Source organism: Pseudomonas sp. LBUM1679, from assembly GCF_059695565.1.
On record NZ_CP166774.1, the window covers coordinates 3,562,128 to 3,677,470 of the forward strand.

Below are 115,343 nucleotides of genomic sequence, written 5' to 3' on the forward strand. Positions count from 1 at the left end.
GTACGCCTTTCGGTCGCCATGCGGGCGCACTCGCGCCGGTACGGCCTGACGATCTTGCAGCCCATGTGATTCGGGAACTGCTTGCACGTAATGCCATCCCTGGCGACGCTATCGAGGACGTCATCCTCGGCAATACCAATCAGGCCGGCGAGGACAGCCGCAATATCGCGCGTCACGCGGCAATGCTTGCCGGGTTGCCGGTCACTGTACCCGGGCAGACGGTCAACCGATTGTGCGCCAGCGGACTGGCTGCCGTGATTGATGCAGCCCGCGCAGTCACTTGTCACGAAGGTGAGCTGTTTGTAGCGGGCGGTGTAGAGAGCATGTCGCGTGCACCCTTCGTCATGGCCAAGGCCGAGGCTGCCTACAGCCGAGATTTTACGGTGTACGACAGCACCATCGGCGCGCGTTTTCCGAATCCGAAAATTGTTGCGCAGTTTGGTAATGACACCATGCCGCAGACCGGCGACAACGTGGCGCAGGAATACGGCATTGACCGTGAACAGGCTGACGTTTTCGCAGCCCGTTCGCAGGCCAAGTACGAAGCCGCGCGCGAAAGCGGTTTCTTTGACGATGAAATTCTGGGTGTCAGCGTGCCCACTGGCCGTAAAACCCCGCCCAACCTTGTGGAGCACGACGAACACCCGCGCCCGCAATCTGACCTCGCGGCGTTGAGTCGTCTGCGACCTCTGCACGAGGGTGGGGTGGTCACCGCCGGCAATGCATCCGGTGTCAACGACGGCGCTGCCGCACTGCTGATCGGCACGCTTGCCGCAGGCGAACGCCATGGCTTGGTGCCCATGGTGCGTATCCTGTCGAGCGCGGCTGCAGGTGTCGCGCCTCGCATCATGGGTGTCGGCCCGGTCGAGGCGATCAATAAAGCACTGGCACGGGCAGGGCTGACCGTGGCGGACATGGACATTATTGAAATCAACGAAGCATTTGCCAGCCAGGTTCTGGGTTGCCTCAAAGGGCTCGGCGTGGCGTTCGACGATCCTCGTGTCAACCCCAATGGCGGCGCGATCGCGGTGGGCCATCCATTGGGCGCCTCCGGTGCGCGCCTGGCGCTCAGCACTGCGCGAGCGTTGCAGCGCAACGGCAAGCGTTATGCCGTGGTCAGTCTGTGTATCGGTGTTGGCCAAGGGCTGGCGATGGTGATCGAGCGTGTGTAATCGCTCAAGCAGAGGTGAAATGACATGGGTGCTTTGACTGGATACCGCGTACTCGACTTGAGCCGAGTGCTTGCAGGCCCTTGGTGTGGGCAAACGCTGGCCGACCTGGGGGCCGAAGTGATCAAGGTCGAACGGCCGGGCGTAGGCGACGATACCCGTGGTTGGGGGCCGCCATGGATGACAGGCCAGAGCGATGAGTTGACCTCTGAAGCGTCGTATTACCAATCCACTAATCGCGGCAAGTTATCGGTAGCGTTGAATCTGGCCAGCCCTGAAGGGCAGGAATTGGTGCGTGCGTTGGCGACCGATTGCGATGTGCTGATCGAAAACTACAAAGCCGGCTCCCTGGCCAAGTACGGGTTGGATTACGCCGCGTTGTCGCAGCTCAATCCGCGACTGGTGTATTGCTCCGTCACAGGCTTCGGGCAGACTGGCCCGCGCGCGGCCGAACCAGGTTATGACTTCATCGTGCAGGGCATCGGCGGGCTGATGAGCATTACCGGCGAGCGCGATGACTTGCCCGGTGGCGGCCCGCAGAAGGTCGGCGTGGCCTTTTCCGATCTGATGACCGGCCTTTATTCTACAGTTGCCATCCAGGCGGCGTTGCTCAGCCGGGAAAAAACCGGTGCAGGCCAGCACATCGATATGGCGCTGCTGGACGTGCAGGTTGCAACCTTGTGCAACCAGAGCCAGAACTACCTGGCCTCGGGCAAACCACCGGGGCGTTACGGCAATGCCCACGCCAATATCGTGCCTTATCAGGTGTTCCGTGCCAGCGACCAGGACTTCATCATCGCCTGCGGCAACGACTCGCAATTCGTCGCGCTATGTGACGCCATCGGGCTGGCGCACCTGCCTGCAGACCCTCGCTTTACACGTAACGCCGACCGTGTGGCCAATCGCGAAGCGATCATCGAGATCTTGTCACGCCACTTCCTTGAGGGGCGTGCACAGGAGTGGATTGACCTTGTCCATCCGCGTGGCGTTCCAATCGGTGCGATCAACAGCATCGCCCAGGCCCTGGATGAACCTCAGGTCAAGGCGCGCAATATGCTGGTGACGATTCCACACCCGCTGAAGGCGGACTTCGTGACGGTCGCCAGCCCGATCAAGATGTCCGGCACGCCGGTGGAATACTTGCGTCCGGCACCGATGCTTGGTGAGCACACGGATGAAGTGCTTAAGCGTCGACTGGGGCTGGATGACGAGCGTCTGGCGCAGTTGAAGGCCAGCGGCGTGATCGAGCAATTGGGCGAACGCTGAGGTTTTTTCCCGGTATGCCGGTGGCGTGTCGGGTTCAATATTTTGCTATGGAGTTATCCATGAAAGTCCTGGTAGCCATCAAGCGGGTGGTCGACTACAACGTGAAAGTTCGCGTCAAGGCGGACAATTCCGGGGTCGACCTTGCTAACGTCAAGATGTCGATGAACCCATTCTGCGAAATCGCTGTGGAAGAAGCCGTACGCCTGAAAGAACTCTCTATAAAAGAAGGGCGCGTGGCGACTGAAATCGTCGTGGTCTCCATCGGCCCGTCCACCGCTCAAGAGCAACTGCGCACTGCGTTGGCTCTGGGTGCCGACCGCGCCATCCTCGTCGAATCCGCTGAAGATCTGACTTCCCTGGCCGTTGCCAAGCTGCTCAAGGCCGTTGTCGACAAGGAACAGCCGCAGCTGGTGATACTTGGCAAACAAGCCATCGACAGCGACAACAACCAGACTGGCCAGATGCTCGCTGCATTGAGCGGTTACGGTCAGGGCACCTTCGCTTCGAAAGTCGAAGTGTCCGGCGACACCGTTGCCGTGACTCGCGAAATCGACGGCGGCGCGCAGACGGTTTCCCTGAAACTGCCGGCCATCGTCACCACCGACCTGCGTTTGAACGAGCCGCGTTATGCGTCTCTGCCAAACATCATGAAAGCCAAGAAGAAGCCTCTCGAAGTGCTGACTCCGGATGCTTTGGGCGTTTCCACCGCCTCCACCAACAAGACCGTGAAAGTCGAAGCGCCAGCTGCACGCAGCGCAGGGATCAAGGTCAAGTCGGTGGCTGAACTGGTCGAGAAACTGAAAAACGAAGCGAAGGTGCTTTGAGTTAAGGAGCCAGAAATGACTATCTTGGTTATAGCTGAACACGACAACAAAGTAGTGGCCCCGGCCACGCTGAACACGGTTGCTGCTGCCGCCAAAATCGGTGGTGACATCCACGTTCTGGTTGCCGGCCAAAACGTTGGCGCCGTGGCTGAAGCCGCTGCGAAAATCGCTGGCGTGGCTAAAGTGCTGGTGGCCGACAACGCCGCCTACGCTCACCAACTGCCGGAAAACGTCGCTCCCCTGGTCGCCGAACTGGGCGCTGGCTACAGCCACATCCTGGCTGCCGCCACTTCCAACGGCAAAAACATCCTGCCGCGCGTTGCCGCTGCGCTGGACGTTGACCAGATCTCCGAGATCATCTCGGTCGAAAGCATTGACACCTTCAAGCGTCCGATCTACGCCGGTAACGCCATCGCGACCGTTCAATCGAACGCTGCAGTGAAGGTAATCACCGTACGTGCCACCGGTTTCGACCCGGTAGCCGCTGAAGGCGGTTCGGCTTCGGTTGAAGCGGTTGCTGCTGCTCACGACGCTGGCATCTCCAGCTTCGTTGGTGAAGAACTGGCCAAGTCCGATCGTCCGGAACTCACCGCTGCCAAAATCGTCGTTTCCGGCGGTCGCGGCATGCAGAACGGTGACAACTTCAAACACCTGTACGCCCTGGCCGACAAGCTGGGCGCTGCCGTCGGTGCTTCCCGCGCCGCGGTCGACGCAGGTTTCGTACCCAACGACATGCAGGTCGGTCAGACCGGCAAGATCGTTGCTCCACAGCTGTATATCGCCGTCGGTATTTCCGGTGCGATCCAGCACTTAGCCGGTATGAAAGATTCCAAAGTGATCGTTGCGATTAACAAGGACGAAGAAGCCCCGATCTTCCAGGTGGCCGATTACGGCCTGGTAGCGGACTTGTTCGAAGCCGTCCCGGCGCTGCAGCAGGCTCTGTAAGAACCCGGCGGCAGGCGAGCGAAAAGCTCGCCTGCCGCCGGCTCAATCGTACGAGCCCTTGCCGGGCATTTTGATGCCATGCAAGTTCACTTTGCGGTACAGCGTTGCACGGGAGATCCCCAGTTCGCGCGCGGCCAACAGGGGTTTCCACCGGTTGCGCACAAGCGTGTCGATCAACGCCTGGCGTTCCGGGCTGCCACTGACGGTCTCCTGGCCGTTTACCGGCGCACTCGCGCCGAGCGTCACTGGCAGATCATCCGCTCCGATCACCTGGCTTTTACACACGGCGCACGCGTATCGCAGCACGTGATGCAGTTGTCGCATGTTGCCCGGCCAGCTGTAATTCAAGAGCATTTCCAGCGCAGCCTCGCTCAGTTCCACACGCTCGCCCGAGCGCTGGCACTCGTCGTCCAGCAGTGCGTTGATCAACGCCAGTTTGTCTTTGCGTTCGCGTAGCGGCGGTATATCGAAGCGTGCGCCGCTCAGGCGGAAAAACAGGTCTTCACGAAAGCTGCCGCCTTCAACCAGCGTGGCAATATCGCGGTGGCTGGCACAAATCACCTGAATATCGATGGCCTGGGTGCGCGCACCGCCCAGGGGTGCCACTTCACCTTCGCTGAGTACTCGCAATAGGCGGGTTTGCAGGGCCAGGGGCATGTCGCCGATTTCATCGAGAAACAACGTGCCGCCGTCAGCCTGCTGCAACAGACCCCGCATGCCTTTGGTCGAAGCGCCGGTAAAGGCGCCAGCAGCATAACCGAACAATTCACTCTCTATCAGGCTCTCGGGAATCGCCGCACAGTTCACTGCGACAAAGGGCTTGTCTCGACGTTTGCTGGCGGCATGCAGTTGCAGGGCAAAAAACTCCTTGCCCGCACCGGTCTCACCATGGATCAACACGGGCAAACCACGATCCTTGACCCGTATCGCCAGCTCCATCGCCTGCGCAACCTTGGGGTCCAACGCTGATGCCGCGTTGCTGGCTAGTGGGGAGCTGATGGGGCGGCGCGGTGCCTTGAGGCGCACGTGCAACCCCATCGACGGCAGAAAGTGGATGCTGTCATCCCCAGCGGCGGGCAGCTTTGCTGGGGTGAAGGCTTCGTCAATATGCGCGGGGATTCGGCCACAACTCTTTAACAGCAGGCGCCGAGCGGCGGGGTTAAGCGCCTCTATGCAGCCATCCCGGTCCCAGGCGAACAGGCATTGTGGTTGGCTGTCGACATAACCGGGCAGGGGGTGTGCCCGTAATACCCACAGATCTTGCGTGATGTACATGAAGTAGGCATTTTCAAGTTCCGTAGCGCTTTGAATGACCATTTGCCGAATCAAATGCTGGCTGCGCCGGTCATCTGGAGCACGCACTGAAGAAACGTCCAATACCGCCAGGATCTCGCCGCTGGGTGAAAATATCGGCGCCGCAGAGCAGGTATTACCGATAAACGCTGCACGGAAATGATCGAGTTTGTGCACAGTGACTGGCAGCTTGTCGATTAACACCGCGCTGACAGCTGTCGTGCCTTCTTCCTTCTCCGACCAGCATGTGCCGACGTCCATGCCGGAGCGGCGGTACTCGCCGCGAAGGGCCGAGTCGATCCGGTAGTCGACGGTACATCCCAGCGTATCGGTGAGCATCACACAGTAGTCGGCGTCGCGTACGCGGCTGTGCAGCCGTGACATTTCGTCACCTGCCAGATGCAGGAAATCGTCGACACGCTGGCGGTGCTCATTGATCTGGTGAGCCTCCAGAACCCTAGGCCCCTGTAAGGATCCCGGGTCGAGCTTGTAATGCTGTACCGAGCGACGCCAGGAATCGAGGATGGCATTGGGAACTGGCAGTGTCGGGGCATTCTGGGCAGTGCGCAATACGCGACTCACGTGTTCCACATGAGTCTTCGAAAAACCAGAGGACATGGTACCTCCGAAGGTTGGATCTTATTTTTCTGTTGATGGCCATTAAAGGCGGCTTGGCCAATCCCTTCAAGCTGAATCCGTCAGCCGGTGCCGGTGAGACATAACCGCTCAGTATTCGCAGCGTCTCACTGGAGACATGAGCGGTTATGTCTTGCGACGGCCGGGGGGTGATTGGGATAAATGACGCTCGTAGGGCTCTATTCCGGGCGTTTTGGCCGGGTAGTATGGTGTTGGCATCCGACTTGCTCTGTCAGTCTCAGCAGGCCGCGTCGAACGGTCGCATCTCAACAACAATAACGACAGAGGCAGTACATGAGCGAATTCAACGCTGTGAATTTCTCCCTGAACGGCAAGGTTGCCCTGGTGACAGGCGCTGGCCGTGGCATTGGCCAGGGTATTGCGCTGAGCCTGGCCCAGGCGGGCGCAGACCTGGTGCTGGCCGATTACGACTTGGGGATCGCGCAAGAGGCTGCCGCTCTGGTACAGGCCTTGGGTCGTCGGGCTGTGGCCCTGCAAGTTGACGTCAGCGAACCCGAGAGTGTCGCCAGCTTGATTGAGCAGGTCAGGGCGGAATTTGGCCGCCTGGATGTGGCGGTCAACAACGCGGGCGTAGTCAGCCTCGGCCGGGTCGATGAGTTAGCGGTCAGCGAGTGGGACCGCATCATGAATATCAATGCGCGTGGCGTCTTCTTGTGCTGCCAGGCCGAACTCAAGCTGATGCGCGAGCACAAGTTCGGCCGCATCATCAACCTGGCTTCGATTGCCGGCAAAGTCGGTTTCCCGGACCTCTCCCACTACAGCGCCTCCAAGTTCGCCGTGATCGGTTTTACCAACGCCTTTGCCAAGGAAGTTGCCCGCGAAGGCATCACGGTTAACGCCCTTTGCCCAGGTGTTGTGGGCACCGGCATGTGGCGCGGTGATGAGGGACTTTCCGCACGCTGGGCGCAACCGGGCGAAACCGAAGTGCAATCCTGGGAGCGGCATCAGTCCAGCCTGTTGCCCCAAGGGGAAGCGCAAACCGTGGAAGACATGGGCCAACTGGCGGTTTACCTGGCCTGTGCCCCCCATGTCACCGGCCAGGCAATTGCCGTCGACGGCGGCTTCTCGCTTTAGTTGAAACCGCGGGCCTGTCCTGGCCCGTCAAGCACCCATTGAAGATACGTTCCCGGAGCGCTCGCCCAGGGAAACGGATACGGCTTGCCTGCAGTTTGGTTCACCTCTGCGGGCGCACTGATCGAAACAGGAGAACATAATGACAACTACAGTTCTGGCTAAACGTTCCGTTGGCACCGACGTTATCAACTACGACGCCATTGTGATCGGCGCAGGTTTCGGCGGCATTTACATGCTCAAGAAGTTGCGCGATGAATTGGGCTTGAAAGTGCGCGCCTTCGACAAGGCCGGTGGCATCGGCGGTACCTGGTTCTGGAATCGCTACCCCGGCGCATTATCCGACAGTGAATCGTTTGTCTATTGCTTCTCCTGGGACCGCGAACTGTGCCAGGAATGGGACATCACCACACGCTACCTGACCCAGCCGCAGATCCTGTCCTACCTGAACCACGCAGTGGATCGCCACGACTTGCGCCGCGACATCCAGCTTGAAACAGGGATTACCGTCGCCGTGTTCGACGAACAGAGCAGCCGCTGGCTGGTCTCGGCCGATGACGGTCATCAATACAGCGCCAAGTACCTGGTGACGGCGCTGGGCCTGTTGTCGGCAACGAATGTACCCAAGATCAAAGGCCTCGACCAATTCGAGGGGCACATGTATCACACCGCCAACTGGCCGGCAGATGCTGTGCTGGAAGGCAAGCGCGTGGGTGTGATCGGCACGGGTTCGACGGGTTGCCAGGTCATCACCGCGCTCGCACCGACCGTCGGCCACCTGACCGTGTTCCAGCGCTCTGCGCAATACACCGTGCCGGTGGGCAACGGTCCGGTCAGTCGCGACTACGTCGAAGACATCAAACGCAACTATGACGCAATCTGGAAGGAGGTGCGTTCCTCGCGCTTGGCGTTCGGCTTCCCAGAAAGCGACATTCCCACCATGAGTGTGGATGCTGCTGAACGCAAAGCCATCTTCCAACGCGCCTGGAAAGGTGGCGGCGGTTTCCGCTACATGTTCCAGACCTTCAACGATATCGCCACCAGTGAAGAGGCCAATATCGAGGCGCAAAACTTCGTCCGCGAGAAAATCGCCGAGATCGTCACCGACCCGGAAACCGCACGCAAGCTCATGCCACGCGACCTGTACGCCAAGCGCCCGCTTTGCGACAGCGGCTACTACGCCACCTTCAATCGGGCCAATGTGTCGCTGGTCGACGTCAAGGCCAACCCGATTGACGAGATCACTGCCAAGGGCATTCGTACGGCAGATGGCGTCGAGCACGAGCTTGATGTGCTGGTGTTTGCCACCGGTTTTGACGCCGTAGACGGTAATTACAAGCGCATCGATATTCGCGGCCGCGATAACGTCTCGATGAAGGATCACTGGGCTGACGGCCCATCGAGCTACCTGTCGGTGGCCACCGCCAAATTCCCGAATATGTTCATGATCCTGGGGCCTAACGGTCCGTTTACCAATCTTCCGCCGACGATTGAAACCGAAGTGGAGTGGGTCTCCGATCTGGTTGGGTTCATGGAGCAGAACGAGTTGGCCTGCGTGGAACCGTCTGCGCAAAGCGAGCAGGAATGGGGCAAGACCTGCCAGGACATTGCCGATCAGACGCTGTTCGCCAAGACCGACTCGTGGATCTTCGGCGCCAATATCCCCGGCAAAAGCAACAAGGTTTATTTCTACATGGGTGGTTTGGGCGCGTTCAGCGAACAATTGGCAGCGGTCAAGAACGATGACTATCGGGGCTTCAAATTCAAGGCCGTGAGCATCGATCAGACGCAATCGCGCCGCGCTACGGAGCTCCTGAAATGAAGTTGAACAACCCTCGACTCTTGCGTCACCAAGCCTATATCGACGGTGAGTGGCTAGCCGCCGACAACGAAAGCATTATTACCGTGGTCAATCCATCGACGGGGGTGACCGTCGGCCAGGTGCCACGCATGGGCAAGGCCGAAACACGCCGTGCCATCCAAGCGGCCGAGCGCGCGCTGCCGGCCTGGCGTGAGCTTTCTGCGAAGGCCCGCGCCAATGCGTTACGACGTTGGTACGACTTGATTATCGAAAACCAGCACGATCTGGCTCACATCATGACCCTGGAGCAGGGCAAGCCGCTGCCTGAAGCGCTGGGTGAAATTGTCTTCGGCGCGTCCTATATCGAGTGGTATGCGGAGGAGGCGAAGCGGGTCTACGGCGATATTATTGCGGGCGCAACGGACAAACGCTTGTTGGTCATCAAACAGCCCGTGGGTGTTTGCGCTGCGATTACGCCATGGAATTTCCCCAGCGCAATGATCACCCGCAAAGCCGGGCCGGCGCTTGCCGCCGGTTGCACCATGGTCATCAAGCCGGCCTCCCAGACGCCGTTCTCGGCATTGGCGCTGGTGTACCTCGCCGAACAGGCGGGCATTCCCAAGGGAGTGCTGTCGGTGGTCACGGGCGCCGCTGCAGAGATTGCCGAGGAGCTGACCAGCAACCCGGTGGTACGTAAGATTTCCTTCACGGGATCTACCGAGATCGGGCGCCAGATCATGGAAAAATGTGCCCACGACATCAAGAAAGTTTCCCTGGAGCTTGGCGGCAACGCGCCCTTTATCGTGTTCGAAGATGCCGATCTGGATGCTGCCGTTGAGGGCGCACTCGCTTCGAAGTTTCGCAATGCCGGGCAGACCTGCGTCTGCGCCAATCGCCTGTATGTGCATGACAACGTGTACGACGCCTTCGTCGACAAACTCGCATCAGCGGTGGGCGCTCTGAAGATTGGCGATGGTTTTACCGATGGCGTCACTCTTGGGCCGCTGATTGATGGCAAGGCCGTCGCCAAGGTGCGCGAGCATATCGAGGATGCCTTGGCCAAAGGGGCCAAGGTGGTCCAGGGCGGCGGTGCGCATGCCCAGGGCGCCAATTTCTTTGAGCCCACCATCCTGGTGGACGTGCCGGACACCGCTCGGGTCGCCAAGGAAGAAACCTTCGGGCCATTGGCGCCGGTCTTCCGCTTCTTCGATGACGCCGAAGTCATCGCTAAAGCCAACGACACCGAATTCGGCCTGGCGGCGTATTTCTACACCGCAAACCTGAGCCGGGTGTTCCGTTTGGGGGAGGCGCTGGAGTACGGGATCGTCGGGGTCAACACCGGGATTATCAGTTCCGAAGCCGCACCGTTTGGTGGGGTGAAGGCATCGGGTGTCGGCCGGGAAGGCTCCAAATACGGGTTGGAGGATTACCTGGAGATCAAATACCTGTGCCTGGCCGGCATTTGAGCTGTAGCTGCCCACTGTTCAACTGATTGCTTTCTTGAGTGACCGCAGGAGCGTTGCCCTGCGGTCCAGTCAACGACGTGTCGTAAACAAAAAAACAATAGGGTAAATCGACATGAACATCGCTTGGAAATTGCCGATGGGGCTCGGGCTCCTGTCATGCATCGCCGTGCCTGCATCCGCTGACGACGCTTCCTCGAAATGGGGCACCGGAGATTGGGGAGGGGTACGCAGTGAGCTGCTGGAGCAGGGTGTTGACGTGATCGTCGGTTACGTCGGCGAAGCCGCCACCAATGTTCACGGGGGTTATGACCATGACCGCACGGCGCGTTACACCGCGCAATGGGCACTGGGCACTCACCTGGACCTGCAAAAATTGCTGGGCTGGAATGACGCCGAGTTCCAACTGCTGGTAACTGAACGGAATGGCAACAACCTCTCCAACGATCGCGTTTCTGATCCCCGCGCGCCACAGCTCAGTTCGGTGCAAGAGGTGTGGGGCAGGGGGCAGACCTGGCGCCTGACCCAGATGTGGTACCGCCAGAAATTTTTCGACAGCGCCCTGGATCTCAAGTTTGGCCGCGTGGGCGTCAACGAAGACTTTGCCAGCTTCCCATGCGACTTCCAGAGCCTGTCTTTTTGCAGTGCACCCATCGGAAACGTCGCCGGTGATGTCTGGTACAGCGGGCCTGTGAGCCAGTGGGGCGGGCGGGTGCGCTATAACCTCGATGAACACTGGGCGGTGCAGGTCGGGGTGTATGAGCAGAACCCGTCGAACCTCAGCACCGGCAACGGCTTCAAGCTCAGTGGCAGTGGTACCAAAGGCGCGTTGGTGCCGGTGGAGGTCATCTGGAAGCCATCAGTCGGCAACGAAGCCTTACCCGGTGAATACCGCCTGGGTTACTACTACAGCAGTGCCAACGCCAACGATCTGTACGACGACGTCAACGATAACCCTCAGGTGTTGACCGGCCAGCCGCCAAAGTCGCGCAGCAGCAAACATGGCGCCTGGATCATTGGTCAACAGCAGCTTACTGCCCACAACGGCGACGCCTCACGCGGCCTGAGCGTGTTTGCCAGCCTGACCATCCACGACAAGGCCACCAGCGGCATCGAGAGTTTCCAGAATATCGGTGCGGTCTACAGAGGCCCGTTTGATGCGCGGCCCAACGATGACATCGGCTTGGGCATCGCACGCCTCAAGGTCAACGACGATGTCACCGAGCGCCAGCGCCTGATCAATGACAGCACGGGCATCAGCGACTACGACGATCCGCAGTACGTTCCAGTGCAGCACAGCGAATACGACATCGAACTCAATTACGGCGTACACGCGACCAACTGGCTAACCGTGCGCCCGAACGTGCAGTACGTGCGCAATCCAGGCGGCGTCTACGAGGTGGACAATGCCTGGGTTGCCGGTGTGAAGCTGCAGGCGAGCTTCTGAACCTGGGCAGATGTGTGAGCAGTCTTTAACCCCCATCACTAATAAGAAGGAACACCAGAATGAGTAAGTCCTTGGGAAAAGTTGCTTTTGTAACCGGTGCCGGTCAAGGGATCGGAGAGGCCATTGCATTGCGCTTGGCGGCAGATGGGTTCGCCATAGCCTGCGCCGATATGAATCTTGAAACAGCCGATCAAGTGGCTGAAAAAATCAGGAAAACGGGCGGCAAAGCCCTGGCGATAAAGGTCGATGTAGCCGATCGCGAGGATGTTTTCAAGGCCGTGCAGGCAGCGGTGGATGGCTTGGGTGACCTGCATGTGGTCATCAATAACGCAGGCATTGCGCCAATTGCTCCAATCGAAGCGATTACGCCAGAGATCTATCGGCGAACGTTCGACATCAACGTGGGTGGTGTTCTCTGGGGCATACAGGCGGCAGTCAACGCGTTCAAGGCGTTAGGTCACGGCGGCAAAATCATCAGTGCTTCGTCGCAGGCGGGTCATATCGGCAATCCCGATCTGGCAGTGTACGGCGGGACCAAGTTTGCCGTGCGTGGCATCACCCAGACAGCCGCCCGGGAATTGGCTCACCTGGGTATTACGGTAAACGCCTACTGCCCTGGCATCGTGAATACACCGATGATGCGCAAGGTCGCCCAGGACGTGGCCGATAACGCCAATCAAAGCATTGAATGGGGGATGGAACAATTTGCCCAACACATCACCTTGAAGCGACTTTCCCAGCCCGAAGACGTGGCGGCCTGCGTTTCGTTCCTGTCCGGTCCTGACTCTGACTACATGACCGGTCAGGCGGTGATCATTGATGGCGGCATGGTATTTAACTGATTCGTTATCAGCGCAGAAGAATGCTCAAGTGTGTACGCGTTGAGCGTTTTGCGCATGCGACGTGAGGGAATGAGATGACTATTACCAAAGGCATTGCATCGCCGGCCAAATTTCTGGTCCAGGCCGATGCGTTGGCGGATTTAGCGGCACATGGCAAAGTCTTCGGAGCCAATGCCTATTTGATCTGCGATCAATTTATCGTCGGTCGGGTTCATGAGAAAGCGATGCCGGGGTTCAAGAACGCACAACGCGCCGAGTTGGCCGTGTTTGGCGGGCAGTGTTCCGACAGTGAAATCAACAGGCACGTGGAAGCGGCGCGTGGGGCTGATTATGTCGTCGGGATAGGTGGCGGAAAAACCCTGGATACAGCCAAGGCGGCTGCACACTTCCTGAAAAAACCCGTGTTGATCCTGCCCACGTTAGCCTCCACGGATGCGCCCTGTACGGCGATTTCAGTGATTTACAACGACGACGATACGTTTAATCGCTACTTGTTTTTATCCAGAAATCCGGACGTTGTTTTAGCCGACACACGCATTCTGGCGGAACAACCCCCGCGGTTTTTTGCAGCGGGCGTGGGTGACGGCTTGGCCACATATTTCGAGGCCCGCGCGTGTTTTGCTGCGCAACGCGACAATCTGATCCTGGGCAATGACGGCAAGATGCTAAAACCCACATTGATCGGGTTTGCGATTGCCCAAACGTGCTACGAAACCATCAAAAAATATTCGGCCCAGGCGGCATTCGCGGTGCAGAAGAAAGCCATTACCGCCGCCCTGGAGAATACGATTGAAGCCACCATCTACATGTCCGCTGTCGGGGCTGAGTCGGGTGGTTGTGCCGCTGCGCATGCGATCCATAACGGGATGACCAGCGTGCATGATCTGCACAGCGCACAGCACGGAGAAAAGGTCGTGTTCGGCCTGTTCACCCAGCTTGTGATGGAAGCTGCGTCTATGGCTGAGATTGAGGAGGTGGTGGATATTGCGATGGCAGTCGGTTTGCCACTGACGCTTGAAGACTTGGGGCTCAAACACTTCAAGGAAGCGGAGTGGAGAAAAGTGGCCGAGTTGGCCTGCGATAAAAACGACACGATGCACAACATGCCTTTCACGGTGACGCCGGATCTGGTGTATGACGCGATCGTGGCGACTGACGCATTGTTGCATGGGTTCAAGAAACAAAAGGCAGTGCACTAGCCACTTGATTGGGTACCCGTTTTTAGGCGTCCATAGCGCTCAAACGGGTTGGCGCCGTCAATCGTTCAAACGGATTGGCGGCGCCTTTTTTTTGAGCACGGAACTGACGGTTGCCAGCGCAACGGTGTCCCCCGGTTGCACCTTGGCGGTGTTATGCAGTGCGCCGATCCCCGTAGTTACACCGCAGCCCAACAGGCATACGTGCTCAGGATTGGCGTCAGGGTTGATCTTCGCGACAGAGACTACCGCCACCACGGTGTACTCACTGAATGTCGAGCAATCCATGTAGTGATAGAGCGGCTGGCCATTATAGGAGTGGAGGGTTCGGCTCTGCGTCGTCCTACCCCTGCATACCCGAACTGCCAAGCTGATCCCTGAGCCGGGCAGCGAGGTGCCCAAGCGTTGCCTCGTTGCGTTGGAAAAAATGAAAGGAGCCTGTCTTGCGGACATCGACCAAGGCGACCTGCTTGAGTACCGCCAAATGCTGGGACACTGTCGACTGGGACAGCCCGCAACGTTGCGTGATCTGCCCAACGCTGACGCCCCATTCCATCTTCCAGTCCTGTTGCGGGAAATACACCAACGGCGCTTTGAGCCACTTCAGGATTTCCCTTCTCAGCGGATGAGCAATCGCGCGCATGGCGGCATCGAAGTCAGGCGAGGGGCGCTTCATCTGTTGTTTCTCACGCATGGCTTAGCCCATCGCTCCGGTCCGGCTCAAGCCAGCATGTCGGCAAGGGATTCGGCGATCAGTTGATAGGACCGGCAGCGAGCCTTGGCGTCATAAATTCGCGCATCAATGATGATTTCATCCGCCTGGGTCGTTGTAATGAACTGGCGTAGCCAACTGCTGACGTCGTCCTGGTCACCTGTCGCCGTGCACAGCATCGCTTGATTGAGCGTGTGCCGATCAACGTTTGTAAGCGTATCCATAAAACCCTCCGAGGGACGCGGTAACGGGCCTGCTTTCCCGGCGTACAGGTTGCACACCCACTGCCGGTGAGAGCTCGCGATGTAATCGGCTTCGGCCCGTGAGGGGGCAGCAAAAACATTCACGCCTGCGATCACATAAGGCTGCTTGAGCGCCGCTGATGGGCGGAAGGAAGTACGGTAGTGCGTAATCGCATCCATCAAGAAGCGCGGCGCGAAATGCGAAGCGAATGCGTAGGGCAGCCCCAGCTTTGCGGCAAGGTCTGCGCTGTTCATGCTCGAACCGAGGAGCCAGAGTGGTACGTCGTGGGTTCCGGGAATCGCCCGGACCGGCTGATGCCCGTTGTCTGCCAGATAGTTCTGCAAGTGTTGAATATCCTGCGCGAAGTCCCGTTCCGATGCGTCACCCCGCAAGGCGCGGATTGCCGCTCCGGCTGAACCCGGTGCTCTACCGATACCCAGGTCGATGCGGCCAGGGAACAACGTGGCCAATGTGCCGAACTGCTCGGCCACCATCAACGGGGAGTGGTTGGGTAGCATGATGCCGCCGGAGCCCACGCGCAGGGTGCGGGTGGCCGCCGCCAGATGCTGGATGAGCAGGGTGGTGGCCGAAGATGCGATGCCCGGCAGGTCGTGATGCTCGGCGACCCAATATCGTTTGTAACCACAGGCTTCCACATGTCGCGCCAGTGCGGCCGCGTCAGTCAGCGTGTCGGTGAAGGTTTTACCCTCGCCAATCATCATGAGGTCAAGCACAGAGAGGGCAGTCATTGCAGACTCCTTTTTCATATCAGGTGGAGAGGGCTTTACAGCGATGAAAAGTCCGACCAGTGCGGATGACGCGCCAGGCGAATATCAATATCCCGAAGGGTTACCAGGCAGCGTTGCAGTTTCAGGTAAATATCGCCGCCGTAGTCCCAGCCGAGCACGCCAATGCTGCCTGTGTATCCGACGCTGTTCAGCGCCGCGACCACGGCAAAGTTGTCCAACTCTCCACGGTCAACCGGCTCCATGGTGGCCACGCCGCCCCAGCCCAGTTCGCTGAGCGCGCTGCCTGACAGTACGACTTGCATCAACCAGGGTTGCAGGGCTTCAAGACGCTGCTGAAGTTCGCCTTCCTGACTGGCGTACCAGTGATAGCCGTTGAACGATGCTCCCAGGCGCGGGTGAGCGAAGTACTCGCAGATCTGCACCACTTGAGCTGTGGTCTGAGTGACGTGGTGAAGATGAGGATACAGAGCGATTCTTAAGCCGCGCCGTTCTGCGATGGGCAGCAGCGACTCGATGAACCGCATGATGGCCGGGCTGCCGTTGACTGAGGTCTGGATCGCCAGCTCGATGAGTTCGACCCCTTCGACGCTTTCGATGATGCGCCGTATAAGGTGATCATTGCGGCCTTCGTGCAGCACCAGGTACAGGCCTTCGACGCGCAGGCCGTGCTGTTCGCCAACGCGCGGCAACAGGCGCAGATCGGTCAGCGGCGTGCCGCCCCAGGCCGAAACAGTGAGACCGTCATAACCGAGTTCGGCGAGCATTTCGCACTGTGACTGAAAGGCATAAACGCCCATTGAAGAGTAAAAAAATGAATCGAGTGCATGGACACGATGGGCCACGGTCTATCTCCTCGCCTAGCGTGGCGTCTCGGTCAATAGGGCCCATTCAGGGTGTGCGGCCAGGCGTTGCTCCATAGAGCGATATGCCGTGGCTGAACGGCGCAGGTTGCCGTAGACGTCGCCTCCCATACTTTGCCATCCCAGCACGCCGACACGACCCGTAAAGCCGCGGCGTTCCAGGGCTCCCAGCAGGACGAAATTATCCATCTCGCCTTCATCAAGCGTTTCGATGGTTGCCAGCCCGCCCCAACCCAACGGAGAACGTCTTGTGCCGGCAATGTTCACGTGCTGGAGCCAAGGCCACATCGCATCAAGGCGTTGTTCCAAGGCATGTTCTTCAGTGGCGTACCAGTGATAACCGTTGAACACGATATTGAGCAGGGGATGGTTGAACTCCCGGCACAGTGCGACGGCTTCCGAGGTCGTTTGCATGCCGTAGCGTGCGTGCGGATAAAGGTTGATGTGCAGGCCTCTGCGCTCACAGATAGGCAACAGGCGCTCAAGCATGCGACGGTCAAAGTTCGTGACTTCATCACCTGAATGCAGCGCCAGTTCAATGGTGGTGCAACCCTCAATGCTCTCGAAAACCTGGGTCACGAACGATTCGAGGCCTTTGCGGTAGATCAGGTAGACCGCGCCCACGTCAAGGCCCCAGGTCGGTTTGACTTGGGGAATCGACTTCAGGTCTTGGCTCCACGCAGACATCGTCAAGCCCTGGTAGCCAAGCTCGGCGAGCATTTCGCACTGTGCGGCCAGAGGATAGGTGCCCATGGCGGTCTGGAAGATGAAATCCATGTGGTGAAGGGCGTGTTTCATTGGGCGGCCTGCGTAGGTTGAGGGGTAACGGGGAGGGCGATGCTTGGAAAATGCGGCAGGAGGTATTCAGCCAGCTCATCGATGACTTCAGCGGCAGGGCGGCGTTGTGGTTTGAAGTGCAGGGCGACATGACCCACCCCCTGATCCTGCTGGCGTTTCCAATGCTCTATCAGCGCATTACGCCCGGCGCGCAGCACGCGTCCCGCCTCGACGGGATGGTTCGGATCGCGATCCAGATCAAACAACGTGCCGTAGCCGTAGGGTTTGTGCACCTCGTTGCCACAGACGGCACGCCAGCGCTCGATCACCTGGGGAATCAACGCAGGGTTGGAGGTGTAGGAAAGAATCCCGTCAGTGTGCTCACCGATCCATTCCAGCGACTGACCCGCGTGGCCGACGATAAGGGTGGGCAAGCGCGCGCCGACGGGTTTGGGGATCAGATCAATTTCACCGCTCAACTGGCCATAAAAACGCGACGTATGCTTTGCCCAATGGCTTTGCGTGGTTACGCGGATGATGCCCAGTGCATCACGGAAGCGGTCGGCACGGTTGTCAAAATCCAGCCCGAAAGCCGGGTATTCGATCGGCCGGTCACCGGTGGCCAACCCCAGAATGAATCGCCCGCCCAGCAGCTGGTCCACGCTCGCGGCCTGCTTGGCAACAATCAGTGGATCGCGCAACGGCAAGACGATACCCGCCGTGCCAATCGCAATTCGCGTGGTCACGGCAGCCAGGTAGCCTGCATAAACCAGTGGATCGAGGATCTGGCCGACGTCCCCAAAGTTGGGGTCATAGAACGGCACGTCGCGCAGCCAGATCGCGGAAAATCCGGCTTCGTCTACGCGTTGAGCCATCTGCGCGTGATCCTGCAAGGTGGGGCCAGGGCTGTTGGGGTAGCTTTCCAGCGGGGCAATGAAACCGAAGGTCAAATGCCCCGGTTTGAATACGCGGGCATAGCCAGGGTGTTGCTGAAGCTCCTGGGCGATTGCGCGCGCGCGAGGTTGAGAGGTCATCGGGGTACGCTCTTATTAGCGGATGGCGGTGACGTTGAAGGCGAGAAGCACTCCATAAAGTCACGATGGGGGGACTATAGGCGGTATGATTGGAAAGAAAAATAGGATGTAATTCCGATCATTTGTGAAAATAACGCTCAAATAGGCGAGGCTGTTCATGGATCATTTCGGCGCGCTCAGCGCATTCGTTCAGGCGGCGCAGACCCGCAGCTTTACTGAGGCCGGGCGCAGGATCGGGGTGTCTTCCTCGGCCGTTGGCAAGGCCGTCGCGCGGCTTGAGGAAGAGTTGGGCGTGCGGCTATTTCATCGTTCCACGCGGGCGATTACCTTGACGGCCGAGGGCAGCCTTTTTCTGGAGCGTTGCCAGCGGATTTTTGCTGAATATGAAGTCGCAAAGCGAGAGCTCACGCAGGCTGCAGGCAACCCACAGGGCAAGTTACGCCTCGGTTTGCCACAGCTCGGCATGCGGTTGATGCCTCATTTGATTGCGTTTCAGCAAGCGTATCCGGAAGTGGAATTGGAGCTGGAGTTCAGTGATCGCTTGGTCAATGTGATCGAGGAGGGCTTCGATGCGGTGATGCGCATCGGCGAAGTCGACGATTCCCGACTGATGATGCGTAAGCTCAATGGCTACAGTCACCGGTTGGTCGCATCACCAGACTACCTTTCGTGTCGGGGTGTACCCTTGCGGCCGGCGGACCTTTCTGGTCATGCTTGCCTGCGGTACCGCTATCCCACCAGCGGTAAGCTTGATCCCTGGCCGCTGGTGACGAAGAAAGGGCAAGACACGCTGGAGCTGGGGCAATCGGCGACGTCAAACGCGATTGAAGCCTTGCTGGCAATGGCGCAGGCGGGGCAGGGTATCGCCTGCCTGCCTGACTTTTTTATCGAGGACGCCATCGCGGCTGGGCGCTTGGTGCCGGTGCTGGATCGATATATCAGTGATCACCGCACGTTCAGCATCCTGTGGCCGTCCAGCCGACAGCCGCTGCCCAAGATCAAGGCGTTTGTCAGCTTTATGGCGTCACGCCTGACGTGAGCGCCGCCTGTGCCCCAAACGCAGCTGCCAGCGCACTGGGTTCGCAGGGCGCCGGCAGCTGTCACGTGTGGGCTCAATCAAGCATTATTGGATGGCTTGGCCGCGAAGGCGCCTTCACCCAGCAATGCAACGACCAGTGCGGTCATGCTCAGGTAGATTGGATATTCCCAGCCGCCATTGGCGTTGCTGAAGCTCCAGCCGTTGCCGAAGTGCACGGTCGCCGCGACGAATAGCTGTACCACTGCCAGTGCGGCTACCCAGCGTGCATAAACACCTAATACCAGCATCAAGCCGCCGATCACTTCGAACGCCATGACCGGATAGGCCAGGAAGCCTGGGAAACCGATGGACTCGAAAAAGCCTGCGGTGCCGGCCGGGGTAAACACCAGCACTTTGGTCAAGCCGTGGGCGATGAACATGATGCCCAGCGCCAGACGCATTACGAATGCGGCGTAGGGTGCAGTGCGGGAATCAATCATGGTGTAGCTCCTTTTATTTAGTTGGGAAGGGACAGCGTGTGGCTCAGCCATTGAGAAAAGTCGGCCAGTTCTTCACCGATAATCTCGTGGGCCATGTTGTAGAAATGGGTTTCGTGCTTGACGCCGATGCGATCCAGCCAGGCATCTGCCTCGTTTGCCCAGTCCACCGGCAGGACGGCGTCCTGGTGACCGTGGGCGATGAAGGCCGTGACCGACTTGAGGCGCTCGGCTGAAGCGATCCGAGGGGCAATCTCGCGCAGCATGCGGCCGCTCAATATGGCAAAGCCCGCCACCAGTTCGGGTTCAGTGACGCCCAGGCTCGCGCTCATGATGCCGCCCTGGCTGAAACCTGCGATTACCGTCGGCAGGGCGGGCAGCACTTCGATGAAGCGCTGCAACAGCAGGCGACTGGCTTCCGCCTGTTCCTGGTTGAAGGATGGGCCGTTGCTGGTGAAGTTCACTTGGTACCAGGCGAAGCCTTGGGGGCCGACCTGCAAGGGCGCGCGCACCAGAATGACTTCCAAGTCTTCAGGAAGCGATTCGGCCAGGGCTGCAAGGTTGGCTTCGTTCGAGCCCACACCATGCAGCAGGATCAGGCGACCTTTAGGTGTGAAGGTGCTGCAGCCTTTGCGGAAAAACAGACCTGTTTGTGGTTCGCGGGCTGCGTCGGAAAATGTAGTGTCACGCATGGTCGAGAGTGCCTTGAGTCAGTTGAATGGGTTCGTGGCCATTGGACGGGGCCGAGGTGAACAAGTAGCTGTCCATTGCCAGCACGCCGTAGGTCACGCCGCCCTCCAATACCTGCGTCTCGTAGCCTTCCCCGGCTGCGCCCAGAGCGATCAGCAAGGGCAGAAAGTGTTCATCGGTGGGGTGAGCCCGCTCAGCCGACGGCGCATACTGCTTGAAGTCCAGCAATTGCCCGGTGTTACCGTCTTGCAGGGTTTGAGCTGTCCACGCGGCAAACGCATCGACATAGGCAGCGCTCTCGCGGGTGGCTCCGCGGAACTCGTACAAGTTGTGGGTCAGGCTGCCTGACGCGACGATCAGTACATTCATATCCCGCAGTGGCTTGAGCGCGTCGCCCAGCTTCCAGGCCTGATGGGTGTCAAGACTGGCTGGCATGGAGACCTGGACCACCGGAATATCTGCCTCGGGTGCCAGGTACAACAACGGTACCCAGGCGCCATGGTCCAGGCCGCGTTGAGCGTCCAGTCGTGACTGCCAGCCGGCTGCCTGCAACAGGTCTACGATGTGCCCAGCCAGGGCGGGCGAGCCCGGTGCGGGATAGCTCAGTTGATACAGTGCGTCGGGAAACCCTCCAAAATCATGGATGGTCGCAGGCGCGGTGCTCGCCGTGACAACGACTTCGCCGCGCGTTATCCAATGCGGAGAGAGGACGACGATGGCGTCAGGTCGCGGCAGCTCGCGACCGACCTGAGCCAGGCGGGGACCCGCCAGGCCAGGCTCGATGGCGAACATTGGAGCACCATGAGACACAAACAGCAGGGGAAACGGGGTGTTCATGGTGGAATGCTCCGAAGGAGTTACTTGTTACGGCAGACAGGGCGATGGAAGTGCCGCGTTGGTGCTTGTTTCGATGGGAACAGTCTATAGGTTGTGAATCTGAGATAAATAAGGCCAAATGTGATAGATAGTTCCATTAAGTGAGATAGTCATGGACAGAGCGTTGGAGATGCAGGTGTTCTGCACGGTGGTCGATAAAGGTACTTTTGTAGGCGCGGCCGAACCGCTTGAAATGTCCAAGGCCGCTATCTCGCGGTATGTGAGTGCCCTTGAGGAGCGATTGGGCGCGCGGCTGCTGCATCGCACCACACGCAAGCTTTCGCTGACCGAGGAGGGTCGGCAGTTCTACCATCAGGCACGAGAGGTGCTGGCCCTGATGGATCAGGCAGAGGAGGCTGTATCGTCCGCTGCGCCGGAACCCAGCGGTGTTTTACGAGTGAATGCGCCGGTCAGTTTCGGCGTTCTGCACCTTGCGCCGCTGTGGGGAGTGTTCATGAACACCCACCCGAATGTGGAGTTGGATATCAGCTTGAATGACCGTTTGGTGGACTTGGTGGATGAGGGCTTCGACGCAGCGATACGCATTGCGCGCATGGAGAATTCATCCCTGGTGGGGCGGCGGCTGGCTGGTACGCGTATGCGCCTGTGTGCATCCCCCGATTATCTGGCAAGTCATCCGCCGCTCCGCACCTTGGCGGACCTGGCTGAACATCGCGTCATTGCCTATACCAACTTTGCGACTGGCAATGAATGGCCGTTCGACGGGCCCGACGGTCGCGTCAGCGTGCGCACCCGCTCGAGCGTGCGCTGCAACAATGGCGATACGTGCCGCAGTATCGCCCTTGCCGGCGGCGGCATTGCCCTACAGCCGAGCTTTATGGTCGGAGAGGATTTACGCAGCGGAGCCCTGGTGGAAATCCTGCCTGAATACCGCTCCATCGAGTTGGGCATCTACGTGGTTTATCCCACTCGCAAGCACCTGGCGAGCAAGGTGCGGGCGCTGATCAGCTTCCTGACTGAACGTTTTGCCCATCCCGAATGGGAGCGTTAGCGCTTTTAGCCGCACGCATCAGGATCGTTGCAAAAAGTTGTGTAGGTCAGCGGCGAATTTCTGCGGGTTCTTGAACGCCAGAAAGTGGTCGCCCTGTTCAGTCTTGTCGTACACAAACAGTACCGAGTCACTGATCACTGAGTTCATCCACTTCTGACTGTCCAGCCAGTCACTGTATTCCCCGGTAAAAATCGCAGTCGGTACATCGATCTTGGTTTGGATGACATCTCGCCAGTCGTTGGTGACGTGATCGAAAAGCACTAACCCGGTAAACGCCATGTCATCCTTTATGGCCGCCTGGACCAGGCTGATTGCATTGTGGAAGTAGGGTGAGTCAAGTGCCATTGCGCGCTCGACAACCCGACTTCCTGAAATCAATTGGTTGGTCGGTGTCATGTTCACGTAGGAATCGATCATGCGTTCCGGCGAGGTGGTGAACGCACCGGCATCCAGTCGCTGTTGTTCCGTCCAATCAGCGTGACAATAAATCGAAGGTGCCTGGTCGATGATGCTCAAGGTGTGAATACCTTTTGTACCAAACAGATCAATGTAGGCCCACATGATCGAGGCCCCCATCGACCAACCGCAATAGTGCGCATCGGGCACGCCCAGATGTTCGGCAAACTCTTTTACGTCCATGGCATAACGGGAAATGCGATTGCCCGACGCCGTTTTCTCGGAGAATCCCTGGTTGCGAACATCCAACACGTAGACGTGATAGTGATTGCTGAGGATGTGCATGAGGTGGAAATACATCGCACCGTTGGCCGACCAGCCCGGGATAAAGATCAATGGCTGCCCTGCACCCGCTTCCCAGTACGCCAGATTTACACGGTCACTGGTGGTGAAGCTGCTGACTTTAAGGTCGGGAAAATCCGAGGTGCGGAATGCCTGGCCAATGATTTCGTGGGGAAAGTAAAAGTCTTCGCCGAGCATAACCGGGAGTGATTGATTGATCAGGGGGTACTTCACGGTCCAATCCTGTGTCGTTTCAAATAACGTTCAAGCGACGATTTCCGGCGCGGGCTGTCAGTTGGCCGCACCCGATTCCATCAACTCGCTGCCAACCGAAGATAGACCTTGGACAGCTAGAGGATAAATACTCAAAATGCCTGAACATTCGAAACGGATCATTGGTAATGGATCGTCTGAGCAGTATGGCGGCATTTGTCAAAGCCGTGGAAATGGGGTCTTTCAGTGCCGCTGGTGATGCGTTGCAGATGTCGGCGCAATTGATCGGCAAGCATGTGCATCACCTGGAGCAGCACCTCGGCGTGCGCTTACTCAATCGCACCACGCGCAGACAAAGCCTCACCGACTTCGGGCGCGATTTTTACGAGCGTTCAAAATTCATCCTGGCCGAAGTCGAAACCGCCGAAAACCTGGCAGCCCATACCCAGGCGTCCCCAAGCGGACGGCTACGCATCAATGCGCCCGTCAGTTTCGGCATGCAGTCCCTTGCGCCATGCCTGCCGGCGTTTATGGAGGCCAACCCGCAGGTGAGCGTCGAGCTGAGCTTGGCCAATAGTGCTGTTGATCTTATCGATGAGGGCTTTGATGTGGTTTTCAGAGTCGGTGTGCTGGCCGACAGTGGCTTGGTCGCCAAGGCACTGGCGCCCTACAGGCTAGTGTTGTGCGCTGCGCCGTCTTACCTCGAAGGCAAGCCTGCGATTGAAACTCCGTGGGACCTGCAGAATCATGAGTGCCTGGGGTTTTCCCACACCGAGCTGCGCACGCACTGGACATTCGATGGGCCTGAAGGAACAGTCGTTGTCCCAGTAGGCAGTCGATTCATGGCCGATCACGGCGAACCGCTGCTGTGTGCCGCGCTGGCCGGGTTGGGGATACTGCTTCAACCGGTGGAGCTGGTACGCAAATCACTGCTCGCCGGGGAGCTCGTCACACTGCTGCCAGATTACCCGCCACCCAGTCGCCCCCTGCACGTGCTGTACGCGCCCGACCGCCGGCTCACCCCGAAATTGCGCAGTTTTCTCGACTTCGCCACGCAGAATTTCGGTGCTGATTTCGTTGAGACTGAGCTCTTTTGAAACAGGCTGTTGTAGATGACCAACCTGAATCGACATTTTTCCAGGAGCGGTAAAGCCATACAGTGGCCGCTTTGTTTTCTACGTAACGGTAGGAACTGATGGCGGGAATACATGCCCGTACATTCTTGACGGAGAAATGATGAATATCCAACTGAAGACGAAACGTGCACTGGTTACCGCCTCGACAGGCGGCATTGGTTTTGCGGTGGCCAAGGGGCTTGCCGAGGCAGGCGCCGCAGTCGTCGTCAATGGTCGTAGTGAAGGCTCTGTGAACGCAGCGGTTACCCGTCTGCTGGCTGAAGTGCCCGGTGCCAGTGTCAGTGGCGTGGCCGCAGACCTGAGCACCGCGCCAGGCGTTGCGACCTTGTTGGCCGGTGTCAGTGATATCGACATTTTGGTGAACAACGCCGGCATTTATGAGCCGCAGGATTTCTTCGAAGCCGGTGATGACGTGTGGGACAACTACTGGCATACCAACGTGATGTCGGGCGTTCGCTTGAGCCGTGCGCTGTTGCCTGCCATGGTTGACCGCGGATGGGGGCGGGTAGTGTTCGTTGCGTCTGAGTCTGCACGAAACATTCCGGCGGACATGATTCACTACGGCGTTTCCAAGACAGCCCAATTGGCACTGGCCCGTGGTTTGGCTAAAAGGGTTGCGGGCAGTGGTGTGACCGTCAATAGCGTGCTGCCTGGGCCTACGCTGTCTGATGGCGTCGCGGACATGATGAAGGGCGAAGTCGAACGCACCGGCAAATCCCTTGAGTCGGTGGTCGCCGAGTTTGTCATGCAGCATCGCCCAAGCTCGATCATCCAGCGCGCTGCCAGCGTGGAGGAAGTGGCTAACATGATTGTTTATGTCTGCTCGACGCAGGCATCGGCTACCACTGGCGCTTCGTTGAGAGTCGACGGTGGCGTGGTAGACGATATCGTCTGACAGGCGTCCAAAGCTGGCGTGACACCTATGGATTCACCACGACGAAGTACCACCCTCCGATCGAGCCTTTGCCGGGACCGCAGAGGCTCAACCTTTCGAGGGCAAGCCCAAGCCAAGGGGCTCCAGTAACTGCAAAATCAGCTCTGTGGTCTTGCGTACCACCTTGTCATTACGGCGGTCGGGGTGCATGGCGACCCAAATGTCGAGGTCCAGCATCGCACGTTGGCTGTCTAGCCTTACCAAACGATCGTCACTGTCCCCGATAAAGCACGGCAATCCTGCAACGCCGATCCCGGTGCAGGCTGCCTCATATTGGTGGCTTAAATCTGTGACCTCGCAGGCAACCCGCCTCGAGCCGATTAATTCGTATAGCCAGCGCTTGTGGGCAAAGTCACCTTGTCGATCGGTATAACCAACGAATTCCCATTTTTCCTCATTCAGCGCATTCGCATAGCCAGCCTTCGCGTAGAGCGCAAACTGCATCAGACCCACCTTTCGGGTGATGTCGGTATCTTCGATAGGCGGCGAAAGACGCAATGCCAGGTCTGCCTCAAGCCGTGACAGGGAGGCGAAGAGGGGCTCGCTGAGAATTGAAAGCTGCACCAGCGGAGACATTCTGGCCAGCTCAGCCAGATTGGGTGTCAGGAAATGCCTGGCCAGGATAGGTGGGGCAGTGATAGTCACCTTCGCCCGCACAGTCGACCTGGAAGACAAGCACTTGCGCTCAACGGCGAAAGCCTTTGCTTCAATATCCCAAACGTCCTGCATTATCTGCTGACCTATTTCAGTCAGGCGCGATTCACGCGGCAGTCGATCTACCAAGCGTACATTGAGTTGAGCTTCCAATGCGGCGAGCCGCCGGCTCACTGTGGCTTGATTAACATTAAGCTTACGTGCAGCGCCCGATAGGCTGCCTGCAGTTGCAATCGCCAAAAAAAATCGCAGATCTTCCCAGTCCATGTGCCATGCGTTTATGCATTGAATGTGTGCGAATTTTAATATTTACGCATTGCTTGTCAAGAGCTACCGTTTAGCGATTGAAATAACACCGCGACCCCACATCATGTCCGCCACCGCACCCAAAACTACATCCCTGTCAGCGATCCATATCGCAGCTTGCCTTGGTTTTCTTGTCGTCCAACTCGACGTCAGTGTCGTCAACGTCGGTCTAGGTGCGTTAAAAACAGCATTCGATACAGACCTGACCGGCCTGCAATGGGTCATCAACAGCTATGCACTTGCATTTTCGGCGCTGCTGATCATGGGAGGCGCGTGGGGTGACAAATTCGGTGCCAGAGAAGTGTTCGCCTCGGGGTTTGTACTTTTCACCATTGCCTCCATAGGTTGCGGCCTATCCGACAGCATGAGCATGCTAATAGGGATGCGTATCGTCCAAGGCGTGGGTGCAGCCTTTTTGGTGCCTACCTCCCTGACATTGATACGGCTGGCATTCGAGGATCCTGCCAAAAGGCGATCAGCCGTGGCAGCGTGGGGTGCTTGTGGAGGTATTGCCTTGGCTGCGGGGCCGGTCATAGGAGGCCTGCTGATCGAGTCGCTCGGCTGGCGCAGTGTTTTTTTACTCAACGTCCCAATCGGCCTAATTGCCATCGGACTGATCTTGCGGTATGCACCACCTTCTCCAAGGGTCGATAAGAAAGTGGACATTGCGGGGCAAGTCAGCATCGGTATTTGCCTGGCGTCACTGACTTACGCCCTGACTGAATCAAGTTCCCAAGGCTGGGTAACTGAAACGCTATCGACCCTGGCAATCGCCGTACTTTGCGCAGTCGCATTCGTCTTGATTGAGCGACGCGTAAAGGCCCCTATGCTGCCAAGTCGACTGGCCCGAAACAGAACTCTGGCAACCACTGCATTGGCAGGTGCCGCCATCAATTTCACCTTCTACGGCACCGTGTTCATATTCAGCATCTACTTCCAGTCGTTCCTGCATTACGACGCTTTCAGAACTGGGCTGGCGTTCATACCGCTCACGGCAGTGCTGACTATTTCCACGATGATCTCGTCCCGGATCGCCAGGCGTGTCAGCGCACAGCGCATCATCACTATTGGTTTCCTGATTCAGACAGTCGGCTTTGTGGCGTTGGCGCGCGTCACCCCTGAGACATCGCTGTGGTACCTGAATATTGCCCTGATGGTAGTGGGTATTGGCAGTGCATCGTCTGTGCCTTCGATTACGAACTCGATGCTGTCGTCGGTTTCTTCGCATGACGCCGGCATGGCGTCGGGACTGATGGCGTCGGCCAGACAGTTGGGCGGCGTGATCGGTGTGGCAGTGTTCGGGGCCATGATCACCAGCACCGAACCTGCTGCTTTTTCCCGAGGGTTATCTACTGCAATGATTGTCTCAGCGATAGTTTTGTTGGCCTGCATAGCGGTGAATTTCTGGGTCGGCCGAGCGTCCCGAGTGCCCGTCAACGCCTGATAGCCCCTCAACCCCCATCAGCTGAAATTAACAGGAGCCCGCATGCCTGGATTAACCTGACATACGGGCCCGCAGCTTAAACAAACTGCAAAACGTCGCTCACGACTTTACGCGGTTTCTGTGGCCAGTTGGCCACGCCAGGGTAGCCAACGGTGATTAACATCACGGGCACATCTTCATCCGACAGGCCAAACTCTTTGGCGACTGCAGCCTGATCGAACCCGATCATCGGCGTCGATACTAAACCCTGGCCCTTGGCGGCCAACATCAGGGTCATCGCGGCAAGCGAGCCAGAGCGGATTGCTTCGTCGCGCTGCTGCTGAGGATTCTCCTGGTACATGCTTTGAGCCGCACCCACCCACATATCGTAGATCGATTGGTCAATGATCCCGGCATCCAGTGTTGGCTTCAATGCAGCAGGGAGGGTCGCATGCGGGTTCAGGGTACCGCAGACAATAAATGTCACGGCAGCGTCCATGACCTTTTGCTGGCCGAACGCCAACGGCAACAAGCGCGCTTTGGCTTCGGTGCTGCGCAGGGCTAGAAACTTCCAGTTTTGCAGGTTGAAGGCGGAAGGGGCGTGGGTAGCCAAGTCAATCAGTTCGGCAATCTGGGCGTCCGTCAATGAACGTTCAATGTCGTAGCTGTTGGCGGAAATGCGGGACTTAATAACTTCGGCGATTACGGACATGTTGGTCTCTGTGTGGGAAATCGATGCGCAGGACACGCTTGTCGCTCCTGAGCCTGCGCCTGATTGAATTCAGCGGCTGAAGCCGTCGAAGGGGGTCATGTATACGGCGCCAAAGGGGTCGAGGCGCTTGCGGATTTCAGCGTCGGGTGTGCCGTAGACCACCAGGCTTTTGATGGAGCACAGCTCCAGGAAGCGCTGGCCGAAAGGCGCGAACGTGGTGTCCACGTGGCTCACCACGGCATCGACGTTATAACGCTCAAGGATGTGAACGGTGCTGTTGTCTTCATTGACGCTGTATTCGTAAACCAGTGTGCCCGGCTCGGCACGGGTGGCGGCCACGATGTTTGCGATCAGTGCCTTGAACTCTGGTAACTCTTCTGGTTTTACGGCGAGGGAGAACAGGCAGGAAATATGTGGATGCATGGATGATTCTTCCGTCAGAGGCGTCATAAGGCGCCAGTTGGGGATGCATCGCCGGCCAAGCCGATGCATTCGGTGCAGATGGAGGATCAGGGTTTCTCGGGCGCGTCCCCGAACAGTTTGCCGGCGCCTGCCCAGTCGGATGCTGCAACGTCTTCAAAAATGACGTAGATGTAGTTGGCATCGGTACCGGTGTGTTTAACGATGCTTTCGGTAATGTCGGCGGCAACAGCGGCTTTTTGCGCGTGTTCTTTACCTTCGAACCAGCTCACACGTACGACGGGCATGATGTATTCCTCTTGGGGCATGGATCTGGAGAGAGGTGCGTGATGAGCACCGTTTTCTTGCTGGTGATCATCCTAATGTTGAACGTTCTGGCGATAAATGGCCTCAAGCTATAATCTGGGTAGAGTTAAACTCTACAATTAGCGAGCTGGCATGGTACCTATCGATTCGTTTCAGGGCGTCATCACGTTCGTAGTGGCCGCGCGTTCAGCCAGTTTCACCCAAGCTGCCGAGCGCCTTGGCCTGTCAAAATCAGCCGTGGGAAAAGCCATCGCGCGCCTGGAAGAACGTTTGGGCACACAGCTGTTTCATCGAACGACCCGTCGCATCTCCCTGACGGCGGATGGGGAAGCCTATTTCGCGGCGTGCTCGACAGCGCTGGAGGAAATTGGCGCCGCCGAGAGTGGATTAGGCCCCGATGCAGGTGAGCCTTCCGGACGCCTGCGAGTCGACATTCCCGTGGCGTTCGGGCGTCGGGTCGTGGCCCCGTTGCTGTTTGAGATCGCCAACAAGTACCCGGCTTTGCAACTGAACCTGACGTTCTCCGACCACCTTGTTGATCCCTTCGAGGAGGGCATTGATTTGCTGGTCCGTTTTGGAGAACTGCAAGACACCAGCGGTCTGGTGGCGCGGCGTCTGACCCGACAACGCTGGGCCATTTGTGCCGCCCCTGACTATCTGGCGCGCTTTGGCATTCCGCAGACCCTGGAAGACCTGAGCCAGCACCGTTGCATTGTTGGGCATCGACGCGGCCAGCCGCTGTCGTGGCGGATCATGCAGGCGGGGCAGACCGTACGTTACGCACCACCTTCGACCCATCAGATTGGTGACGGGGAGGCCATGATTCTTGCGGCGGTCGCCGGCACAGGTTTGTGCCAGATGCCACGCAGCCTGTTCCAGGACGATATCCAGGCGGGCAGGCTGGTAGAGATTCTGCAAGGGTATGAACCCGAAGCTGTCGATGTGCATGCCGTGTGGCCAAAGGTGTCGCACCTGCGGCCAAAGGTCAGGTACGTGGTCGATGAGCTGGTCAAGCTGTGTGCGCATTGGCAGTGATGCCCGCTGATAGGTGGAACAGGCCTCACTTGAAGGTCTTCTGCATCACGGAAATGACCAGCGCAACACCGGCGACAATGATGACTGCCCAGAAATACTCCATGCTCGCGACCAGGGTTGATTGTTGGTGCAGGGATTGGGCAAGTGTCGCGACCGAAATCTGGCTGGCAGGGCCCGCACCCACGGCAGGAGTGAGTGCCTGGGTCAACATCTGAGTCTGTTCCAGATAGAGCGGATCGCCAGAGCTGAAGTGACTGTTGAGGTTGTTGTATTGCACGGTGGTGCGCCATTGCAGGAACAAGGTCGCAACGGTCGTGCCGAGTGCCATGGCTATCTGCGCCAGCATGCTTTTGATCTGATAGGCGTGGGCGAAAAGCGTGTCATGGTGTGTCACATCGCGAAATGTCTGCATGGCCGCCGTGGCGAGTACCAGCATCACGAAACAACCGTTGAGCACCAGCGCAGGCAAGATGTTTGACCACATGTTCGCGCCAGGCGTGAGGGACGAAGACAACCAGCCGAAGCCGAGCAACGCTGCGAACCCGGCCACGAAGAACTTTTTCGGGGCGGGGAATTTGGGAATGACAACGGACATGATGCCCCAGGTGATCAGCGCTCCCGCCAACCCGAAAGCCTGGAACGTACCGATTGTGTCCCATGAGTAGCCGAGCCCGGCCTGCAAAAAGTACGGCAAGATGTAGTTGTTTCCGCCCAGCACTACGTAGGTGAAGCAGAAGAGGGCGACCCCTAGCATGTAGCGGTGTTGCATCAGGTCTTTAACCTTGAGAAAAGGCGCATGTTTGCCGTGTTCGGTATGGAAAAAGATGTAGATGCCCAGCGCAGCGAGTAGCGCAAATGCGATGAGAATGAATGACTCGTTGTAAAAGTCGTAGTAAGAGCGTTGGAGGATGTAAAGCAGGAAAAAACTGCTGACTGATAACAAGAGGATATTGGCCGGGCTGGAGGGCGTTCTTTCATCTTCCGGAGCGAGGGTATTGGGCAGAAAACGCGTGCACAGGAATGCTGCGATCACAGCGCCTGCGGCCAATATCCCGAAAATGGCGTGCCAGGTATCTTCAACCACCACCAGTGACGAGAGGAATGGCGCCGAAGCTGTACCGCCCGCCAAACCGGTAGCAAACACTTTGACCCCCACAAAACGCCCAGGGCCAGGCGGGAGCAGGTTGACCATCAAGCGTGCGGATGTCATGAATGATGCGCCACCCAATGCCATGATGACCCGGCCGACTGTAAAGGTACTCAGATCAGTCCCCACGCCACACACAAATGCGCCCACTACGTAAATGCTGATGGAACCCAGCATGAAGTTGCGCCAACCCAGCCGCTCGACCAGCCAGCGCTGCTTGGAAATGACCACGACGGCGATGCACGCATACAGCGCAGCGACCAGCGTGAACTCTTCAGGACTGGCGTCTATTTCCCCGCGGATAGGCGCAGAGGCAAATGCAATCATGCCTGCCTGCAGATATTCCAGCGCGCACAACAGTCCCACTGTCAGCAATAAGGCGGCATTCTTTCTGTACATGGTCAGGCTCCGTTACAGATTTATATCTTTGGAGCCAGGACGATCTGCGTTAGCACTGATCACTTGCTCGACGATGTCGTTGGCATCTTTAAGCTCGTTGTTGAAAATGTCGGTGCTATAAGCAGGTTGCGGCGGTGTTCGAGTGTTGAGAACCGGGCCGCTGGTATCCGAGGTGTCCACCGACACGCGCATGGACAAGCCGAGGCGAAGCGGGTTTCGTGCAACCTCTTCAGGTTTGAGTGCAATTCGCACAGGTACGCGCTGGGTGACCTTGATCCAGTTGCCTGTGGCATTTTGTGCCGGCATCAAAGAGAACGCACTTCCCGTACCCGCATCCAGCCCGACCACCGTGCCATGGAAATCCACATGGCGGCTGTAAGCATCGGCACTTAAATGAACCGATTGCCCGATACGCAAATGTTCGAGTTGAGATTCCTTGAAATTGGCGTTCACCCAAACCTGATCCATGGGTACAACCGACATCAGTGCCACGCCCGGACTGATTCGCTGCCCGACTTGCACGCTGCGTTTGGTCACGATGCCCGAGGTGGGCGCATAGACCTGTGTACGGTGTAGCGAGATGTACGCGTCACGCAGATTGCTTGCCGCGACGAGAACGTCAGGGTGGGTTCGCAGCGTTGTGTTGTCCACCATGGCCAGGCGAACGGCCAAGGCATGGCGAGTACCCTCCAGGCCCGCTACGGCATTCTTGAGCACTTCTTCGGCATGGCTGATCTCCTCACGGGACACTGCCCCACTGGAGGCAAGCTGATTGCGCCGGCGAACGTCGTCCTGTGCCTTGCGCACGTCGTTCTGACGTTGGTTGACCTCGGCCTGCAACTGTTGCACTTGATAATACTGAGTGCGTGCCTGGCGAACCGCCCGCGCCAGGTTGGATTTCGCGCGCTCATATTGAATCTCGGCGTCCACGGCGTTCAGTGTGACCAAGGGTGAATTGGTGTCGACGTGATCCGTATTGTCGACACTGATGACCGTCACCGTGCCGCTGACCTGAGCAGTCACCTGAACGATGTTGCCGTCGACATAGGCATCGTCGGTGGTTTCCGTTCCCAGCTTCATCACGTACCAGCCTGCCAGTGCCGCCACTAACAGCGCGATGACGAGAAGCAAGAGAAGTCGAGGCAGGAAGGGGGCTTTTCGAGTTGCGGATTCAGGAGACGGGGAAGTATTGGACGTCATGATTTATCAGCTACGGTAGAGTTTGCATTGGCAGTCATGGGCATTTCCGGGCGGTACCCACCACCCAGAGCCCGGCTCAAGTTGGCTTGCAAGGAAAGCGCCCTGGACTGCAAGTCGACCAGTTGGCGTTTTTCAACGAGCGTTGCGTTCTGTGTCGCCAGCACTTGCAGATAGGTCGCCAGGCCTGCGGCATAACGCTTGTCAACGAGATCAGCCGCGGCCACGGCAGTCGCTACGGCCTCGTTCTGTTGAGCCAGGCGTTCTTTCAACCAGCGAAGCGAAGACAATTGATCGGCGATGTCACGCAGCGCGTCGATGACTGTCTGGTTGTAATTTTCAACAGCGAGATCGTAGGCCGCATCCTGCGCATCAAGGTTGCCGCGCAAGCGGCCTCCTTCGAAAATGGGCAGGCTGATCGCCGGAGCGATTCCCAGAATGCGACTGCCGTGATCGTTGAACGTGTCGAAAGCCAGGCTTTGCAAACCAACGAAAGCCGTCAGGTTCACGTCCGGGTAGAAGCGTGCCTTGGCAACATCAATCTCATGACCGGAGGCCTCCACGCGCCAGCGTTGGGCCACGACATCCGGGCGATGACCGATCAGTTCAGCCGGGATATTCGACGGCATCACAACCGTGTCGCTGGCTTGCAGGTGAGGGCGGGTGATCGTGCGTCCACGGTCAGGCCCTTTGCCCAGCAGTGAGGCGAGTTTATTCTGATTGAGTTCGATGGACTCTTTGAGCGCCGCGATATTGGCTCTACTGGCAGGCAATGCGGCCTGCGACTGCTTGATGTCGATTTCCGTACCGAGCTCGGCGACGAAACGCTTTTTGGTGAGTTCCTCAATCTGCTCCTGCTGATTGAGCAGGGCCTGTGCGACGTCGATTTGTTGATAGACATTTTGCAGGGCGATATAGGTTTGTACGATGGAGGAAGAGAGTATGAGGGAGGCAGCGCGCTCATCGACTTCCAATGCCTTTCGCCTGCCCACAGCCGCCTCGACTGCAGAGCGGTTCTTGCCCCAGAAATCCAATTCATAGCCGACATTCAAAGTCCCTTGGTGGACGTTCTGCCAAGTGCCCTTGGCAGGCGCCGGGGTCGTACCATTGGCGCTGAACCGCTCGCGGGTAACACTCATGGAAGCGCTGACGTCCGGGAACAACTGGGCACCCTGTATCGCTTCCAGTGCGCTGGCCTGGTGGACACGCGCTGCGGCGGAACGAAGGGTAGGGCTGTTGGTGAGCGCTTCACTTATCAACGCATCAAGTTGAGGATCCTTGAAACTGCTCCACCAGTTGTCGGCCGGCCACGAAGCCTCGGAGAGCTTGATTCCACTATTGGCAAGCGTCTCGTTGACCTCGGAAGGCTGCAACAGGCGTGATTGGGGTTTCAGATCGCTGTACGTGCATCCGCAAAGCAGCACCGCGGCCATCGCTAACGATGCGTTCCTGCCTGGTTTCGTGAAGGGCGGCCTGTCCTTTGCACCCTGATTCGATGGACTTTTCATGAACGATTTCTCTGGAGCATGCGATGAAAATGAGTAAGGGCAGGGCTTCCGCCAAAAATGCTAATAAACACTGTTAGTGTCGTTATGCCCGTTAAAAAACCGCCGAAGCGGTCTTTTCGGTTTATCCAGACCTCAAGCCCTTCACGATGATGGCAACGGCACTGTCGATGTCATCCAGGTTCTTGAGGTCTGCCGTGACCAAGTGAAGCCAGGACATCCCGGTCAGCATCGAGACGGCGCTATCAACGGCTGGACCCTCCTGGATGTCCGCCGACTCCACTGCCCGGGCAAAGATCTTTCGTAACGTGCGCTCGCGACGTGGCAGAAACTCTTTCCTGAACTCCTCAAGCGCTGTCGGCTCGTGCTGGATCTCGGCAATCAAACTTCGCAATGTCTCTCCCGCGCTTGATGTCCGCCACCAGTGCCAGAGGGAGCGCAAGTGAAGGATCAGGTCTTTCTCCAGATCACCGGTGTTCGGCTGTGTCACAAACGTCAGGGCGGTGCGTTCATACACATCTCTGAGTAACGCGCTCTTGCTCTTCCACCAGCGATAGATCGTAGGCTTGCTTGAGCCGGCACGTTCCACCAGCGCGTCCATGGTGAATGCCTGATAGCCACGCTCCTCAAGGATCGCCGCTGCGGCCTCAAGGATGGCTTCTGTGCTCTTAGGGCTGCGTACGGCGCCAATGGAGGATCGGCTACGCGCTTTGGCAGGTTTGGGCTGGTCGGGCTTGGAGGTCATGCGCTGCTCTGACTGGTTTCGCGAACTGAAAGGCGTCAATAGAAACTGTTGGTATTTATAGGCTCAAAAGTAAATTTGGTCAATAAGAGAAGCCCGTTTCAAGTATTCAAGTTGTGAATAATGAGTATGGCATTTGAATATGATCTATTTCAGGGGTTGCTGTTACAGTCATTAATCAAAACATCTATTTGGAGGCTTGAGTGGTTACGCATTTAATTGACGCATTTAATGTGCTTGAGAGCGTTAATAAAGCGATGGGGGAGTGGATGGAAGAATCCATTGCCAGCCACAACCTGACCGTTCTGGATTTTCGAATTCTTGATGGCCTGGCGCAGGGTGCCGTAGCGACTACGAGCCAGTGCGCCAGTCATCTGAATATCATGCCCTCCAAAATATCCTTGAGTACTGAAAAGCTCGAAAAAGCGGGCTTCGTGCAACGTCGACGTGATCGGCCGGACAGGCGAATGGTTGCCTTGCAGTTATCTGACGAGGGCCTTGAACTCTATGAGCTTGCCCTGCACGCGCTGAATGAGCGGTGGCAAGACCTGTTTGGCGATGTCGGTACCGATGTCATGCAGTTGGCTGCACTTTTTGCTGGCCCGACGCGAGCCCCCATAGGGGCGTTGATTAAGAATTCGCTACGGGAAAAACATTCAACCGTTAAATAGTCAGGGCGACAATACCCGCTCAGTCGCGGCGGCAATTCAATCCCAATGCCGCCGCCCCACTCGCCACGAACCGTTCAGTCAAACCGCGCGAATGCCTAGAGTATGTCCAGAGGGTATTCGATGAAGGCCCGGACTTCGTTCAGGTTAGGACCTACATCGCGATCTGCCCGGTAGATCGAGTTGCGCAGTTTGAATGACAGATCCTTGAGCGAGCCCTCCTGCACCACGTATTTGACCTGGTTGAAGAACTCACGCTCCGTACCGTCTTGCTCGCCCCCTGCATCGATGTTGCTGCCGCGCACGTAAGCCGTCTTGTACGTCAGCCCTGGGGCACCGAATTCCGAGAAATCCAGCTCATAACCCAGTTGCCAGGACTGCTCGTCTTTCAGGTTGAAGTCAGAGTAGTAAGAGTTGGCGACATAAATGGCGCTGCCGCCGTCGCCGTAGTCATAGGCATAGCCGGCATCGCCGCTATTACGCTGATGGGCGACGATAAACGCATGCGCACCGACGCTGTATTTGGCCGCCAGGCTCCAGATCGTGTTGGTGTCATTGATGCCATCGCCACCAAAATCCAACGCCGCTTGAGAGCCGTTGGCGAAGTCGGTGCGGTAAATGTTGAAGTCGAGGTTCAACGCCTGGTAGTCGGAAAACGGCACGGTATAGTTTACGTTGCCATAATATTTCTTGTAGGTGTCCTTCACGTCGGAGTGATATGCCGCGACACTCAAGGCGTCGGTCACGCTGTAGGTACCTCCAATCACATCGATACTCTTGAGATGATTCGGATCCCGCGCCGGATCGCCCATCGGGCTATCCGCGGTGAACCGTCCAGCATTCAGTTCCAGCCCTTCGATTTCCTTGCTGGTGACAAGCGTGCCAGTGAACGCTTGAGGCAACAGACGCGAATCGTCATAGGCCAGCACCGGCATGGACGGGAACTGGTTGCCGTAGCGCAATACGGTATTGGAGAAACGCAGTTTTAGTGCAGCCCCTGCCTCCGAAAGGTCATCGACAGGGCGACCATCGCTGTCGACATCGAAAAAGGCCGTGTTGTTGCGCCCGCGACCGCTATCGAGCTTCACACCGAGCAAACCATAGACATCCAGGCCGACACCGACGACGCCCTGGGTGAAGCCGGACTGGAACGTACCAATAAAACCCTGGCCCCATACCCTGGCGTCATTGGTGTGGTTCTTGTAATCGCGATTGAAGTAGGCGTTACGCAACAGCAAGTTCAGGTCACTGTCCTCGATAAAGCCCTTGGCGTCGGACTGATCACTGGCAAACGCACAGGACGAACTTGCCGAGATCAGCGTGCACGCGATCACGACATGTCTAGGATTGAACATCAGATACTCCCAATAGCTGTTTTCTTGATTTTGGTGTTGGCAGGGGCTGCAAAAATCGTTGATAACCACTATCAAAAATGGCAGGAGAAATTGTTCGTCTAGGAGTTCCCACCCGTTGCAGCGGGACGATAAATACTATTGAAAGGACCTCAAGGATAAGTCCTATTCATGATTCCAATTATCTATGAAATCAATGACGTAGGAGTTCGAAACACAGGTAAGCTGGCTGGGATGAATGCAGAGGGTGCGGCTCTCGCTCCTGGTGCAGGTGAATCTCCAACTCATCACTCCTTTGATGCACTTTTTGGCCCGCCCACGCGCGGGCTTTTTTTTTGTGTGCCGGGCGCTGCGCGTTAGTGCAGCCGGCGTGATCTTGTGCCCGAAGGTTCGGCTATCAGCAGAGCACTCGATTACAGCCTGAAACGCTGGGCAGCGCTGTCGCGCTACCTCTATGACGGGGCCATAACCATTGATAGTAATTGGGCGGAGAACCAGATCCGCCCATGGGCTCTTGGGCGCAAGAACTGGCTCTGGGAACCTCAATCTTTAAAGATCACAGCGTAGCCCATCGCAATGTGCTTTCACCGGACGCTTACGGATGGAGGCTGGTGGTCAAATATCGATAGACGTTTCTATGTTCCAGTGAGAGCTCGTTACCGCCAGCGAGAGCGTCGCGTGGCGGAACGAAACCTGTAACCGTGTCAGGGCTTGGTCGGGATGGCCGGTGCTGGATGATCCCAGCCACCGCCAAGAGCGCGGATCAGGCGCACCGTAGAAACGGATTGCTCGCCATACAAACTGGCTAAGCTTCGCTGCGCTTGCAATGTGCTTCGATCGGCATCCAGTACACTCAAGTAATCTCTTGCACCTTCATGATACTGCGCCTGCGTAATACGACTGGCGCCTTTGGATGCGTCAACCGCTAGCGTTAGTGCCTGCGCTTGCTGCTGCAACAGGCGTACGTTGGCCAGGTTGTCTTCGACTTCACGCAATGCGTCGAGCACGGTCTGGCGGTAATGTGCGACCTGTTCCTCGTAGACGGCTCGTGCGTTTTTGAGGTCTGCGTTGCGCTTGCCACCATCGAATATCGGCAGATGGAGCATGGTACCTGTGAGCGGCCCTAGCAAAAAAGCTTTGCTTGAGCTTTGAAACAGTTCGCCTAAAGTATTGCCCTCAAATCCTGCCGTACCCGTCAGAGTCAGTGAGGGGAAGTAGGCCGACTTGGCTACCCCGATCCGCGAGTTGGCGGCGGCCATTGCTCTTTCCGCCGCGGCAATGTCAGGGCGGCGTTCAAGCAACGAGGAGGGCAGACCCGCAGGGATTTCCAGAGTAATCGCTTCAATCGGTTTCGCCGGGAAATCGAACGTTGCCGGAGCCTGCCCTAGCAACACTGCCAGACTATGTTCACTCGTCGCGCGAGCGCGTTTGAGCGCCAGCGAATCAGCTTGTGTGCTGGATAGCTCGGCTTGTGCTCGCATCAAGTCCAGTTGATTGTCCTGTCCGATTTCTGCACGACTCCTAGCGAAGCTGAGCGCATCCTGGCGTAGCTTCAGCGTGTCGTCATAGACCTTAAGCTGCGCGTCTAGACTCCTGAGCTGGTAGTAGTTGACTGCCACATCAGCTTGCAACGCCAGCAGTACGGATTGGTAAAGTGCGGCACTTTGCTCCGCCTCGGCACCGGAGGCTTTGATAGCGTCACTGACGCGACCGAATAAGTCAGCCTCATAGGCGACATTTAGCTGAGCCCGCCAGTAGGTCGTTGCGGGTTGTGCATTATCACTGGACGATTCTGAGTTGCGCTCGCGGGAGGGGCCGAAACCAGTGTCTACGCTTGGTAGCCTGCGAGCTTCATTACCTTGATGGTAAGCACGCGCTTCCTGGACCCTGGCCATCGCCTGCTTCAAGCTTAGATTTGCATTCAGGGCGCGGGTTTCCAGGTCATTGAGAACCGGGTCGCCGAAGACTTGCCACCACTCTCCACGGGGATAGCGGTCGGCCGGCTGGGCAGGTTTCCAGCCAGCCTGAGGCGTCAGGTTCTGCTCCTTGAAATGCGTGGGTGTTGAGTCGACAGGAACAGCGTATTCGGGGGCCATTGAATGGCAGGCCGATAGCAAGACTATGGTCGAGGTGGCCATTGGTAGGCTGGCCCAGAGCTTGGTTTTAGAGAAGTTCATACGGGGTCAGCCCTCGATATCAGCGGTGCGATGATGCTCAGGACACAGCGATTTACCGCCGGACACCTTGCGCAACAACACGTAGAAAAGCGGGGTAAGCAGCAATGCGAAGAACGTTACTCCAAGCATGCCGAAGAACACGCTGACCCCAATGGCGTGACGCATTTCGGAGCCCGGACCTGTCGCAATGACCATGGGTATTACGCCCATGATGAAGGCCATCGAAGTCATCAGGATTGGCCGTAGTCGCAAGCGACTGGCTTCAATGGCGGCTTCGGCAATGCTGCGACCTTGCATTTCGAGCTCGCGAGCAAACTCGACGATCAGAATGGCGTTTTTGGCCGATAGGCCGACCAGTACGACCAGTCCTATTTGTGTGAAAATGTTGTTGTCGCCATCGGTCAGCCATACACCCAGCAGGGCGGACAGCAAGCTCATAGGGACGATCATGATCACTGCCAGTGGCAAGGTCAGGCTTTCGTACTGAGCAGCAAGCACCAGAAACACCAGTAGTACGCAAATCGGGAACACCATCATTGCAGCGTTACCAGCCAACTGCTGCTGATACGCAAGGTCAGTCCATTCAAACTTGATGCCGGGTGGAAGGGTTTCCTCGGCAATGCGTTCAATGGCCGCCTGAGCTTGGTTGTTGGAGTAACCTGGCGCAGGCCCACCGTTGAGGTCGGCAGCAGTAAATCCGTTGTAGCGAACCACCATCTCCGGGCCATATGTGGTTTTGACATGGAGAAGCGTGTCGAGCGGTACCATCTCACCAGTGCGGCTTCGGGCCTTCAGCTGTCCGATATCTTGGGCGAAAGCGCGATACTGGGCGTCTGCTTGAACCCGTACCTGATAGACGCGACCAAACCGGTTGAAGTCGTTGACGTACAGTGAGCCCAGGTAGATCTGCAGAGTGCTGAAAACTTCCTTGACAGGGACGCCGAGCTGTTGAGCTTTGACCCTGTCAATCTCCACGTCGAGTTGCGGAATGTTGATGTCGTAGCTACTGAACAGAGGCCCCAACTCGGGTGCTTTCGCCGCTGCTGCTATGAATGCCTCGGTGGCGTCATGCAGGGCTTGGTATCCCAGTGCTCCGCGGTCTTCAAGCTGGAGCTTGAAGCCACCCAGGGTGCCAAGGCCCAGAACAGGGGGCGGTGAAAATACGGTAATTTTAGCTTCTTTGATCTGAGTGAATTTTTTGTTCAAGGACTGCGCGATAGCGTCAGCACTCAGGTCGGCACCGTGGCCATAACGTTCATCGAAAGAGGTCAGGGGCAGAAACATCACCACGGAGCTGGATGATGAGGTGAATCCGTTGATCGACAGTCCAGCATGAGCAACGGTAAAGCCCACCCCAGGCTCCTTCAGGGCCATGCGGCCCATTTCTTGTGATACTTCGTCGGATCGCGCCAAGGTAGCGCCATTGGGCAATTGAGCCACTGCGATCAAGTACTGTTTGTCTTGTGCAGGCACGAACCCACCGGGTACGAGATTGCCCATAAGCGCAGCCAGTCCTAGCAGCAACCCGTAGCAGATCATCATCGCGCCCTTGTGCCTGAGGGTACGACCTACACCCTGTCCATAAGCTTGCGACCCCCGATTGAACAAACGGTTGAATGCTTTGAAGAACCTGCCTAGCACCAGATCCATTCCACGTGTCAGGCGGTCTTTGGGGGCGTGTGGACTGCGAAGAAGTAAAGCGGCCAGGGCAGGCGATAGTGTCAGGGAGTTGAACGCAGAAATGATGGTCGAGATCGCGATCGTCATGGCGAACTGTTGGTAAAACTGGCCCGTCAGTCCCGACATGAACGCAAGCGGAACAAACACCGCAACTAGCGTTAGTCCAATGGCAACGATCGGGCCGCTGACCTCGTCCATTGCTTTATAGGTCGCTTCCCTGGGACTCAAGCCGTGCTCGAGGTTGCGCTCCACGTTCTCTACGACAACGATGGCGTCGTCGACGACGATACCAATCGCCAACACCATGCCGAACAGGGACAAGGCATTGATCGAGAAGCCAAACGCCAACATCAGTGAAAACGTGCCGACAATAGCCACCGGCACGGCTAACAGCGGGATTAGCGAAGCGCGCCAGTTTTGCAGGAACAGGATGACAACCAGTACGACCAGGGCAATTGCCTCAAGCAGGGTATGAACTACCGCCTCAATACTCGCGGACACAAAACGTGTCGGATCATAGTTGAAGCCGTAGCTGACGCCCTTCGGCATCTCTTTGCCGATATCCAACATCTCACGACGCACGTCATCGGCAATCTGCAGCGCGTTCGCGCCAGGCTGCTGGAATACCCAAATCGTCATCGAGACCTTGGTATCGAGATGTGTACTCTGCGTGTAGTCTGCCGCGCCTAGCGTGACCCGCGCCACGTCGCGAAGGTAGGTCACGCCGCCTTCGGCGTTGGTCTTGACCACGATGGCTTCGAACTCTTCAGGAGTTTGCAGTCGACCCTTCACGTTAATGTCTAACTGCATCTCGACGTTGGGAGCACTAGGCGTTGCGCCCACCATCCCGGCGGACACTTGAGCGTTCTGTGCCTGGATAGCGCCGACCACATCAGTTGCCGACATTTGTCGCTCGGCCAATTTGCGTGGGTCGAGCCAGATTCGCATGGAATAGTCGCCGCCGCCTTTAAGCTGCACATCGCCTACGCCCTGGATCCGGGCCAGGCGATCACGGATATGGATGAGCCCGTAGTTATGCAGGTAATCCACATCGTATTGGTCGTTGGGGGAAAACAGGGTTACTGCCAAGGTCATGGTGCTGGATGCCTTGATCGTGGTAACTCCAAGTTTCTGCACGGCTTCGGGCAGCCGAGTCAACGCTTGGGAGACTCGGTTCTGTACCAGCTGCTGAGCGAGGTTGGGATCCATGCCCAGCTGGAAGGTGACGGTAGTCGTCATCTGGCCATCGCTGTTGGATTGAGACTGCATATACAACATCTTTTCCACGCCATTGATTTTTTCTTCAATCGGCGCGGCGACAGTTTCGGCAATCACCTTGGGGTTGGCGCCGGGAAACTCGGCATGAACGAGCACTTGCGGAGGAACAACTTCCGGGTACTCGGCAATGGGCAACTTGAACGCAGCAATCGTACCCATCAGCAGTATGACGACCGATAACACGGCCGCGAAAATGGGGCGATCAATAAAAAAACGGGAGAACTTCATCGCTAGGTTTTCTTCGGCAATAGGAGAGCGACGATGTGCTGGCGTGGCACATCGGGTTTGGGCGAAGCCGGGATAGAGGAAGCGATTGTTAGCGCTGAACAGCCAAAGCCCCGGGTCGGGTATCCATGGCAACTTCGTGCGGGCTCACTACATCGTCCGCATGTACACGCTGCATGCCATTGACGATGATTCGATCCTGGGCGCTGAGCCCGCTATCGATGATGCGCAGTCCGTCATACAGGTCGCCCGGTTTGACTTCGCGGTAATGCGCACGACCGTCCGTGTCGACGACCATCACATACTTGCGATCCTGATCAGTACCAATCGCCGCCTCGTTGATTAGAAGAGCCTGACGGCGCTGACCTGCACTAACCTTCACGTGGGCGTACATGCCCGGTACCAACAACCCTTGGGCATTGTCGAAGCGAGCACGTACTCGGATCGTGCCGGATTTAGCGTTGAGCTGGTTATCTATCGAATCAACCACACCTTGACGTCTGAAATCAGTTTCTCGGGCGAGACCCAGCGCTACCTTCACCGGCTGTTCGTGACGCTGTCCAAGGAAGCGAACATAGGTTTGCTCGTCGACTTCAAAGGCCGCATAGATCGGTGAGATGGAGACAATTCGGGTGAGCACAGGCGCGTTTGCACCTGCTGTCACGACGTTTCCGAGAGTCAGTTCAGCACGGGAAACCCTACCACTCACAGGCGCGACAACATGGCAGTAATCCAGATTCACTTGTGCAGTCTCCAAGCGGGCCACGGCCCCCTTGAGCTCAGCTGAAGTGGTCTGCTCAAGTTGCCAAGCCACGTCCAGATCCCGTTGAGCAATAGCGTTCTGACTTACCAAGCGTTTGGCGCGTGACGCGTCGGTTTTGGCGTAAGCGTTGCGTGCTCTGGCCCCAGCAACGTCTGCCTGCGCCTGGTCTACGGCTGCCTGGTACAAGCGGGTGTCAATGGTAAACAGTTGATCACCGCGTTTGACCTGGGCGCCATCCTTGAAATGAACGCCGGTGATACTGCCAGAAACCAGAGGGCGCACGTCGACGGCATCAATTGCCTCAAGTTTTCCCGAGTAGAACTGGAATTCATTGATCTGCTCTGACAAAGGGGAGGCAATGTCTACCTCCGACCGCGGCTCAGTGATGGCTTCGTTTGCCATGGCGACGTTTTCACCATGGAGACTTTGAAGGTGATAACCGATGGCGACGGCAGTCAGCGTAGCCGCGAGGGCGATTGGGCGATTTTTGATGAGTTTCATGGGTTCTGCATATTAGAAAAAAGGGAATTACGAATAGCCGGCAATGCTAAAGTAGAGTGCATATGCGATAAACAGGCTTGGAATCGCAAAACTGTCGCCTTTCAGTCCTCAATGAGTTTTGTCCATGTCATCAGCTGATACCTTCTCCGGCATTCACACGTTCGTGACCACTGCTCGCTCCGTCAGTTTTACTGAGGCGGCCGAACGCCTCGAGGTTTCCAAGTCGGCAGTGGGGAAGGCCATCGCCCGTTTAGAGCAACGCTTGGGGGTAATGCTCTTTCACCGCACCACGCGCAGGCTTTCGCTGACCGCGGATGGCGAGGCGTATCTAGCAGCCTGCAGCGGGGCGCTCGACGAAATCCGCGACGTGGAGAACTGCCTGATGTCCAAGGCTCACGAGCCTTCAGGGCAATTGCGGGTCGACATGCCTGTAGCGCTGGGTCGGCAGTTGATCCTGCCAGTGATGATGGAGATAGGTCAGCGCTTTCCAGGACTGTCGTTTACGCTGACGTTCAATGACCACCTGATTGATCCGGTGGAAGAAGGGGTTGACCTGGTCATTCGTTTCGGCGATCCGGGTAACCAGCAGGGTCTTATTGCTCGTCCGCTGTCGTCCCAGCGGCTAATCATTTGTGCCGCCCCGGCTTACTTGAAATCAAGAGGTGAGCCGCAAACGCTGGCGGATGTAGACAATCATACCTGCATCGTTACCCATCGGCGGGGCCAACCACTTGGTTGGCGAGTTATGGTGGACGGTCAGGGGCAGCGTGTTGTCCCGCCCGCAACCCATCAAATTGGAGATGGTCAGGCTATGATCGATGTGGCCTTGGCCGGATTAGGACTTTGCCAAATGCCGTTGTGTGTGGTTCGCAAACATCTTGAGACGGGCGAACTGGTCACTGTGCTTGAAGCGTTTGAGCCTGAGCCGTTAAACGTTTATGCGTTATGGCCAAAGACATCACATTTGCGGCCTAAGGTGCGATGCCTGATTGATACGCTGATTGAGTTGGGTGAAGCCGGGCGGCTTAACTGAAGAAAAGGGGAGTGAGGTGCACACTTCGGACTCGAAATGTCCCAGTGAGTCAGTTTTCATGGGATGGGGCACTAAAGATCACTGTCTTGCTCATCGTGAGAATCATCGCCAATGCTAGGCAGCCGCCAACCGAAATGAAGTGAAGCCATCCGCAGCACCGTACATCCTCCTGCGGTCAGCCACGAAATCACCACCGTATTTGCGCCGCTGTAACTGAGCAAAACCTCAACACCTGCGCCTGCTAAAGCGGCAGACGCGTAGATTTCCCGCTGCAGGATGCCTGGCACGCGCGATAGCAAAATATCTCTGAGTACTCCCCCTCCGACTGCGCTGACCATCCCCAGTAAAATCGCGACCTCGGCACCGGCCTGGGCGGCCAATGCCTTTTTCGCGCCTGCCACTGCAAACAGTCCAAGGCCAATGGAGTCGAACAGTTGTACGGGCGATTTCATTCGACACACCATTGGGTAAGCACACACCACCCACGCCGCAGCGATCAGCGACACCACCAGATAGCGCCAGCTCGACAGCCCGGCCGGCGGCAGTGTGCCAAGACACAGATCCCGTAGAATCCCGCCACCGCAAGCGACGATGAACGTGATGGTGGCGATGCCGAACAGGTCCAATCGCCGCTGGCGTGCGGCAACCGCGCCGCTTACACCAAATGCAAACGTGCCGAGCAGATCTAAGACGGTGTAAATCAGGTGAGTGTCCATTGCTGTGTCACTTAGCGGTCCTGAACCAGGCGAATGCTGCGCAAAGCATCGTTTCGAGCCCGGTACGCAACGTAGGGTGCAGCAAAGGCGCGAACTGGGGCGAGTGATTGCTCGGGATGCTGTTTATTTTTCCCTTGGCCTTGGCCTGTTCGTACACTTGCGGGTCTGTGCAACCTACGAACCAGAACACGTAGGGCACCTTCCATGCGCGGCCGAACACACTGAAATCCTCACTCGCCGCGGCCGGCGCCGTTTCATAGGCTCTGTCGCCAAACCAGGCTCCAAAGGCCTCAGCCAAACGGGTTGATGCACGCTCATCATTAACCGTCAACGGGTAGCGGTTGATGGTGGTGATCTCGGGGCCGCGTGGTGCATTGGATGCAGAGCATTCGGCACAACAGATCCGTTTGATGGCGCCCAGCATGTGCTCGCGCACGCCCTCGTCGTAGGTGCGCATATTGAGTTTCAACGTCGCATTGTCCGGGATGATGTTTTCCTTGGTACCTGCCTGTAACGAGCCTACCGTCAGGACTGCCTGGTCCAGAGGGGAGATTTCTCTCGATACAATGGTCTGCAAGCGCAGCACCGTTGATGCCGCCATGATTACCGGATCTACCGAAGTTTGTGGCTGTGAGCCATGGGCGCCACGGCCGAACATCTTGATTTTCAGGCTGTCACCGGCCGAAAGAATGGTGCCACTGCGGTGTCCCACAGTTCCGGCTGGCCCCACCATCACATGCTGACCCAGAATGATGTCAGGCTTGGGGAAGCGATCGAGCATGCCGTCGTCGATCATGTTCTGCGCGCCCACACCCACTTCTTCACCCGGTTGGAAAACAGCCAGGAGAGTCCCCCTCCAGGTGCCACGGTTTTCGGACAATACCCGAGCAACCCCCATCAACCAGGTGACATGCATGTCATGCCCGCAGGAGTGGCAGACAGAAACCTCCACACCATCTTCGTCTCGGGTGACCACGTCGCTGGCATAGGGCAAGCCTGTCGCTTCGGCCATGGGCAACGCGTCCATGTCGGCGCGCAGCATCACCACCGGGCCTTCACCGTTGCGCAGCACGCCGACAACACCGGTGACACCGATTTCGCGTGTCACCTCGTATCCGTAACGCACAAGGTAGTCGGCGGCGATTTTCGCGGTGCGATACTCATACATCGACAGTTCAGGATGACGGTGCAAGTCCTTGTAGACTTCTTCGAGCTCAGGCAACAAGGCATCAAGATCTGGAATCAACTTTTCGAGAGACGACATGGGGTACTCCTTAATGTAAAAGAGGGCGGAAAAAGTGGGAGAGGGACGGTGTCAGGAAGGCGGAAGCAGACTTTCCATCAGCTTTGAAAGCAAGCCATCAAGTGCCACGCGTTCTTTGGGCGAGAGCGTGCAAACCAGTTGATCTTCCAGTTGGGAACCGACGACAGAGGACTCGTCAGCGATCCGCGAGCCCTCGGCGGTTGTGCGCAAACCAACGCTGCGGCGGTCGACAGGGTGAGGCGCGCGCGAGATGAGCTCACGCGACTCCAACTGCGCCAACGTCTTGGAGAGCAGTGTTTTTTCCAGAAAGGCGCGTGATGAAACTTCTTTTGGAGTGATGTCCGGGCAGGCCTGAATCAGACGCAACACCCGCAATCCGCGGACATCCAGATCCCAGTGCTGACGGTACACGGCGTTCGCGTGTTCCATCAGCAGGGCACTGGTCATATCCAGTTTGAAATTCAGAAAGTCGGAATACATGGCAGGCTCCAGTCGAATGGCTGAAGTATAGCAATGTAGTTGAAATATTCAACTACATTTCAGTGACTGGCCGCTCTCCGACTTGAGCCCTGGAGCCGTGAATACCCGTTGCCGGACAAGCCTAAAGCCGTCCGGCACATTGCTGCGTGCCAGGCAGAGTCAATCCGTTATCGGATCAACGGCACGCCACTGAGCGTTTGCAATGCCTCGAAGCTGATATCAGCGACAATCTCCCGGACCTTCAAGCCTTTCGCAGTGACGTCCAGAATAGCCAGGTCGGTATAAATCCGATTCACGCAGCCTATGCCGGTCAGCGGGTAGGTGCATTCCGCCACCAATTTGCTTTCGCCCGTCTTGGTCAGGTGATCCATCATGACGAACACCTGACGCGCGCCTGTCGCGAGGTCCATCGCGCCACCCACGGCCGGAATGGAACCTTCGGCACCGGTGTGCCAGTTGGCAAGGTCGCCGTTGACCGAGACTTGGAAGGCGCCAAGCACGGCAATATCGATGTGCCCGCCGCGCATCATCGAGAACGAATCGGCGTGGTGAAAGTAGGCGCCACCGGGCAGCAGCGTCACGTGCTGTTTGCCCGCGTTGATCAGGTCATCGTCTTCCTCACCCGGCGCAGGACTCGGGCCCATGCCCAGCACCCCGTTTTCACTGTGCAGGAACACTTCCTTGTCACCCAGGTAGTTGGCCACCAGCGTGGGCACGCCAATACCCAGGTTCACGTAGGAGCCTTCGAGAATATCGTCGGCCACACGTTGGGCCATTTCGCTGCGCGATAGTTTTTTCATGAAAGTCATGGCAGGCCTCACTTGACGTTGGCTTTCGAGACAGGGGCGAGCGGCACGGCGACCACGCGCTGAACGAAGATCCCTGGCGTGATGATGTGCTCGGGGTCCAGCTCTCCCAACTCGACGACCCGATTGACCTGGGCGATGGTCATTTTCGCTGCCATCGCCATGATCGGTCCGAAATTGCGCGCGGCTTTGCGATAGGTGAGGTTGCCCCAGCGATCGCCTTTTTCGGCCTTGATCAGGGCGACATCCGCGCGCAACGGCATTTCCAGCACATAGTTGCGACCGTCGATCACCCGGGTTTCCTTGCCTTCGGCCAGCAACGTGCCATATCCGGTGGGCGAATAAAACGCTCCGATTCCAGAGCCTGCCGCGCGGATACGTTCGGCCAGATTGCCTTGTGGCACTACCTCAAGCTGCACCTTTCCTGCGAGGTAGAGTGCGTCGAAGACATAGGAATCGGATTGGCGTGGAAACGAACAGATGACCTTGGCAACGCGCCCGGCCTTGAGCAATGCGGCCAGTCCGATTTCACCATTGCCGGCATTGTTGCTGATGATGGTCAGTTCGCGAACACCCGAGGCTATGACGCCATCTACCAACTCCGACGGCATCCCGGCAGTACCGAAACCACCCACCATGATGACCGAACCATCGGCAATGCCGTCTAGTGCGGCAGCGACAGATTCAAATGTTTTATTGATCAAGGCGTACTCCTGTTTTATTTGGCTGAGCAGAATGATCCGACGACAAACCGCATGAATCATGATGGCTGCAAGGTGTGCATAGCCTGCCAAACAACGGGTGAAGGAGGGTGTCTCGGCACGAGATGTCGTGCGATTAGCGAACGAAACCGTGAGTAGTTGAACGGGCATGACTGAAAGCCTTTGGCGGCAATCGCGGGGTTTCGTCGTGTCGCGGCCGTCGCCGAGAGGCGGTCGACGGGGAGGAGTTACGAAGGCTTTGGGAACTGAGTGCCAGTGAGCCACTTGATAGGCTCCGGGTGAGACTCGGGATGTTCGCTCAAGACGGAGGCGTTGGCATTCACGCTTGAACTTGATCCATAGACTCCATCACTCCCTTATCCTCCCTAATAATCCCGCCGCTCTGACGCTGCCACATAAGCGCATAGATGACGTTCTTCGCGAGCAACACAAATAATTGAACAACAAAAAAACCGGTCTTGCGCCGGTTTTCCTGTTTCTTTGAAGGTCCCCTAATCGAGAGTTCAGAGCGCAGCTTTCACCTGCAAACCGAGCACCAGCGCATTGTCGATGTCTTGCCCGGAAAACGCGCCTGGTTCGATGATGTATTGCACATTCGGGCGCAGCGTCAGCCAAGGAGTGGCTTGGTAGCCATAGCCAAGCTCGATCAGTTGTTCGGCACTGTCCAAATTCGGGAACGTTGTGCCATTGGCGAGCGCGGCGTCCTGCTGCACATCCCGGCTGCGTGGATTGGGCACGGCCCTGCCGTAGCCCAGAGCGACGGTGTCACGCGGGCGACCTTCGAACGGTTTGTACAGAACCACGCCGGTGCCGTACCACTTGCTGAACGGTGAAGCCGCTTCGCTGGCCGCCGAGTATTGGCCGAAGGCGTGCAGACTGCGGCCCTCGGATGATTGCGAACTCCACACGGCCTGATCAATCAGCAGGTAATGACCGCCGCGGCCGGACACTTCTTTATCGCTGCCGATGCGTTTCACGTCGGAACTGTCGTAGTAGTAGCCAACCTTGTACTCGCTGGGCAACTCACCCGCGTGCTTGTACACCAGTTCGATCGGCACCACGGTGCCGGTCGTATGTTTCGGGCCAAGATGCCAGGCACGGCTGGAATTGCCGTTGCTCTCAGGATCGACATTGAAGGCCGCCACACGCAGCTGCCAGGACGACGACAGGTCGTACTTCACGCGTAGGCCCAAGTGGGCGTTGGGGTAGTTGGTCCAGCCACTACCGCCGGACATGTTCAGTGGATGGCCGCAAAAACCGGCGTTCATGAAGTTGCAGAGAATGCCACTGTCCAGGCCACCGAGGTCGTTGCCCATGGCCATGTAACCCAGTTTCACGTTGAAGGCCTTGGTGAACAGGGTGCGCTCGTAACTCAGTTCAGTCAGACGCGTGTAGAGACCGCCGTAGTTTTCCTGGATGGGCAGACGGTTGCCGACCAGATCCTCGGAGGCGCTATTGCCGCGTCGGTCGTTGATGGTCAGCTGAATCTTGCCGGCGTTCTCCACGCCATACAGTTTGCTCAGGTCGAACTGCGCACCAAGCTTGATGTTTTGCGAGTAACGGGCCGAACGGTGCAGGCCGCCATCAGCGTTATAGGCGGTTTCGCCGCTGTAGTCACCGGTGAGTTTGATGCCATCCTGATCCATCTGGTGGCGCAGACCACCCCAATCACCGGTCAGGGTATTGCGGGTCAAAAGATTCGAGTCGGTATCGGCGAAGGCGGGCAGGGTGGCGCTGCAGGTCAGGCCCAGTAGCAAGCCGTTGAGCCAGCCTGCATGAGAAAAGCGAACAGCCAAAAACATGTGAGTTTTCCTGGTGGAATCTTGAATGATTTCGCAAAGCGGCGCGGCACCCGCAGGTGCCGCGCACAGAGAGATTGCCCGCCAGTGAGGCGGGCACATCGGCTTACGGCAAGGCGTAAGCCATCACGGAGTCGCCGCGATCGGTCGACTGGCGCGCACCACCGGCAGTGATGACGATGTACTGCTTGCCGCTTTTCGGCGAGACGTAGGTCATCGGGCCGCCCTGACTGCCCACTGGCAGGCGCGACTTCCAGACTTCTTCGCCATTACCGCTATTGAAGGCGCGCAGGTAGAAGTCCTGAGTACCGGCGATGAAGATCAAGCCACCTTGAGTCGACAGGGTGCCGCCGAGGGTCGGCAGACCAACCTTGATTGGCAGGTGCATGCGGATACCCAGAGGTCCTGTGTCTTCAACGGTGCCGACCGGAACCTGCCAGGCGACTTTCTGCGTCTTCATGTCGATGGCGGTCAGCGTGCCGAACGGCGGTGCCTGACAAGGAATGCCGGCGACCGACAGGAAGCGGTTTTTGTTCACCGCATACGGCGTGCCCTTGAGCGGCACGGCGCCCATCCCGGTGTTCAACGCTTCGCCACCTGAAGTGGCCTGACCTTTATTCTGCGACGGGATCATCTGAATCCACAGACCCAGACGCATGTCATTGACGAAGATGAAGCCGTGCACCGGGTCGGTGGAGATGCTGCCCCAGTTCATGCCACCCAGCGAACCTGGGAAGCTCAGCGATTTGTCGGTGCCCGGCGCGGTGTACAGGCCGTCATAACGCATCGATTTGAAATCGATACGGCACAACAACTGGTCGTACGGCGTTGCACCCCACATGTCGGATTCGGTCAGGTGCTGAGCACCGATCTGCGGCATGCCCACCGATTTCGGCTGGGTGGGCGAGTACGGTTCGTTGGGGATGTTGGCGGCTTTGACCGGTACTTCCTCAACCGTGGTCAGCGGCTTGCCGGTGGCACGATCGAGCACGTAGATCTGCCCAGCCTTGGTGCCGATGACCAGCGCGGGTACGGTTTTGCCGTCCTTGGTGAAGTCGATCAGGCTCGGCTGCATCGGCAGGTCGAAGTCCCAGAGGTCGTTGTGAACGGTCTGGAAGACCCAGCGTTCTTCACCGCTGCTCGCGTCCAGCGCCAGGATCGAGGCGCCGTAGGTGTGATCGAGCTTGCTGCGTTCGACACCATAGATGTCGGTGGAAGAACTGCCCATCGGCAGGAACACCGTGTTGGTCGCCGGGTCATAGGACATCGGCGCCCAGCTGTTCGGCGTGCTGCGCACATAAGTACTGCCGTCGGCCGGCGCTTTGCGATCCTGCGGGTTGCCCGGGTCGAATGCCCAGCGCATCGCGCCGGTGATCACATCGAACCCACGAATCACACCACCCGGCATGTCGCTCTGGACGTTATCGGCCACTCGACCGCCAACCACCACGGTGGCGCCGGCCATCAGCGGTGCGGAAGACAACTGATAATAGCTGTCCGGAACATCACCCAGGCCTGCCTTCAGATCAACCTGACCGTTGTTGCCGAACCCCTGGCAGAACTCGCCGGTGTCGGCATCGACCGCGATCAGGCGGGCATCAATCGTGTTGGTCAGCAAACGGCGCTGGCAATTGGCTGCCGGGGCAGGTTTGGCTTCGATGATGGTCGAGTTGCTTGGCTGAGCGATGGTCGTCGTGGCGTCGAAATAAGCCATGCCACGGCAACGCTGCCAGACTTTCGACTGCGCGTTGATCGCGTTTTTCCAGAGTTCCTTACCGGTATCGGCATCCAGTGCGATCAGGTTGTTGTGCGGGGTGCAGATGAACACCTTGTTACCGACCTGCAGCGGGGTGAGCTGGTCTTCGGCGCCATTGCCATCGCTCTCGGCGACGTCACCGGTGTGGTACGTCCACGCCACCTTCAACTTGTCGACGTTGTTGCGGTTGATCTGATCCAGCGCAGCAAAGCGGCTACCGCCCTCGGTGTTACCGTAGTGAGCCCAGTCCTTTTGCGCGTTGGCTGGCTCGACGGGCGTCAGGCCCGGGCCAGTGCCCGTGGCGGCGACAGTCGGGTGCGCAACGAACATGTTGCCAGCGGCCACCGCCAGCGCAATCGCCAACACAGCAGCGATGCCATAGGCACCGTGACCTGGGACGCCACCATTGGCACGCTTGAGCAGCGGGTAGACCAGCGTGACCGCCAGGCCAATGGCGCTGAACATGAACAGGCGCGAGAATACCGGCCAGAAAACCAGCCCGGCATCACTCACAGCCCAGATCGCCGTGCCCACCAGAAACGCAGCGAACAACCAGGCACCGGCCGTTTTGAAGCGAGCGATCAGCAGACCGGAAACGGCCATCACCAGCCCACCCACCAGGAAGTACCAAGACCCTCCCAGGCTGACCAATTTCATGCCGCCAGCAGCAAGTGCCAAGCCGAGGAGGGCGATGATCAAGCCCAGTCCGACCAGAATGAATTTTGATACGCCCGAGAGGCGTTGACTCTGCTTCACGTTGAATGTCCCGTTGAAATGATGTGTTCATTATATAGATAGCTAACTATCTAGTTAAACCATAAATTCAAAAAGAAGCGTAGTTCGCTGCTCAATTACGCGCCTGATCGAAGACCAGCGCGCCTCAGGGATTTGCTGGGATCGTTGAAACGTTGACAAAAGGCTCTTTTTTGTCAGGGGAGAGCGGGTTTGTGACAGGTATAGATCACGGCGTAGTAGTGCGAATCGAACAGACTCAGCCTCCGAATTACCGACGATTAACCGAACGGTTTCGACTACGCGACTTGCATTCCGAGCGACTTCGACCAACGCCGGCGTAGTATCAGGAGCTCGAAGCGGCCTTGATGCCGCGGGTGCTGTTTCAGAGAGATCTTGCGTCGATCAATGCCCGCAACGAGCTGCACAATGTTCGGAATACTGCGGGGTGCACCACGGAAGTGGCTGGGACGATGAGCCTGGTTGAGGCCCTATCCACCAAACATCTCCGGAATCTGCGCTGAGTGTATGCTGTGCTCCGACGATATTTGAGACGAAGGCTTTACCCGAGGAGGTACTATGGTTGTTTGCGACGGCCAGCGGAGTGGCGAATTCTAGGGCTTCGAGGATCAGGAGACTGTTTTCGAGTTTTATGGTGGCCGGAAATGGCGGCAGGCGACGTGACGTTCCGCATTGGTCTGTGGCAAATTTGCAAGTGAACCGTTGCGTCGTAAAACCTCCGTAATGGAAAACTCGTTCAGCGAGCCATCCGGTTGTAAGCACTCGTCGAGTTCAAGCATCGCGCCGAGGAGGGGCCTTACCATGGAAGGACCGGTACGCTCGCCGTTGCTTTTGGGCGTAGTGTCGAACAGCGGCTGAGGGATGCGTCACATTACACGATTTAACAAGTGGGCGATGTCATATGTTCATAAGTAGCTCATGACCTTAAAACTGCTGACTCAACGCTATTAAAATTAACGTAAGTGTTCATCGATTGATGTTCATAGACCTCGTTTTCCGCCCGCCTTAGCTTTGCCACCCCGACCTCTGACAGTCCCAATTCAGGGGATGAGGGATGCTGCTTTTCAGAAAGCACGTTTTGGATCTGGATTGGAAAACGATGTTGCAGGGCATACGACCTTGATCTGGCTAGCCCTGAAGTGGTGGCTGCTGCAGGCACCCACGTCATGCACTTCATCGGTGAGTATCCAAGCCAAATCTGGTATTAAACAGGAAGAAGCAACGCCTCAGGCGCATGGCATTTGGGCGCGCCTCAAAAATTGATTCAGTGGTAACGGCAACAAGTGATCGGCTAGGGTAGGCGCACACTAGCCGGCTTACTGGGGACGCGCAATAACTCCTGTTCGCCTGAGAGAGCCATCGTAAGCTAGAAAAGACATCTATTTTGCGCTGTAAACAAAAAGGAAAGATCCATTGCTTCAAATACTCCTTCGCTGTTAACAGATCGTCAGGGACGGTCTGCCTGTAATTTCTTCAGTAAATCAAGCCCCCGACGACTTGCGCCAAGATGCTATCCATTTGAATAACCTGCCAAGCCACCAACGGCTGCGTGCTTCGCGAATTTCGTCTAGCTGCATGAAGGTATATGGGACGGGCATGCTCCGCTCTTGAATACGGAGTGCTCGCAAACCTCGGAGGACATGACGGCCGTAGAGCAGTATAAAGATGCTGCCACCGGTCATAACTGTCATACCTACGAGCGCGCCTGTTAACATTCCTGCCCATTTTAAAAAAATGCTAGCGGCAAGAGTAGTCACCCCACCAATCAGAGGAATACTGTAATTCATAGACGGCTTCGAATTAACGTCTTGGCGAGTCTGGATCCTATTTCCGTTATATTCAAAGGGTTGGTATACTGGCCTAGTGTTAGTCACCACTATGTAAACAATACCAACTAGAGCAGCTGGCGCGAGACCAATCAGAAAACGGTATAGACTTAAATCGAACGACGCATCTGCAGCCAAACCGTATGCAACAACACACGCAGGCAATGTAAAACCTCCGACGCATGAGATCAAGAGCGACCATATATAGGTAATATAGCTCTCACATATGTAGACTATATACAATGTCCATGAGAGCATGAAAGCCAACAAAAAAAAGTAAACATGCCAATTATTGCCCAGCATGAGAGTACCAAAAGCCATGAATAACGCCAGCAGAAAAAAAACTGCCCAACCACCTGTCTTTATTGTCTCGGAATTAATCATTATCTTTAATCATTTCTTTTAATTTATCTCCGATCAGTTTATCTGCTCCACTCTCTCCCATAGCCCATTGTGCAACCATGCCTGCACCCCAGCCGATGAGGATAATAGCAATCAAAGGTGCGGCTCCTGCGGCGGCGACGCCAGTGCTACCGGCAGCTAGTGCGGTAATTGCGACTCTAGCTATATTCCCTACAATTATACCTGCGCCAACCGATGCGACGTTCGTAGGCTGACTGTCAAAAGATTTACTGTAAAACTCGGTTCTGCTGGTGGAGTTTGTGTAGTCCAGAACTGCCTGTGGGCCCGTAGCAATAATTAGTCCTACAGTGTTACCACCCATAAATTTAAGTGCGCCCGTAGCACCATTACTATGCAGATGCGCCCGTTGACTCAATGCTGCGCTAGTGCCAACTAGCGGTATATGAGCAAACTGCTGCCCAGCTTGACCTAATATTTTGTAGTGCTGCGCAACAGCGGTAACAGGTATCTTAAAGAAAGACTTGCCATCTCTCTGAATGATCGTAATGTTATTTTTAAATGTCTTGCGGGCTGATCTGGAACCAGGAGCGCCTCGTGTATTAGCCCACGAATGTAATTTATTTTTCTGCTCGGTAGTCAGCTCTAGCAGGTCCGTAACTTTTCTGGACTTGGCTGCAGCCATAACTGCGCCTGATGCACTTGCAATTGTTCCAGGTAAATTTCCTAATGAAAACATCAGCGGACCAATTTCTGGGATGTGTTCAGCCATCTGCTGAAGAGAGTTTAACGCCTCAGCCGGGACGTTCGCCGACGCTTTCAGCGTCTTTAAATACCCTCTCAACTGAATAACGAAATTTTTATATTCCTCAGGGCTAAGCTCCGCATCTTTGGACAATAACAGGTTAACTATGTACAACGCCGCGCTGTAGTCGTCTGTTTCGTAGGTACCTGCAAAGTTTTGAAGCGGCATGTAAAAGCTACTAGCTGACTCACCCGCGAAAGGTCGATAACCCCCACCAAGTAACCCAGACTGACTTCGTTCGCAGCTTAATGCTGCGGAGGTGGGTGGGGACAAGAATCTATTCATGCGTGCGCCTCCGTAGCTGCCAGATCACGTCGTTCGTTGAACTGAGACACCAAACGGAAGCTTGGGATCTGGAGGGAAGCATGGGATCGCCGAGATTCCTGAGACCAGCGGCTTTGCTGTGACGGCTTGGCTTGATCCATGGTCTATACATATCCTTTCCTTGGGCGTACCTATGGCTGTTACAGCGACGGAGCGCGAGTTAGGGGCCGGAAGCTAAAGCATTCAGCTCGCAAAATATTTCTTTTTCAAATATTTTTTCTACGCTTGACACTGGTTCGAAAAATACAAAATTTACGAAAAGCTCATAGGAGCGTAACACGTATCATTTGAAATCTGAGAATTAAAGCTGTCGCAGCCAGCTGTGACGTGGCTTGCCAGCCGTTTGAGACCTCTCCTATCTCAAAATCCATGGACGGCACACGACGGACAACAATCAACGGTTGATTGTATGCATCAATTGCTCAGGCGCTAGCCGGCAGAAGCATCGTCCTCACGACTCGACCTGCAGTGCGCAGGGTAAAGTGACCCCATGATGTAGCTGTGCGAAAACGGCAGAGTTTCTCGTACCCATCTTTGGCCAAAATCCTTAGCTGTCAGAACGCAAGATTTCAGCGATTGCCCTGAGGCTTGTTCTTCTACACTCAGATCCGTAAGGCGTGTTTGAGCCAATCTTGAATATCCATGTAATCCTTTAAACTAATCTGATGGGACAGCTGCTTCTCAAGCTCTCGCGCTCCCCGAGTGAAGGACGACGTGGTTACGAGTATGCCCGCCGTAGCTCGCTCTGCTTGAACAACGCCGCTTAGCTGTCTAACCAAATTAACCTTGACTGGATGAGCTGGAGAGTACTTCTTGCATTCTACGACGTACATGAACGTGCCCAAATGATCCTTCCTCGCCACACAGATGTCTTTTCCTCCATCTTTTGAGGCCGGAGTGAGCTCCACCTCATAGCCAAGGCGTGACAGGAGCTCGGCGACAAACTCCTCAAACTTACGTGGCGTCAGTTCATGAATAAGCTGCGGCTCACGATAAATCCGGCTCAGAGCCTCCGCCGTCATTGAGTTAAGATCGACTAAAATCTGCCGCTCAGACGGACTGTTCCGCTCAAGTGGCAGCCCATCAGGCCCAAGAATGGTGCTCCGAGAGAAAGGGCTAAGCGCTTCCAGTATCTCAGATGCTGGCCGGTCTTCCGTTTGGAGCAGTTGAGCCAGTAAAGAAGCAAACGCTGCATTGCCTTTCGAAAGATCGAACACGTACTGCAGAATTGCCTCGGGCGGGGATGCAACCAAGCTTTTTTCGAAAAGTTCATGAAATTCGAATTTGTTAAGCCCCGTTAGACGCAGTGTCACATCTGCTGGTAATGAAGCACCATTGCGCCTGGACAAGTGAGTAGGTGCTGATAAAATCGAGATTATCCTCTAGCTATTCCGGAGAGGGCCCAAACGGTCTCTCCACAGCCATCCAACTCTTGCAGATGTTTGATGCAGAGATCGAAGAATACATAATCGATCGCAGTGTCTTTCAACGCTGCGAAGCGGGATGCCTGTTGTCAACCGATCTCGAAAAGCTAGAGCAGGCGCGCCCAATTCGGCCATGGCGCTTCCGCGACTACATCGTCCATCGTCCAGAGTGGAGCGAGAAAATTCGATCGCTCAATCTCCTACAGAAATTCCCGTATCGCTGAGCTTTCGACTGCTCGATGAACGTCTAACCGATCCAGCTGTAGGCTTTCTGAAAAACCCGGATTCCGCGATCTCCACGGCGTTTCGTCGGCTCGAAAACATCGCCCGAAGCAGGATAGGCGTTTACGACAAAATCGGTGTCCTGCTCTTGAAGCGAGCCTTTGAAGGGTGCGTTAGGAGCCTCACTAGTATTCATTAGTCTAGGTTATGGCCCCGTCTCAGGAAACAGAGCGCACAGAAGCCTGCTAAAGGGCGAATAGCGCAGCTATTTCATATTTTGTCTTCCACGAATCGATTTTTTGAAAAAGCTGAGGTTGGGGGTTGCCGTGACGTAAGCACGCGCCGCAACTGTGCTGTTGTGGCCAAGCAGTTCGGCAATCATGTCTGCCGGTGATCCCTGGTCCGCCAAACCTTGCCCGAGGTGATGACGCAGCAAGATAGTTACCTGATTAGGCTTGTCTATCCCTGCTTCACGCAGTTCATGTTTGAGGCCTGCACCGATTTCGTTAACTGACAGACGTCTTCCATTAGGACTGACAAATAATGGTTCGCAGTCGCTGCCAAACTGGCGTTGTATTTCCGAGATGTGGCGTGAGATTTTTTCACCCAGCCGGAAGGTGACTTTGCGGGGTCGTCGCTCAGGTCTGCGTTGGCCGACCTTTTTGGCCATGGGTAGCCACAGGGTGTAGTACCTCTCATGACCAGCGCTTTCAATGAACTCAAAATCCGCGATGTCAAGCGAATGGAATTGAATCGAGCGTGGTGCGAGTTCGAAACCCAAGTGAAGTACTATATTAAACTGGGCTTCCTCCCAAGAGTTAGGTGAAACCTCTCGTTCAATGCGTTTGAGCAACCGAACTTCCTCATCAAGGTCTAAGCCAGACTGCGAGAGAAAAATTCGCGCATACGGGTCAACTCGATCTGATTTCACATCCTTGATTCTTAAGTAGGTGATTGGATCGAAGCCATTGATTCCTCTATCCATTGCCCAACGGTAAAGCCTTCGAAACCCTATAAGTACTGTCCTCGTTTTTTTGAGTTCTTCGAGAGCAGTGACCAGTTGATGGGGGTCCCAAGGAAGTCCGGCCGCGAGATTTGTACTAGATAAAAAGCGTAGGGTATCTGCGAACATTACTGCGGTTCGAGGCGCATATTTCTCAAGTGCGTAGGCCATAAAGCCTTTGCCTATTTCGATTAGCTCCGAATTCAGTTGGAGTGCAGTCCAATCGATTTTCATCGCGAGTCCACCGTCGTACCACGTCCACACCTTCAGCCGAGTATCGACGTATCGTGGCTGATCATTGGTGCGTGTTCGAATAGCAACCTGAGTCGGCCCTTGGAACAAATAACCCGCAAAAGAGGAGGAGGGTAAAGGATGATCTTGGCCAACTGATTTAGTCACAGCGAACCTCCTTAACTGTCAAGTCGGCTCCAGGCTGCCGAGGCGCGCTGGGCGTTATGGCGGTTGGCCGACTCGGCTAGATAACGACTTGCATAACGGCGTGGCATCGCCGAAGTATCAGACCAGCCGCAGACTCGTCGGAGTTCGTCCGTGGCGCGCTCCAGATCATGCCCGCGCGTCTCGACCAGGTAAGCCAAGAAACGGTCGGCGAAGGTGTGGCGAAAGTCATGTGCAGAAAGTGTAGGCAACAACCCCGGATGAGCCAGTTCAAGGGTCAGAAACAGCCGATCGAGGACGTTAGACAATGCGCGAATCGACAGCGGGCGGCCTCGGTCAGAGATGAATAAATAGCTGTACGGCAATTTCATCGGTTTGCCGTCACGCAGAGGGCGCCGTTCGCCCTGGATATAGTGCTCGTAGACCTCATACAACTGTGCGGAGATACTTACTGTCCGTCCGTGTGTTTTCAGCGCAGGCTCTTCAACGCGCGGGTCGCCTGGGTCATGTTCGCGGTCATTGATGCTGACATAGGCGTGCTGAGAACCCTGATTGATATCTGTGGTGTAGAGCTTCAGAAGCTCTCCGCGACGGATACCGGTCTCCAGCAGCAATTCAATCATTAGCCAATTGCGCAACTGCAATCGTTCCGGAAACGGATTCTCCGCAGCGCCCGGGCGAATCAGTGTGCGAATGATCTGGAGTTGTGAATCTGTCAGGCTGCGGTAACGAGCGTGGTCGGGACGAACATTGATGATATGGCTCTCAAAGCGTCGTTCAATGACGTCGGCGACATCTGCAAATACCACCTCGATGTTTGCCTGGGTGGTTGAGTTTTGACGAGCGCGCGGGATGTATCGAGTGACGCACCAGGACAGATACTGCTTCAACAGCCGCAGGTATTGGTCACGGGTGCGCGGATCGATCTACGGAAAAGATGTCGTTTTAGCTGAACCGATTCGGGCGACCAGATTATCGGCCTGACGCCCGCTTTGGAGCCAGTATGCGCGGTGTCTGAGTTTTACTTGTACGTAGATGAACGGAACGAGTATGGGTAACGGCGCCGCATTACCAGCTTGCACAAGCAGCGGCACACGCAGACCTGAAGAGAAACGGCACTGAATCAGCTTCATTGGTAGCCACCTCATTCCCTCATTCAATGACGCGCCATGAACGCGAAGTACATGGCCCGTTGAGAGAGTGGACGCCAGAAGCGGTTTTGTCGAATCAGTGGCTTAAGCAGCTCATGAACATCTATGACATGACCTGTCGTTTAACATAATATACATTACACGTAATGATGTATTTCAGGATCAGCCCGGTTGCACGCACATTTCGAGGAGATGATTGTCGAGATTACTTAAAAATGCGAAACCTAGCGAATTATGCGAAACCCCACAAAATCATAAGGTTGTAGTCATTCCTTTGGCTGTTGATCAAGCCGTGCCTTGGGCTGACCTCATTTAAATATGCGAACTCCGCTAGCTCTCGGCAGTAATTTCTTTTCATTTCAAGAACTAAATTCCTTGCATGGGCGATTTACCGCTTGGACAAGATTTTCCTCTACAGACGTCCGGATTCATTTTACTCCTGCAGCATCAAATCCGGAAATCTAGCCCATAAGTAACCTGGGTGCTTAACGTTGATAAAGCCGAGACTTGGGCTGACCCAGATTTTAAGGAAGGTCATTCTTGTTGATGACCGGCGGCGTACTCGACATTAACCAGTGCAAGCGCCTGTCTCATTCAGGCGCGGATCAGGCATTACGATTGTGTACTTTGGGATCGGCTAGGATCTGTAGGAAATCAGCTGAAACTCATTTGAACCCTATATGCATCGGGATTCAGTTGAGTACGCGTCCATCAAAGGCAGGAGCCCACGATGACCAAACGTTATGGACTCCCCGACGCGGCCTGGGAATTTGTTGCTGACCTCTTCATCGAAGCCCCGCGCGGTGGTCGCCCAAGGGCAGATGATCGCTTGATGCTGAATGGCATCCTATGGGTGCTTTGCTCACGCGCTGCTTGGCGAGATATGCCGGAGCGTTTCGGGCCTTGGTCTACGGTCTATCAACGCTTTTGTGATTGCCGCAACCGAGACGCCTTCGATCAATTGCTCAAACCTGCGTGGCCGTCCCCCCAAACGCTGTCGATGGCTGCTGGTCGACAAGGGCTATGACGCCGAGGCATTGCGCCGTTACTGCGATAGTTATCGGATGCAGCCAGTGATCCCGTTGCGACCCATGAAGCACAAGCCTCGACCGGGTTTGCCCAGGCTGTTTGATCGCCTCAAATACTGACAGCGCAACATCATCGAGCGCATGTTCGGATGCTGAAGGGGAACCGCCCCATCGTTACACGCTTCGACAAGCTCGCGAAAAGTTTTGCTGCGATGGTTTCGTTGGCCTGTGCCATGCGGTGTTCGCGACATTACTTTTCGTACAGAGCCTAGCACTAGTCAGAAGCACTGTGCGCCATCGCGGTTGTTGGCGATGATGATCAAATAACTCCATGAGGCAAAAATAATTACCCGAATACAACGTACTTTGTAAAATTCGTGACTAAGCCGCCCTCTGGACGGTTTTCAGGGTCAAAGTTACGATAACTCAACTAAACATCTATTTAGTTGAGTTATATATCAGCCTGTTAATTCCCCTGTTTCAGCTTATCAATCTCCCCTACCCAACCCGGACACCCGTTTCGCGTTTTGAGGTAGAAACTTTGATTTCTGGTGCACCCTCAAGACTGATCCAGCCCCAGGTACGCTTGCTAGCGCATACGCACAGTACTGACCGCGCCGCACGCCATCTGCAGCTCTTCGCCCTGCAACCACTGGGCGTAATAGTCTTTCAGCTCTTCCTCCCAGCCAATCACTTCGTCCAGCAAGTGCTCGGCGTGTTCACGGCTCAGCGCAAAGTGGCTGTGATGACTGAGTAAATTGGCCCGGCTGATTTGATTGCCGTCCCGGCCCACTGCCATGGCCAAGGTCTGGGCAGGACCCTCATCGACAATCGGCAGCACGTCGTACATCGGTGAGAGGCGCCACTGCCCTGCGAGCCAGATGATCGAGTGGTTTCGCGGGTGGTCGTCGCTGTTGCCCGCCAAGGCGTTGTAGCACATGCGTTTGAACAGCTCGTGCAGATCCACGTCCGGCACTCCGCGCCGGCGCATTTCATCAGCGACTGCCGCATAGCGCCAGTCACGGTGGTATTGCTCGTTCCATTCCGCATCCAGCAAGGTCAGCGCACTGAGCATCGGGATGCGCCTGGCGCCTTCGGCCAAGGGTGTGCGGTCGAAGCGTTCGATCAATAACGTAGAGGGCGTTTCGGCATGCAAGGCGGTATTGGCAACGTTCATACCCTTGGATGCGGCGAAGGTCATGCAGGCATATTCGATGGCAGGGAAATCATATTGGTCAAAGCGGTCTCGGGGCTTGGCCAGAATCAGCATCCCGTGGTCCTGCAATGTTCGCTTTGGCCGCGCACCACCTAGGGAGGAGCGTTGCTGGCGGATGTTCAGCATCGCGACCGACTGTTCATCCAGTTGTCCGTCATAGACCGCTTCGCAGGCTTCTATGAATTTGGCCAAACCTTTCAAGGTTGGCACCGGACTGTCTCCCAGGCCGGGTACGGGCACAGTCGCTGTTCCGGCCATGAGATTGCCGACGCGGTCGTTGTTCGGTGACTTGAGCAAGAATTCGATGGGCGCCAGCACTTGACCGAAGGCGCGCTGGAGCAAGCGCTCTCCCCATCCGTCCGGCATGGCGTCGTTGATAAAGCCCGGTATGCCTCGGTTCTTGGCAATGCCGGTATAGGCTTCTGCGCGTAACGGATAGTTGATGGGATCGGGCACCCAGTTGCCACGCTCTACATAGTCGGGCGCATAAATGAATTCGCCGAACCTCCCCTGCAGGGTCAGTCTGCCAAGGGTCAGGATCTCTCGGGTGTCCGGGTGCTCCATGTAGATATAGGCACGGGACATCAGAAGTCCTCCGCTTTGGATTTGCGCAACCGCACACGTTTGGAGGCAATGCTCTGGTGAGCGTCCTCATCGGTGACATAGCGGGTGATCTGCGATGTGGTTTCGATCCCGTCCAATGAGGCGAAAATCGACTCGTTGATCCCAAGGCGCCACAGGACCAGCATAAAAGATCGCAGGTCGACGAATTCCGACCCGTTTTCGATTTTGCGCAGCGTGTGCTCGGAGATGCCGAGCGTCGATTTGAAATCCGCTTGGCGCATGCCCGACGTCAAGCGCCTGGCTTTGACCAGAAGCCCGATTTTGCTGAGGGTGTCGGCACAGGCGACCGGGAAAAAGTCTTTCATAATACGCACCATAATGAGCGTTATCCTTCATAAGGTTAACGATAGCACGTATTAAGTGTGCGCCTGATGTATTAATAGTGACCACGGTGAGTATTATTGCGGATAAAGCTCACATGGGTGAGCTTTATATTAGCGACAGCTACGCTTGAGCGTTTCACTTGGCAACTCTTGAAACAACGCCCGATAGCTGCTGGAAAACCTTCCCAGATGCCAGAACGACCACTGCATCGCCACTTCGGCCACCGTGGTCTCCATGGGCGAGCGCTTGAGCAGTTCACGGTGCGCGCTGTTGAGCCGGCGCAAGCGTAGCCAATGGGTGGGCGTCATGCCGGTGTAGGCCTTGAACGCCTGCTGCAACTGACGCAGGGAAACTCCGGCCACCTGGGAAAGCTCCAGCAGGTTCAGGGTTTCTTCCGGAACGTCGGCCGCCCATTCACCGATACGCTTCATGACTGCCCGTTCTTCGGCGCGGCGCCGCAGACCTCCGCGATCGAGGCAGACGCAGGCGTTATCGAGGATGTACAGGCAGTCCTCCAGCAACTGCTGGGTCAATGCCTCCTTGCTCGGCGGATCGAGTGTCTGCGTCAGCCGGGTCAGGGTCCCGCTCAGCCAGCGGCTGAACAGCGCGTTCTGCCCCGAGTTCAGCGGCGCCATGAACAACCCTTCCAGCCTGGCAACATTGAGGCCGTGGTGCTGAACGAACGCCGGGCCGAACACCACGGCGATTTCCTGGTAGTTCTCCGGGGTGATCCAGATGTTGCGGCTTTCTTCATTCAACACGTACAGCGCGTTGTCGCTACGATCGAAACAGAACGCCAGCGAGCCCTCGGGCGCACTGAAATTCTGCTCGACCCGGGTGTTCATGTGTTCCTCGTAGATTTCCACGCCTTGCAGGTCCAGGTAGCGCACCCGCCCGGCGAAATGCCCCGGCGACATCTGCTGGTAGTGCTGGACCCAACCGGGTGTGGCACGGATCTGTTCGGCCACGTCGGCGGTGTTGAAGGCTTGGACTTGTAATGGGTTACACGCTGTCATGGGTGACCTTACGCACTCGTTTGGTGCGTTTTGGTGCTGCTGAAAGTGGATAGATGGAACCGCAAGGCTCACCCAAGATAGTCGTCAACGCGCCACAGGGGAAGTGTGTGGTGGATGAAACCACCCTCCCCGGCGTTAACAAAACCAATAACGAGGTCTTTATGAATGCCCCTTTCGATCAGCTGTTCACTTGGCTGAAAGATCACAAGATTACCGAAGTCGAGTGCGTCGTCAGCGACCTGACGGGCATTGCCCGCGGCAAGATCGCCCCGACCAACAAGTTCCTGCATGAGCGAGGCATGCGCCTGCCGGAAAGTGTGCTGCTGCAAACGGTAACCGGGGACTTTGTCGACGATGACATCTACTACGACCTGCTCGATCCGGCCGACATCGACATGGTGTGCAAGCCCGTTTCCGATGCGGTTTACGTGATTCCATGGGCTATCGAGCCGACCGCGATCGTGATCCACGACACCTTCGACAAGTTCGGCAACCCCATCGAACTGTCACCGCGCAACGTGTTGAAAAAAGTCCTGCAGCTGTACACCGACAAAGGCTGGAAGCCGATCGTCGCGCCGGAAATGGAGTTCTACCTGACCCAGCGCTGCGAAGACCCGGACTTGCCGCTCAAGGCGCCGCTGGGCCGTTCGGGGCGTGCGGAAAGTGGCCGGCAGTCGTTTTCCATCGACGCCGCCAACGAGTTCGATCCGCTGTTCGAAGATGTCTACGACTGGTGCGAACTGCAGGGCCTGGACCTCGACACCTTGATCCACGAAGACGGTCCGGCGCAGATGGAAATCAACTTCCGTCACGGCGACGCGCTGGACCTGGCCGACCAGATTACCGTGTTCAAGCGCACCTTGCGCGAGGCGGCGCTCAAGCACAACGTCACCGCGACCTTCATGGCCAAGCCGATCGGCGACGAGCCTGGCAGTGCCATGCACATTCACCAGAGCGTGGTCGATAGCGTCAGCGGCCGGCCGATCTTCGCCGATGCCGAAGGCAACATGAGCGAGCTGTTCCTGCACCATATCGGCGGCCTGCAGAAGTACATCCCCAAAGTGCTGCCGATGTTCGCGCCCAACGTGAACTCCTTCCGCCGCTTCCTGCCGGACACTTCGGCCCCGGTGAACGTCGAATGGGGCGAAGAAAACCGCACCGTCGGCCTGCGCGTACCGACCTCCACGCCGGATTCGATGCGCGTGGAGAACCGCTTGCCGGGCGCCGATGCCAACCCTTATCTGGCGATTGCGGCAAGTTTGTTGTGCGGCTACCTCGGCATGGTCGAGCGCATTGAACCGAGCGCCGCGGTCCAGGGCCGAGCCTACGAACGGCGCAACCTGCGCCTGCCGATCACCATCGAAGACGCCCTGACACAGATGGAGGAATGCGAAACCGTCAGCCGCTACCTGGGCAGCAAGTTCGTGCGCGGTTACGTCGCGGTCAAGCGTGCCGAGCACGAGAACTTCAAGCGGGTGATCAGTTCCTGGGAGCGTGAGTTCCTGTTGCTCAGCGTCTGAGATTTGCGCTGCCGGTCAGGGCCTCTTCGCCGGCAAGCCGGTCTCGCTCCCACCGATCCCCTGTGGGAGCGGGCTTGCCCGCGATAGCGGTCAGTCAGTCAGTCAGTCAACGGTGATGTTGAATGTACTGGCCTCATCGCGGGCAAGCCCGCTCCCACAGGGGCCGAGTACACCAAAGAACACCTGAATAAATTCAACAACTATAAGAGGTGTCGCCATGCATCTATTGAAATCCATGCTCCCGGCCGCCCTGGCCGTGCTGTTCAGCACCGCAACGCAGGCCGGGCCAAGCGTCAGCGTCTATAACTGGACCGATTACATCGGCGAGACCACCCTCGCCGACTTCCAGGCCAACACCGGGATCAAGGTGATCTACGACGTATTCGATTCCAACGAAACCCTGGAGGGCAAACTGCTCGCCGGTCGCACCGGGTACGACGTGGTGGTGCCGTCCAACCACTTCCTCGCCCGCCAGGTGAAGGCCGGTGCCTTCCTCAAGCTGGATCGCTCGCAGTTGCCCAACTTCAAGAATCTCGACCCCAAACTGCTGGCATTGCTGGAGCAAAACGATCCGGGCAACGAGCATTCGGTACCCTATCTGTGGGGCACCAACGGGATCGGCTACAACGTCGACAAGGTCAAGCAGGTGCTGGGCATTGACCGCATCGATTCCTGGGCGGTGTTTTTCGAACCGCAGAACCTGAAAAAGCTCAGCCAGTGCGGCGTGTCGATGATGGATTCGGCCGATGAAGTGTTCCCTGCGGTTCTCAACTACATGGGCATGGACCCGCGCAGCGAAAACCCTGAGGATTTCAAGAAGGCCGAAGCCAAGCTGCTGACCATTCGCCCTTACATCACCTATTTCCATTCCTCCAAGTACGTGTCGGACCTGGCCAACGGCGACATTTGCGTAGCGTTCGGTTACTCGGGCGACGTGTTCCAGGCCGCGAACCGAGCCAAGGAAGCGAAGAACGGTGTGAACATCGCTTACGCGATCCCCAAGGAAGGCAGTAATCTGTGGTTCGACTTGTTGGCGATTCCCGCCGATGCCGGCAACCAGAAGGAAGCGCATGCGTTCATCAACAACCTGCTCGACCCGAAAGTGATCGCCAACGTCAGCGCTTCGGTCGGTTACGCAAACCCGAACCCGGCTTCCCAGCCCTACATGGATGCCGCATTGGTGAATAACCCAGAGGTGTATCCGCCTCAGGCCGTCCTCGACAAGCTCTACATCTCGACCACCCCGCCCCAGCCGATCATGCGGCTGATGACCCGTTCCTGGAGCAAAGTGAAGTCCAGCCAATGAACAACCAACACGCGCAGTCCTATTACGCAGCGTCCGCGAACAGCCTGGCGCCCTACCCCACGCTGGACGAGGATCGGGTTGCCGATGTGTGCGTGATCGGCGGTGGTTTCACCGGGGTCAACACGGCAATCGAACTGGCGCAGCGCGGCCTCACGGTGATTCTGCTGGAAGCCCGACGGATCGGCTGGGGCGCCAGCGGGCGCAACGGCGGTCAGTTGATCCGCGGGGTCGGCCATGACGTCAGCGGTTTTGCCCGGCATGTCGGTGCAGAAGGCGTGCGTTACCTCGAGCGCGCCGGGATCGAGTCGGTGGAACTGGTGGGTAAGCGCATCCGCGAACACGGGATTGACTGCGACTTGCGCTGGGGCTTCTGTGAGCTGGCCAATACCAAGGCGCAGTTCGCGGCGTTCGCGGCAGAGCAACAAAGCCTTGCGGAGTCGGGATACGCCCACCAAACCCGCCTCGTGGGGCCGGCGCAGATCCGCCAGCAAGTGGTGGACTCCGGGGTGTATGCCGGCGGTCTGGTGGACATGGGCTCGGGACACTTGCACCCGCTCAACCTGGTCCTTGGGGAAGCGCGACTGGCACAGAGCCTCGGCGTGCAGATCTTCGAGCAAAGCCCGGTGCTGGAGTTGATTCATGGCAGCACCGTGCAGGTACGCTGTGCCGCCGGCACGGTACGCGCCGGCACGCTGGTGCTGGCGTGCAATGCGCACCTGGAAGAACTCGAACCGAAACTGAGTGGCAAGGTGCTGCCGGCGGGGAGCTACATCATCGCCACCGAGCCTTTGGCTCCCGAGGTTGCCGCGCGGTTGATCCCGCAGAATCTGGCGCTGTGCGACCAGAAGGTCGGCCTTGATTATTACCGGCTCTCGGCGGACAAGCGCTTGCTGTTCGGCGGCGCCTGCCATTATTCCGGACGCGATCCGGCCGATATCGCGGCCTATATGCGCCCGCAAATGCTCAAGGTTTTCCCGCAACTGTCGGACGTGAGCATCGCCTATCAATGGGGCGGCAAGATCGGCATCACCGCCAACCGCTTCCCCCAGGTCGGGCGTTTGCGCCAGCATCCGAACGTGTTTTACGCCCAGGGGTACTCGGGCCATGGCCTGAACGTGACCCACTGGTGCGCCAGGCTGTTGGCCGAAGCGATCCATGCCGGACACAGCCAGGGATTCGACGTGTTCAGCGCCGTGCCGCACATGACCTTCCCTGGCGGGCCGATGCTGCGCTCGCCGCTGCTGGCCCTCGGGATGTTCTGGTATCGCCTGCGCGAATTGCTCGGTTGACGAAGAAGACTTTGGTTGCCTGCAAGGCCGCCTTCGTCGGAACGCCGCCCGGAGCAAGCCCGCTCCCACAGGGATCTGCGTCCGTTCACACCTGATGTGTTCACTGAGGATCAATGTGGGAGCGGGCTTGCTCGCGAAGAACGATGACGCGGTCTACCCGGCAATTGCGCCTTTCGATTTGCTCAATCGCAAGGCACTTCTATATTGAGGGGGTGCTCTGAATTTCCTGTCTCCTGGCGAGTGCGGCCTATGGCTACGACTGACCACCTGATCATCTGCGAGCACTGCGACTGCGTGTATGAAAAAGTCACGCTCGCCAAACATCAGAAAACCCTGTGCACGCGCTGCGGCGGCGTGCTTGAGCGCTATAACGGTCTTTCAGTGGAACAGCGCCTGGCGTTGACCTTCACGGCGGCTGTCCTGTGGACGTTCGCCAATTTCTATCCGGTCATGAGCATCAGCCTCAAAGGCCTGAAAAACAGCGCGACGCTCTGGGATTCGGTGCTGGCCCTCAGTCAGGGACCGATCACCTTCATTGCGCTGGTGGCGGCGATTTCGATGATCATCGCGCCGGTGTTCCAAGTGTTGTTGCTGATCTGGGTCCTGAGCTACGCCCTGGCGAACCAGCGCTCGCCCGGGTTCAGGTTTTGCATGCGCTGGCTGGAAACCCTGCGGCCCTGGAGCATGCTGGAAGTCTGTCTGCTGGGGGCCATGGTCGCGGTGTTCAAACTCGCCGGATTGCTCGATGTGTTGCCCGGTATCGGTCTGTTCGCCCTGGCGGTGCTCAGTTTGATGATGATCCGCATTGCCGGACGCGATATCCGCGAACTGTGGGACATCTTATGACCACGCCACCGGTCGCCAGCGAACTCAATCTGTGCCTGTGCCACAGCTGCGGCCTGGCCTGTGACATCACCCATGACCCGCATGAATGCGAACGCTGCGGCGCACCGCTGCACCGGCGCAAGACCGACTCGCTGACCCGGACCTGGGCTTATCTGCTGGCGTCGCTGATATTTTATGTGCCGGCCAACCTGCTGCCGGTGATGAACACCACCATGCTCGGTTCCGGTTCCGAGAGCACCATCATGGGCGGTGTGCTGGAGTTCTGGCAGCACGGCGCCTGGGATATCGCCCTGATTATCTTCATCGCCAGCATCGCGGTGCCGGGCATCAAGTTCGTCGCCCTGACGATGCTGCTGGTGACTGTGCAGCGCGGGAGTTCATGGGCGCTCAAGGAACGTTCGAAGCTGTACCGCTTCGTCGAACTCATCGGTTACTGGTCGATGCTCGACGTGATTGTCGTCGCCCTGGTGGCGGCGCTGGTGAAGTTCCAGGCGCTGGGCGATATCGAACCGAGACAGGGCATCCTGTTCTTTGGCCTGGTGGTGGTGTGCACCATGCTGTCGGCGATGAGTTTCGACCCGCGCTTGATCTGGGACAAGCAGGATAAAGCACGCAATAACCCACCCAACGAGGAGGTCATGGATGAAGTCGCAAGCCACTGACGGGCCGCAAGCCCCCGGCCCGGCACCGGTCAAGACCCGCCGATTCAGCGTATCGCTGGTATGGATCGTGCCGATCGTCGCAGTACTGGTGGGGATTTCGCTGGTAGTGCACTCGGTCATGCAGGAAGGGCCGACCATCACCGTCACGTTCAAGACCGGCAGCGGCCTGACCGCCAACAAGACCCAGGTCAAATATCGCAATGTGGTGATCGGGGTGGTGTCCGACGTGGAATTGAGCGACGACCAGAAGAGTGTCAACGCCACCGTCAAACTGGCCAAGCAGGCGGAAAGTTTCACCCGCGAAGACTCGCAATTCTGGGTGGTGCGGCCGCGTATCGGCGCCGGCGGGGTTTCGGGTATCGATACCCTGCTATCCGGAGATTACATTGGGGCCGATATCGGCCAGTCGAACGCCCGGGCGAAGAACTTCACGGGGCTGGAAAGCCCGCCGCCCATCACCTATGGCGAACCGGGCAAGCGCTTCACCCTGCATACCCAGGACCTGGGTTCGCTGGACATCGGCTCTCCGGTCTACTACCGCAAGATTCCGGTCGGTCAGGTGGTGGCCTATGCCCTGGACGCCGACGGCAAAGGGGTGAATATCGAAGTGTTCGTCCATGCCCCCAATGATGCCTACGTCACCGAGAACACCCGGTTCTGGAATGCCAGCGGCATCGACGTCAACGTTGGCGCCAACGGCTTTGCGGTGAAGACCGAGTCGCTGTCGTCCATCCTGGTGGGCGGCATCGCCTTCCGCGCCCCGGAATACAACCCCAACGACAAAGCGGCCGGGGAGGAAAAAGCCTTCGAATTGTTCGAAGACCAGCAAACCGCCCTCGCCCCGCCCAGTGGCAAGGGGCAATACCTGAGCTTGCGTTTCGATCAGGCGTTGCGCGGGCTCAAAGTCGGTGCGCCGGTAGAGTTCCTGGGCATCGAATTCGGCAGAGTGGTGTCGGTCAATCTGGATTTTGACCCCAAAAAGCGTAGCTTCCCGGTCAATGTCGGCATCGTCATCTTTCCGCAACGCCTGGGGCAGGCTCATCTTAAAATGCTCGAGGCCTTGAAACATGATCCGAATGACGAAGCCGCGGGCGTGCGGCTGATGGGCAGTTTCATCGAAAACGGGCTGCGGGCCCAGGCCCGTAGCGGCAATCTGTTGACCGGCCAGCTGTATATCGCCCTCGATTTTTACCCCAAGGCGGAGAAAGTGGCGTTCGATCCGGCCGCCCGTCCCGTCTCCATCCCAACCATTCCTGGCAGCCTCGAGCAGTTACAGGAAAAACTCGAGGGTATGGTCAACAAGATCAACCAACTGCCGATCGAGCGCATTGCCGGCAACCTCGACAGCAACCTCGTCGAACTGCGCAAAGGCCTGGCCCAATTCAACGCCAAGACCCTGCCGGGCGTGCAAACCACCCTGGCGGATGTCAGCAAGACCCTGCAATCGGCCAGCTCGACCCTGGCCGAAGATTCACCGCAACGGGAACAGCTGACCCAGACCCTGGACGAACTGGGACGCATGTCACGCTCCTTGCGCGAGCTTTCGGATTACCTGGGCCGGCATCCGGAATCGCTGCTGCGTGGTCGTCCCAACAATGCCGCGCCGATGGATCTGCAAGCGCCACCGCGCAACTGAGCACAGGAGCATTACCCATGGCATTTCCGCTGAAGATCACCTTGGTCGCCGCGCTGTTGCTGCTCACCGCTTGTCGCAGTGATCCGATTCAATTTCACACCCTGGTCCCGACCCAACCGGACAGCCATTCAAAGTCCGCCGTTGCGGATATCCAGATCGAAGCGATCAGCGTACCGCCCCAGGTCGATCGCCCGCAGATCGTCATCCGCCAGGGCAACAGTGGCCTGGCGATTCTGGAAACCCAGTGGTGGGCCGCGAGCCTGGTGGATGAGTTGAGCAGCGCGTTGAAGGATCAACTGGTCAACAGCAGTTCCCAGCGCAAAATGTCGGTGCGCCTGGATGTGCAGCGCTTTGACTCGATTCCCGGGCAATACGGCCTGATCGACGTCAAATGGCGCCTGCGCAACCTGGGCGAAAGCGATAACACACCGGTGACGTGCCGCAGCACATTACAGACGCCTTCAGGGCCGAGCATCGATGATTTGGTGGCGGCCCATCAGAACAACGTCAAACGCCTGGCCGCGCTGATCACCCAGGCCGCGAATGGAAAACAAGGAGGTTGCCCGCCAGCCCAGTGACTTGACGATTTTCTCATCCGGCGCATGACATTTGCCACGCTTAAACCTGCAAATGATTCGTATTGGCCTACAATAATTGACGACCACCCCGGTCACGTCTGCGTGCACGATTCTAAAAAACAGGAGCTGCCCGGCATGATCCCCCCCATCCCTTCTTTTCTTAAGCACGCCGTGCTGACGGCCGCGCTGTTGAGCGCCGGCCATGGGTACGCCGCTGATGCCGACGGCATCGTGGTCTACAACGCCCAGCACGAAAGCCTGACGAAATCCTGGATTGAAGGCTTTACCCGGGAGACCGGGATCAAGGTGACCGTGCGCAATGGTGATGACACCGAGATGGGCAATCAGATCGTGCAGGAAGGCGCGTCCTCCCCGGCGGATGTGTTCCTGACCGAGAACTCCCCGGCCATGGTGCTGGTCGACAACGCCGGGCTGTTCGCGCCGGTGGCACCGACGACCCTTGAACAAGTCGACGCGGCCTACCGCCCGGCCCATGGCAAATGGGTGGCCATTGCCGCGCGCGCCACGGTCTTCGTCTACAACCCGGGCAAACTGCCGGAAGCCGAGCTGCCCAAGTCGCTGATGGACCTGGCCGGTCCGGACTGGCAAGGCCGCTGGGGCGCTTCCCCGGCCGGCGCCGACTTCCAGGCGATCGTCGCCGCCGTGTTGGCACTCAAGGGTGAAGCCGCGACCCTCGAATGGTTGAAAGGGATGAAAAGCAACTTCACCGCGTACCGGGGCAACAGCGCCGTGCTCAAGGCGGTCAATGCCGGCCAGATCGATAGCGGCGTGATCTACCACTATTACCGCTTCGGCGATCAGGCCAAGACCGGTGAAAACAGCAAGAACACCGCCCTGCACTACTTCAAGCACCAGGATCCAGGTGCCTTTGTCAGCCTTTCCGGTGGCGGCGTCCTGGCGTCCAGCAAACACAAGGATCAGGCTCAGGCCTTCCTCAAGTGGGTGACCGGCAAAGACGGCCAGGCCATCCTCAAGACCGGCAATTCGTTCGAATACGCGGTGGGCAAAAACGCCGAATCCAACCCGAAACTGGTGCCTTTGCAGCAGCTTGACGCGCCGAAAGTCGACGCTTCAACACTCGACAGTAAAAAAGCCGTGGAGCTGATGACTCAGGCCGGACTGCTCTAATTGATGCCTGAAACGCTGCCGGCGGGTGTCGCAGAGGCGATCCCGCCCCATTTACGCCGACGTTCCCGTGGCCTTTTTGCGGGCCGTGGCGGTGCGTGGGTGATCGGTTTGTCGGTGCTGGTGTCGCTGCTGGCCCTGCTGCCGATCGCTTTTGTCCTCGGCGTGTCCTTCGATACCGGCTGGGCGACCCTGGTGCCGCTGATCTTCCGGCCACGGGTCGGCGAGTTATTGATCAACACCCTGTTGCTGGTGGTGATCACGATTCCCTTGTGCGTAGTGCTCGGGGTGGCCCTGGCCTGGTTCACCGAGCGTACCGATCTGCCGGGGCGGCGTGGGTGGTCGTTGTTGGCCACCGCACCACTGGCAGTCCCCGCCTTCGTCCACAGCTATGCCTGGGTCAGCCTGGTACCACCGATTCACGGACTGTTTGCCGCCGTTCTGGTGTCGGTCATCGCTTACTTCCCGTTCCTGTACCTGCCCATTGCTGCATCCCTGCGGCGGATCGACCCGACCATCGAAGATGTCGCAGAGTCACTGGGGCTCAAGCCCTGGGCGGTATTTTTCCGGGTGGTGCTGCCGCAATTGCGCCTGGCCATCTGCGGCGGCGCCTTGCTGGTGGGGCTGCACCTGCTGGCCGAATATGGCCTGTACGCGATGATCCGCTTCGACACCTTTACCACCGCGATCTTTGATCAGTTCAAGTCAACCTTCAACGGCCCCGCCGCCCATATGCTGGCCGGGGTGCTCGCCTTGTGTTGCCTGGCGATGCTGACCGTCGAATCGGCCGCGCGTGGCCATGCACGTTATGCCCGCGTCGGGTCGGGCAGCGCCCGCGAACAGCGGATCGTGCGCCTGTCTGCCGGGCCAACCGTACTGGCGCTGGCCCTGCTGATCGTGACCTGCGCCCTGGCGCTGGGTGTGCCGTTGATCACCTTGGGTCAATGGTTGATCGCTGGCGGCACGCAAGTCTGGCAATTGTCCGAGCTGCTGCCGGCGCTGGAACAGACTGTGCTCCTGGGCATCAGCGGGGCACTATTGACCACCTTGGCGGCCATCCCGATTGCCTGGCTGTCGATTCGCTCGCCGGGCCGACTGCAGCGGGTGCTGGAAAGCTGTAACTACATCACCAGTTCGTTGCCGGGGATTGTCGTGGCCCTGGCGCTGGTGACCATTACGATTCATTTCGCCCGGCCGATTTACCAGACCACGATCACGGTGCTACTGGCTTATCTGCTGATGTTCTTGCCCCGTGCGCTGGTGAGTTTGCGTGCCGGTATTGCCCAGGCACCGATCGAGTTGGAAAACATGGCCCGCAGCCTCGGTCGCTCGCCCGCCCGGGCGCTGTGGCTGATCACCTTGCGTCTGGCCGCACCGGGCGTTGCCGCGGGGGCCGCGCTGGTGTTTCTGGCGATTACCAATGAACTGACGGCCACCCTGCTGCTCGCGCCAAACGGTACACGCACCCTGGCGACCGGGTTCTGGGCGTTGACCAGCGAAATCGATTATGCCGCCGCAGCGCCCTATGCCCTGCTGATGATCGTTCTGTCGTTGCCGCTGACTGCCATTCTTTATCATCAATCCAAGCGGACGGCGGGCCGATGAACACGCTCGAACTGCACTCGATCTGCAAGGCCTACGGTGCCCAGACGGCCCTGGCAAACATCAGCCTGTCGGTGCCCGCGGGCAGCCGCACGGTGATTGTCGGCCCTTCGGGTTCGGGCAAATCCACCTTGCTGCGCATGATCGCCGGCTTCGAATTTCCGGATTCGGGGCGCCTTCTGCTCAATGGGCAGACACTGGTCGACAGCACCCATGAGGTGCCGGCCCACCAACGATTGATTGGCTATGTGCCCCAGGATGGCGCCCTGTTCCCGCACATGACCGTCGCCGCCAACATCGGCTTCGGGCTGTCGACCAGGGGTCTTGAAAAGCAGGAACGCATTGCCGAACTGATGGACAGCGTGGCGCTGGACGCCAGCATGGCCAAGCGTTGGCCCCACGAGCTTTCCGGCGGCCAGCAGCAACGCGTGGCCCTGGCGCGCGCCCTGGCCCAACAGCCGCGCCTGATGCTGCTGGACGAACCGTTTTCGGCACTCGATACCGGCTTGCGCGCCGCCATGCGCAAATTGGTCGCACGGCTGCTGGCCGATGCGGGCGTTACCACCATTCTGGTCACCCATGACCAGAGTGAAGCCTTGTCGTTTGCCGATCAGCTGGCGGTGATGCGTCAGGGCCGGCTGGTGCAGTCAGGCCATCCGCTGGACTTGTACCGCTATCCCGACGATGAACAGACCGCTCTGTTTCTCGGCGATGCGGTGGTCATGCCGGCACGGATCGAAGCGGGCTGGGCTCACTGCGACCTGGGGCGGATTCCGGTCAACAATCACCGGAACAACCAATGCGCGCAGATCATGCTGCGGCCCGAGCAATTGCACCTGGTCAGTATCCAGACGAATCCGGCTGGAGCCGCAGGCTGCCGTGCCGTGGTGACCGAGCGCGATTTCAGCGGCAATACCTGCACCTTGACCGTGGAATTGCAGTCGCACAAAAGCGCGCAACAGCCAGGCCGATCCTTGATGGTGCGCAGTTCCGGGTTGTATGCGCCACCCATGGGCAGCGCTGTTCACGTCTCGATGATCGGCCACGCCCACGTCCTGAGCGAAGCCTGAACCCCTGCCCTCACAGATCGAAGCGATCAACGGCCCGACGCCGCTCGTTGTCATCGCGCACATCGTAGTTGGCGGTCGTCTGAATGTTGCTGTGATGCGCCAGCTTCTGGGCGATCGACAAGTCATGCTCCTCGATCACTCGGGTAATGAACGAGCGCCGAAAGTCATGGGGCATGATCTTCACCCCGACTTGCGCGCCGCGCTGGCGGGCAATGTAATAGATCGCGTGCTTGGTGATGCGTTCGCGGGTGATGTGACTGCCGCGGCGGATGCGATTGAACAGGAATGGATCGTCGGTTTCGCCTTCCTTGAGTTGCGACCGGCGCAGCTCCAGCCAGGCGTCCAGTTTGGCGAAGGCCCAGGCCGGTGCGTACTTGATCAACTGCTTGTTGCCCTTGGCGGTGACCCGCAGGCTGCGTTCGGCGAAGTCGACCTGATTAAGGTCCAGGTTCACCGATTCCGACTTGCGCATCCCCGAGCCGTACAGAATCCCGATGATCGCCGCGTCCCGCAGGCCTTGTGGCCGAGGATCGGCGGCACAGACCGCCATCATCTCCTGGATCAGCGTGCGCCGCAGATTGCGTCCCTGGGACAGCCGTGTACCGGCTATGCCCTTGACCGAGCGCATTTTCAGCAGGTGTTCCTGACTGATCAGGCTCATGCGCCACGCTTCGTTCATCACCCCGCGCACGGCGTTGACGTACAGCGACGAAGTGTTTGGCGCGTAGCCATCGGCGCGCAAGGTGGCCACCAGCGCAATGACATCTTCGGGCTGCAACTCATACCAGGGAATCTCCTCGACATTCATGTCTTCGAAACCCAGGCGGTCGGCCGCGTCCTGCAAGACGTAGCGCATGGTCAGCTGGCTGGACGGGGCCAGTCGCGCCAGGTACAGGGTCAGCGGATTGATTTTTGGCGTATGGGCAACAACAGCGGGTAAGTCAGTCAAACGAAACGACCTTGAATGAAAAGTCCAGGGGAAAAGCACAACGAAAGGTAAAGAACTGGCGGTTACGCTGCCGGTCATGGCCGGGAAAGTCAATTGGTATGCCCGGCTGAACACGGACTGCGCGATAGAAGAACTGAAACATGGCGCTGCTACTCCTGAAAGGGTGTCGATCAGGTCAGGAGAGCCTCCATGAAAATCAGTGTATTCGGCAGCGGTTACGTTGGCCTGGTGCAAGCCGCTGTCCTGGCTGAAGTGGGCCATGACGTGGTGTGCATGGATATTGACCCGCAGAAAATCGAGCGGCTGCAGCAAGGCCATGTGAGCATTTTCGAACCGGGGCTGGCCAGTCTGGTGCGTGAAAACCTGGACGCCGGGCGGCTGCAGTTCACCACTGACGAGAAACGCGCGGTGCAACATGGCCAGGTGCTGTTCATTGCCGTCGGCACACCGTCCCGGGATGATGGCTCGGCGGATTTGCGCTACGTGATGGCAGTGGGTGAAGCCGTGGCGCGTCATCGCGAACTACCGGTGATTCTGGTGGAAAAGTCCACGGTCCCGGTGGGCACCGGCGATGCCTTGCGCGCGCATATCGACAAATACCTGCTCAAGATCGGCCGGCTGTTGCAGTTCGACATCGTCTCCAACCCGGAGTTTTTGAAGGAAGGCTCGGCGGTCGCCGATTGCCGGCGCCCGGACCGGATCATCATCGGCTGCGAACGCGATGACATACGCGAGGTGATGCGTGACCTCTATGGGCCGTTCAACCGCAATCACGACCGCATCATGTTCATGGACCTGCGCAGCGCGGAGCTGACCAAGTACGCCGCCAACTGCATGCTGGCGACCAAGATCAGCTTCATCAACCAGATCGCCGAACTGGCCGAACACCTTGGCGCCGACATCGAATCGGTACGGCTGGGCATCGGTGCCGACTCGCGCATCGGTTACCACTTCATCTACCCCGGCTGCGGTTATGGCGGCTCGTGTTTCCCCAAGGACATGCGCGCCTTGATCCACAGCGCCGCACAAGCGCATTGTTCCAGCGACTTGCTGCAGGCGGTGGAGGCCATCAACCAGCGGCAGAAACACAAGCTGTTCGAGCGGATCAACGCGTTCTACCAGGGTAACTTGCGCGGCAGGACGTTTGCCCTGTGGGGCCTGGCGTTCAAACCCAACACCGATGACATGCGCGATGCGCCGAGCCGGGTGCTGCTGGAAGCGCTGTGGGCCTCCGGGGCCAATGTGCGGGCGTTCGATCCGGAAGCCATGCAGCAAACCCGGCAGCTGTATCCCGATCAATCGAAGTTGATGCTCATGGGCACCCCGGAAGCGGTGTTATCCGGTGCCGATGCGTTGATCATCTGCACGGAATGGCAGCAGTTCAAGGCGCCGGATTTCAACCTGATCCAGCAGCGGCTCAACAAGCCTGTGATCTTCGATGGCCGCAACTTGTATGACGCCGAACGCCTGGCGCGCGCCGGTTTCATGTACTTCCCGATGGGGCGCGGTGAATCGCGCAAGTTGCCGATTCCGCTGCAACAATGGCCCGTGCCGCACGTCGTCGCGCAATAACCAAACGCGGACCCCCTGTAGGAGCTGGCTTGCCAGCGAAGACGGCCTCAAGCCCTGCAGCGCCCATGCAGACGCCTTCGCCAGCGAGCCGGCTCCTACAAGGTCCGGCGTTTTCCACACACCATCGGATGAACCATCAAGCTGGCACCTTCAAGTCGACGCCCAACGCCTGGGCAAACGCCTTCACCAGCGGACTGCGCACGGTGTTGTGGCGCAGGATCAGGTTGAACGGGGTATCGATGTGGATCAGGTCCGGACGCACGGCTCGAAATTGCCCCTGGGCCACCAGCGAGGCGGCGTAATGCTCGGGTAGAAAGCCGACGAAACGCCCGGTCTTGATCAACAGCGCCACCGCTTCGACCTGGGTCGCAGAGGCCGAAGAGCTGTCGTAGTGGGCAAAATTCAGTTTGTCGCGATGTATCGCATAACGGTGGTTGATGCACTCGTAGTCCTTGAGCACATTGCTGCCCATTTCCGCCTCCGGCAGGGTGAACAACGGGTGGTCGACAGCGCAGTAGACGTGTGAGCGCTCCTCATAAAGCGCGTAGTAATCGAACTCTTCCCGGCGTTGATAAACCGGGACAATCCCCGCCAGCAACCGCCCCTCTACCACGGCCCTTTCCACTTCATCCAGTTGCGAGGTCTGAAGTTGCAATCTTACTTTGGGCGACGCTTCGTTAATCCGTCTAAGTGCAGCAACTAACGGCGAATGGGCATCGGAAATCGTATTGTCTATAACCCCCACGCCAAGGTCGCCAATAAGTTCGTTTTGCGCTGAACTAAGACGATCCCGGAAGTTATCGACCGAGGCAAACAGATCAATGGATGCCTGATACACCAGGCTGCCTTCTTCGGTCAGGTGAAAGCCCTCCCGGCCCCGAGTACACAGGCGCATGCCGATGCGAATTTCAAGGTCGGAAATCTGTTTGCTGATGGCTGCCAGCCCCACATTCAACTCGTTCTGGGCCGCACTGAAGCCTCCGGCCTCAACCACGGCCTTGAACACTTTGAGCAATTTGAAGTCCAGGCCACTGAGGGTCAGCGGTGCCCGATGCGACGTTTTAGGCGGCGGGTTTCCGGAATTGGAAAGTGGGGTTTCCATAATGCTTATTTACCTCTGGCGCCCTATTCAACACTCTGTGCACAACAACAAAAACACAGCTGGCCAATAATAATGAACACAGAAAACCAGGCTTGGCAACCGCTAATCAATTGCGCCCGTCAGTGCCAACTCACTGATTTCGAACTGTTAAAAGCTGACATTTCGATCAACTTCCGCCACTTCGCAACTGCCCTCTTGAACACAGCCTGGACCGAGTCACGCCCGAATCATTTCCGGTGTGACACCGATCCCCTGTAGGAGCTGGCTTGCCAGCGAAGCTCCTGGCCACAACACCATTCACCTGCGAGCAACGACGAGGAAAACAACAATGTCCCAACCCACCGACCGTCTCTGGGGTGCCCGCTTCAAAAGCGGCCCGTCCGAAGCCCTGGCGGCCCTGTCCCGTTGCCCTGAACGCTATTTCCGGCTCACCCCGTACGACCTCGCCGGTTCCAAGGCGCATGCCCGTGAACTGCAACGCGCCGGGCTGTTGAGCGAGCAGGAAACCCAGGCCATGCTCGACGCGCTGGAACGCATTGGCGCTGACTTTCGCGCAGGCAGCATCGCCCCGACCCTGGACGACGAAGACGTCCACACCTTCATCGAACGCCTGTTGACCGAACGCCTCGGCGCCCTGGGCGGCAAACTCCGCGCCGGTCGTTCGCGCAATGACCAGACTGCCAACGACCTGCGCCTGTTCCTGCGTGATCACGTGCGCACCCTGGCCGTTGAAGTCCTGGCCTTGCAGCACGCCCTGGTGGATCAGGCCGAGCAACACGTCGACAGCATCTGCCCGGGGTTCACTCACCTGCAGCAGGCCCAGCCGATCGTCTTCGCGCACCACTTGCTGGCCCACGCCCAATCCATGCTGCGCGATGTGCAGCGCCTGGTGGACTGGGACGTTCGCACCTCGCTGTCGCCACTCGGCGCGGCGGCCATGGCCGGCTCCGCCATTGCGCGCCTGCCGCAGCAGTCGGCCAGGGAAATGGGTTATAGCGGTGTCTGCGAAAATTCCATCGACGCCGTGGCCAGCCGCGATCACGTCGCCGAATTCCTGTTTATCGCCAGCATGCTCGGGATCAACATTTCCCGCCTCGCGGAAGAGTTCTGCCTGTGGTCGTCCCGGCAATTTCGCTGGGTTGCGCTGGACGATGCCTACGCCACCGGCAGTTCGATCATGCCGCAGAAGAAGAACCCGGACATTGCCGAACTGGCCCGAGGCAAGGCTGGCCGCCTGATCGGTAACCTGACCGGCCTGCTGTCGACCCTCAAATCCCTGCCACTGTCGTACAACCGCGACTTGAGTGAAGACAAGCACAGCGTGCTTGACAGCGTCGACACCTTGCTGCTGGTGCTGCCGGCCATGGCCGGAATGGTCGCGACCATGACGGTCAATGTCGAAGAGCTGCGGCGTCAGGCGCCGCTGGGCTTCACCCTCGCCACCGAAGTCGCCGACTGGCTGGCCATGCGCGGCGTGCCGTTCAAGGAGGCCCACGAAATCACCGGTGCGCTGGTCCAGGCCTGCGAGAAACATGACATCGAACTGTGGGAAGCCTCGCCGGCGCTGTTGGCGGAGATCGATCCGCGCCTGACGCCTGAGGTGCGCGAGAGCCTGACCCTCGAAGCCGCCATCGCTGCGCGCAGTGGCTGGGGTGGAACCGCGCCGCAACAGGTGCGCGAGCAGATCGGCCGCTTGAAAACCGCCCTCGCCGCGCAGCAAGAGTGGACCGAGAACTATCAGGGCTTCCGGCTCTGATCGACGACGCAAACCCCCTGTAGGAGCTGGCTTGCCAGCGAAGGCGGTGTATCAGTCAACAAAGATGTTGAATGTTAAGCCGCTTTCGCTGGCAAGCCAGCTCCTACAGGGGATCGCGGTTGGCCTGAATTACCAAGTGTACGGAGAAGCAACATGAGCCAGACTCAGGCAGAACGACTCCAGGCGGAGCGCAAACTGGCGGAAAACCAGTTCGATATCACCCAGTATCACCATGTGCCACGACGCTATTACGGGCGGATCTTTTTCGCCACCGTGATCGTCATCGCCATTCTCGGCCTGATTCGGGCCTTCGCCGAAGGCAAGATCGAATGGTCGTACATCGGCCAGTTCCTCACCTCCCAGGCGATCATGTGGGGGTTGCTCAATACCATCGTCATGGCGGTGCTGGCGATGGCCCTGGGCATCGTCTTCGGGGTGATCACGGCGATCATGCGCATGTCGGCCAATCCGATCCTGCGCTACGTGGCAGTGACCTACACCTGGCTGTTTCGCGGTACGCCGCTGATTTTGCAACTGCTGTTGTGGTTCAACCTGGCGCTGATCTTCCCCACGATCGGCATCCCCGGACTATTCGAAATGGACACCGTGACCCTGATGACGCCCTTCGTGGCGGCCCTGCTCGGCTTGAGCATCAACCAGGGCGCCTACACCGCCGAAGTAGTGCGTGCCGGCCTGTTGTCGGTGGACACCGGCCAGTACGAAGCCGCCAAGTCGATCGGCATGCCGCGCCTGCAAGCGCTGCGCCGGATCATCCTGCCCCAGGCCATGCGGGTGATCATTCCGCCGGTGGGCAACGAATTCATCGGCATGGTGAAAATGACGTCCCTGGCGAGCGTCATCCAGTATTCGGAACTGCTCTACAACGCCCAGAACATTTACTACGCCAACGCCCGGGTCATGGAGCTGCTGATCGTCGCCGGTATCTGGTACCTGGCCACCGTCACCGTGCTGTCCTTCGGTCAAAGCCGACTGGAGCGTCGTTTCGCTCGCGGCGCCGGCAAGCGTTCTTGAGGAGTCCGACATGAGAAGCATCGTCAAGGCCGTGAGCCTGAACAAGTACTACGACCATTTCCACGCACTCAAGGACGTCAACATCGAAGTCGAGCAAGGCGAAGTGCTGTGCATCATCGGCCCTTCCGGCTCCGGCAAAAGCACCTTGCTACGCTGCATCAACCAGCTGGAAAAGATCGACAAGGGCGGCCTGTGGGTCGACGGCGAACTGGTGGGCTACCGCATCGCCGGCAATAAACTGTACGAGCTCAACGAATCGCAGATCGCCCGGCAACGCCTGTCCACCGGCATGGTGTTCCAGCGTTTCAACCTGTTCCCGCACATGACTGTGCTGCAAAACATCATCGAAGGGCCCTGCCAGGTGCTCAAGCGTTCGCCCAAGGAGGCGCACGAAGAAGCGGTGGAACTGCTCGCACGCGTCGGCCTGGCCGACAAGCGCAACAGCTACCCGATCGAACTGTCGGGTGGCCAGCAACAACGTGTTGCCATTGCCCGCGCGTTGGCCATGCGTCCCAAGCTGATGCTGTTCGATGAACCCACTTCGGCACTCGACCCGGAACTGGTCGGTGAGGTGCTGTCGGTGATGCGCGATCTGGCGCAGACCGGCATGACCATGATCGTCGTCACCCATGAACTGGGCTTCGCTCGCGAGGTGTCCAACCGCATGGTGTTCATGGACGGCGGGCAGATCGTGGAGGCTGGAAGCCCCGAAGAAATACTGATAAGTCCGCAAAACCCGCGCACCCAAAGCTTCATTTCTGCCGTTCGAACCTAGGGGGCGTTCTCAATTAGTTTCCCCACCGCGTTGTCGCCTTAAAGCGGGCCAGGCAAGGCGCAGGCCGCCGGGAATGGTTGTTCCCTTTCCAAGGCCTGCAACGCAGCCTGGCCCGCTTTAAGGCACAACCCGAAGGGCCGGGCCTGCTGTTGTGCAGGGCTGCGTTGCTCGAAGCTTATTTGGAATGACCAAACCACGCTTCTCGCGCCTTGCCCTGCACAACAGCAGACCCGGCGCGGAGGGGAAACTAATTGAGAACGCCCCCTAGATGCCGTGCTTGGAAAACAAGAGCCGCCTCACAACACTCATAAGAGAACGACCATGAAGAACTTCATTATTCCAGCAGTACTCGCAGGCGTTATGGTCTCCGGCTTCACTTTCGCCGCCGAATTGCCGGCCAGCATCAAGGCCAAGGGCGAAGTCGTGGTAGCGATCATGCCGAACTACCCGCCGATGGACTTCAAGGACCCGGCCACCAATACCCTCACCGGGCTCGACTATGACCTGGGCAATGCCCTGGCCGAACGCCTGGGCGTGAAGATCAAGTGGCAGGAAACCGGCTTCGAGCAAATGATCAACGCCTTGACCACCGACCGTGTGGACATGGTGATGTCGGGCATGACCGACACGGCCGAACGCCAGGCCAGTGTCACCTTCGTCGACTACTTCACCAGCGGGCCGCAGTTCTACACCTTGCAGAAAAACAAGGACACCAACGAGATCATCGACCTGTGCGGCAAGAAGGTCGGCACCAGCCGCCGCACGACCTTCCCGGCGGAAATCGCCGAATGGAGCAAGGCCAATTGCGAAGCCGCCGGCAAGCCTGCGATCAATGTGATCGGCACCGAAGGCTCGGCCGACGCCCGTGCACAGCTGCGCCAGAGCCGTATCGATGCGGCGATGCAGGGCAGCGAGACCTTGTCGTACCTGAAGACTCAGGAAAAGGACATGTACAAGACCGTGGGCCTGCCGATCTCCGAGCAGTTCACCGGGCTGGGCGTGAGCAAGAAAAAGCCCGAGCTCAGTGAAGCGGTGAAGGTTGCGTTGCAGAGCATGATCGATGACGGGACCTACCAGACCATCCTGAAAAAATGGGACCTGGAGCTGGGCGCGATCAAGACCGTGACCATCAACGCCGGGAAATAAGGATCCTGGGAATGCCTTCTGTGGGAGCGAGACCGGCTTGCCGGCGAAAGCGATCTGCCATGCGACAACGATGTTGAATGTGCCGGCCTCTTCGCCGGCAAGCCGGTCTCGCTCCCACAGGGTCTGATGTCGATCCAGACTCTGAGGGCAACCGAAAATACTTGTGGGAGCGGGCTTGCCCGCGATGGCGACCTGTCAGGCGACATCGATGTTGTATGTGCGGGCCTTATCGCGGGCAAGCCCGCTCCCACAGGTCCTGCGTTTTACCCGTAAACAATGGAGCGCCACAATGTCCTCCTCGCCACAACCCACCTGGCCCGACCAGCACAAAGCCTGCCTCGCCCTGGCCTTCGACCTCGATGGCCCCACCGGCGATGCCATGCTCAATGGCTCGATCTGGCGCAAGCCCGAATACTTCGGTTTCGGTGGTTACGGCCCCTATCGGGCGCTGCCGAGGCTCCTCGACCTGCTCGACGAGTTCCGGATTCCGACGACGTTCTTCGTCCCGGCCTGGGTGGTGGAGAACTGGCCGAAACAGTGCCAGGCCATTGTCGAGCGCGGACATGAGGTGGCCTACCACGGCTACAAACACGAATCCTTTTACGCCCTGACGCTGGAGCAGCAAAAGGACGTGATGAAAAAATCCCGCGAGGTGTTCTGGCAACACCTGCACATTCGCGCCGAAGGTTTCCGCACCCCGTCCGGCGACTGGCGCGCCGAGACGCCGGCGATGCTGGTCGAGGCCGGCGTGACCTACTCCAGCAGCATGCGCGGCGATGACCGGCCGTACCTGGTCAAGGTGCCGGGCTTTGCCACCCCGCTGGTGGAAATCCCCGGGCGCTGGGAAATGGACGACTACGCCTCCATCGCCTATACGCGAGCGCCAGACTTTCCTTGCGGCCTGGACCGCACCGCCAGCTACGCGCTGACCCTGGACAACTGGTGCCGCGAATACGACGGTGCGATGAACGAAGGCCTGTGCCTGACCACCCTGTTCCACCCCAAGATCACCGGAAAACCGGGGCGCATCCTGCTGCTGGAAAAACTCTTCGAACACATGCGCCAGCGCGATGACGTGTGGTTCGCCACCTGCCGCGATGTCGCCCACTGGTGGCTCAAGGAGCATCACCATGGCTGATTCCACTGTCTGGCCCAAAGGCTACCGTTGCGCCGTGGTGCTGACCGTCGATTACAACGATGTCCATGGCATCCTGACGCAAGCCCCTGAAGTCGCCGGGCGCGACAAGACGCTCTCGGTCTGGCGTTATGGCAGCCAGCGCGGCGTCGAGCGCTTGCTCAGGTTGTTTGCAGAGTTGGGTGTCTCCAGCAGCTGGTGCATTCCCGGTATCGTCGCCGAGGAAAACCCGGAACACATTCGGGCCATCCAGGCGGGCGGCCACGAGATTGCCTGCGCCGGCTATCGCCATCAAAACTACGACACGCTGGACCTGGCCGCGCAGAGCGCCGAGATCGCCAAGGGATGCGCGGCGTTGACTGCGCTGACCGGCCAGCGTCCGACCGGGTTTCGTATTCCGGCCGGCAATGGCGCGCCGGGTTTCATCGAGGCGTTGAAGGATCACGGCATTCGCTGGTCCTCATCCTGGCGCGGCGATGACTTGCCATTCGCTCACCCGACCGCGCCTGAGGTCATCGAACTGCCGCTGCACTACGAACTGGAAGACGAACCCTACTTCGCCTTCAACCTCAGCCCCGCCGTGCCACCGGCGCAATCGCGGATCGCGTCTTACAGCCACACCTTGGGCAACCTGCAAATGGACTTCGCCGGGTTTCACCGGTTTGGCTTGTGTTATGTGCTGCGGCTGCACCCGGAAATCATCGCCACGCCGGGGCGGATTGGCGTGCTGCACGGGTTGCTTGAGGGGATTCAACAGCATGAAGACGTGTGGATTGCCACGGGCGCCGACGTCGCCCGATGGTGGGCCGATTCGGCGGCACCGGTGACCGAGGATCATCCCGCTTCAGTGTATGAGCGGCATTACCGGGATTACCTTTCATGAGTGCGCGGATGCAGCGGCTGGCGCTGGATGAACTGGAATCGGTCGGGTCGCTGGACCTATGACTGAATTGATTATGGCATTGCCTGACCCGGCCCCTTCGCGAGCAAGCCCGCTCCCACAGTTGGAATGCATTCCCCTGTGGGAGCGAGCCTGCTCGCGAATGACCGCGACTCGGTACACCGGCAAACCACACAAGCTCCCACAGTTGAAATGCGCTTCCCTGTGGGAGCGAGCCTGCTCGCGAATGGCCACGCCCCGATACACCGGCGAACCACACAGCTCCCACAGCTGGAATGCATTCCCCTGTGGGAGCGAGCTTGCTCGCGAAGGGCAGCGACTCGGTATCAATCTGAACACTACAACATCTGAATAAGGACATTTGCCCCCCCGTGGCCACTTACTCACTCGTTATCCGCCGATTGATGATCGTTTCACTGACCATCGTCGTCAGCCGTGCCATCACCAGCCCGCTGCTCACGCTGTTCCTGAGCAATAAACTCGGCCTCAACCAACAGGACGTCGGTTTGCTGCTGGGCATCGCGGTCTTCATCGCCACGTTGCTCGCGCTCTACGGCGGTTACATCATCGACCGCCTCGAGAAGCGCCGGCTGCTGATCCTCGCGATGCTCTCCAGCGCTATCGGCTTCGTGCTGCTGACCTTCGCCGACAACCTCTACCTGACCACCGCCACCCTGGTAATCACCGAAACCGCCTCGGCACTGTTCCTGATCGGCTCGAAGGCGATCCTCAGCGAAAACCTGCCCATGGGCCAACGCGCCAAGGCGTTTTCCCTGCGTTACACCTTGACCAACATCGGCTACGCCACCGGCCCGATGTTGGGCGTGGTGATTGCCGGCGTGTATCCGATTGCACCGTTCCTGATCGCCGGCGGTATCGCGTTCTTCAGTATTTTCCTGATGATCGGGATACCGAAGGACTCGGCCCTGCCACCCGCCATCGGCCAACCCCAGAGTTTCCTCAAGACCCTGGTCACCCTGAAAAACGACCGCACGCTGATCATGTTCACCTGCGGCTGCCTGCTCAGCACCGTGGTCCACGGCCGCTTCACGTTGTACCTGTCGCAATACCTGCTGGTGACCCAGGATTCCAAGCGTGCCCTGCAAACCATGGCTGCCCTGCTCGCCTGTAACGCCATCAGCGTGATCCTGCTGCAATACCAGATCGGCCGTTTCCTCAAGCGCGAACAACTGCGCTACTGGATCGCCGGCGGCACCAGCCTGTTCATCGTCGGGCTGATCGGCTTCAGCCTGGCCGACAGCCTGGTGTCCTGGTGCGTAGCGATGTTCATCTTCACCCTCGGTGAAATGATCATCTACCCCGCCGAATTCCTCTTCGTCGATACCCTGGCGCCAGAGGAACTGCGCGGCAGTTACTACGGCGCACAGAACCTCGCCGCCCTGGGCGGGGCCTTGAGTCCGGTGATCTGCGGTTACCTGCTGCTGCACTCCCCTGCGCCTACCATGTTCTATGCCTTGAGCGCGCTGACTGCCATGGGGGGGGTCCTGTGTTTCATGAGTGGGCGGCGGGTCGCCATACTTCAGAAATAATGAATTGAAGCTTCATTAATATGAATTTGTCAGCATCAGGATTGAACGGCACACTGTGCCGGTTCCTCCCCCAATAGTTGGAACACCTTCAAGGGCTTTCTGGGTATCCCAGCTAAGCCTTTTTTTTGCCTCGATTTTTTCTACGGATCCTGTGCCTCATGCTTGCTCGCTGGTTACCCGCTGCCATCAATACCCGTCCTTCCGAATGGAGTCGCGCCGCCATTGGCATGTCCCTGGGCACGATGTTCAGCGTCTGGCTCTGCAGCCAGGTATTCGGCATGCCAGTGGCGCAGCATCTGATCGGCCCGCTGGGTGCCTCGGCCGTGTTGCTGTTCGCCGTGTCCTCTGGCGCACTGGCCCAGCCCTGGTCGATTCTTGGCGGGTATTTGAGCGCCGGGGTAGTCTCGTTGCTGGTCGCGCATGTGCTCGGACGGACCCTTGGCAGCGCGTCCCTGGCAGCGGGCATGGCGTTGATTCTGATGTGCTGGTTGCGTTGCCTGCACCCGCCTGCCGGAGCGCTGGCGTTGCTGTTGGTGCTGGCGGACCCGGCGACCATCGCCCTGGACTGGAAAGCACTCGGTCCGGTGATGCTCAGCGGCTCGACCATGCTGCTCTGCGCCCTGGCCTATAACAACCTGACCCGCATCCGTTACCCCAAGCGTGCCAGCGAACCGGTTGCCGTGGTGCCGGCCGATCACCCGCCGCTCGACAACCAGGCCATCACCGCCCAGGACCTGAAACTGGCCTTGGCGGAGATGGAAGCGTTCTTCGACGTTACCCCGGAAGATCTGGAACAACTGATCCATATCAGTGAGTTGCACGCCAAACGTCGCAGTATTGGTGAAGTTCTGAGCCAGATTTCCTGACGACACACATCCCTGTGGGAGCGAGCTTGCTCGCGATGAGGCCGTGTCAGTCACCATCGATATTGAATGACACATCGCCTTCGCGAGCAAGCTCGCTCCCACATGTAGGGTCATGCAAATATGCAGGGAGTACCTGCACATTTCCCGGTTGTACATAACAAATTTGCACTGGTACGATCCAGCATCGCTCGCGTGCGAGCTTGTCTATAAAGAACAATAAAAGCAGGGAGTTACTGATGACTGCTCAGGTTTCTTCTCCGGGGACTTCGTCCATGGATGCCACGCAAAACGAAGTGCTGGCCGAGGTTCGCAACCATATCGGTCACCTGATCCTCAATCGCCCCGCCGGCCTCAATGCCCTGACCCTGGACATGGTGCGCACGCTGCAGCGTCAGCTCGACGTCTGGGCGCAGGACCCGCAGGTGCATGCGGTGGTATTGCGCGGTGCCGGCGAGAAGGCTTTCTGTGCCGGCGGCGATATTCGCTCGCTGTACGACAGCTTCAAGAACGGCGACACCCTGCACGAGGATTTTTTCGTCGAGGAATACGCCCTCGATCTGGCGATTCACCGCTACCGCAAACCGGTCCTGGCCTTGATGGACGGTTTCGTCCTGGGCGGCGGCATGGGCCTGGTGCAAGGCGCCGACTTGCGGGTGGTCACCGAGAAAAGCCGCCTGGCGATGCCGGAAGTCGGGATCGGTTATTTTCCGGACGTCGGCGGCAGCCACTTCCTGTCGCGGGTACCTGGTGAACTGGGCATCTATCTCGGCGTCAGCGGCGTGCAGATCCGTGCGGCCGACGCGCTCTATTGCGGCTTGGCCGACTGGTATCTGGACAGCAGCACGCTCGGCACCCTGGACGAGCAACTCGATCGGCTGCAATGGCACGACACGCCGCTCAAGGATCTGCAAGGCTTGCTGGCAACGCTCGCGGTGCAACAACTGCCCGACGCGCCACTGAGTGTATTGCGTCCGGCTATCGATCACTTCTTCGCCCTGCCCGATGTGCCGAGTATTGTTGAGCAACTGCGTGAAGTAACGGTTGCCGACAGTCATGAGTGGGCCGTGGCCACCGCCGACCTGCTGCAAAGCCGTTCGCCGCTGGCCATGGGTGTGACCCTGGACATGTTGCGCCGCGGTCGGCACCTGAGCCTGGAAGACTGCTTCGCCCTTGAGCTGCACCTGGACCGTCAGTGGTTCGCGCGCGGCGACCTGATCGAAGGCGTGCGCGCCTTGCTGATCGACAAAGACAAGAGCCCGCGCTGGAACCCGCCGACCTTGCAGGCGCTGGACGCCGGGCACGTCGCGAGTTTTTTCAGCGGGTTTGACCCAAGCCGGAGCTGAGCCATGCACGATATCGAATTGAGCGAAGAACAAGTCATGATCCGCGACATGGCCCGGGACTTTGCCCGCGGCGAAATCGCGCCCCACGCCCAGGCTTGGGAAAAGGCCGGCTGGATCGATGATGGCCTGGTGGCGAAAATGGGCGAACTGGGCCTGCTGGGCATGGTGGTGCCCGAGGAATGGGGCGGCACCTACGTCGACTACGTCGCCTACGCCCTGGCGGTGGAAGAAATCTCTGCCGGCGACGGTGCCACTGGCGCGCTGATGAGCATCCACAACTCGGTGGGCTGCGGACCGGTGTTGAACTACGGCACCGAAGAACAGAAACAGACCTGGCTGCCGGACCTGGCGAGCGGCCAGGCCATCGGTTGCTTCTGCCTGACCGAACCCCAGGCCGGTTCCGAAGCCCACAACCTGCGCACCCGCGCCGAATTGCGTGATGGCCAGTGGGTGATCAACGGCGCCAAGCAATTCGTCAGCAACGGCAAACGGGCGAAACTGGCGATCGTCTTCGCGGTGACCGATCCGGATCTGGGCAAGCGCGGCATCTCGGCGTTCCTGGTGCCCACGGACACGGCAGGTTTCATCGTCGACCGCACCGAACACAAGATGGGCATCCGCGCTTCCGATACCTGCGCGGTGACCCTGAGCAACTGCACGATCCCCGAAGCCAACCTGCTCGGCGAACGCGGCAAAGGCCTGGCCATCGCCCTGTCGAACCTCGAAGGGGGTCGCATCGGTATCGCGGCGCAGGCGTTGGGGATTGCGCGTGCGGCATTCGAAGCGGCGCTGGCCTATTCGCGGGATCGGGTCCAGTTCGACAAACCGATCATCGAGCACCAGAGCATCGCCAATATGCTGGCCGATATGCACACACGCCTGAACGCGGCGCGGTTGCTGATCCTGCATGCCGCGCGCTTGCGCAGTGCCGGCAAGCCTTGCCTGTCGGAGGCTTCACAAGCGAAGCTGTTTGCCTCGGAAATGGCCGAGAAGGTCTGCTCGTCGGCGATGCAGATTCATGGCGGGTATGGGTATCTGGAGGATTACCCGGTGGAGCGTTATTACCGGGATGCGCGGATCACGCAGATTTATGAAGGGTCGAGCGAGATACAGCGGATGGTGATTGCCCGAGAACTGAAGCACTACCTGGTGTGAAGCTTAAAAGCTTCGCGGGCAAGCCTCGCTCCTACGGGTTATGAGTTGTTCATGCGAACACCGATAACCTGTAGGAGCGAGGCTTGCCCGCGAAGGCGTCCGCAAGAACGCTACATCACTTCCCTTTGAACTCAGCGTCACGCTTGGCAATAAAGGCCGCCATCCCTTCCTTCTGATCCTGCGTCGCAAACGCCGCATGGAACACCCGACGCTCAAAGCGCACGCCTTCCGACAGGCTCACTTCAAACGCGCGGTTGACGCTTTCCTTGACCATCATCGCAATCGGCAGCGACTTCGCGGCAATCTTGGCCGCGACTTTCAGTGCTTCTTCCAGCAGTTCATCCGCCGGAACGATCCGCGCGACGATCCCGCAACGCTCGGCTTCCACCGCGTCGATCAGGCGGCCGCTGAGGCACATTTCCATGGCCTTGGCCTTGCCCACGGCGCGGGTCAGGCGCTGGGTGCCGCCCATGCCCGGGAGCACGCCGAGGTTGATTTCCGGTTGACCGAACTTCGCGTTGTCACCCGCCAGGATGAAATCGCACATCAACGCCAGCTCACAACCGCCGCCCAAGGCGAAACCATTGACCGCGGCGATGACCGGCTTGCGGCGGTTGGCTACGCGGTCGCTGTCGCTGAACAGATCGTCAAGGTAGATCTGCGGGTAGGTCAGCTCGGCCATTTCCTTGATGTCGGCGCCGGCGGCGAAGGCTTTTTTCGAGCCGGTCAGCACGATGCAGCCGATATTCGAATCGGCCTCCAGGCCGTCGAGGGCCTGGTTCAGTTCGCTGACGATCTGCGCATTCAACGCGTTCAACGCCTGCGGACGGTTGAGGGTAATCAGGCCCACGCGACCATGGGTTTCCAGCAAAATCGTTTCGTAACTCATGTATGACTCCTAAGCATTGTAAAAGCCTTGCCCCCGGGTAGGAGCTGCCGAGTGAAACGAGGCTGCGATCTTTTGATGTTGTTTTTAAAGAGCAGATCAAAAGATCGCAGCCTTCGGCAGCTCCTACAGGGGTTCCGTTTATAGATTGCGCGAAATGACCATGCGCTGGATATCGCTGGTGCCTTCGTAGATCTGGCAGACACGCACGTCGCGGTAGATCCGCTCCAAAGGGAAATCGTTCAAGTAACCGTAGCCGCCAAGGGTTTGCAATGCCGAAGAGCATACCTTCTCGGCCATTTCCGAGGCGAACAGTTTGGCCATCGACGCTTCGACCAAGGCCGGTTTGCCGCTGTCACGCAGCGCTGCAGCGTAATGCACCATCTGCCGGGCCACGGCGATCTGGGTGGCCATATCGGCCAGACGGAACGCTACGGCCTGGTGTTCAATGATCGGCTTGCCGAAGCTCTCGCGCTCACGGGCGTAGTCCCGGGCCGCTTCGAACGCGGCACGGGCCATGCCCACCGATTGCGAGGCGATGCCGACACGGCCGCCTTCGAGGTTGGCCAGGGCGATCCGGTACCCTTCGCCCTCCTCGCCCAGACGGTTGGCCAGCGGCACTTTCACGTCTTCGAACAGAATCTGGCAGGTGTCGGAAGCATGCTGACCCAGCTTGTCCTCGACCCGTGCGACTGTGTAGCCCGGCGAGTCGGTCGGCACGATGAACGCGCTGATACCACGCTTGCCCGCACCCGGATCAGTCACGGCGAAGACGATCACCACCCCGGCGTTTTGCCCCGACGTGATGAACTGCTTGCAGCCGTTGAGCACGTAGTGGTCGCCGTTCAGGCGGGCGCGGGTTTTCAGGCCACTGGCATCGGAGCCGGCCTGGGGTTCGGTCAGGGCGAAGGCACCCAGCATCGCGCCGCTGGCCAGCGGTTTGAGGAAGCGCTCTTTCTGCTCGTCGTTGCCGTACTTGAGGATCGGCACACACCCCACCGAGTTGTGGACGCTCATGATGGTCGAGCAGGAACCGTCACCGGCGGCGATTTCCTCCAGGGCCATGGCGTAGGCCAGGTAACCGGTGTCGCAACCGCCCCACTCTTCCGGCACCAGCATGCCGAAGAAGCCCAACTGTGCCATCTCGCCGATGGCTTCCTTGGGGAAGCGGTGTTCGCGGTCCCATTGCGCGGCGAACGGTTTCAGCCGTTCCTGGGCAAACTGCCGGGCCGCGTCGCTGATCTGAAGTTGTTCGTCATTGGGAATCATGGCAAATCCTTAAAAACCGTTTGTACAAAATGCCTGGTTGAAACACTGGACCTGTGGGAGCGGGCTTGCCCGCGATTGCAACCTGTCAGACGAGATCATTGGCGTCTGGCAAACCGCCATCGCGGGCAAGCCCGCTCCCACAGGGATCGCGAAGAGGCCGTGTCAGTCGACATCAGTGTTGAATGACATACCGCATTCGCTGGCAAGCCAGCTCCTACAGGGATCGGTGGTGGCTTCAGTACAGGCATTCCACGGCCATCGCCGTCGCTTCACCGCCACCGATGCAGATCGCTGCGACACCACGCTTCAGGCCTTTCTGGCGCAGGGCCGAGAGCAAGGTCACGAGGATCCGCGCACCGGACGCACCGATCGGGTGACCCAGGGCGCAAGCGCCGCCGTGAACGTTGACCTTCTCGTGGGGGATTTCCAATTTGGTCATGGTCACCAGACTGACCACGGCGAAAGCTTCGTTGACTTCCACCAGATCGACTTCGTCCAGGGACCAGCCGGTTTTCTTCATCAGTTTCTTGATCGCGCCCACCGGAGCCACCGGGAACAAGCCCGGGGTATCGGCAAACGCGGCGTGGCCGTGAATCACCGCCAACGGTTTCAGGCCGCGCTTCTCGGCCTCGGAACGGCGCATCAGCACCAGTGCCGCCGCGCCGTCGGAGATCGAACTGGAGTTCGCCGCAGTGACAGTGCCGCCCTCGCGGAACGCCGGTTTCAGCGAGGCGATCTTGTCCAGCCTGGCTTTCGGTGGCTGTTCGTCGTGGCTGATCAGCACCTGCTCCTTGCCGACGGTCACGGTGAGCGGCACGATCTCGTCCTTGAAGCTGCCGTCCTTGATCGCCTGCTGCGCGCGGGTGGTCGAAGCAATGGCAAACGCGTCCTGGGCTTCACGGGTGAAACCGTGGGTTTCAGCGCAATCCTCGGCGAAGGTGCCCATCAAACGGCCTTTGTCGTAGGCGTCTTCCAGGCCGTCGAGGAACATGTGGTCGAGTACGCGACCGTGGCCCATGCGGTAACCGCTGCGCGCGCGGTCGAGCAGATACGGCGCGTTGGACATGCTTTCCATGCCGCCGGCGACCACCACCTCGGCGCTGCCGGCCACCAGCATGTCGTGCGCGAGAATGGCCGCTTCCATGCCCGAGCCGCACATCTTGTTCAGGGTGGTGCAGCGGGTCGATTTATCCAGCCCGGCGCCGAGGGCGGCCTGACGTGCAGGCGCCTGGCCGAGGCCGGCGGGCAGTACGCAGCCAAACAGCACTTCTTCAACCGCATCCGGCGCAATACCGGCGCGTTCAACCGCGGCTTTGATCGCTGCCGCACCGAGTTGCGGCGCGGTCAGGCTTTTCAGTTCGCCCTGGAAACCGCCCATCGGGGTGCGGACGGCGCTGACGATAACAATTGGATCGTTGGCAATAGTCATGACAAATCCTCTTTACTTGGCGGCCATGCGCAAGGCGCCGTCGAGACGGATCACCTCGCCATTGAGCATGCTGTTTTCAATGATATGCCTGACCAGGCCGGCATACTCGTCCGGTTTGCCCAGGCGCGGCGGAAACGGCACGCCGGCGGCGAGCGACGCGCGGACCTCCGGGGTCATGCCAGCCATCATCGGCGTTTCGAAAATCCCCGGGGCGATGGTCATCACGCGAATGCCGAAGCGCGCCAGTTCACGGGCGGCGGGCAAAGTCAGGCTGACGATCGCGCCTTTGGAGGCCGCGTAGGCTGCCTGGCCGATCTGGCCATCGTAAGCCGCTGCCGAGGCGGTGTTGATGATCACCCCGCGCTCGCCATCGGTATCCGCTTCGGTCTCGGCAATCGCCGCCGCCGCCAGGCGCAGCATGTTGAAGCTGCCGATCAGGTTGACGTTGATCACCTGGCTGAAATTGGCCAGCACATGCGGGCCGGTCTTGCCGAGGATTTTCTCGCCACGCACGATGCCGGCGCAATTGACCAGGCCATTGAGGCCACCGAACGCTTTGACCGTGGCCTGCACCGCGGCTTCGGCCGCCGCTTCGTTGCTGATATCGGCCACCACGCTTTGCGCGCCCAGACGTTGCGCCTGAGCGGCAACCGCCTCGGCGTTCATGTCCACCAGCATGACTTTTGCACCGGCAGCGACCAGCATTTCAGCGGTGGCCGCGCCGAGACCGGACGCACCGCCGGTGACGAGAAAAACCTTGTTTGCGATCTGCATCATTGTGTCCTTGGATTCAAGCTGAAGGGTTCTTCGCCGCAGCCTCTTGAGCCTTGGCGATCTCCTGGTTGCGCAAGATAAAGCGCTGCAACTTGCCGCTTGGGGTTTTCGGCAACTCGCTGACAAATTCGATTTCACGGGGGTATGAGTGCGCGGCCAGGCGCTTGCGCACGTGTTGGCGCAGTTCTTCGGCCAGCTCCGGTTCAGGACGGTATTGCGCGCTGAGCACCACGAAGGCTTTGACCAGTTCGGTGCGCTCCGGGTCGGGTTTGCCGACCACTGCGGCTTCGACCACCGCCGGGTGCTCGATCAACGCGCTTTCCACGTCGAACGGGCCGACCCGGTAACCCGACGTGGTGATCACATCGTCACTGCGGCCGACGAAACTGATGCTGCCGTCCGGGTTCCACTCGACGGTGTCGCCGCTCAGGTAATAGTTGCCGACGAAGGCTTTGGTCGGCGCACCTTCGTACCCGCCGAACCAGCACATCGGCGACTGGGTGCGATCGATGGCCAGGATGCCTGGCTGGCCGACGCCGAGTTCCTTGTACTCGGCGTCCAGCACCACGATGCGGTGGCCCGGCGAGGCAAATCCGGCGGCGCCCATGTGGATCGGATGCGCCAGGCCATGGTGATTGCACAGCACCATGCCCAGTTCGGTCTGGCCGTAATGATCGTGGATCACCACGCCGAGGTTGTCGGCGAACCAGCGGATCACTTCCGGGTTCAGCGGCTCGCCGGCACTGCTGACGATGCGCAGCTTGCCCTTGATCGAGCGGGCGAACTCGTCGCCGCCGGCGATCAACAGGCGATAGGCGGTCGGTGAGCCGGTGAGGTTGGTGATCCCGTATTTGTTGATCACCCGGCAGGTGCTTTCGAGGGTGAACGGACCATCGTAGAAGGTGATCGGGTGGCCCATCGACATCGGCCCGGTGACGCCGAAATAGATGCCATAGGCCCAGCCCGGATCGGCGACGTTCCAGAACGCATCTTCAGGGCGCAGGTCCACGGCGTCACGGGTGTAGCTCTGGAAGGCAACGATGGCCTTGAGCGGCACCGACAGCGCTTTGGACGGGCCGGTGGTGCCCGAGGTGAACATCAGCAGGAACGGGTCTTCGCCGGTCAGCAGCACCGGTTCGCAATGGGAGGAAAAATTGGCCAGTTCGGCCCAGAAACTGTAATCGCCCCGGACGATGCCCTGCCCCTTGGGACCGGCAACGGTGACGATGGTCGGGCAGTCGGCCACTTCCATCAGTTTCGAGCGATTGACCGCGTCGGTGACCACCACTTTGGCGCCGGAACTGCTCAGGCGGTGTTCGATGGCCTTGGGGCCGAACGCGGTGAACAGCGGCTGATAGACCGCGCCGATGCGCCAGGTGGCGAACACGGTGATCAGCAACTCGATGTTACGCGGCAGGAGGCCGGCGACCTTGTCGCCCTTCTTCACGCCCTGGGCCAACAGGAAATTGGCAAAACGCGCGGCCTTGTCCTGCAAGTCGGTGAAGGTGTAGGTCGCGCTGGCGCCGTCGCGGCCTTCCCAGAACAGCGCGATGCGCCCCGGCAAGGCATGCCGGTCGCAACACTCGACACAGGCGTTGAGGGCCGTCAGATCGCCCGCGAGTGCGGCGTCGACGGTGTGCTGATAATCGAACTGTGACGTGGCAGACAAGTAATCGCGCATTGCCAGAATCCCTGTGTCTTCTTATTAGGTTGGGGGAACCGTAAGTAACAGGGAAATACTCGCTCTACACGGGGAGCGGGACAATGGTCAAAGCTATCAAGTTGTGTGACTGGTTTGGCCAAGATCCGGGAGGTGCAGCGCCAGTGCTGACGCCTTCGCTGGCAAGCCAGCTCCTACAGGGGTTCTGCGGCGTACACAACACTTGTGATCACTGACAATCCCTGTAGGAGCTGGCTTGCCAGCGAAAGCGTCAGCCCAATCACCGCAAAATCCGGATCAATCAGCCTCGTTAAGGATCAAACTGCGGTAATGCCCCGGATTCGACCCCGACCACTTGCGAAACGCCTTGTAGAACGAGCTGGTATCGGCAAACCCCAAACGCGTGGCAATCTCGGCAAAACTGATGGCTGGCTCGGCCAGCCACACGATCGCCAACTCCTTGCGCACGCTGTCCTTGAGGCCCTGATAGGTCTGCCCTTCTTCGGCCAGGCGCCGGCGCAAGGTCGAGGCCGACATGCACAGCTGCTGTGCCAGCGCCTCGGTCTCCGGCCAGCGTTCGGCGGGCAATTGCCGCAAATCGTGCTTGATTCGGCTGGCCAGGCTTTCCGGGTCGCGATACTTGACCAGGATATTGGCCGGTGCGTGCGCCAGGAAACGCTTGAGTTCTTCAGGGCTGCGCTTGATCGGCACATCCAGGCACTCGGCGGAGAAGATCATTCGCGTACGCGGCCGATCAAAACGCAGGTTTTCAGAGAACATCACCTGATAGTCATCGCAGAAGTCCGGCTCCGGGCAGCGCAGTTCGATGGCCAGGATCGGAATCCGCCGCCCCGCCAGCCAGCAGGCCACGCCGTGAACGATCATCCAGTAGGTGAAATAGGTGAAGGCCCGACGCGGGTCCTGGTCGTCCTCCAGCAGCACGATCTCCGCCAGGCTTTGCTGGCGCACCAATTGTGCGGGCAGGTGTTCCAGCATCAGCGACAGGAAACCCAGGCCCGAGGCCAGGCCGGCGGCCAGGCTCGGCTGGACCATGGAGCAACGACAGAGAAACTCCAGGCTGCCGGATTTGAGCTGGCGCGGGTCCATGCCAAAAAACTCGTCGTCCCGGCGCCGGGCCAGCAATCGCCACAGGCGCGCATACGCAGTAGCCGGGACACGAGCGTCGGTGGTCTGTAGCAGTGCCGGATCGATGCCGACCTTGTCCAACACCTCTTCGGTGGCAGCGCCCGGGGCGCAACTTTGCAACAGCGCTTCACGCACCAGTTGCATGGAAATGGTGTCTTTTTCCGACATTAGAGAATCCGATAGAGCAACCGCTCGATCCGTACCCTGCTCACGCGCTTGAGAAATTTGGCCACCGCCGGTGGGTATTCCAGCAGTGTGTCCAGCGCCTGGTAACGCTCGATGCGGCGGGTGTGCTGGAAAATCTCGTCCAGTTCTTTTCGCCGCGGCTCAAGCAATTCACCGTTGGGGTCATCGATCAGCAGCGCGTTTTCCAGGTCCAGCCGAAATGCCCGCGGGTTGAGATTGTTGCCGGTCAACAAGGTGTAACGCTGATCGATCCACATGCCTTTGAGGTGATAGGTGTTGTCGCCGTCCTTCCACAGGTGCAGGTTCAACAGACCGCTTTCTATGCTGCGATGATGACGCTTGGCGAAGCGCCGCAGGCTGATCTCGTACAGGTACGGCAGCGCAGCGATCACCTTGAACGGTTCGCTCGGCGGGATGTAGAAATCGTTGGCGGTCTTGTCCCCGACCACGATGTCGATCTTCACCCCTCGCGCCAGCGCCCGGTTGATTTCCCGGGTGACCGCCAGCGGCAGGTTGAAATACGGCGTGCAGATGGTCAGTTGATGCCGGGCACTGGCGATCAACTCGCAAATCACCCGGCTCAACGGATTGTTCTTGCCCACGCCGAGCAACGGGCTGACGGTCAAGCCGTCTTTGGCGGTAGTGCCCGTGGTGGTGTCGTACGCCGCGTGCTTGAGGCGGCTGCGCAGGTCACCGATGTCGTTGCGCAGGCTGCGGGTGGTCGGCAGGTTCGGCAAGTCCAGGCGATGCACTGCCTTGGAGGCCATCAGGCCATGCTGGATCAGGTGCTGCATCGAATCGGCCAGCGCGCTGTTCTGCAGCAGGTGATAACGGTCGTAGCGGTATTTGTCGAACTTGTGCAGATAGACGTTGTTCAGACTGGCGCCGCTGTAGATCACGCAGTCGTCGATCACAAAACCCTTCAGGTGCAGGACGCCGAACAGCTCTCGGGTCTGTACGGGAACGCCGTACACCGGGACCACGCTGTCGCGGGTACGGGTGGTTTCCTGATACCAGGCGGAGTTGCCCGGCTGCTTGCCGGCGCCAATCAAGCCACGCTGGGCACGCAGCCAGTCGACGACTACCACCACGTCCAGTTCCGGACGCGCCAGTTTGGCGGCGTGCAACGCATCGAGGATTTCCTGGCCGGCTTCGTCCTGCTGCAGGTAGAGCGCGACGATATAGATGCGCTGGGTCGCCTGGGCGATTTTTTCCAGCAGGCAACGGCGGAACTCGGCAGCGCCTGAGAGGATAGTGACGGCATCGGCGGTCAGCGGAAAACTGCGCAGTTTGGGCAGCAGAGAGCGTTTGAAAAGCGACGGCATAGGGCTCGCAGTGGGTCGAATCCGAAGAGGTTGAGAGCTTACACCATGGATGGGTTTGGGTCTTGTTTGGGTCTTGGCTCTTGTCTTGGCTCTTGTCTTGGCTCTTGTCTTGGGTTTTGTTTGGGGTTTTGTTGGTGTCTGTTCTGGCGCCTTCGCTGGCAAGCCAGCTCCTACAGGGGAATGCGATCACCCTGTAGGAGCTGGCTTGCCAGCGAAGGCGATTTAATAGACGATAAAAATAGCCGCTTGACCAAGTAGAACGATCGTTCTACTGTTTGTCCCATGAACGAAATAACCAGCAACGACACACGCGACATCATTCTGGATGTCACCGAGAAGTTGATCTACAAAAGTGGTATCGCCGCCACTGGCATGGACCTTCTGGTGAAAACCGCCGGCGTCTCCAGGAAAAGTATTTACCGCTACTTCGCCAGCAAGGAGGCGCTGACCGTCGCGGCGCTGCGGCGGCGCGACGTGCGCTGGATGCACTGGTACCGGAGCGCAGTCGACCAGGCCGAAACGCCGGCCGGGCGGCTGCTCAACCTGTTCACCGTGCTCAAGGCCTGGTTTGCTTCGGAAGGCTTTCGTGGCTGTGCCTTCATCAACACCAGCGGTGAAACCGGCGACCCGCAGGACCCGGTTCGCCAGGTCGCCAAAGACCACAAACAGAAGTTGCTCGATTACCTGCGCGAGCTTTGTACCGAACATGGCGCTACCGACCCGGATACGCTGGCCAGACAGCTGCTGATCCTGATCGATGGTGCCATTACCGTGGCGCTTGTCATAGGTGATCACAGTGCCGCCGATAATGCGCAATGCATGGCGCGAAAGTTATTGGACCTGTGACACTCCAAATAAGCCCGACACCTTGCTTGAACTTTAATTTGCCAGGGAGTCTTTACATGTCTAACGCCGAAGTTCGTCCGCCATTACCGCCCTTCACCCGTGAATCGGCCATCGAGAAAGTTCGCCTGGCCGAAGACGGCTGGAACTCCCGCGACCCGCAACGGGTGTCGCTGGCCTATACCCTGGACACCCGATGGCGTAACCGTGCCGAATTCGCCAACAACCGCGAAGAAGCCAAAGGCTTTCTGAGCCGTAAATGGGCCAAGGAGCTGGATTATCGCTTGATCAAGGAGCTCTGGGCCTTTACGGACAACCGCATCGCCGTGCGTTACGCCTACGAATGGCACGACGACTCCGGCAACTGGTTCCGGTCCTATGGCAACGAGAATTGGGAGTTCAATGAGGACGGTTTGATGGCCAATCGATTCGCCAGCATCAACGACATGCCGATCAAGGAAAGCGAGCGCAAGTTCCACTGGCCGCTGGGGCGTCGTCCGGACGATCATCCAGGCCTGTCCGACCTCGGCCTCTAGCCAACACCACCCCCCCTGTAGGAGCTGGCTTGCCAGCGAAGGCGTCCTCAAGTTCAGCGCATGACTTGACGCCCCTTCGCTGGCAAGCCAGCTCCTACAAAAGCAGTCGCGGTCGCCGGCATTACACAATGCAATCGCGGTCACCAACGTTACACAAACAATCGCGATCGTCCGCGTTATACAAGCAATCGCGATCACCCGCGGTCCACAAGGAATCGCGGTCGCCCCCAAGAATGGATGCAGGTAAGATACCGGCCCTTCCCCGCAGCCTCCTTCTGCGTCCTGCCGAATAAGCCGATTCCATGCCTTTCGAACTCAGCGTTGACCTCACCACCCTGGCCATCCTCGCCCTTGTCGCTTTTGTTGCCGGTTTCATCGACGCCATTGCCGGCGGGGGTGGCTTGTTGACTACCCCGGCACTGTTGACCGCCGGCCTGCCACCGCACCTGGTGCTGGGCACCAACAAACTCAGTTCGACCTTCGGCTCGGCCACCGCCAGCTTTACGTTCTACCGCCGCAAGCTGTTCCATCCAAGACAGTGGGTGCATGCCATCGTGGGCACTCTGGTCGGCGCCCTGACCGGTGCCGTGGTCGCGCATTACCTGCCCGCGGAATGGTTGAACAAGATGCTCCCGGTGATCGTCTTCGCCTGCGGCCTCTATCTATTGTTTGGAGGCACGCCGAAGGCACCGCTGGACAGCGACGCACCGATCAGGAAGAAGTGGCAATCGAGCCAGGGCTTCAGCCTCGGCTTCTACGATGGCGTGGCCGGCCCCGGCACCGGGGCTTTCTGGACCGTCAGCAGCATGCTGATGTACCCCATTGACCTGGTGAAGGCCAGCGGCGTGGCGCGCAGCATGAACTTCGTCAGCAACATTGCGGCGCTGTCGGTATTCGTGTTTTCCGGGCAAGTGGACTGGATCATCGGCCTGAGCATGGGCCTGTCGGTGATGGTCGGCGCTTTCTTCGGCGCTCGCACCGCCATCAGCGGCGGTGCGAAATTCATTCGCCCGGTGTTCATCACCGTGGTACTTGGGCTGACCGTGCGGTTAGCCTGGCAGCACTGGTTCAGCGTGGCCTAGGCGCCGCGCCACATAGACGTCGATCAGGTAACGGGCAATCGAGCGTGACGCCGGCAACGGCGGCAGCACGTTAATGTTGAACCACTGGGCGTCTTCGATTTCGTCTTCCTGGCAGACGATCTCGCCTCCCGCATACTCGGCATGGAAGCCGAGCATCATCGAATGCGGGAACGGCCAGCACTGGCTGCCCATGTACTGGATGTTCCTGACTTCGATCTGCACCTCTTCACGGACCTCGCGAATCAGGCAGTCCTCGGCCGACTCGCCCGGCTCGGCAAACCCCGCCAGCGTGCTATAGACCCCGGTGACAAAACGCGGTGAGCGTGCGAGCAGGATTTCGTCGCCACGGGTGATCAGCACGATCATGCTCGGCGAGATGCGCGGGTAATAGCGTAAGTCGCAAGGCTCGCAGTACATCGCCCGTTCGCGCACGACCTGGCGGGTCGCCTGCCCGCAATTACCGCAGAAGCGATGCTCGCGCGCCCAGGTGCCGATCTGCGCCGCATAACCGAGCACCTTGAACACCCCGTGGTCGTCTTCGAGCATGAAGGCACGCAAGCCTTTCCAGTTGCAGCCCGGCACTTCGCTGTGACTGCGCAACTCCAGCAGATAGACCGGCTCACCATCCAGATGGCCGATGCCGTGCTCGGCGAGGATCGGCAGGTCCTGGCGTTTGAGCCATTCGCGGGGGAACAACGCGCCATTGTCGTCGTACAGAAAGCCTTCGGGGCTGCGCGCCACGGCCCAGCCGCCGGGTTGATCGGTGTCCAGTACTGCAGTGGTCCAGCGTGAAGTCATTTTAATCAATCCAGAAATTCGGGTTTCTGTTTGCTCATATGGGCGGCCATGGCCACGCGCAGATCGGTGGATTGCAGCATGGCGGCGTTCCAGGTGGCGACGTATTCGAGGCCGTCGTCAATGCGATGGTCGCGCATGTAGCTGATCATCTCCTTGGTGCCGGTGATGGCGATCGGCGACTTGCCGGCAATCTCCCGGGCAATGCCCATCACGCCGTCAAGCAGGCTGGCAGCATCGCTGTAGACGCGATTGACCAGGCCCATGCCCCGCGCCTCCTCGGCGCCAAACGAGCGACCAGTGTAAGCCAGTTCACGCAGCATGCCGTCACCGATGATCCGCGGCAAGCGTTGCAAGGTGCCGACGTCGGCGGCCATGCCGATGTCGATTTCCTTGATCGAGAATTGCGCGTCTTCGGCGGCGTAGCGCATGTCGCAGGCGGCAATCAGGTCGATGGCGCCGCCCAGGCAATAACCCTGGACCGCTGCCAGCACCGGCTTGCGGCATTGGTCGACGGCATTGAACGACGCCTGCAGCGCCAGGATCTTGCGCCGCAGCAAGCGCGCGTTACGCCCGACATCCTTGCCCAGCTCATTGGCCACGCCCGCCAGCATCATCAGGTCGATGCCGGAAGAGAAATGCTTGCCGGCGCCACTGAGCACCACCACCCGGACTTCGTCGGTGTCATCGATCCACTGGAAAATTTCGATGATTTCGCTCCAGAACGCTGCGTTCATCGAATTGATCTTCTCAGGACGATTGATCTGCACGTGGGCGATCTTATCTGCCAGTTCGACGGTGAATGCGGTGTACTGAGCCATGCGAGTGATCCTTTACCGGGCAAGAACGAGAGCCGAACTATATCAAGGCCGCAAGGTGCCCCGTAAGGCAGCGGTTCGGCCAAAAGCGGGACGAACCAGCGCACCATAAAAGCGCACTCGCCTGGCCGACTTGTGCACGATAACGTGTCGTTACTAAGATTTTTTGACGCCAAATCATTGAAAAAGCTGCCCTTCGTCGGTGAATTTCGCCTTCTAAACGGTACGCTCGTACCTCTTTGCACCGATTGTCGAACAATTTTGCCATTCGGCCTTCCCCGCTCTAAGTTCTGGCCTAGACTCCTTTCCGCGAGGCGAAACCGGTCAGTCATAAAGTGAAAAAAAACTCGAAACTTTTACCTGCCGCGACAGGTCACCTGAAAGGGAGGAGTGTTGCGACTGGTGCAATCCTTGCAATGTCCATTTCAAGCGTTACTGCTTCAGCGCATGGGCAGCATTTGCTGACCGATGCGTAGCGCGTTTGCGCCCGGCCACATGAATTGGCCACGGAAAATCGTCTGCCAGACCTAAGAATTAGATCAATAACACGGGAGATTCATATGATCAGTGCGGCTTTAGATATTCAGGGAGAACGTGCTCATCAGCAGGTCGGCGAGTCGAGCGTCGTGAGTACAGGCAGTGCCCAAACGATCAGCGTCACGGGCACCAAGGCGCTGGCACCGGTTGCCAGGCACAACCCCAATAGAAAGAAAGTCCTGTTCGTCACCTCCGAAATTGCCGATCTGGTGAAGACCGGCGGGCTGGGTGACGTTTCCGCTGCGCTGCCCCGGGCCATGGCGCTCCTGCACGATGTTCGTGTACTGATTCCCGGATACCCGCAGGTCCTGCACAGCGAAAACCCCATTCATATCATTGGCGAGCTGGGCGGTCACGCAGCCCTGCCTCCCTGCAAGATCGGGCGCATGGACATGCCCGACGGCCTGGTCATTTACGTGTTGATCTGCCCTGAACTCTACGAGCGCGAAGGCTCGCCCTACGGCGCCAACAACGGTCGCGACTGGCCGGACAACCATATCCGTTTCGCCCGACTGGGCCTGGCGGCCGCCGATATCGCGGCCAACCTCGCACAAATCCACTGGTGCCCGGACCTGGTGCACGCCCATGACTGGCCGGCCGGCCTGGCGCCTGCTTATATGCACTGGCGTGGACAGCGCACCCCGACCCTGTTCACCATCCACAACCTGGCTTATCAGGGCGTGACCAGTCTGGGATCATGCCCGGAACTGGGGATTCCCACCCATGCACTGCAGCAGGACGGCATGGAGTTCTACGGCAAGATGTCGTTCCTCAAGGCCGGCATGGCCTATTCGAGTCACATCACCACGGTCAGCGCGACCTACGCCCAGGAAATCACCACCCCGGCCTTCGGCTGCGGCCTCGACGGTTTTCTCGCCGCCAAGACCCAGCAAGGTCTGCTCAGCGGGATCCCCAACGGCATCGATGAAAGCTGGGACGCGGCTACCGATCCCCACCTGTTCTGCCCGTTCAGCATCGGCGATTGGGAGGGCAAGGCCGTCAACGCCGCCCACGTTCGTGAGCTGTTCGGCCTGGACGATAGCGAAGGTCCGCTGTTTGCCGTGGTCTCGCGCCTGGTTTATCAAAAAGGCCTGGACCTGACCGAAGCCGTCTCCGAATACATCGTCGAATCCGGCGGCCAGATCGCGATCATCGGGCGTGGCGAGCCGGAAGAAGAACAAGCCATGCGTGAGCTGGCCCTGCGTTTCCCGGGGCAAATCGGGGTGCGCATCGGCTTCAATGAAACCGACGCCCGGCGTATGTTCGCCGGCAGCGATTTCCTGCTGATGCCGTCGCGCTACGAGCCTTGCGGCCTGAGCCAGATGTATGCCCAGCGCTTCGGTTCATTGCCGGTGGCGCGCAATACCGGTGGTTTGGCCGACACCATCGAAAACGGCGTGACCGGGTTCCTGTTCGATGAATCCACGGTTGAAAGTTACCAGGAAGCCCTGAGCCGCGCCTTCAAGGTATTCGCCTACCCCGACCTGCTCAATGCCATGCGCTGCCGCGCCATGGCCGCGCCATTCAACTGGTGCAAGGCGGTCGAACCCTATGCCGAACTTTATGAACAGCTGGTGGCTAAAGCACTGGGTAAATCGCACAGACAGTAAGAGGTTTTCAATAGATGCCGTTACGGACCCTTGAGACCTGGCCCCACGGCGCAATCATGCTGGACGCAGAACACACGCGTTTTGCCTTGTGGGCGCCAGATGCGTTTTTTGTCAGTGTCGAACTGGAAGATGGACAATCCTTGCCACTATTGCCTCAGGCCGATGGCTGGTTCGTGATCAACACCCGTTGCCCGGCCGGCACGCGTTACCGCTACAACATCGACGGCGAGCTGGAGGTGCCCGACCCGGCCTCCCGCGCCCAGGCCGGTGACATCCACTTGCACAGTGTGGTGGTCGATCCCCTCGCCTATCAGTGGCAACACAGCACCTGGTTGGGTCGGCCATGGAACGAGGCAGTGATTTACGAATTGCACGTCGGTGCCCTCGGCGGTTTCAGTGAAGTCGAGAAGCACCTGGCGCGCCTGGTCGAGCTGGGGGTGACCGCGATCGAACTGATGCCCCTGGCGCAGTTCCCCGGTGACCGCAATTGGGGCTATGACGGCGTCCTGCCCTATGCGCCCCAATCCTCCTATGGCGCCCCCGAACAACTCAAGCACCTGATCGACACCGCCCATGGCCACGGCCTGGCGGTGATTCTCGACGTGGTTTACAACCACTTCGGCCCGGACGGCAATTACCTGCATCGCTACGCCAAGGGCTTTTTTCGCGAAGACAAGCACACACCCTGGGGGGCCGCCATTGATTTCCGGCGGCGCGAGGTGCGGGACTTCTTCATCGAAAACGCGCTGATGTGGCTGCTCGAATACCGCTTCGACGGCCTGCGTCTGGACGCGGTCCACGCCATTGAAAGCCCCGACTTCCTCCAGGAACTGGCGCAACGGGTTCGTGAGCAGACAGATCCGGCGCGGCATGTGTGGCTGACGGTGGAGAACGAGCATAACCAGGCCAGCCTGTTGCAGGAGGGCTTCGACGCGCAGTGGAACGATGACGGCCATAATGCCCTGCATGTGTTGTTGACCGGCGAAACCGACGCTTATTACGCCGACTATGCCGACAATCCCACCGAGCAACTGGCGCGCTGCCTGAGCCAGGGTTTCGTGTTTCAGGGCCATGTGACCCGCCACGGTACACCCCGCGGAGAACCCAGCGGGCACTTGCCGCCCAGCGCTTTTGTGCTGTTTTTGCAAAACCACGACCAGATCGGTAATCGCGCGTTTGGCGAGCGGTTGCATCAGTTGACCCATAGCGATGCCTTGCAAGCGGCGACCGCGCTGCTGTTGCTGTCACCGATGATCCCGCTGATGTTCATGGGCGACGAATTCGCCGCCGAACAACCCTTCCTGTTTTTCACCAGTCACCACGGTGAACTGGCGGAACTGGTGCGCGAAGGACGACGTAATGAATTTGCCGCATTCAGCGCGTTTACCGATCCGCATAAACGCGAACAGATTCCCGATCCAAACGCACGCCAGACCTTTGAGGCGTCCCGGCCCAAACTGACCGCCACCCGGCAATCGGCGATGCAGGGCCTGTATCGCCAATTGTTGCGGCTTCGGCATAAACACATCATTCCCAATCTGCCCGGGACTTATGCCTTGGGCGCCGAAGTCCTGGCCAAGGGCGCGGTGACCGCACGCTGGCAACTGGGGGATGGCAGTCAGCTGTGCATTGATCTGAACCTCAGTGATACGCCAGTGGTCCACTCATCACAGGCCGACGCTTCGCTGCTGTTCGCACACCCGCCGCAGTCGGCCGGCCTGTTGGATCAGGGCACACTTGCCCCGTATTGCGCGCTAGTCAGCCTCACGGCCGCAGCCCCTATGCTACCCCCGGATGGAGAGCGCCAATGAGTGATGCGCAACTGGAAATACTGGCCAGCCGAGCGGGTTTGGCAGTCGACTGGATCGACGCCAACGGCCGCCCGCAGAAAGTCGCCCCATCGGTTTTGCGCAACGTCCTCACCGGACTCGGCCACCCCGCCGGCTCCGCACAGGAAATCGACGCCAGCCTGCTGCAATTGCAGGCAGTGCAACAGACCCGCCACCTGCCTCCGCTGATGACCGCCGACGTCGGTGTCGGTCTCAATCTGGCGCATTACTTCGAGCCGCAAACGCCTTGCGAGGTCCATCTCGAAGATGGCTCGCGGCTCAACCTGAAACTGGACGCCGAGGCGATTCTGCCCGGCCTGATTCCGGTCGGTTATCAGCACGTCAGCATCGACGGACAATCCTTTACCCTGGCCGTCGCACCGGCTCGCTGCTACAGCGTCGGCGATGCCGTCGACAACCCGATCCCCCGCGCCTGGGGCCTGAGTGTCCAGCTGTATGCCTTGCGGCGTCCCGGTGACGGTGGATTCGGCGACACCCAGGCCCTGGAGGATCTGGTCCGGGTGGCTGGCGAGCGCGGCGCCGAAGCGTTGGCGATCAGCCCGCTGCATGCGATGTTTGCCAACGACACCCACCGCTACAGTCCTTATTCGCCGTCCAGCCGCCTGTTCCTCAACAGCCTCTACGCCGCACCGGGCCTGATTCTCGGTGAGCGCGCGTTGCGCACGGCAATCGATGCCACGGGGCTCGCCGCCGAACTCAAGCACCTTGAAGCGCTGCCGCTGATCGATTGGCCGATGGCCGCCGAGGCCAAGCATCGTCTGTTGCAGGCGCTGTACGACGGCTTTGTCCAGGGCGAACACCCGCTGCATGCCGACTTCAGCAGCTTCCGCCACGCCGGCGGCGAAGCCCTGGAAAACCACTGCCGCTTCGAAGCCATTCAGGAGGCCCGCGCCGCCAAGGGTGAAGGCCTCGACTGGCGCGAGTGGCCCGAACAATGGCGCGACCCGCGCAGCGCCGCCCTCGCCGCGTTTGCTGAAGAGAACGCCGGTCGCATCGGCTTCTTTGCCTTCTGCCAATGGCTGATCACTCGCTGCCTGGAGCGCGCACAAACCGCTGCCCGCGCCAGCGGCATGAGCATCGGGCTGATTGCCGATCTGGCGGTGGGTGCCGACGGCGGCGGCAGCCAGGCCTGGAGTCGCCAGGACGAATTGCTCGCCTCCCTGACCGTGGGCGCACCACCGGACATTCTCAACCGTACCGGCCAGGGCTGGGGCATTTCCGCGTTCTCCCCCGAAGGCCTGGTACGCAACGGTTTTCGGGCGTTCATTGAAATGCTCCGGGACAACTTCGCCCATGCCGGTGGCCTGCGCATCGATCACGTCATGGGCCTGCAACGGCTGTGGGTGATTCCCAATGGCGCGCCCCCTGCGGACGGCGCCTACCTGTATTACCCGGTGGACGACCTGCTGCGCTTGCTGGCCCTCGAATCCCATCGCCATCAGGCCATCGTGCTCGGCGAAGACCTGGGGACGGTGCCGGATGGCCTGCGGGAAAAACTCATCGCCCGCTCGATCCTCGGCATGCGCGTGTTGCTGTTCGAACAGGACAACGCCCACTTCAAGCCAATGCTCGATTGGCCGGACAACGCGCTGGCCACCACCAGCACCCATGACCTGCCGACCCTCAATGGCTGGTGGCACGGCCACGATATCGACTGGAATGCCCGTCTCGGCCTGGTCGACGCCTCGGGTGAAATCGAATGGCGCCAGCACCGTGAACGCGAGCGCGAAGGCTTGCGCCGGGTGTTGAGCGAGGATCCGCAGAACTTTCGCGAGGAGTCCCATGAAACCGATCAGGTGCTGGATGCCGCGATCCGTTTCCTCGGGCACACCCCGGCGCCGCTGGTGCTGCTGCCGCTCGAAGATGCCCTGGGCATCGAACAGCAGGCCAACCTGCCCGGCACCACCGACACCCATCCCAACTGGTCCCGGCGCCTGCCCGGTGACAGCGAATCCCTGCTCGATGACCCGGACGCCGCCCGGCGCCTGGAACTGCTCGCCTGCGCGCGACTTCAGGCGGCCGAGCGTGACCAATGAATCAAGCGCTTATCCAACCGTTGCGGGCCACCCTGCGACTGCAGTTTCATAAAGGCTTCACCCTGGATCAGGCGGTGCCGCTGGTCCCCTATTTCGCCAGCCTGGGCATCAGCCATCTCTATGCTTCACCCCTGCTGAGCGCCCGCGCCGGCTCCATGCATGGCTACGACGTGGTTGACCCGACCACGGTCAACCCGGAACTGGGCGGCGAAGCGGCATTGCGTCGCCTGGTCAGCACCCTGCGTGAGCACCGGATGGGGCTGATCCTCGACATCGTGTCCAACCACATGGCGGTCGGCGGCGGCGACAATCCCTGGTGGCTGGATTTGCTGGAATGGGGGCGCCTGAGTCCCTACGGCGAGTTCTTCGATATCCAGTGGCATTCCCCCGATCCGTTGATGGCAGGCCAGCTGCTGCTGCCCTTCCTCGGCAGCGATTACGGCGTTGCCCTGCAGGACGGCACCCTGCCCTTGCGCTTCAATGCAGGGCACGGCGCGTTTCATGTCGAGCACTATGAACATCACTTCCCGATCTGCCCGACGAGTTACGGCGAACTGCTCAAGGCCGATGACGCGCTGAATGCCGATCAGGCAGAGCAGCTCAAATCCCTGGCAGACCGCTTCAGTGCCTTGAGTTACCAGATGGACGCGCACAGCCTGGCGATCCCGCTCAAGGCCGAGCTGCGCGAGCTCGCCGCTGATCCGGCCATTGCGCAAGCGATCCAGGGCAACCTGGACGCTTATGATTCGCTGACGCGCGAGGGGTTCGAGCGTCTGCATGCCTTGCTGGAGCGCCAAAGCTATCGCCTGGCCAGCTGGCGCACAGCGGCGGACGATATCAATTGGCGGCGCTTTTTCGATGTCAACGAACTCGGCGGCCTGCGGGTCGAGCGGCCGGCCGTGTTCGAAGAGACCCACGCGAAGATCTTCGAGCTGGTGGCCGACGGCCTGGTCGACGGTCTGCGCATCGATCACATCGACGGCCTGGCCGATCCACGGGGTTATTGCCGCAAACTGCGGCGCCGGGTCGATAGCCTGTCACCCCAGCGGCATCTGCCGATCTTCGTCGAGAAGATCCTCGGCGAAGGTGAAACCCTGCACCGCGACTGGTCCGTCGACGGCACCACCGGTTATGAATTCATGAACCAGTTGTCGCTGCTGCAACACGACCCGGAAGGCGCCCAGACCCTGGGCAAGCTCTGGAGCCGATACAGCGAACGGCCCGCCGATTTTCGCCAGGAAGCGCAACTGGCCCGCCAGCAAATTCTCAACGGTTCCCTCGCCGGCGATTTCGAGAGTGTCGCCCAGGCGTTGCTGCAAGTCGCCCGGGACGACCTGATGACCCGCGACCTGACCCTCGGCGCGATCCGGCGGGCATTGCAGGAACTGATCGTGCACTTCCCGGTGTATCGCACCTATATCAGCCCCCGTGGCCGCAGTGCCGAAGACGATGTGTTTTTCCAGCAAGCCATGGACGGCGCCCGGCAATCGCTCAGCGAGGCCGATTGGCCGGTGCTCGATTGCCTGGCCCGCTGGCTCGGCGGCGAACCGTGGCGCAAACGCCCGGCGGGTCGCCAGCGCAAGATGCTCAAGCACGCTTGCGTGCGCTTCCAGCAGTTGACCTCGCCGGCCGCGGCCAAGGCGGTGGAAGACACCGCGTTCTATCGCTCGGCGGTATTGCTGTCGCGCAATGACGTGGGGTTCAGCACCGAACAGTTCAGTGCGCCGGTCGCCGATTTCCACGCGGTGTGTGTCAGCCGGCTCGAAGCGTTTCCCGATAACTTGTTGGCCACCGCCACCCACGACCACAAACGCGGCGAAGACACCCGTGCGCGCCTGGCAGTGCTGAGCGAGCGCAGTGCCTGGTACGCCGAGCAAGTGCCGCTCTGGCAAGCCCTGGCCCGCCCCCTGCGCAATGACGACCAGATGCCATCGACCGGCGACGAGTTGATCCTGTATCAAGCGATCCTCGGCAGCTGGCCGCTCGACTTGCGCAGTGACGATCCACTAGCGATCGAGGCGTACACTCAACGACTCTGGCAGTGGCAACAGAAAGCCTTGCGCGAGGCCAAGTTGCAAAGCAGCTGGAGCGCGCCCAACGACGCTTACGAACAAGCGATGCAGCAATTCCTGCAACGGCTGATGCTCAGTCCCGAAGGTGAACTGTTGCGCGCCGCCCTGGGCAAGGCGGTCAACACCCTCGCCGCTCCCGGCGCCCTCAACGGATTGGCGCAAACCTTGCTGCGCATGACCGTGCCGGGCATACCGGATCTTTATCAGGGCAACGAGTACTGGGATTTCTCCCTGGTGGATCCGGATAACCGGCGGCCGGTGGACTACGCTGATCGGCAACAGGCCCTGGCCTCTGCGGACTTGCCCGAGCTGCTGACGACCTGGCGTGACGGGCGCATCAAGCAACGCCTGATCGCCCAGGCGTTGAACCTGCGGGCCGAACACGCCGAGCTGTTTCGGCGCGGGGCGTATCAGGCCCTGGAAGTTGTCGGCAGCCAGGCGCACCGGGTGCTGGCGTTTGCCCGCTCCCGGGAAGGAAAACGGGCGATCGTGATCGTGCCGATACGCTGCGCCGAGCTGCTGAAAAACAGTGCCGAACCGCGGATCGACGCGCGGCTGTGGGGCGATACCCGGGTCAAATTACCGTTCGCCACCTCTGACATACATTTGAAGGGACTTTTTTCAGCCACCGCAGTCACAACCCAAGGGGAGCTGATGATCAGCGCTGCGCTGGGGGATTTCCCGGTCAATCTCTTTATCCAAACTACCGACACTTGAGTGCAGTTCAGGAGCATAGCGATGAGTACCGACGATAAACGCATCCGCGAGTTTGCCTATCAGATCTGGGAATCTGAAGGAAAACCCGAAGGCCACGAAGCCCGTCATTGGGAGATGGCCCGCAAGCTGGCTGAAGCCGAAGCCCTGTCACCGAACAAGTCGTCGAAAGCCGCTGGCAGTAAAGCGGCCGCGACCAAGACAGCGCCGAAAAAGCCCGACGGCAAGTTGATTAATGACAAGTCGCTCGATGGCAAGGGCGCTGAGCCGAAAACCAAGGCCAAGGCCAAGCCGGCCGCGGCATCATCGGTGGTCCCGCCCGGCGAAAAAGCCACCGTGAAGAAGCCTCGCGCCGCGCGTAAACCTCCCGCGGTCTAACGCTTCCTTACTTGTCCTGAATGATTGAATGCGTGGCGAGCTCCCCGTCGCCACCGAGGGCTCGCTCGCCCTCGAAAAACGCCAGAGCCAAGAATTGTCCCCCCTTTTGCAGGAGCATGTATGAGCAGTCCAAAGAAATCCGCGCCAGAACCTCACGTCGAGACGCCATCGCGAATCCGTGAAGGTTTGCCCTTCCCGCTGGGCGCGAACTGGGATGGCCTGGGGGTCAATTTCGCCTTGTTTTCCGCCAACGCCACCAAGGTTGAGCTGTGCATCTTCGATGATGCCGGTGAAGTCGAGCTGGAACGCATCGAGTTGCCGGAATACACCGACGAGATCTACCACGGCTACCTGCCCGATGCGCATCCGGGGCTGATCTACGGCTACCGCGTCTACGGCGCCTACGATCCGGCCAACGGTCATCGCTTCAATCACAACAAATTGCTGATTGACCCTTATGCCAAACAATTGGTCGGCGAGTTGAAATGGTCCGAAGCCTTGTTCGGCTATACCATCGGCCACCCCGACGCCGACCTCAGCTTTGATGAGCGTGACAGCGCGCCCTTCGTGCCCAAATGCAAGGTGATCGACCCGGCCCACACCTGGGGGCACGACCATCGTGTCAGCGTGCCGTGGGACAAGACGATCATTTATGAGACTCACGTGCGTGGCATCAGCATGCGTCATCCCTCCGTCCCCGAGAGCCAGCGTGGCACCTTCGCCGGGTTGATGGTCGATGACGTGCTCGAACACATCCGCAAGCTCGGTGTGTCGACCGTGGAATTGCTGCCGATCCATGCCTTCGTCAATGACCAGCACCTGCTACACAAAGGCATGACCAATTACTGGGGCTACAACAGCATCGCGTTTTTCGCCCCCGACCCGCGTTACCTGGCCAGCGGCAAGATCGCCGAATTCAAGGAGATGGTCGCGCACCTGCACGAAGCCAATCTCGAAGTGATCCTCGACGTGGTCTACAACCACACCGCCGAGGGCAATGAACAGGGCCCGACCCTGTCCATGCGCGGCATCGACAACGCCTCGTATTACCGCTTGATGCCCGACGACAAACGCTACTACATCAACGATTCCGGCACCGGCAACACCCTGGACCTGAGCCACCCCTGTGTGCTGCAGATGGTCACAGACTCCCTGCGCTACTGGGCCACGGAAATGCACGTGGACGGTTTCCGCTTCGACCTGGCGACCATTCTCGGCCGTTACCACGAGGGCTTCGACGAACGCCACAGCTTCCTCGTCGCCTGTCGCCAGGACCCTGTGCTGCGTCAGGTGAAAATGATTGCCGAACCGTGGGATTGCGGCCCCGGCGGTTATCAGGTCGGTGGTTTTCCGCCGGGTTGGGTCGAATGGAACGATAAATTCCGCGACACCGTGCGCGCGTTCTGGAAAGGCGATGACGGCCAGCTCGCGGACTTCGCCAGCCGCATGACCGCTTCCG

Annotated in this window: 94 protein-coding genes and 4 pseudogenes (2 of these 98 cut by a window edge); 50 read left to right on the plus strand and 48 right to left on the minus strand. The window is 58.8% G+C overall.

The genetic code is table 11. The features are described 5' to 3' along the window. The 4 genes in view from ACA062_RS16230 to ACA062_RS16245 are tightly spaced (at most 59 nt apart) and all read left to right on the plus strand, a layout consistent with a single transcriptional unit that may run on beyond the window. A protein-coding gene (locus ACA062_RS16230; protein WP_497457298.1) for a 3-oxoadipyl-CoA thiolase crosses the window boundary here: on the plus strand, window positions 1-1,172 show its 3' portion. The gene continues 31 nt to the left of window position 1, outside the view; the window shows 1,172 of its 1,203 coding nt (coding positions 32-1,203); its start codon lies beyond the left edge, outside the window; the stop codon is at window positions 1,170-1,172. Window positions 1,173-1,196: 24 nt separating this feature from the next. After that, window positions 1,197-2,435, plus strand: coding sequence for a CaiB/BaiF CoA transferase family protein (locus ACA062_RS16235; protein WP_497457299.1), 1,239 nt, complete (start codon window positions 1,197-1,199; stop codon window positions 2,433-2,435). Window positions 2,436-2,494: 59 nt separating this feature from the next. Further along, window positions 2,495-3,259, plus strand: a complete 765-nt coding sequence (locus tag ACA062_RS16240) for an electron transfer flavoprotein subunit beta/FixA family protein (RefSeq protein ID WP_497457300.1) — start codon at window positions 2,495-2,497, stop codon at window positions 3,257-3,259. A 15-nt stretch (window positions 3,260-3,274) separates the two neighbouring features. Then, window positions 3,275-4,204: an electron transfer flavoprotein subunit alpha/FixB family protein gene (locus ACA062_RS16245; RefSeq protein WP_497457301.1), complete on the plus strand. Its 930-nt coding sequence runs from the start codon at window positions 3,275-3,277 to the stop codon at window positions 4,202-4,204. 42 nt (window positions 4,205-4,246) lie between these two features. Here the strand turns inward: ACA062_RS16245 and ACA062_RS16250 are convergent, their stop codons facing one another. Next, window positions 4,247-6,115 carry a sigma-54-dependent Fis family transcriptional regulator gene (locus tag ACA062_RS16250; protein WP_497457302.1) on the minus strand — a complete coding sequence of 623 codons (1,869 nt, stop codon included), beginning with the start codon at window positions 6,113-6,115 and terminating at the stop codon, window positions 4,247-4,249. Between the two features lie 312 nt (window positions 6,116-6,427). Between ACA062_RS16250 and ACA062_RS16255 the strand changes: the two genes are divergently transcribed. From ACA062_RS16255 to ACA062_RS16280, 6 genes are all read left to right on the plus strand, one after another. Continuing rightward, window positions 6,428-7,228 carry an SDR family NAD(P)-dependent oxidoreductase gene (locus ACA062_RS16255; protein WP_497457303.1) on the plus strand — a complete coding sequence of 267 codons (801 nt, stop codon included), beginning with the start codon at window positions 6,428-6,430 and terminating at the stop codon, window positions 7,226-7,228. Between the two features lie 139 nt (window positions 7,229-7,367). Then, entirely contained in the window at window positions 7,368-9,047 is a 1,680-nt protein-coding gene (locus ACA062_RS16260; RefSeq protein WP_497457304.1) for a flavin-containing monooxygenase, read from the plus strand. Beyond that, the gene (gene gabD, locus ACA062_RS16265; RefSeq protein ID WP_497457305.1) at window positions 9,044-10,492 is read left to right on the plus strand and encodes an NADP-dependent succinate-semialdehyde dehydrogenase; all 1,449 of its coding nucleotides are present in this window, start codon (window positions 9,044-9,046) and stop codon (window positions 10,490-10,492) included. Before ACA062_RS16260 ends, gabD begins: the two co-directional genes overlap by 4 nt. Before the next feature lie 112 nt (window positions 10,493-10,604). Next, entirely contained in the window at window positions 10,605-11,936 is a 1,332-nt protein-coding gene (locus ACA062_RS16270) for a carbohydrate porin (protein WP_497457306.1), read from the plus strand. A gap of 59 nt (window positions 11,937-11,995) precedes the next feature. Next, on the plus strand, window positions 11,996-12,778 hold the full coding sequence (locus ACA062_RS16275) for a (S)-acetoin forming diacetyl reductase (RefSeq protein ID WP_497457307.1): 783 nt from the start codon (window positions 11,996-11,998) through the stop codon (window positions 12,776-12,778). Window positions 12,779-12,852: 74 nt separating this feature from the next. Next, window positions 12,853-13,977, plus strand: a complete 1,125-nt coding sequence (locus tag ACA062_RS16280) for a glycerol dehydrogenase (RefSeq protein WP_497457308.1) — start codon at window positions 12,853-12,855, stop codon at window positions 13,975-13,977. Between the two features lie 114 nt (window positions 13,978-14,091). Here ACA062_RS16280 and ACA062_RS16285 read toward each other — a convergent pair. The 6 genes and pseudogenes from ACA062_RS16285 to ACA062_RS16310 form a co-directional block, all read right to left on the minus strand. Continuing rightward, window positions 14,092-14,301, minus strand: a pseudogene (locus ACA062_RS16285) (S-(hydroxymethyl)glutathione dehydrogenase); the annotation flags it as partial. Window positions 14,302-14,317: 16 nt separating this feature from the next. Further along, the gene (locus ACA062_RS16290) at window positions 14,318-14,668 is read right to left on the minus strand and encodes an ArsR/SmtB family transcription factor (RefSeq protein ID WP_497457309.1); all 351 of its coding nucleotides are present in this window, start codon (window positions 14,666-14,668) and stop codon (window positions 14,318-14,320) included. Window positions 14,669-14,694: 26 nt separating this feature from the next. Continuing rightward, a complete protein-coding gene (locus ACA062_RS16295) occupies window positions 14,695-15,678 on the minus strand; it encodes an LLM class flavin-dependent oxidoreductase (RefSeq protein WP_497457310.1) in 984 nt (327 codons plus the stop codon). Window positions 15,679-15,713: 35 nt separating this feature from the next. Further along, entirely contained in the window at window positions 15,714-16,520 is an 807-nt protein-coding gene (locus ACA062_RS16300) for a TIM barrel protein (RefSeq protein WP_497457311.1), read from the minus strand. Between the two features lie 15 nt (window positions 16,521-16,535). Then, window positions 16,536-17,336 carry a sugar phosphate isomerase/epimerase family protein gene (locus ACA062_RS16305; protein WP_497457312.1) on the minus strand — a complete coding sequence of 267 codons (801 nt, stop codon included), beginning with the start codon at window positions 17,334-17,336 and terminating at the stop codon, window positions 16,536-16,538. Continuing rightward, entirely contained in the window at window positions 17,333-18,349 is a 1,017-nt protein-coding gene (locus ACA062_RS16310; protein ID WP_497457313.1) for an LLM class oxidoreductase, read from the minus strand. The genes ACA062_RS16305 and ACA062_RS16310 overlap by 4 nt, the downstream gene beginning before the upstream one ends. Before the next feature lie 157 nt (window positions 18,350-18,506). Here ACA062_RS16310 and ACA062_RS16315 point away from each other — a divergent pair, with 157 nt between their 5' ends. Beyond that, window positions 18,507-19,388, plus strand: a complete 882-nt coding sequence (locus tag ACA062_RS16315; RefSeq protein WP_497457314.1) for a LysR family transcriptional regulator — start codon at window positions 18,507-18,509, stop codon at window positions 19,386-19,388. Window positions 19,389-19,465: 77 nt separating this feature from the next. On the opposite strand, the gene ACA062_RS16320 is transcribed toward ACA062_RS16315, so the two are convergent. The 3 genes from ACA062_RS16320 to ACA062_RS16330 are packed head-to-tail and all read right to left on the minus strand — an operon-like array spanning window position 19,466 to window position 21,391. Further along, complete coding sequence (locus ACA062_RS16320; protein WP_497457315.1) at window positions 19,466-19,867, minus strand: DoxX family protein; 402 nt, start codon at window positions 19,865-19,867, stop codon at window positions 19,466-19,468. A gap of 17 nt (window positions 19,868-19,884) precedes the next feature. Then, complete coding sequence (locus tag ACA062_RS16325; protein ID WP_497457316.1) at window positions 19,885-20,556, minus strand: alpha/beta hydrolase; 672 nt, start codon at window positions 20,554-20,556, stop codon at window positions 19,885-19,887. Continuing rightward, on the minus strand, window positions 20,549-21,391 hold the full coding sequence (locus ACA062_RS16330) for a DODA-type extradiol aromatic ring-opening family dioxygenase (protein WP_497457317.1): 843 nt from the start codon (window positions 21,389-21,391) through the stop codon (window positions 20,549-20,551). Before ACA062_RS16330 ends, ACA062_RS16325 begins: the two co-directional genes overlap by 8 nt. A gap of 151 nt (window positions 21,392-21,542) precedes the next feature. Between ACA062_RS16330 and ACA062_RS16335 the strand changes: the two genes are divergently transcribed. Beyond that, a complete protein-coding gene (locus ACA062_RS16335) occupies window positions 21,543-22,442 on the plus strand; it encodes a LysR family transcriptional regulator (RefSeq protein ID WP_497457318.1) in 900 nt (299 codons plus the stop codon). Between the two features lie 18 nt (window positions 22,443-22,460). On the opposite strand, the gene ACA062_RS16340 is transcribed toward ACA062_RS16335, so the two are convergent. Then, window positions 22,461-23,414, minus strand: a complete 954-nt coding sequence (locus ACA062_RS16340; RefSeq protein ID WP_497457319.1) for an alpha/beta fold hydrolase — start codon at window positions 23,412-23,414, stop codon at window positions 22,461-22,463. Window positions 23,415-23,581: 167 nt separating this feature from the next. On the opposite strand from ACA062_RS16340, the gene ACA062_RS16345 reads away from it, so the two are divergent. Beyond that, window positions 23,582-24,490: a LysR family transcriptional regulator gene (locus ACA062_RS16345; protein WP_497457434.1), complete on the plus strand. Its 909-nt coding sequence runs from the start codon at window positions 23,582-23,584 to the stop codon at window positions 24,488-24,490. A gap of 139 nt (window positions 24,491-24,629) precedes the next feature. Continuing rightward, complete coding sequence (locus ACA062_RS16350; RefSeq protein ID WP_497442086.1) at window positions 24,630-25,424, plus strand: SDR family NAD(P)-dependent oxidoreductase; 795 nt, start codon at window positions 24,630-24,632, stop codon at window positions 25,422-25,424. Window positions 25,425-25,511: 87 nt separating this feature from the next. Here the strand turns inward: ACA062_RS16350 and ACA062_RS16355 are convergent, their stop codons facing one another. Next, window positions 25,512-26,384, minus strand: a complete 873-nt coding sequence (locus tag ACA062_RS16355) for a LysR family transcriptional regulator (protein WP_497457320.1) — start codon at window positions 26,382-26,384, stop codon at window positions 25,512-25,514. 103 nt (window positions 26,385-26,487) lie between these two features. Between ACA062_RS16355 and ACA062_RS16360 the strand changes: the two genes are divergently transcribed. After that, window positions 26,488-27,867, plus strand: coding sequence for an MFS transporter (locus ACA062_RS16360; RefSeq protein WP_497457321.1), 1,380 nt, complete (start codon window positions 26,488-26,490; stop codon window positions 27,865-27,867). A gap of 76 nt (window positions 27,868-27,943) precedes the next feature. On the opposite strand, the gene ACA062_RS16365 is transcribed toward ACA062_RS16360, so the two are convergent. The 3 genes from ACA062_RS16365 to ACA062_RS16375 all read right to left on the minus strand — a co-directional run bounded on the left by ACA062_RS16365 (window position 27,944) and on the right by ACA062_RS16375 (window position 29,265). Further along, window positions 27,944-28,558, minus strand: coding sequence for a nitroreductase family protein (locus tag ACA062_RS16365; RefSeq protein ID WP_497457322.1), 615 nt, complete (start codon window positions 28,556-28,558; stop codon window positions 27,944-27,946). Window positions 28,559-28,627: 69 nt separating this feature from the next. Next, the gene (locus ACA062_RS16370; RefSeq protein ID WP_497457323.1) at window positions 28,628-28,981 is read right to left on the minus strand and encodes a putative quinol monooxygenase; all 354 of its coding nucleotides are present in this window, start codon (window positions 28,979-28,981) and stop codon (window positions 28,628-28,630) included. A gap of 86 nt (window positions 28,982-29,067) precedes the next feature. Beyond that, a complete protein-coding gene (locus ACA062_RS16375) occupies window positions 29,068-29,265 on the minus strand; it encodes a tautomerase family protein (RefSeq protein ID WP_020723503.1) in 198 nt (65 codons plus the stop codon). A 151-nt stretch (window positions 29,266-29,416) separates the two neighbouring features. On the opposite strand from ACA062_RS16375, the gene ACA062_RS16380 reads away from it, so the two are divergent. Then, on the plus strand, window positions 29,417-30,319 hold the full coding sequence (locus ACA062_RS16380; protein ID WP_497457324.1) for a LysR family transcriptional regulator: 903 nt from the start codon (window positions 29,417-29,419) through the stop codon (window positions 30,317-30,319). Window positions 30,320-30,344: 25 nt separating this feature from the next. Here ACA062_RS16380 and ACA062_RS16385 read toward each other — a convergent pair whose 3' ends face one another. The 4 genes from ACA062_RS16385 to ACA062_RS16400 form a co-directional block, all read right to left on the minus strand. Next, a complete protein-coding gene (locus ACA062_RS16385; protein WP_497457325.1) occupies window positions 30,345-31,865 on the minus strand; it encodes an MFS transporter in 1,521 nt (506 codons plus the stop codon). Between the two features lie 12 nt (window positions 31,866-31,877). After that, the gene (locus ACA062_RS16390) at window positions 31,878-33,065 is read right to left on the minus strand and encodes an HlyD family secretion protein (RefSeq protein ID WP_497457326.1); all 1,188 of its coding nucleotides are present in this window, start codon (window positions 33,063-33,065) and stop codon (window positions 31,878-31,880) included. Further along, the gene (locus ACA062_RS16395; RefSeq protein ID WP_497457327.1) at window positions 33,062-34,570 is read right to left on the minus strand and encodes an efflux transporter outer membrane subunit; all 1,509 of its coding nucleotides are present in this window, start codon (window positions 34,568-34,570) and stop codon (window positions 33,062-33,064) included. The genes ACA062_RS16390 and ACA062_RS16395 overlap by 4 nt, the downstream gene beginning before the upstream one ends. A gap of 121 nt (window positions 34,571-34,691) precedes the next feature. After that, window positions 34,692-35,312, minus strand: a complete 621-nt coding sequence (locus ACA062_RS16400; RefSeq protein WP_497457328.1) for a TetR/AcrR family transcriptional regulator — start codon at window positions 35,310-35,312, stop codon at window positions 34,692-34,694. Window positions 35,313-35,578: 266 nt separating this feature from the next. On the opposite strand from ACA062_RS16400, the gene ACA062_RS16405 reads away from it, so the two are divergent. After that, entirely contained in the window at window positions 35,579-35,980 is a 402-nt protein-coding gene (locus ACA062_RS16405) for a transcriptional regulator, SarA/Rot family (RefSeq protein WP_497457329.1), read from the plus strand. A 95-nt stretch (window positions 35,981-36,075) separates the two neighbouring features. On the opposite strand, the gene ACA062_RS16410 is transcribed toward ACA062_RS16405, so the two are convergent. Beyond that, a complete protein-coding gene (locus ACA062_RS16410; RefSeq protein WP_497457330.1) occupies window positions 36,076-37,332 on the minus strand; it encodes an OprD family porin in 1,257 nt (418 codons plus the stop codon). A gap of 360 nt (window positions 37,333-37,692) precedes the next feature. On the opposite strand from ACA062_RS16410, the pseudogene ACA062_RS16415 reads away from it, so the two are divergent. Then, a pseudogene (locus ACA062_RS16415) lies at window positions 37,693-37,866 on the plus strand (IS66 family transposase); the annotation flags it as partial. 167 nt (window positions 37,867-38,033) lie between these two features. Here ACA062_RS16415 and ACA062_RS16420 read toward each other — a convergent pair. From ACA062_RS16420 to ACA062_RS16430, 3 genes are all read right to left on the minus strand, one after another. Further along, window positions 38,034-39,506, minus strand: a complete 1,473-nt coding sequence (locus ACA062_RS16420; RefSeq protein WP_497457331.1) for an efflux transporter outer membrane subunit — start codon at window positions 39,504-39,506, stop codon at window positions 38,034-38,036. A gap of 6 nt (window positions 39,507-39,512) precedes the next feature. Beyond that, window positions 39,513-42,692 carry an efflux RND transporter permease subunit gene (locus ACA062_RS16425; protein ID WP_497457332.1) on the minus strand — a complete coding sequence of 1,060 codons (3,180 nt, stop codon included), beginning with the start codon at window positions 42,690-42,692 and terminating at the stop codon, window positions 39,513-39,515. Between the two features lie 88 nt (window positions 42,693-42,780). Then, on the minus strand, window positions 42,781-43,953 hold the full coding sequence (locus ACA062_RS16430; protein ID WP_497457333.1) for an efflux RND transporter periplasmic adaptor subunit: 1,173 nt from the start codon (window positions 43,951-43,953) through the stop codon (window positions 42,781-42,783). 124 nt (window positions 43,954-44,077) lie between these two features. Between ACA062_RS16430 and ACA062_RS16435 the strand changes: the two genes are divergently transcribed. Further along, a complete protein-coding gene (locus ACA062_RS16435) occupies window positions 44,078-44,986 on the plus strand; it encodes a LysR family transcriptional regulator (RefSeq protein ID WP_497457334.1) in 909 nt (302 codons plus the stop codon). A 71-nt stretch (window positions 44,987-45,057) separates the two neighbouring features. Here ACA062_RS16435 and ACA062_RS16440 read toward each other — a convergent pair whose 3' ends face one another. From ACA062_RS16440 to ACA062_RS16490, 11 genes and pseudogenes are all read right to left on the minus strand, one after another. Continuing rightward, window positions 45,058-45,702: a trimeric intracellular cation channel family protein gene (locus tag ACA062_RS16440; protein ID WP_497457335.1), complete on the minus strand. Its 645-nt coding sequence runs from the start codon at window positions 45,700-45,702 to the stop codon at window positions 45,058-45,060. Window positions 45,703-45,709: 7 nt separating this feature from the next. Beyond that, complete coding sequence (locus ACA062_RS16445) at window positions 45,710-46,966, minus strand: M20 family metallopeptidase (RefSeq protein ID WP_497457336.1); 1,257 nt, start codon at window positions 46,964-46,966, stop codon at window positions 45,710-45,712. A 51-nt stretch (window positions 46,967-47,017) separates the two neighbouring features. Then, window positions 47,018-47,446 (minus strand): MarR family winged helix-turn-helix transcriptional regulator, encoded by a 429-nt coding sequence (locus ACA062_RS16450; RefSeq protein ID WP_497433614.1) that lies wholly within the window; start codon window positions 47,444-47,446, stop codon window positions 47,018-47,020. A gap of 167 nt (window positions 47,447-47,613) precedes the next feature. Next, window positions 47,614-48,255: a 3-oxoacid CoA-transferase subunit B gene (locus ACA062_RS16455; protein ID WP_497457337.1), complete on the minus strand. Its 642-nt coding sequence runs from the start codon at window positions 48,253-48,255 to the stop codon at window positions 47,614-47,616. 8 nt (window positions 48,256-48,263) lie between these two features. Beyond that, on the minus strand, window positions 48,264-48,956 hold the full coding sequence (locus ACA062_RS16460) for a 3-oxoacid CoA-transferase subunit A (protein ID WP_497457435.1): 693 nt from the start codon (window positions 48,954-48,956) through the stop codon (window positions 48,264-48,266). A 521-nt stretch (window positions 48,957-49,477) separates the two neighbouring features. Continuing rightward, window positions 49,478-50,776 carry a carbohydrate porin gene (locus ACA062_RS16465; protein WP_497452049.1) on the minus strand — a complete coding sequence of 433 codons (1,299 nt, stop codon included), beginning with the start codon at window positions 50,774-50,776 and terminating at the stop codon, window positions 49,478-49,480. Between the two features lie 103 nt (window positions 50,777-50,879). Beyond that, entirely contained in the window at window positions 50,880-53,285 is a 2,406-nt protein-coding gene (locus ACA062_RS16470; protein ID WP_497452050.1) for a glucose/quinate/shikimate family membrane-bound PQQ-dependent dehydrogenase, read from the minus strand. A 2,199-nt stretch (window positions 53,286-55,484) separates the two neighbouring features. Next, on the minus strand, window positions 55,485-56,558 hold the full coding sequence (locus tag ACA062_RS16475; RefSeq protein ID WP_497452051.1) for a hypothetical protein: 1,074 nt from the start codon (window positions 56,556-56,558) through the stop codon (window positions 55,485-55,487). A 641-nt stretch (window positions 56,559-57,199) separates the two neighbouring features. Continuing rightward, on the minus strand, window positions 57,200-57,946 hold the full coding sequence (locus ACA062_RS16480) for a restriction endonuclease (RefSeq protein WP_497452052.1): 747 nt from the start codon (window positions 57,944-57,946) through the stop codon (window positions 57,200-57,202). Window positions 57,947-58,508: 562 nt separating this feature from the next. Further along, window positions 58,509-59,645 (minus strand): tyrosine-type recombinase/integrase, encoded by a 1,137-nt coding sequence (locus ACA062_RS16485; protein ID WP_497452053.1) that lies wholly within the window; start codon window positions 59,643-59,645, stop codon window positions 58,509-58,511. A gap of 11 nt (window positions 59,646-59,656) precedes the next feature. Then, a pseudogene (locus ACA062_RS16490) lies at window positions 59,657-60,775 on the minus strand (tyrosine-type recombinase/integrase). A gap of 748 nt (window positions 60,776-61,523) precedes the next feature. Here ACA062_RS16490 and ACA062_RS16495 point away from each other — a divergent pair. Continuing rightward, window positions 61,524-62,093 (plus strand): annotated as a pseudogene (locus tag ACA062_RS16495) (transposase). A 317-nt stretch (window positions 62,094-62,410) separates the two neighbouring features. On the opposite strand, the gene ACA062_RS16500 reads toward ACA062_RS16495, so the two are convergent. The 3 genes from ACA062_RS16500 to ACA062_RS16510 form a co-directional block, all read right to left on the minus strand. Beyond that, complete coding sequence (locus ACA062_RS16500) at window positions 62,411-63,622, minus strand: type II toxin-antitoxin system HipA family toxin (RefSeq protein WP_497452054.1); 1,212 nt, start codon at window positions 63,620-63,622, stop codon at window positions 62,411-62,413. Further along, window positions 63,622-63,966 carry a helix-turn-helix domain-containing protein gene (locus ACA062_RS16505; protein ID WP_497452055.1) on the minus strand — a complete coding sequence of 115 codons (345 nt, stop codon included), beginning with the start codon at window positions 63,964-63,966 and terminating at the stop codon, window positions 63,622-63,624. Before ACA062_RS16505 ends, ACA062_RS16500 begins: the two co-directional genes overlap by 1 nt. A gap of 129 nt (window positions 63,967-64,095) precedes the next feature. Then, on the minus strand, window positions 64,096-65,001 hold the full coding sequence (locus ACA062_RS16510) for a helix-turn-helix domain-containing protein (protein ID WP_497452056.1): 906 nt from the start codon (window positions 64,999-65,001) through the stop codon (window positions 64,096-64,098). A gap of 161 nt (window positions 65,002-65,162) precedes the next feature. On the opposite strand from ACA062_RS16510, the gene ACA062_RS16515 reads away from it, so the two are divergent. From ACA062_RS16515 to ACA062_RS16560, 10 genes are all read left to right on the plus strand, one after another. Next, the gene (locus ACA062_RS16515) at window positions 65,163-66,521 is read left to right on the plus strand and encodes a glutamine synthetase family protein (protein WP_497452057.1); all 1,359 of its coding nucleotides are present in this window, start codon (window positions 65,163-65,165) and stop codon (window positions 66,519-66,521) included. A gap of 217 nt (window positions 66,522-66,738) precedes the next feature. Beyond that, window positions 66,739-67,827 (plus strand): polyamine ABC transporter substrate-binding protein, encoded by a 1,089-nt coding sequence (locus ACA062_RS16520; protein ID WP_497452058.1) that lies wholly within the window; start codon window positions 66,739-66,741, stop codon window positions 67,825-67,827. Continuing rightward, complete coding sequence (locus tag ACA062_RS16525; protein ID WP_497452059.1) at window positions 67,824-69,116, plus strand: NAD(P)/FAD-dependent oxidoreductase; 1,293 nt, start codon at window positions 67,824-67,826, stop codon at window positions 69,114-69,116. The genes ACA062_RS16520 and ACA062_RS16525 overlap by 4 nt, the downstream gene beginning before the upstream one ends. A gap of 249 nt (window positions 69,117-69,365) precedes the next feature. Beyond that, entirely contained in the window at window positions 69,366-69,962 is a 597-nt protein-coding gene (locus ACA062_RS16530) for a paraquat-inducible protein A (RefSeq protein WP_497452060.1), read from the plus strand. Continuing rightward, window positions 69,959-70,624: a paraquat-inducible protein A gene (locus tag ACA062_RS16535; protein WP_497452061.1), complete on the plus strand. Its 666-nt coding sequence runs from the start codon at window positions 69,959-69,961 to the stop codon at window positions 70,622-70,624. The genes ACA062_RS16530 and ACA062_RS16535 overlap by 4 nt, the downstream gene beginning before the upstream one ends. After that, on the plus strand, window positions 70,605-72,260 hold the full coding sequence (locus ACA062_RS16540) for a PqiB family protein (protein WP_497452062.1): 1,656 nt from the start codon (window positions 70,605-70,607) through the stop codon (window positions 72,258-72,260). The genes ACA062_RS16535 and ACA062_RS16540 overlap by 20 nt, the downstream gene beginning before the upstream one ends. Before the next feature lie 17 nt (window positions 72,261-72,277). Next, window positions 72,278-72,838, plus strand: coding sequence for a PqiC family protein (locus tag ACA062_RS16545; RefSeq protein WP_497452063.1), 561 nt, complete (start codon window positions 72,278-72,280; stop codon window positions 72,836-72,838). A gap of 135 nt (window positions 72,839-72,973) precedes the next feature. Further along, window positions 72,974-73,987 (plus strand): iron ABC transporter substrate-binding protein, encoded by a 1,014-nt coding sequence (locus ACA062_RS16550; RefSeq protein ID WP_497452064.1) that lies wholly within the window; start codon window positions 72,974-72,976, stop codon window positions 73,985-73,987. A 3-nt stretch (window positions 73,988-73,990) separates the two neighbouring features. After that, window positions 73,991-75,589 carry an ABC transporter permease gene (locus ACA062_RS16555; protein WP_497452065.1) on the plus strand — a complete coding sequence of 533 codons (1,599 nt, stop codon included), beginning with the start codon at window positions 73,991-73,993 and terminating at the stop codon, window positions 75,587-75,589. Next, the gene (locus tag ACA062_RS16560) at window positions 75,586-76,656 is read left to right on the plus strand and encodes an ABC transporter ATP-binding protein (protein WP_497452066.1); all 1,071 of its coding nucleotides are present in this window, start codon (window positions 75,586-75,588) and stop codon (window positions 76,654-76,656) included. Before ACA062_RS16555 ends, ACA062_RS16560 begins: the two co-directional genes overlap by 4 nt. A gap of 10 nt (window positions 76,657-76,666) precedes the next feature. Here ACA062_RS16560 and ACA062_RS16565 read toward each other — a convergent pair whose 3' ends face one another. Further along, the gene (locus ACA062_RS16565) at window positions 76,667-77,605 is read right to left on the minus strand and encodes a site-specific integrase (RefSeq protein WP_497452067.1); all 939 of its coding nucleotides are present in this window, start codon (window positions 77,603-77,605) and stop codon (window positions 76,667-76,669) included. Window positions 77,606-77,794: 189 nt separating this feature from the next. Between ACA062_RS16565 and ACA062_RS16570 the strand changes: the two genes are divergently transcribed. Next, window positions 77,795-79,177, plus strand: coding sequence for a UDP-glucose dehydrogenase family protein (locus ACA062_RS16570; protein ID WP_497452068.1), 1,383 nt, complete (start codon window positions 77,795-77,797; stop codon window positions 79,175-79,177). Window positions 79,178-79,313: 136 nt separating this feature from the next. Here the strand turns inward: ACA062_RS16570 and ACA062_RS16575 are convergent, their stop codons facing one another. Next, window positions 79,314-80,279: a LysR family transcriptional regulator gene (locus tag ACA062_RS16575; RefSeq protein WP_497452069.1), complete on the minus strand. Its 966-nt coding sequence runs from the start codon at window positions 80,277-80,279 to the stop codon at window positions 79,314-79,316. A 328-nt stretch (window positions 80,280-80,607) separates the two neighbouring features. Here ACA062_RS16575 and argH point away from each other — a divergent pair, with 328 nt between their 5' ends. The 10 genes from argH to ACA062_RS16625 all read left to right on the plus strand — a co-directional run bounded on the left by argH (window position 80,608) and on the right by ACA062_RS16625 (window position 91,938). After that, the gene (gene argH / locus ACA062_RS16580; RefSeq protein ID WP_497452070.1) at window positions 80,608-82,035 is read left to right on the plus strand and encodes an argininosuccinate lyase; all 1,428 of its coding nucleotides are present in this window, start codon (window positions 80,608-80,610) and stop codon (window positions 82,033-82,035) included. A gap of 153 nt (window positions 82,036-82,188) precedes the next feature. Continuing rightward, the gene (locus tag ACA062_RS16585) at window positions 82,189-83,067 is read left to right on the plus strand and encodes an amino acid ABC transporter permease (protein ID WP_497452071.1); all 879 of its coding nucleotides are present in this window, start codon (window positions 82,189-82,191) and stop codon (window positions 83,065-83,067) included. Window positions 83,068-83,077: 10 nt separating this feature from the next. After that, a complete protein-coding gene (locus ACA062_RS16590; RefSeq protein ID WP_064677852.1) occupies window positions 83,078-83,842 on the plus strand; it encodes an amino acid ABC transporter ATP-binding protein in 765 nt (254 codons plus the stop codon). Between the two features lie 321 nt (window positions 83,843-84,163). Then, window positions 84,164-84,988: an ABC transporter substrate-binding protein gene (locus ACA062_RS16595; RefSeq protein WP_497452072.1), complete on the plus strand. Its 825-nt coding sequence runs from the start codon at window positions 84,164-84,166 to the stop codon at window positions 84,986-84,988. A gap of 289 nt (window positions 84,989-85,277) precedes the next feature. Further along, window positions 85,278-86,126 carry a polysaccharide deacetylase family protein gene (locus ACA062_RS16600; RefSeq protein ID WP_497452073.1) on the plus strand — a complete coding sequence of 283 codons (849 nt, stop codon included), beginning with the start codon at window positions 85,278-85,280 and terminating at the stop codon, window positions 86,124-86,126. Further along, window positions 86,119-87,006 carry a polysaccharide deacetylase family protein gene (locus ACA062_RS16605; protein ID WP_497452074.1) on the plus strand — a complete coding sequence of 296 codons (888 nt, stop codon included), beginning with the start codon at window positions 86,119-86,121 and terminating at the stop codon, window positions 87,004-87,006. Before ACA062_RS16600 ends, ACA062_RS16605 begins: the two co-directional genes overlap by 8 nt. A gap of 389 nt (window positions 87,007-87,395) precedes the next feature. Beyond that, window positions 87,396-88,574 (plus strand): MFS transporter, encoded by a 1,179-nt coding sequence (locus tag ACA062_RS16610; RefSeq protein WP_497452075.1) that lies wholly within the window; start codon window positions 87,396-87,398, stop codon window positions 88,572-88,574. A 158-nt stretch (window positions 88,575-88,732) separates the two neighbouring features. After that, a complete protein-coding gene (locus ACA062_RS16615) occupies window positions 88,733-89,440 on the plus strand; it encodes an HPP family protein (protein WP_497452076.1) in 708 nt (235 codons plus the stop codon). A gap of 236 nt (window positions 89,441-89,676) precedes the next feature. Further along, window positions 89,677-90,783: an enoyl-CoA hydratase/isomerase family protein gene (locus ACA062_RS16620; protein ID WP_497452077.1), complete on the plus strand. Its 1,107-nt coding sequence runs from the start codon at window positions 89,677-89,679 to the stop codon at window positions 90,781-90,783. Window positions 90,784-90,786: 3 nt separating this feature from the next. Further along, entirely contained in the window at window positions 90,787-91,938 is a 1,152-nt protein-coding gene (locus ACA062_RS16625) for an acyl-CoA dehydrogenase family protein (protein WP_059402381.1), read from the plus strand. 115 nt (window positions 91,939-92,053) lie between these two features. Here ACA062_RS16625 and ACA062_RS16630 read toward each other — a convergent pair whose 3' ends face one another. The 7 genes from ACA062_RS16630 to pssA all read right to left on the minus strand — a co-directional run bounded on the left by ACA062_RS16630 (window position 92,054) and on the right by pssA (window position 100,613). After that, window positions 92,054-92,827 (minus strand): enoyl-CoA hydratase, encoded by a 774-nt coding sequence (locus tag ACA062_RS16630; protein WP_497452078.1) that lies wholly within the window; start codon window positions 92,825-92,827, stop codon window positions 92,054-92,056. A 138-nt stretch (window positions 92,828-92,965) separates the two neighbouring features. Then, on the minus strand, window positions 92,966-94,093 hold the full coding sequence (locus tag ACA062_RS16635; RefSeq protein WP_497452079.1) for an acyl-CoA dehydrogenase: 1,128 nt from the start codon (window positions 94,091-94,093) through the stop codon (window positions 92,966-92,968). A gap of 235 nt (window positions 94,094-94,328) precedes the next feature. Beyond that, complete coding sequence (locus ACA062_RS16640) at window positions 94,329-95,522, minus strand: acetyl-CoA C-acyltransferase (protein WP_497452080.1); 1,194 nt, start codon at window positions 95,520-95,522, stop codon at window positions 94,329-94,331. A 12-nt stretch (window positions 95,523-95,534) separates the two neighbouring features. After that, the gene (locus tag ACA062_RS16645; protein ID WP_497452081.1) at window positions 95,535-96,296 is read right to left on the minus strand and encodes an SDR family NAD(P)-dependent oxidoreductase; all 762 of its coding nucleotides are present in this window, start codon (window positions 96,294-96,296) and stop codon (window positions 95,535-95,537) included. 16 nt (window positions 96,297-96,312) lie between these two features. Further along, complete coding sequence (locus ACA062_RS16650) at window positions 96,313-97,977, minus strand: AMP-binding protein (protein ID WP_497452082.1); 1,665 nt, start codon at window positions 97,975-97,977, stop codon at window positions 96,313-96,315. A 276-nt stretch (window positions 97,978-98,253) separates the two neighbouring features. Further along, complete coding sequence (locus tag ACA062_RS16655; RefSeq protein WP_497452083.1) at window positions 98,254-99,270, minus strand: AraC family transcriptional regulator; 1,017 nt, start codon at window positions 99,268-99,270, stop codon at window positions 98,254-98,256. Continuing rightward, window positions 99,270-100,613 carry a CDP-diacylglycerol--serine O-phosphatidyltransferase gene (pssA, locus tag ACA062_RS16660; RefSeq protein ID WP_497452084.1) on the minus strand — a complete coding sequence of 448 codons (1,344 nt, stop codon included), beginning with the start codon at window positions 100,611-100,613 and terminating at the stop codon, window positions 99,270-99,272. Before pssA ends, ACA062_RS16655 begins: the two co-directional genes overlap by 1 nt. Window positions 100,614-100,895: 282 nt before the next feature. Here pssA and ACA062_RS16665 point away from each other — a divergent pair, with 282 nt between their 5' ends. The 3 genes from ACA062_RS16665 (at window position 100,896) to ACA062_RS16675 (ending at window position 103,074) form a co-directional block, all read left to right on the plus strand. Beyond that, window positions 100,896-101,459 (plus strand): TetR/AcrR family transcriptional regulator, encoded by a 564-nt coding sequence (locus ACA062_RS16665; protein ID WP_497452085.1) that lies wholly within the window; start codon window positions 100,896-100,898, stop codon window positions 101,457-101,459. A gap of 56 nt (window positions 101,460-101,515) precedes the next feature. Next, the gene (locus ACA062_RS16670) at window positions 101,516-101,992 is read left to right on the plus strand and encodes a nuclear transport factor 2 family protein (RefSeq protein ID WP_497452086.1); all 477 of its coding nucleotides are present in this window, start codon (window positions 101,516-101,518) and stop codon (window positions 101,990-101,992) included. Window positions 101,993-102,294: 302 nt separating this feature from the next. Next, the gene (locus ACA062_RS16675; protein ID WP_307330527.1) at window positions 102,295-103,074 is read left to right on the plus strand and encodes a TSUP family transporter; all 780 of its coding nucleotides are present in this window, start codon (window positions 102,295-102,297) and stop codon (window positions 103,072-103,074) included. Here the strand turns inward: ACA062_RS16675 and nudC are convergent. Continuing rightward, window positions 103,042-103,872 (minus strand): NAD(+) diphosphatase, encoded by an 831-nt coding sequence (gene nudC, locus ACA062_RS16680; RefSeq protein WP_497452087.1) that lies wholly within the window; start codon window positions 103,870-103,872, stop codon window positions 103,042-103,044. The two genes, ACA062_RS16675 and nudC, sit on opposite strands and share 33 nt — an antisense overlap. Before the next feature lie 5 nt (window positions 103,873-103,877). Next, window positions 103,878-104,690, minus strand: coding sequence for a crotonase/enoyl-CoA hydratase family protein (locus ACA062_RS16685; RefSeq protein WP_497452088.1), 813 nt, complete (start codon window positions 104,688-104,690; stop codon window positions 103,878-103,880). Between the two features lie 557 nt (window positions 104,691-105,247). Here ACA062_RS16685 and glgA point away from each other — a divergent pair. The 6 genes from glgA to glgX all read left to right on the plus strand — a co-directional run. Next, a complete protein-coding gene (glgA, locus tag ACA062_RS16690) occupies window positions 105,248-106,834 on the plus strand; it encodes a glycogen synthase GlgA (protein WP_138966746.1) in 1,587 nt (528 codons plus the stop codon). Window positions 106,835-106,848: 14 nt separating this feature from the next. Beyond that, on the plus strand, window positions 106,849-108,645 hold the full coding sequence (gene treZ, locus ACA062_RS16695; protein ID WP_497452089.1) for a malto-oligosyltrehalose trehalohydrolase: 1,797 nt from the start codon (window positions 106,849-106,851) through the stop codon (window positions 108,643-108,645). Next, complete coding sequence (gene malQ / locus ACA062_RS16700) at window positions 108,642-110,720, plus strand: 4-alpha-glucanotransferase (protein ID WP_497452090.1); 2,079 nt, start codon at window positions 108,642-108,644, stop codon at window positions 110,718-110,720. The genes treZ and malQ overlap by 4 nt, the downstream gene beginning before the upstream one ends. After that, a complete protein-coding gene (locus ACA062_RS16705; protein ID WP_497452091.1) occupies window positions 110,717-113,509 on the plus strand; it encodes a malto-oligosyltrehalose synthase in 2,793 nt (930 codons plus the stop codon). The genes malQ and ACA062_RS16705 overlap by 4 nt, the downstream gene beginning before the upstream one ends. Window positions 113,510-113,530: 21 nt before the next feature. Then, complete coding sequence (locus tag ACA062_RS16710; RefSeq protein ID WP_497452092.1) at window positions 113,531-113,884, plus strand: DUF2934 domain-containing protein; 354 nt, start codon at window positions 113,531-113,533, stop codon at window positions 113,882-113,884. 120 nt (window positions 113,885-114,004) lie between these two features. Further along, on the plus strand, window positions 114,005-115,343 hold the 5' portion of the coding sequence (gene glgX, locus ACA062_RS16715) for a glycogen debranching protein GlgX (protein WP_497452093.1). It continues 824 nt past the right edge of the window; 1,339 of the gene's 2,163 nt are visible here — the first part of the coding sequence; the start codon lies at window positions 114,005-114,007; its stop codon lies beyond the right edge, outside the window.

What these genes read in the sequence shown, in the direction of transcription:
- ACA062_RS16385 (WP_497457325.1), bottom strand. Translation starts at nt 31,865, where the DNA reads ATGTACAGAAAGAATGCCGCCTTATTGCTGACAGTGGGACTGTTGTGC.
- ACA062_RS16275 (WP_497457307.1), top strand. Translation starts at nt 11,996, where the DNA reads ATGAGTAAGTCCTTGGGAAAAGTTGCTTTTGTAACCGGTGCCGGTCAA.
- ACA062_RS16520 (WP_497452058.1), top strand. Translation starts at nt 66,739, where the DNA reads ATGCATCTATTGAAATCCATGCTCCCGGCCGCCCTGGCCGTGCTGTTC.
- ACA062_RS16620 (WP_497452077.1), top strand. Translation starts at nt 89,677, where the DNA reads ATGACTGCTCAGGTTTCTTCTCCGGGGACTTCGTCCATGGATGCCACG.
- ACA062_RS16605 (WP_497452074.1), top strand. Translation starts at nt 86,119, where the DNA reads ATGGCTGATTCCACTGTCTGGCCCAAAGGCTACCGTTGCGCCGTGGTG.
- ACA062_RS16330 (WP_497457317.1), bottom strand. Translation starts at nt 21,391, where the DNA reads ATGAACACCCCGTTTCCCCTGCTGTTTGTGTCTCATGGTGCTCCAATG.
- ACA062_RS16350 (WP_497442086.1), top strand. Translation starts at nt 24,630, where the DNA reads ATGAATATCCAACTGAAGACGAAACGTGCACTGGTTACCGCCTCGACA.
- ACA062_RS16555 (WP_497452065.1), top strand. Translation starts at nt 73,991, where the DNA reads ATGCCTGAAACGCTGCCGGCGGGTGTCGCAGAGGCGATCCCGCCCCAT.
- ACA062_RS16355 (WP_497457320.1), bottom strand. Translation starts at nt 26,384, where the DNA reads ATGGACTGGGAAGATCTGCGATTTTTTTTGGCGATTGCAACTGCAGGC.
- ACA062_RS16550 (WP_497452064.1), top strand. Translation starts at nt 72,974, where the DNA reads ATGATCCCCCCCATCCCTTCTTTTCTTAAGCACGCCGTGCTGACGGCC.
- ACA062_RS16595 (WP_497452072.1), top strand. Translation starts at nt 84,164, where the DNA reads ATGAAGAACTTCATTATTCCAGCAGTACTCGCAGGCGTTATGGTCTCC.
- ACA062_RS16365 (WP_497457322.1), bottom strand. Translation starts at nt 28,558, where the DNA reads ATGTCCGTAATCGCCGAAGTTATTAAGTCCCGCATTTCCGCCAACAGC.
- ACA062_RS16280 (WP_497457308.1), top strand. Translation starts at nt 12,853, where the DNA reads ATGACTATTACCAAAGGCATTGCATCGCCGGCCAAATTTCTGGTCCAG.
- nudC (WP_497452087.1), bottom strand. Translation starts at nt 103,872, where the DNA reads ATGACTTCACGCTGGACCACTGCAGTACTGGACACCGATCAACCCGGC.
- ACA062_RS16525 (WP_497452059.1), top strand. Translation starts at nt 67,824, where the DNA reads ATGAACAACCAACACGCGCAGTCCTATTACGCAGCGTCCGCGAACAGC.
- pssA (WP_497452084.1), bottom strand. Translation starts at nt 100,613, where the DNA reads ATGCCGTCGCTTTTCAAACGCTCTCTGCTGCCCAAACTGCGCAGTTTT.
- ACA062_RS16390 (WP_497457326.1), bottom strand. Translation starts at nt 33,065, where the DNA reads ATGACGTCCAATACTTCCCCGTCTCCTGAATCCGCAACTCGAAAAGCC.
- ACA062_RS16270 (WP_497457306.1), top strand. Translation starts at nt 10,605, where the DNA reads ATGAACATCGCTTGGAAATTGCCGATGGGGCTCGGGCTCCTGTCATGC.
- ACA062_RS16240 (WP_497457300.1), top strand. Translation starts at nt 2,495, where the DNA reads ATGAAAGTCCTGGTAGCCATCAAGCGGGTGGTCGACTACAACGTGAAA.
- ACA062_RS16665 (WP_497452085.1), top strand. Translation starts at nt 100,896, where the DNA reads ATGAACGAAATAACCAGCAACGACACACGCGACATCATTCTGGATGTC.
- ACA062_RS16590 (WP_064677852.1), top strand. Translation starts at nt 83,078, where the DNA reads ATGAGAAGCATCGTCAAGGCCGTGAGCCTGAACAAGTACTACGACCAT.
- ACA062_RS16675 (WP_307330527.1), top strand. Translation starts at nt 102,295, where the DNA reads ATGCCTTTCGAACTCAGCGTTGACCTCACCACCCTGGCCATCCTCGCC.
- ACA062_RS16705 (WP_497452091.1), top strand. Translation starts at nt 110,717, where the DNA reads ATGAATCAAGCGCTTATCCAACCGTTGCGGGCCACCCTGCGACTGCAG.
- ACA062_RS16510 (WP_497452056.1), bottom strand. Translation starts at nt 65,001, where the DNA reads ATGACAGCGTGTAACCCATTACAAGTCCAAGCCTTCAACACCGCCGAC.
- ACA062_RS16315 (WP_497457314.1), top strand. Translation starts at nt 18,507, where the DNA reads ATGGATCATTTCGGCGCGCTCAGCGCATTCGTTCAGGCGGCGCAGACC.
- ACA062_RS16450 (WP_497433614.1), bottom strand. Translation starts at nt 47,446, where the DNA reads ATGTATTCCGACTTTCTGAATTTCAAACTGGATATGACCAGTGCCCTG.
- ACA062_RS16615 (WP_497452076.1), top strand. Translation starts at nt 88,733, where the DNA reads ATGCTTGCTCGCTGGTTACCCGCTGCCATCAATACCCGTCCTTCCGAA.
- ACA062_RS16530 (WP_497452060.1), top strand. Translation starts at nt 69,366, where the DNA reads ATGGCTACGACTGACCACCTGATCATCTGCGAGCACTGCGACTGCGTG.
- glgA (WP_138966746.1), top strand. Translation starts at nt 105,248, where the DNA reads ATGATCAGTGCGGCTTTAGATATTCAGGGAGAACGTGCTCATCAGCAG.
- ACA062_RS16410 (WP_497457330.1), bottom strand. Translation starts at nt 37,332, where the DNA reads ATGTTCAATCCTAGACATGTCGTGATCGCGTGCACGCTGATCTCGGCA.
- ACA062_RS16440 (WP_497457335.1), bottom strand. Translation starts at nt 45,702, where the DNA reads ATGGACACTCACCTGATTTACACCGTCTTAGATCTGCTCGGCACGTTT.
- ACA062_RS16290 (WP_497457309.1), bottom strand. Translation starts at nt 14,668, where the DNA reads ATGCGTGAGAAACAACAGATGAAGCGCCCCTCGCCTGACTTCGATGCC.
- ACA062_RS16305 (WP_497457312.1), bottom strand. Translation starts at nt 17,336, where the DNA reads ATGAAACACGCCCTTCACCACATGGATTTCATCTTCCAGACCGCCATG.
- ACA062_RS16640 (WP_497452080.1), bottom strand. Translation starts at nt 95,522, where the DNA reads ATGACTATTGCCAACGATCCAATTGTTATCGTCAGCGCCGTCCGCACC.
- ACA062_RS16575 (WP_497452069.1), bottom strand. Translation starts at nt 80,279, where the DNA reads ATGGAAACCCCACTTTCCAATTCCGGAAACCCGCCGCCTAAAACGTCG.
- ACA062_RS16400 (WP_497457328.1), bottom strand. Translation starts at nt 35,312, where the DNA reads ATGACCTCCAAGCCCGACCAGCCCAAACCTGCCAAAGCGCGTAGCCGA.
- ACA062_RS16635 (WP_497452079.1), bottom strand. Translation starts at nt 94,093, where the DNA reads ATGATTCCCAATGACGAACAACTTCAGATCAGCGACGCGGCCCGGCAG.
- ACA062_RS16260 (WP_497457304.1), top strand. Translation starts at nt 7,368, where the DNA reads ATGACAACTACAGTTCTGGCTAAACGTTCCGTTGGCACCGACGTTATC.
- ACA062_RS16335 (WP_497457318.1), top strand. Translation starts at nt 21,543, where the DNA reads ATGGACAGAGCGTTGGAGATGCAGGTGTTCTGCACGGTGGTCGATAAA.
- ACA062_RS16445 (WP_497457336.1), bottom strand. Translation starts at nt 46,966, where the DNA reads ATGTCGTCTCTCGAAAAGTTGATTCCAGATCTTGATGCCTTGTTGCCT.
- ACA062_RS16500 (WP_497452054.1), bottom strand. Translation starts at nt 63,622, where the DNA reads ATGTCCCGTGCCTATATCTACATGGAGCACCCGGACACCCGAGAGATC.
- ACA062_RS16540 (WP_497452062.1), top strand. Translation starts at nt 70,605, where the DNA reads ATGAAGTCGCAAGCCACTGACGGGCCGCAAGCCCCCGGCCCGGCACCG.
- ACA062_RS16250 (WP_497457302.1), bottom strand. Translation starts at nt 6,115, where the DNA reads ATGTCCTCTGGTTTTTCGAAGACTCATGTGGAACACGTGAGTCGCGTA.
- ACA062_RS16360 (WP_497457321.1), top strand. Translation starts at nt 26,488, where the DNA reads ATGTCCGCCACCGCACCCAAAACTACATCCCTGTCAGCGATCCATATC.
- ACA062_RS16535 (WP_497452061.1), top strand. Translation starts at nt 69,959, where the DNA reads ATGACCACGCCACCGGTCGCCAGCGAACTCAATCTGTGCCTGTGCCAC.
- treZ (WP_497452089.1), top strand. Translation starts at nt 106,849, where the DNA reads ATGCCGTTACGGACCCTTGAGACCTGGCCCCACGGCGCAATCATGCTG.
- ACA062_RS16625 (WP_059402381.1), top strand. Translation starts at nt 90,787, where the DNA reads ATGCACGATATCGAATTGAGCGAAGAACAAGTCATGATCCGCGACATG.
- ACA062_RS16255 (WP_497457303.1), top strand. Translation starts at nt 6,428, where the DNA reads ATGAGCGAATTCAACGCTGTGAATTTCTCCCTGAACGGCAAGGTTGCC.
- gabD (WP_497457305.1), top strand. Translation starts at nt 9,044, where the DNA reads ATGAAGTTGAACAACCCTCGACTCTTGCGTCACCAAGCCTATATCGAC.
- argH (WP_497452070.1), top strand. Translation starts at nt 80,608, where the DNA reads ATGTCCCAACCCACCGACCGTCTCTGGGGTGCCCGCTTCAAAAGCGGC.
- ACA062_RS16430 (WP_497457333.1), bottom strand. Translation starts at nt 43,953, where the DNA reads ATGAAACTCATCAAAAATCGCCCAATCGCCCTCGCGGCTACGCTGACT.
- ACA062_RS16425 (WP_497457332.1), bottom strand. Translation starts at nt 42,692, where the DNA reads ATGAAGTTCTCCCGTTTTTTTATTGATCGCCCCATTTTCGCGGCCGTG.
- ACA062_RS16325 (WP_497457316.1), bottom strand. Translation starts at nt 20,556, where the DNA reads ATGCGTGACACTACATTTTCCGACGCAGCCCGCGAACCACAAACAGGT.
- ACA062_RS16505 (WP_497452055.1), bottom strand. Translation starts at nt 63,966, where the DNA reads ATGAAAGACTTTTTCCCGGTCGCCTGTGCCGACACCCTCAGCAAAATC.
- ACA062_RS16435 (WP_497457334.1), top strand. Translation starts at nt 44,078, where the DNA reads ATGTCATCAGCTGATACCTTCTCCGGCATTCACACGTTCGTGACCACT.
- ACA062_RS16650 (WP_497452082.1), bottom strand. Translation starts at nt 97,977, where the DNA reads ATGCGCGATTACTTGTCTGCCACGTCACAGTTCGATTATCAGCACACC.
- ACA062_RS16570 (WP_497452068.1), top strand. Translation starts at nt 77,795, where the DNA reads ATGAAAATCAGTGTATTCGGCAGCGGTTACGTTGGCCTGGTGCAAGCC.
- ACA062_RS16420 (WP_497457331.1), bottom strand. Translation starts at nt 39,506, where the DNA reads ATGAACTTCTCTAAAACCAAGCTCTGGGCCAGCCTACCAATGGCCACC.
- malQ (WP_497452090.1), top strand. Translation starts at nt 108,642, where the DNA reads ATGAGTGATGCGCAACTGGAAATACTGGCCAGCCGAGCGGGTTTGGCA.
- ACA062_RS16465 (WP_497452049.1), bottom strand. Translation starts at nt 50,776, where the DNA reads ATGTTTTTGGCTGTTCGCTTTTCTCATGCAGGCTGGCTCAACGGCTTG.
- ACA062_RS16310 (WP_497457313.1), bottom strand. Translation starts at nt 18,349, where the DNA reads ATGACCTCTCAACCTCGCGCGCGCGCAATCGCCCAGGAGCTTCAGCAA.
- ACA062_RS16380 (WP_497457324.1), top strand. Translation starts at nt 29,417, where the DNA reads ATGGTACCTATCGATTCGTTTCAGGGCGTCATCACGTTCGTAGTGGCC.
- ACA062_RS16370 (WP_497457323.1), bottom strand. Translation starts at nt 28,981, where the DNA reads ATGCATCCACATATTTCCTGCCTGTTCTCCCTCGCCGTAAAACCAGAA.
- ACA062_RS16235 (WP_497457299.1), top strand. Translation starts at nt 1,197, where the DNA reads ATGGGTGCTTTGACTGGATACCGCGTACTCGACTTGAGCCGAGTGCTT.
- ACA062_RS16710 (WP_497452092.1), top strand. Translation starts at nt 113,531, where the DNA reads ATGAGTACCGACGATAAACGCATCCGCGAGTTTGCCTATCAGATCTGG.
- ACA062_RS16245 (WP_497457301.1), top strand. Translation starts at nt 3,275, where the DNA reads ATGACTATCTTGGTTATAGCTGAACACGACAACAAAGTAGTGGCCCCG.
- ACA062_RS16685 (WP_497452088.1), bottom strand. Translation starts at nt 104,690, where the DNA reads ATGGCTCAGTACACCGCATTCACCGTCGAACTGGCAGATAAGATCGCC.
- ACA062_RS16545 (WP_497452063.1), top strand. Translation starts at nt 72,278, where the DNA reads ATGGCATTTCCGCTGAAGATCACCTTGGTCGCCGCGCTGTTGCTGCTC.
- ACA062_RS16395 (WP_497457327.1), bottom strand. Translation starts at nt 34,570, where the DNA reads ATGAAAAGTCCATCGAATCAGGGTGCAAAGGACAGGCCGCCCTTCACG.
- ACA062_RS16585 (WP_497452071.1), top strand. Translation starts at nt 82,189, where the DNA reads ATGAGCCAGACTCAGGCAGAACGACTCCAGGCGGAGCGCAAACTGGCG.
- ACA062_RS16455 (WP_497457337.1), bottom strand. Translation starts at nt 48,255, where the DNA reads ATGACTTTCATGAAAAAACTATCGCGCAGCGAAATGGCCCAACGTGTG.
- ACA062_RS16375 (WP_020723503.1), bottom strand. Translation starts at nt 29,265, where the DNA reads ATGCCCGTCGTACGTGTGAGCTGGTTCGAAGGTAAAGAACACGCGCAA.
- ACA062_RS16345 (WP_497457434.1), top strand. Translation starts at nt 23,582, where the DNA reads ATGGATCGTCTGAGCAGTATGGCGGCATTTGTCAAAGCCGTGGAAATG.
- ACA062_RS16655 (WP_497452083.1), bottom strand. Translation starts at nt 99,270, where the DNA reads ATGTCGGAAAAAGACACCATTTCCATGCAACTGGTGCGTGAAGCGCTG.
- ACA062_RS16320 (WP_497457315.1), bottom strand. Translation starts at nt 19,867, where the DNA reads ATGATTGATTCCCGCACTGCACCCTACGCCGCATTCGTAATGCGTCTG.
- ACA062_RS16560 (WP_497452066.1), top strand. Translation starts at nt 75,586, where the DNA reads ATGAACACGCTCGAACTGCACTCGATCTGCAAGGCCTACGGTGCCCAG.
- ACA062_RS16670 (WP_497452086.1), top strand. Translation starts at nt 101,516, where the DNA reads ATGTCTAACGCCGAAGTTCGTCCGCCATTACCGCCCTTCACCCGTGAA.
- ACA062_RS16645 (WP_497452081.1), bottom strand. Translation starts at nt 96,296, where the DNA reads ATGCAGATCGCAAACAAGGTTTTTCTCGTCACCGGCGGTGCGTCCGGT.
- ACA062_RS16515 (WP_497452057.1), top strand. Translation starts at nt 65,163, where the DNA reads ATGAATGCCCCTTTCGATCAGCTGTTCACTTGGCTGAAAGATCACAAG.
- ACA062_RS16475 (WP_497452051.1), bottom strand. Translation starts at nt 56,558, where the DNA reads ATGAATAGATTCTTGTCCCCACCCACCTCCGCAGCATTAAGCTGCGAA.
- ACA062_RS16295 (WP_497457310.1), bottom strand. Translation starts at nt 15,678, where the DNA reads ATGACTGCCCTCTCTGTGCTTGACCTCATGATGATTGGCGAGGGTAAA.
- ACA062_RS16630 (WP_497452078.1), bottom strand. Translation starts at nt 92,827, where the DNA reads ATGAGTTACGAAACGATTTTGCTGGAAACCCATGGTCGCGTGGGCCTG.
- ACA062_RS16600 (WP_497452073.1), top strand. Translation starts at nt 85,278, where the DNA reads ATGTCCTCCTCGCCACAACCCACCTGGCCCGACCAGCACAAAGCCTGC.
- ACA062_RS16405 (WP_497457329.1), top strand. Translation starts at nt 35,579, where the DNA reads ATGGAAGAATCCATTGCCAGCCACAACCTGACCGTTCTGGATTTTCGA.